Origin of the sequence: Acidiplasma sp. (genome assembly GCF_038728925.1) — an archaeon.
In the GTDB taxonomy this organism is placed as follows: domain Archaea; phylum Thermoplasmatota; class Thermoplasmata; order Thermoplasmatales; family Thermoplasmataceae; genus Acidiplasma; species Acidiplasma aeolicum.
Genome location: NZ_JAVYSZ010000005.1, coordinates 1 through 93,153, shown reverse-complemented (window position 1 = coordinate 93,153; position 93,153 = coordinate 1). Strand labels below are relative to the sequence as shown.

Genomic DNA, 93,153 nt, shown 5'->3' with positions numbered 1-93,153 from the left:
AATGCTTAATAATTATTAAATTTTATTATAATTTATAACAATGAATTAAAATATAATAAATAAAAATTTATGTTTGAACATTTTATGACTAAATAAATTATATTTCAATATTTTTTTAAATTTTACCGTAGCCGCCTCCCCCGGGGGTCTCTATAATGACCTCATCGTTTTTATTTAATTTGGATGAGAATTTTGCCGGCATCCTTTTTTTTCTCCCTGATGATATTATATAAAGTGATCCGGTCTTGCCCGGGGAACCACCGTGTATACCCCATGGTTTAACCATAAATCTATCAGCTATTACAGACATATACGTTTGATTTGTAACATAAAATGATCTTATTATACCCTCACCACCTTTATGCAAACCATTTCCACCGCTGCCCCTTCTTAATTTATATGCTGTGAAGAACATTGGATATTCCTTTTCTGCTATTTCAATCGGCGTGTTAAGGGTATTTGTCATATTTGAATGCACCCCGGACTCACCATTGGAATTATACCTGCCACCATTACCCCCACCAATTGTTTCATAATATGACCAGTATTTGCCATTATTCTCACCCCCAAGCATGATATTCATCATTGTGCCTGATGATGCTGCAGGTATTTCCTTTAAAAATTTAGATAAAGCAAGTAAAACTGTATCTGCCACACGCTGTGTTGTCTCCACATTGCCACCAGAAACTGGATGCGGTTTTTCTGGGTTTAACAGGGATTTTTCTGGAACCTTAAGGTCTATTATTGAATAAAAACCATCATTCGTGGGAATGTCCTGATTAATTGCACTTCTGATTGAAAATGAAGCGGATGAAAATGTTACCCCAAGGACAGCATTTAAGGGATAATTTATCTGATTATCCGTGCCGGAAAAATCAGCTATAATGCCGTTTTTTGTTACTGAAAGCTTTAGTTTTAATTTTATTAAACCATCATTTTTCTCAAGGAAATCCTCTGATTCATATGTGCCCTGGGGCCATTCAGCCATTGCATGCAGTGATAATTCTCTTGAATGATCTATTAATGTGTTCCATGAGGCATTTATATCATCTCCTGAATATCTATCCAGAAGTTCCTTAATCCTTTTTATTCCCATTCTGTTTGCGGCCATCTGTGCATTAAGGTCCCCTGCTGCAGTATCAGGGTCCTTGAAATTTGATAGTATAAATTTTATGACATCACTGGAAGCCTTTACAGGTGGTATTATGGTGCCCTCCTGATACAAATTTATTGCCTCCGGGTTCAAACTGCCAAATACAGGGCCGCCAACATCAACGTTATGTGCCTTGTTTATAACATAACAAAAAAGTTCGTTCCGGTAATATACAGGTGCAATAAATGTAACATCATTTAGATGTGTCCCTGAAATATATGGATCGTTGGTTACAAGCATTTCATTTTCTCCCAGAATTATACCGTTTTGATTCATATAATCTATTATATTTTTTGCGCCTACCTTAAACGAACCAAGATGCACCGGTATGTGTTCTGCCTGCGCCACAATTCTGCCATTTTTATCCAGAACTGCACAGCTATGATCCATTCTTTCCCTTATATTTGGCGATAGTGCAGATCTTTTCAGTGATACCCCCATTTCCTCCGCAATAAACTGCGTTGCCTTACCTATTATTTCCCAGTTCATCTTACCACCACTATTTCATTATTTTTACCCAGATGGGCATTCCAATTTTCAGGTATAAATGTGCTGCTGCCATCCTCCTCTATAACACAGGGTCCGGCAATATTTTCACCGGCAATAAGGCTGCTTCTTGAATACACATTGATTTCTGTCCATTCCCCATTTATATATGCCTTTCTTTTAACAAATATTTTTTTATTACTCTTTTCGATTTTTATTTCTGGTTTTTCCCTCCTTTCAATGCCAAAAACACGTATTGTAAATATTTCAATAGGCTTATTAAGCCTGAATCCAAATGTATTATAATGTATATTTTCAAAATCCTCAAAGATCCTATCACGACTTATTTCTTTAACCGGCACAGTTAATTCTGAACCCTGACCATAATACCTGCAATCGGCATACATTAGAAATTCAGGATTTTTAAGTTTTCCGAGGAGTTTATTTTTCAGCTCATTAAAATCTGATTCGAGATTTTCTGGATATGATTTACGCGCCTCATAACGCATATCTGAGTATGTTAATCCCAGGGCACTGAAAACACCAGGGCCAGGGGGTATGACCACTGTTTTTATTCCAATTTCCTCAGCAATTTTAACCGCAAACTGTGGGCCTGCACCACCGAAACCAAAGAGGGTGAAGGCTGAGGGGTCAAGACCCCTTTCAACGGTAACAAGGCGGATGCCCCTGGCCATCTCAAGAATTGCAAGCTTAACAGCATTTTCGGAAATTTCATAGGGGTCTCCAAGAGTTGACAGTGCCTTTAATGAGAGGTCCTTTCTTAGCTTAAAATCAGAACCGGACATGGTATCGCTGATAATGCCAAGAACCAGATTTGAATCTGTAAGGGTTGGATATTTACCACCCCTGTTATAACATACCGGACCGGGGTCAGAACCTGCACTTTTAGGACCAATATTTAGACCGCCTGCACTATCCTTCCATATTATTGTTCCACCGCCGGCAGAAACCTCTGACAGGTCAATGAATGGAAACCTCACAGGATACCCTGAACCCTTTATTATCCTTCCATGGTGAGATGAACCGCCAACCTCATATTCAGATGTAATCTCAAAATTCCCGTTAAGTACCGTGCCGGCCTTTGCCGTTGTGCCGCCCATATCAAATGCAATTACATTTTTTATATCCATTATCTTGGCAAATTCTGCTGCGGCTATAACACCTGCGGCCGGACCTGATTCAATTATATTTACGGGCTTTTCAGATGCCTCGTCGCTAAAAATAAGGCCACCAGCATTTGACATGATTTTAATATCAAAATTTCCAAAATCTCTAATGGAGTTTTCCAGATTTTTTATATATTGCGAGGTTACAGGTGAAAGTGCGGCATTAACAACAGTTGTTGACATCCTTTCAAATTCACGCGGTTCGGGTGATACATCGTATGAAATTGATATGTTTTTAAATTTGTTTTCCAGAATTTTTTTGGTTCTTATTTCATTATCTGCATTTTTGTACGAGTGTAAATAACAAACAGCAACTGATTTTACACCCTTTTCCAGCATTTTTTTCTCTATATTTTCTATTTCATCATTATTTATAGATTCAATTATATGACCATTTACGTCTGTTCTCTCATGGACCTCATATCGTAAATTCTCTGGAACAAGGATCCTTGGTCTGTGAAAGTTTAAATTATATAACTCAGGCCTGTTCTGCCTTCCTATCTCTATTATATCCTTAAATCCATATGTTGTTAGAATGGCAACCCTGGGAAGCTCAAGCCCATACTGGCCAAGCAATGAGTTTGTTGCGATTGTTGTTGCATGAAGAAACTCGTCAATTTTTTTACCATTTAAATATTTTTTAAGGCCGTTTAACACTCCTATTTCTGGATTTTTTGGTGTTGTTGGCACCTTATAATAACTAACGTTTTTATTTTCTATAACAACTATGTCAGTAAAGGTTCCACCTATGTCCACAGAAACTAGTACCATAAACTGTAAATTACCATACTATTATTAAGTTTCCTATAAAAACTAATTCATTTATCCGGAAATATAAAATAAATATTTAAATATATGATATTTTTCATAAATTATGTCAAGGTCAAGGGATATAATTCTGGCATCAATGGTTGGAACGATAATAGAGTGGTATGGCATATTTATTTTTTCCTCAGGGGCGGATTATATATCCAAGGTTTTTTATCCGTTTGTAACATCATCGGTGGCCATACTTTTAACACTTTTAACATTCGCGCTTGGATTCGTAACAAGGCCCGTTGGTGCCTATATATTTGGGCATTATGGTGATAGAATAGGCAGAAAAAAAATGCTTTTACTGACATTGATGATATCTGGCATATCCACAGGACTTACCGGTTTAATACCAGGTTATGCCAGCATTGGAGTGGCTGCCATAATTATCCTGGTTATTCTAAGGCTGGTACTTGGATTTGGCCTTGGTGGTGAATGGGGTGGTGCCATGCTTTTAACACTGGAAAATTTCCAGTCCAGGAGGGGATTCTATTCATCCTTTGTGCAGTCAACTGTTGGACTTGGCCTGCTAATTGGTGTTTTTATTTTTTTTCCACTGGCATATTATCTACCGGCAAGTGCAATGATAGCCTATGGCTGGAGGATTCCATTTTTATTTAGTTTTGTAATATTAATTATTGGTGCTTTTATAAGGCTTAAGGTATCAGAAACACCTGTTTTTGAGAATGAAATAAAATCCAAAAAAATCCAAAAATCGCCGTTTAAGGTGTTAATGAAAAGGCACTGGAAGGGTGTTCTAACAGGAACAATTCTTGCAGGTTCCTCCGGAAATTTCTTCTATTTTGCTATTGCACTGCTGCCGGTGCTTATGGAGGAAATTTATAAGATGCCGGTATACTTTGGATTAATAGGTACTGCTATTTTCGGCATTGCGGATATAATATTTGTATTCATGGGCGGGATGATTTCAGATGCCAAGGGAAGAAAAATAATAATAGCATTTGCGAATATCCTTGCACTGGTAATAATATATCCATCAGTATATCTTGTATCAGATTATTATTTTATAATTTTTATAACACTCTTCGGGGTGGCCCATGGTCTAAGCTATTCACCCTTGGGGGCAATGATATCAGAAATATTCCCTGCTGATGTCAGGTATTCTGGTAATTCTGCAGCATACCAGTATGGAAATTCATTTATAGGAGGTCCGGCACCCTATGTTTCTGATTATCTCGGTGGCATTTCTTATGTACTATATCCTGTTTTTACCGTAATTTTTATACTAATAGCCCTTGGTACAGTCATTAAAACAGGTGAGACGAGGAATCTATCAATGGATGTAACAGACGAGGTTGAATCGTAAATTTTTACTTTTTTAAATTAAATATATATAATTATTAATTATAATCAGGTGTGCATGATGTAATTGTGGTTGGTTCGGGTCCAGCGGGTTCCTATTTATCATACAGTCTGTCAAAAAAAGGCTATAATGTTCTAAATCTTGAGGAACATAAAGAGATAGGGAAACCTGTTGAATGCACAGGCCTTGTATCCAAAAGGGTTTTTGATTACATTAAATCGAATTCCAGGATTAATTCAGTGCATGGTGCAAATATATATTTTCCAAATGGAAAGTACATACATGTAAGGAAAACTGAGGAAACAATAGTAATGTACAGGGATGATTTTGACAAGGATGCGTCCGCAATGGCCATATCTGCAGGTGCAGATGTAAGTATAAATTCTAGGGTTATGGACGTTAGTATTAATAATGAGTATGCCGAGGTCAAGTATAAAAAAAATGGAGAGATAATGTATGCAAAGGCCCAGATTGTTGCAGGTGCTGATGGGGCTAACAGCACTGTAAGAAAAATACTTTACAGGGAGCGCCCGGAAAAAATAATATCAACATATCAGGTTGATTCTGCAGCAAGGCTTGAAGATCAGGATGATGTAAATGTTTACATAGGATCACATAACAGCAGGGGTTTTTTTGGGTGGGCAGTACCATCCGGTGATATTACCCGCATAGGTGTTGGGGTTGACCGTGTTAATGCCATAAAATATTTTAAGAATATAAACAAAACCTATGGAGATAATAAGATAATAGGCATAAACGCAGGACCAATACCAATAAGATATCTTAAAAAAACATACGGGAACAGATCAGTTCTTGTTGGAGATGCGGCAGGTATTGTAAAACCATTATCTGGTGGCGGTATATATACAGGCATAGTATCTGCAAAAAATGCTGCCGAGGCAATAGACAGGAGCTTTCAGCATGAGGATTTTTCAGAAAAATCTTTATCGTTATATGAAAAACTCTGGAAAAAGGAAATTGGAAGGGAGCTTAAGATGGATGCCAGAATACAGGATTATTATTCCAGATTAAGCATAAATGATAGATTATTAAACAAGATATATAATGCAATAAATAATGAAAATATTATTAATAAAATTAACTCACTGGGTGATATTGACTATCCCTCAAGGGTGGTGATTTCCGTTATTTTTAAAAGACCACAGCTGTTAAAATACCTTATTTTTAGAAAATAATTAAATTAATTAAATATGTGGGTATTACTGAAAAAATGAATTCAAAACTGGTATATTTATTGCTTTTAATTCTTGTTGTTTTTTTCTGGGGTGTAACATTTCCAATAATGAAGATCTCACTTTATTATATAACACCAGGAATGCTGCTTGCATTTAGATTTCTGCTATCTGCTGCTCTCGTTTTACCCTTAATATTTAAAAATAAAAATATAAAGGAAAGGCATAATGTGGTTTATGGTATAACCGCCGGTGTTCTGTTATTTATAGCATATTATTTTCAGACAGTGGGGTTAAAGTATACAACATCCTCACAGTCTGGCCTCATTACCGGACTCTATGTTGTCCTTCTGCCACTGATTTCATTTTTGTTTTTAAAAATGAGGATAAAGAAAATTGATGTGCTTTCAGCAATAATGGGGCTTATTGGCCTTATAATGATGTCGTCATTTAATTTTTCTGGGAAATATGCATTTGGCGATTTTCTAACGTTTTTATGTGCCATATTTTATGCTATTCAAACAGTTTACGTTTATAAATACACAAAATATCTTGACACAATGGTGTTTTCATTTTACCAGTTATTGATGGTCGGCATCCTGTCATTATTTTTTATGCCGTTAAATATAAGAATTTATTCCGGACTTAAGGTTCCCGTGGTCATCTTTACAATAGTATTCACAGCACTGTTCGCAAGCCTTTTTGCCATAATTATTAATACAAGGGCGCTGAGATACGTGGAACCAACCGCCGCGGGCATTATTTATGTTGGTGAGCCTGTTTTTGCAGTAATTTCCTCAATATTTATATTAAATGAAATACCAACTTATTATATTATTGCTGGAGGTTTAATAATAGTTATATCAATGTTTATAGAAACCATTAATAAGTATTATGAGGGAAAAAACAGCTATGCAATTTAACTATATATCATATATATTCTTATATATAATATATGAATAATATTAATATCTATATCAATTATTAAATTTTTATGGGAAATGATATAAAAAATATAAATGAAGCCCTGGATAATGCAACGGGAAAATTCCATTTAAAGACATTTCTAACAGCAGGTATGGGATTTTTTACGGATGCATATGACCTCTTCATAATAGGAACAGTTATAGCAATACTCCCAATGGTTGGGTGGAGCCTAACAACCACAGACAAGGCATTAATAGGATCAACCTCTCTAATAGCTGCTGTGGTTGGTGCACTTACATTTGGAAGGCTTCTGGATTATTTGGGCAGGAAGGCAGTATATGGTCTGGAGCTGGTGCTTCTTGTTATTGGGGCAATTGGCAGTGCGCTTTTATCGTTTAAAAATCCAGCAGTTTTAATAGGATGGAGATTTCTCCTTGGTATAGGCATAGGTGGGGACTATGCAACTTCTTCTGTTATCATGGCTGAGTATTCAAACATTAAAACAAGGGGCAAATATGTCGGAAGCATTTTATCAATGCAGAGTATAGGCCTTGTTGTTTCCTCACTGATTGCCCTTGCATTTCTTTTAAATGCAACTGTAATACCGCTGGCATATGCATGGAAGATCCTCCTTATAGTCGGGGCAGTACCACCAATGTTTGTGATATATTACAGAAGAAAAATGCCCGAGCCACCAAGATACACGGTTGCAAGGGGAGATGCTAAAAAAGCGGCGGAGAATCTCAAAAACTATACAGGCCTTGATGTGAATGTATCCGGTGATCATGAAAAAGTCAATGCACCATGGTACACATTATTTAAGGATAGAAAATTTTTAATAACATTAATAGGAACTGCAGGTGCATGGTTTTTAATGGACTGGGCATTTTATGGGAACTCAATTATGTCAAATGATATCTTTAAATTCGTTATAACACAGACAGGACTTGCGGGACTTATAAGAAGCACAGAATATTCTGCATTGATATTCACGGTGGCGGCACTTCCGGGTTACTGGCTTGCAACATTTACTCTTGATAAAATAGGAAGAAAGCCAATACAGGTGATAGGTTTTGTGATGCTGGCAGTTACCTACGGAATTTTGGCACTGTTCCCTGTTCTGGATACAGTATCACACGTTGATGAATTCCTTGTGATATATGGTATAAGTTATTTCTTTATGATGTTTGGTCCAAACGTTACAACCTTTGTTTACCCACCAGAGGTTTTTCCGGTTACAACAAGGGGGCTTGGATCTGGCATTTCTGCTGCCGGGGGTAAAACCGGGGCATTCATAGGAACCTTTGTTGATGTCTTTATAATAGCCAGTGGATTATCCCTTTTAATGACAATACTTGCCATATTTGCCATAGCAGCAACCATAATAACAGTATTATGCCTTCCAGAACCAAAGGGCAGGGCCATTGAGGAGGTATCCAGAGAGTCACAGTATATAACCACAAAGCAATAAATTTTTTAATTTTTTATTTTATTATATATTTCTATATTCCCTTTAATTTTACCATCTTCCAAAAAAAATATTCCGCAGTCTATTAATGAATCTATATAAGACCTGAATTTTAGTTCATCAATATTTCTATTAAATAGATGCCTATAATTCCTTAATAAAATTTCAGCATCAAGCGGGATCATATCTCCATGTATTATTGAAAAATAATAATATGAGTATGCTGTTCTTACATAGGGTTTAACAGAATCATTTGCTGCAAAAATTTCAGGAATGGCTGAAAATGTCATGGCAAACATTTCCCTGTCATTTTTAAAACCGGGGTCCTCATTTTTGTATATTATTATTTTATCATACCTTTCTTCATATTTTAATATACCACTATGTTTTATAAGGGAGAAAAATTTTATTCTTTTTGTATCTGCCTGCCTTGATGTGTCCAGTATTACATTCCCATTATTATCCAGGGATCTAAAAATCTCCATCATGGGTGTGTAGGCCATCCTTATTTCAGGTATTTTTGCAAGATAATTCCCGGCATATGATATAATTTTTAAAATATAACTCTTATTTAGTTCAGCGATTTTTGATTTTATCTGCATGAGAGCTGAATTAAACTCCGGACCCTTTATTGTGATATATCCATAAATATTTTCAGCCTCCAGATAAAATACATGGCCAATTTTATTTATTAAATGTATGGAGAGCACATGCTCTGGCAGGAATAAATCTGCATAGGCATTTATCTTTCCAAGGGTTTCTATGGAATCTGGATCAATAAACAAAAAATCTCCATAGTTTTCATGAAGAAATTTATTAAAAAGTGATATTAAATTATCTTTGGTTGTTTGTAACATCTGGTATTTTTGTGTAAAATAATACCTAGCGGTATTCAAAGGCATCACCCTGATACTCTGTAAGCAATTTAAGCTGGCTGGCTGAATCTGAATTTATATTGACATAAACTACCATTTTATTCCTTGATTTTATGAATATCTCCCGAAGTTCATTTTCGGAATATGCCTTAAAAACATTCTTGAATTTATCATTGTAATAATTTATATCCAATATTTTATCATTAACGGATATATCGGGATTGATTTCAATAAATCTACCGGATATAAAGGCTGCCGGAAAAGAATAAAATATACCATCAGGTATATCTGCATTGCCGCTGAACGTTGAATAATCCATGAATAATGCCACAATTCTTCCTTGTTTCATGTATGAAAGCGCATTGGTCATGTTAGAGTCTTCTGAAAGAGATATTGATAATTTTCCTGCATACTTTTTTTTAAGTTTTTTGTTAACAATGCCTTCTATTGTTTTGTAAGCATTATCAAAACTGTGCCTAATTCCTGTTATCCTGTTAAAACCAAAAGTCCTTGATAATTCAATTGGGCTTAAAACACCATCGAGACCCATTGCATTATATATATTAGAATTAACGGTAATACTAAGAGTGTTTATAACGTTATATCTCGCATCGTTTATTGTATTGTAAACAATATTTAAAGCCATATAACAGTAAAAATATAACATTGGGCTATATAAATTATTACATATAACCGGTGTTTTATAACTGACTTTTTTAAATAAATATTAAAAGTAAAATTATTTTCTAACGTTATCCATTATTTTTCTGTCCAGACCAGAAAGGCTTCTGGCCTTTGTTTCAAAGCCTTTTCTCTGCCATATTACTGTCATTGTTAATGATAGCAAGAATATTAACATGACGGCGGATGCGGGAATGATAAATGGAAGTGATGTGTATGTTAAAAGTATTATAATGATGCCTGTACCAACCCATACGGTAAATCTAACAAGTGAAACATAGGTTCCCCTTTTATATGTTGGAAATATTTCAGGCTCAAGCATTCCACGTGATGCCCAGGTAATCTCACCGGGAATGAATAAAAGTACCATTAATGCGACAAGAACCAATCCGTATGTGCTGTGTGTTAATGCCTCAAATAACCATAGAACCCCCCAGAAAACTACCAGTAGGCCATAGGACATTATTGTAAATGTCTTCCTGTTCATTTTTTCAACAATGATAAGGCTTGTGATTATACCCACTATCGTCATTGTAAATCCGCCAATTATCGGTATATCATCTGCGAGTCCCAATGAGAAATAGCTGTAGCCAACGCCATATGAAAAATAAACAAATGCAACATCCTGTGCAATGCCTATTATAATGAGTATAAGAAAGCGCAATGGCAGACCAATATGTGGATTTACAGGTTCTGCATCGTTATCTATCTGCCATGCGTCCTCAACATCGCTGTTTGATTTTAATGCACTCCATGGAATGCTCTCCTTAACATAGAACCATGAAAGCCCAAGTGCGATAAGTGGGGCTATAAAAAGCATGGATATTGCAAGCCTGCTTATCGAATCTGAAAGATGAAGAAAGATGGGGATAAAGGTTAATGCAACCCCAACATTCCCAAAGTTCTGAACAATAACCAGTGATTTTCCTCTAACATTTGCAGGAACGGATTCAACAATCATTGATAAAATTGGTGTTTCAAGTCCTATGGCGGCCATTCCAACAAGAATAAATGATATTATAAGGGCAATAACAAGGTTTGATAAAAAGACAAATATTGCTATACCAATAACAATCATTGCAGACGTGATCATAAAAGACCCGCGCCTGCCTATTTTATCTGCCAAACGCCCTGAGAGAAGTGCCCCAACACCCCCGGCTATATATGGCAGACCCAATCCAATATAAAAGTACTTTGAGGGTAAAATTCCTCCTATTACAGAAACGGGGCCATAACTTTCGGCAACACCATAAACGAGCATCCCCATTGCAAGTGCTATTAGCACCAAGGCGGGGGTGCCTTTTCCACCACTTATTTTATTATTTCCATCCTTAAAATGACCGGGCAAATTACCATCAATATTATCAGCTCCCTGTTCCATTATGGAAAAGTTAAAAAAGTTATAAAAAGCTTTCTCAAAATTTTTTTTTAAAAATGACAAATATCATGAGTTTTAATGTATGCTGTCCAGATTTTATTAAGTTGCCGAACAAACACAGTGAGCTACCTCATGCTGAAACAATGAGGCTTCCTTATTCATTGACAGTTCTATTTTAATTTATATCCATATTGATTTTTAAAATTTCTGCATTATGCTGTGGTCTCGTATCCTAAAATTTTCTTTTTAATAACGTCCTTTGCCTCATCATAATTCTTTGCTGTTTTCCATATATTTATAAATATGATATCACCAACACTTTTTTTTATGGCATCCATGTGTATGTCACGATCGTCTATGTAAACTATTCTATCAGGAGTTATATTAATTCCCTTGGCTTTTAGTATATTAATTAAGTCAAGCAGTCTTTTATCCTTGTCCGGGGTATAATCAGTTGCATTATAATCGAATAAATCAATTATGCCAAATTTCTCCAGGGCCTCCATGGCATGTTCCTTTTTATTCCAGCTAAGGCTGGTTATTATGGCGCCATGCCTTTTACACCAGATCATAAATTCAACAGCACTTTTATAAATTGTTACCACGGTATTTTCCCCACGTATTTTCTCTGAATCTATTTTTTCATAGGGTGGATTAATTCCAGATATGTTTAAATTATCCCAAACAGTGCCGTCCAGATCCATTGCCAGCAGCCATGGTTTACCTTCCATGATAGGTTTATTATAATCTTTAAATAAACTTATCTAACCAAAATTTAAAATTTTATATCAAAAATAACAATAACGCATTATAAATATTTTTTTTAAAATGAAAAATGGTATTTATGACTAAAAATCACTTAATGCCCCTGTGTACCTTTACAGCTATGCCATCTTTATAATATTTCATTTCAGTTCCTGAAACTGTTGCCTTACCAACGGCACAGAGCCTGTCCGAAGAATCTACAACAAGCACATCATTTCCTGCAATTATATTATGATCAAAATCTAATATGAATTTGAAGAATACATTATAACCCTTTGAGTTAAACTCTGCACTGTCTTCTGTAACAACAACCCGTGATAATGGATAATCAAGCATTGCCAATAAAAAAATACCTCCATCTGGAGTTAATGTAAAAAACCCATCGTTTCTCATTGTTGCAATTAGTTTTGAATTCCTTATTATGTTTCTAATATGACCGGTGGTCTTAGATTTAATAATCTGGTCATTATTATTAAAAAAGTTTTTAACACCGAACTGGTAGTCAAAAACAGTATTGATTTTTTCCAGATCAAAATCCCTAATTTTTTCTTTTATGGTATAATCTGTATACGGTATTACTTCGTTATTTATTGATTTTAAATACCTTATATAAGAATCCTTCAGGTCATTGAATATTAATTCTGATGAAACCATCTGCCCAACAGGGAATGTGTTTTCAAGTTCAACAGGAATATATATGCCATTCCATGGAACAAGTATATTAAAATCGTTTTGCTCATAAAAATCTATTAATTTTTGACCCGTGGGCATACCGGGTTTCCATAATTTTTTTGGGATTAAAATAGTTTTTTTACCGTTTGAGATGTATTTGTATGTGTAATTTTTTAATCTTTTTACCCACGGGTTTTCAAGCGAATTGGAATCAAAATAATAGAATGGTGATTTGGATGAAATACTCTGGAATTTAGTTAGAGTATTTTCACTTAAAATGTTAATATAAGCTCTGTAAAGGGCCGGATGTGCATGTGCTATTTCCTCAACATACTGATAAAGTGTATTTTCGTATATCCTCTCCTTAATTTCGTTAATTTCCATAAAAATTGCCTTAAGATTATGCTTTGCCAGTTCCTTTAGTCTAGTTTCCTCTGATTCCTGAATTAATTCCTGTGGTTTATACCGCCCATATAATGGGCTCCATTCTGGAAAATCGAGGAGATCTTTTAAGGATCTTGTACCCTCATGATACAATATTCTATTATCCTTGGCATATTTTATATAGGATGCTGAATCAAAGAGATCCACCCCAAGCATTACTGAAAAGGCGAAAAACATTGGATGTCCCCCTCCAAATAAATGAACCGGCCTTGAAAAATCTGCATTTATTTTTGAATTTATAATAATTTTAACCAGATCATCATACCTGTATGATTCCAGAAGTGGGACAACACCACCTATTGGCAGATAGGGTGCCCTTGACATTAACTGTGCTGAAAGACCCCTTAAATCAGGATATACTGAACCCTGAATTGGACCGGCTATAATATCATCACCTATATCTATTTCCTGTAATCTACGGTATGTTTCCTCCACAGCATGTTTTGATTCTTCATATTTATCCTCCGGCCGGGTAAATATATCAAGTATGGTTATTATATCGCTTCCTATCTTTTTCTGAAAATCAACAATTTCCTTATTTGTATATTCAATATCACCATAAACGTAACTCTGGAATGTTCCTGAATCTGTCATTATGGGGCCATCAAATCCTATTAATTTATGCACACCATATTTAAGAGCATTTTCCCTCAGCGAATCTGTTCTCCTAATTATATAGCTGTTTGTTATTACGGCCTGGGCACCCAGGCTTCTTAGCTCACCCTCTGATAAAAAATTTAGATTTGGATTAATAACAGGTAATACTGTTGGTGTTTCTATATCACCATGTTTTGTATGGAACTTTGCAATCCTTGCCAGATTTTCCCTGTAAAGCAGATGCATGTCAACGTATGGTAAATTTATATATAATGTTAGCCTAATTGCTTTTTAGAAGTTCTGTGCCGATTGCATCAGATATTTTATTTAGTATTAGTTTAAAGTTTTCTATTTCATCCTTATTAAGGTTTTTAAGAGATTCCGATATAATATTTTTAATGAATAATCCAAGTTCCTCATAATAGTTTCTGCCCTCTTTTGTTAATTCCACATTGACTATTCTGCGGTCATTCATGTCGTGTTTTCTCAAAAGCAGATTTTTTCTCTCAAGTCTATCCACTATATCTGTAACCCAGCCATTTGCCAGTGATAATTCTCCCGCGATATTTTTCATTGGCTGCTGACCCTTGGTAAGAAGGTAAATTATTTTGTAGTCTGTAATGGTCAAACCATCCTTTTCCAGCCTTAATTTGATTTTCTTTATATAACATCCAAGTATTTTATCCAGATATTCCCAGATTTCTAATGTATCGTCCAATTTTACTCACCTTTTTAATTTAACAGCCTGCTCCTCATTTGATATTCTTTTAGAGGAACCTGACTTTTTGGTTAATGAATCCCTGATAAATGATAATAGTGCACCCACAAGTGTTATTACAAAGGCAACATAGAATACCACATGTAAGGAGGACATGAATGTTGGGGCAAATATGGTGGGGAACCATGTGCGCTGGGTTATTGTACTTAATGCTGTCGGACTTATTGATGTAACTACACTGGATGGTAGTATGCTTAATATGGCCTTTATAGGATTAATGCCAAGAAGTGCACCAAAAATTGCATCTGTTGGTGGCAGTTTGGAAAATACTGAGGCAAGCTGTGGTGCTCCAGCATTAGTAACCGCTGAAGATAATGCACCTGGAAGTTTTGATGAAAGGCTTAAAATCAATATTGTAAAGAAAATGCCCATACTGGCGGTTGTCCCAACATTTCTTAATGTTGTGAGCATGCCAGATGCTGAACCCCTGCTTTCAGGCGGTACTGATGACATGACCGCTGATGTATTTGGGGCGGTAAACATGCCCATGCCTGCACCGAATATAAACAATAATATTCCCATTTCTATATATATGAAATTATATGGCAGTAATGAAAGAAGGATTAATGCAAATGCTGATATCAAAAGACCAAGGGTTGCTATGCCCTTTGATCCGTGTTTGTCTGATAATTTTCCTGAAAGCGGTCCAAATATACCCATGGCAACCGTCATTGGGAGCATGAATATTCCGGCCCAGAAAGGAGCACTGGCATATGAATAACCGTGGTCTGGAAGCCATATTCCCTGGAATAATATTATTATCATAAACATTAAGCCCATCATACCCATGCCTGAGATCATACCTGAAAAACTGCCTGCTGAAAATGCCCTGATTTTAAATAATTCAAGGCGGAACATTGGCTGCTTGACCTTTCTTTCAACAAACGGGAATGCTATTAAAAGTATTATTCCAATAATTATGGCTGTAATAACCCATGGGTCTGCCCAGCCTGTTGCACTGCTCTTATATGGAACCAGACCGTATGTAATGCCTATTAAAAGTATTATAAGACCTGCACCAAAAAGTAGATTTCCCGGAATGTCAAGCTTCTGCTTAAGTTTAGGTGATGTTTCCTTCAGTTTTAGATATGACCATACCGTGCCAAGGAGGCCAACGGGAACACTAACAAGAAATACATATCTCCAGTTAATTGCAGATAAAATACCGCCAGCAACTATACCTATACTCATTCCTGCTGTTCCTGCTATGGCATTTATACCCAGCGCAGTACCACGTTCTTCCTTGGGAAAATTATCAGTGATAATTGCATAGCTGTTTGCCATTAAAAATGATCCACCAACTGCCTGAACTATTCTAAATATAATTAATTCAAGAGCACCAGTATCACCCTTACCTGGGGTAAAATATAGCAGCACTGAACCAAGTGTGAATATTGCAAAACCAAGATTAAATAATCTTACACGGCCAAAAATATCAGAAAGACGGCCTATGGTAACCAGAAGAACAGCAGTTACTATCATATATCCCATAAGTATCCAGAGCAGGTAGGCAAAAGCACCTGATTGAAATGGATTTAAATCAATGCCCCTAAAAATTGGTGGTAGGGCTATAATAAGTATGCTGGCATTAATTGTGGCCATTAAAACACCTATTGTTGTATTTGACAATGCCACCCATTTTTCCTGAACCATAAAATCATAATTTATTTTGATTATATAAATATTTTGTAAATAAATATTTATTGGTAAACATTTTCCATATAGAAACATTTATGCTTGAAAGTTATCAATAATAAAAAAGCTTTAAATTGATTTATCATATTATTATATCATGATTGAATCATTATTCAGGCCAGAAAGCATTGCAGTGGTTGGGGCATCAAATGATAAAAACAAGGTTGGCAATATAATTTTTAGGAATATTATTTCCACATTTAATGGAAAAATTTTTGCTGTTAACACAAATGGTAGTGTAATAGAAAATTACCAGTCATATAAATCATTAAAGGACATTAAGGAAAATGTTGATCTTGTGGTTGTTGCCGTTCCAAGAGATGCTGTACCCTCTGTAATTCAGGATGCTGTTGACATCAAGGCAGGAGCTGCAATTATTATCACATCAGGGTTTAAAGAAACTGATGAGCATGGTGCCGATCTTGAAAAACAGATAATAGACATAGCCAGAAATGGTAATTTAAGCATTCTTGGGCCAAATACAATAGGGCTCATTACACCAAATTTCAACGCAACATTTGCATTTGAGGATACAATAAGGGGAAATTCTGCACTTGTGGCCCAGAGTGGTGGTCTTGGTGTTTACATGCTGGAATGGGCACAGAAGACAAAAACCGGCATAAGCTACTTTGTAAGCCTTGGAAATCAATCTGATATTACTGAATCGGATGTTTATGAATACCTGTCAAACGATGTTGAAACCAGGGCAATATTCTCATATATAGAAGGTGTTTCAGACGGTGACAAATTTTTAAACGTTGTTCCGGAAATTGTTAAAAAGAAACCAATGATATTTTTAAAGGGTGGTGTTTCAAAATCAGGTTCCGCAGCCATAAAAACACATACCGGAAGCGTTGCTGGATCAATAGATATATTTAAGGCGGCGGTAAGAACCTGTGGTGGTATATTTGTTGACAGCCTTGAGGATATGCTGAATATAGCCAGACTTGTAAACTCAAGTGAAAATGTATCCAGTGATATATTAATAATAACAAATTCTGGTGGCCATGGTGTTTTAACAACAGATGCCATAGATATCCAGGAAATGAATGAAATTCAGCTGCCTGATAGGATCAAGAAATCATTATTAAAAATACTGCCAAAGCAGAGTGTGCCAAGGAATCCCATTGACCTTTCTGGGGACGCTGATTATAAAAGGTACAGTGATGCACTGGAAACTGTTAAGGACCTGGATTGCACAAAGGTTGTAATAGTTCAGTCACTCCCAATGGTAACATGTACAGATGTTGCCAGGGCTGTAATTAAATACAAGGGTACTGGTGTAATAGGAGTTGTAATGGGCATGGATGAGGATTCTGCATCAAAACTCCTGGATTCTGCATCTATTCCGTCCTTTAAATTCCCTGAGGATGCCATAAAGGCAATCAAGTACATGACCTCAAGGTGGACACCGGATAAAAAAATTAGGATAAGCGAACCACCAGAGGAGGCAAAAAAGCTTGTTGCAGGCAAGAACTATCTTAGAGATTTTGAGGCAATGAAACTTATGGAAATTTATGGAATTAAAACACCAAAATGGAAAACTGTTGAAAATGAGTCAGATCTTGATACGGCTGCAGATTATGTTGGGTATCCACTTGTCATGAAGATATCACCTGATGAGCCGGTGCATAAAACAGATGTTAACGGCGTTATAATGAATGTACAGAAGGAAAATCTTCATGAGGCTTTTAAACAGCTTAACTATAAAAGAGTATTGCTTCAGGAACAGATATCCGGGGCAGAGATATTCATAGGGGGCATTAAGGACCCTGTTTTTGGTTACACTGTGGTGTCAGGTGTTGGCGGCATATACATGGAGGTTTTAAAGGATTTAAGCTACGGCCTTGCACCTGTATCAGAAAATGAGGCAATGTATATGATGGATGAAAGCAAGGTTACAAAAATGCTTTCTGCCAGAAAAAGAAACTATGATAGACTTTCCTTAATCAGGGCAATAACAAATATATCAAGGTTAATAGTTGATCTTGATGTTAGCGAGATGGATATAAATCCGGTGATAGTAAATCAGAATGGCGCCTACGCTGTGGATGTCAGAATACTGTTAAATTCAAAACAGGAATAATAATTTTTAATAATATTTTATTGGGAATAATAATATTCCCCCTTTAATTTCTGTTCTCTATCAAGTGCACTGTTCAGTTTATTGATTCTTGGACGCTTTGTAAGCTCATCCCTTCTAAATGTTATTCCGAGGCCTTTTAAAAACTCATTCATGCCTGTCCTCATATCCATGGGACCCTTACTGCAACCTTTAATTCCCTGCTGCCCTGTGAAAACAATCAGGGCATCTGAAATTAGGTCTATTAAATATATATCATGATCAACAACTATTGCACTTTTTTTATTATTTTCCATAACCCTCCTTATTATTTTTGCCACATTCATCCTGTAGGCTGAGTCCAGATGGGCAGATGGTTCGTCTATAAGATATATATCAGCATCTGTTGATAATGTAAGTGCAACCGATGTTCTCTGCAATTCACCTCCAGAGAGATCATTAACATTTTTATCATATAGTTCCTCAACATCTAGCGGACCAATTATCTCATTTTTTATGAACTGGTCTTCCATTTTTTCCTTCATGGTTGTTGAAAAGAGTTCATAAACAGTACCGTCAAAATCCGGTGATATGTACTGTGGTTTGTATGCCACCCTTAACTGGTTCTCAACCTGGCCGGAATCTGGCTTTATTGTTCCTGAAAGCATTTTTATAAATGTGGTCTTGCCAAGTGCATTCTGGCCCAGTACACCGATAATCTCCTCCTTATTTATGTATCCTGACCCAACATGAAGCTCAAAGTTTTCAAATTTTTTTTCAAGGTTGGTCCAGGAAGTTATTTTGGTTGTAACTGTTGTTCTTTTACTTGATTTTACATTAAAATCTATTGATGTTGGTCTTATTCTTACATTTTCCTCCCTTAAATAACCTGATAAAAACGCGTTTATTGCCTTATTTGTTGATTTTTCTTTTGTAATTACACCGTATGCACCGGGACTACCATATACCAGATTAATCTGATCTGCAATTTTATCCAGAAGTGCAAGATCATGTTCCACAACCATTACTATTTTGGTTTCAGCCAGTTTTCTAATAATTTCAGATATCCTTATTCTTTCATTAATATCCAGATAGGATGAGGGTTCGTCAAACAGGTATATGTCTGCATCCTTCATCAATGCCATTGCTATGGCAAGTTTCTGGAGTTCACCACCTGATAAATCCCTGATATCCCTGTGCAGTGATGATTCCATTGATAATTCCGATACAACAAAATCAAGATTTCCATTATCATTATTTTTTAATATATCTATTACTGTACCGGAAACAACCCTAGGAATTAAATCCACATACTGATTTTTCAGCACTGCCTTTTTATTTCCATTGTACAGATCCTTAAAATACTGCCCCATCACACTTTTGGAGAATCTTGATATAACCTCATCACGGTTATCCTTAACATTGTAATTACCAAAGTTTGGTATCAATATTCCTGATAAAATATTCATGGTTGTGGTCTTGCCAAGTGCATTCTGGCCAAGAAGTGCTGTTACCCTGCCAGCCGATAGGGATGGCAGTGAATAGAGCCTGAAGGAATCCAGACCGTACTGATGAACTATATTTTTATTTAGCTCATCTGGTATGCTGACTATCTTAATAGCATTAAATGGGCATCTCCTAACGCATATGCCACAGCCAATACAAAGCGATTCTGTAATAACAGGCTGTGCATTTGCATCGGGAAATTCTATAGTTTTTGTTCCATTCCTCACAGGTGGGCAGTAATACTGGCATTCGTGATTGCATCTTTTCGGATGGCATTTATCCTTATCTAGAATGGCTATGTGCATATTTTTAACCTAATAATTATTAATATTTTAATTTGCCTTCCAGTATTCATCTGGAATTTCATTGTAGATATCGAATGTTGAATCATCACTATTTGTCTGTATATTCATTTCTGAGAGTTCTATAACGCGATTAACATTCAAAATCCAGTAATGAATGCGCCATTCCCTTCCATCAAAAAGTGTTGTTTCTTCTCTTTCTGTTTCAAGAATTCCAAGATCCTCCATAGTATAGAAGACATCACGATCCTCCGGCTCAAGCATATTATCAATAACCCGGGTGCCGTACCCAAAGAAGTTAATAATATGTTCCGCTGATGACTGCGCCTCCTCTGACCCCATCTTTCTCTGCTGCAAGCTTAAACCGTTGCTTATTGCCCTTGCAAGCTCATCTATCTTCACATAGTTTCTGGACCTTACCTTTTCTATTTCCACATCGCTTATCGCCATTTCAATCACCTTGATAACATACCATATTACATTTTAAATAATAAGGTTATTCAATTAATTAAAATATGGCTTAAATTATATTTAAATTTTATTATAATTCATGTAATTTTGTCTATATATCTTATATAGAATATATAGGTTATATTTATAATAAATAGGAAAATAGAGAAAATAGTGGCAAAGATGACTACTGTGGACGAGGCCTTGGATAATGCAAAATCCTCAAAGTTTCATTATAAGGTTTTATTTGTGTCAGGTCTTGGATTCTTTACAGATGCATATGACCTTTTCATAATTGGTGTTGTTATACTTATACTACCACTTGCTGGATGGAATAATATATCAATTTTTTATAAGGGATTAATAACATCCACCGCTTTATTATCCGCCATTATAGGGTCAGTTACATTTGGAAGGCTACTAGACTATTTAGGTAGAAAGGAGATATATGGGCTTGAGCTGGTAATGCTAATAGCTGGTGCGCTTGGAAGTGCATTTTTAACACCAACCAACAACATTCTGGTATTTATATTATGGAGATTTCTCCTTGGTGTGGGCATAGGTGGAGACTATGCAACCAGTTCAACAATAATGACAGAATACTCAAATACATTAAACAGGGGCAAATTTGTTGGCACAATATTTTCAATGCAAAGCTTTGGGCTTCTTGCAGGACCATTAATTTCAATATTGTTTTTAACAAGTGGTTTAAGCCCATCATTAACATGGAGGCTACTGCTGGCCATCGGGGGTATACCTGCCATGCTTGTCATATATTTCAGAAGAACCATGCCTGAGCCCCCAAGGTATACTGCAGACGTTCGTGGCGATATTAAAACTGCAGAAAAAAATTTAAGGAGCTACACGGGAATAGATGCCCAATCTAAAAGAGCAGAAAAGGTAAATGCAAAATGGTATGATTTATTTAAGGATAAAAAATTTCTTATAACATTAATAGGCACTGCAGGGACATGGTTTTTAATGGACTGGGCATTTTATGGAAACTCAATTATGTCAAATAGCATTTTATCATTCCTTGTTCCAAGCGGTTTAAACGGAATTAATGCAATTATACTAACAAATAAATATTCAGCGTTAATATTCGGGATAGCAGCCTTTCCTGGATACTGGGTGGCTGTTTTTACACTCGATAAAATTGGCAGAAAAAAAATACAGATTACAGGATTTTTAATGATGGCAATTTCATTTGGTATCATAGCATTGTTTCCAGGGATAATAAGCGCAGCCTATGTTTATTATTTTTTAATGATTTATGGCATTAGCTACTTTTTTATTATGTTTGGGCCAAATGTAACAACGTTTGTCTACCCACCAGAGGTTTTTCCAATATCAACAAGGGGTTTCGGTACTGGCATTTCTGCAGCAGGTGGTAAAACAGGCGCCTTCATAGGAACATTTGCAGATACATTAATACTTGCGTTTACAAATTTAAGCTTCTTAATGTGGATACTCTCAGTCCTTGCAATTTTGGGCTGTGCCATGACAGTTTTTCTTTTGCCAGAAACAAAGGGTAAAACATTGCGTGAATCATCTGGAGAAAACAGATACATGAATCAAACTTAAAATTTTTAAGGTTTTTTAGCATAATGCATTATGAATATTTTATTTCCGTCAAGGAATAATAAAAGAAGTGTTGAAATTTTTACAGAGGATTCCGCTGGAAATACTGTTATCAATGGAAAAAGATTTAATAAATTATATGCAAAAATGGACAGATCTTTTATAAAGGACTTTCTGGAAGAAAATAAGATATTTTCTGGCTATGAGGATAAAATTTCTGAAAATATGGTAAATAAGATTGATAATAAAAAAACAGTGATTATGGGGATTTTAAATGCAACCCCGGATTCTTTTTATGCCGGTTCAAGGATTCTGGATAAGAGCAGAATAGATTCAATGCTTGATGAAAAACCTGATATAATTGATATAGGGGGTGAAAGTACAAGGCCGGGCAGTCTTCCTGTGCCACCAGATATTGAGACTGAAAGAATAAGACCTGTTATTGATTACATAAAATCTGTATCAAACATACCTGTATCAATTGATTCAAGAAATTATGATACAATAAAGGCTGTTATTAGCATGGATATAGATTATATAAATGATATATCAGGTTTCTCTGATGAAAGAATGATAAAAATTGCATGCGATTATAATGTTAGGGCTATTGTAATGCATATGATAGGCACACCACAGACAATGCAGAACTTTACTGAATACGATGACATTATATTTGAGATAAATAATTTTTTTTATTCCAGGATAAATAAAATGTTAAAATTTGGCATAAAACCAGAGAATATAATAGTAGACCCTGGCATAGGTTTTTCCAAGGATACCAATGGAAATATTACCATATTAAGGTCTCCATGGTCTTTCTTTCTTGGCTTTGACACACTGTTTGGCACATCAAGAAAAAGATTCATAGGCACATTAACCGGATCTGATGTTAATGATAGACTGGGTGGAACAATAGGAACATCAATTTATTTGAGTGAGAATGGGGTTGATATACTTAGGGTTCATGACCCTGCCCAGAACAGGGATGCAATAAATGTATTCAGAAAATTAACGTCCATCGACGAATAATTTTCTTTGTTTTTTACGTATAGTTTAAATAGATTTCTGCGATTAATCATATAATGATTAAGGTACCGTACAGTGTGAAACTGCCTTCTGGCGAGAGATATTCATTTATAAAAAATACATTAAAATCACGTACACTGTATACAGTATGTGAGGAGGCACACTGTCCAAATATGGGGGAATGCTGGGAGAGTGGTACAGCAACTTTTATGATTCTTGGGTCTAACTGCTCGCGTGGGTGTAGATTCTGTGCGGTTACCCACGGAAAAATGCTACCAATTGATCCAGATGAACCACAGAAGGTTTATGAGGCTGTAAAATTAATGAGGCTGGATTTTGTTGTCATTACCTCTGTTGACCGTGATGACCTTCCAGATAAGGGGTCACAGGCTTTTGCCAATGTAATATCTAAACTTAAAACAGCTAATGTTAAAATAGAGGTTTTAATACCAGATTTTAGCGGAATCCATGAGTTTATTGATAAAATAATAAATGCCGCCCCTGACGTCATTGCACATAATATAGAGACAGTACGCAGGCTTACGCCACACGTAAGGGACCCAAGGGCCGGGTACGATCAGAGCCTAAACGTTCTTAAATATGTTAAATCCGTTAATAAAAAGATGATTACAAAGTCATCAATAATGATTGGACTTGGAGAGACTGATGAGGAGGTCATTGAGGCCATGAAGGATCTTAGGAATGCGGGCGTTAACATTTTAACTGTGGGGCAGTATCTAAGGCCAACAAAAAAACAGCTCGAGGTAGTGGAATATTCCCCAATTGAGAGATTTAAATATTTCGAGGAAAGTGGATATAAAATGGGTTTTGATTACGTTGCCTCAGGCCCGTTGGTAAGAACATCCTACAGGGCAGCGGAGGCGTACGTAAAGGGAATGCTGAATGGAGGTGGAAATTATGATTGAAGAGGCAGATATTAGTAATGAAAAGGTGTTGGAGGCTTACAGGAATCTTGTAATGGAAAGAATGCTGGATAAAAAGATGCTAAATGCAAGCAGGCAGGGGTTTTTGCCGTTTTACATACCACTGATGGGGCATGAGGCCATACATATTGGTATTGGCCTTGCATTGAGGAATGTTGATTATTTTTATCCATACTACAGGGATTTTGGTGCACTGGTCCAGCTTGGAATTCCCATGGATATGATAATGTCCCAGGTTTTTTCCAATGCATCAGATAATGAGCTTGGCAGGGATATGCCGGATCATGTCTCATTTAAAAAATACAATATAGGGGCTGTAATAACACCCGTGGCTGGACACCTCATGTCGGCTGCCGGAATTGCATATGCAAAGAAATATAGAAAGTCTGATGGAGCGGTATTGACAACCTTTGGAGATGGGGCAACATCAACACCAGATTTCCATGTTGCAATGAACTTTGCAGGTGTTTATGACCTTCCTATGGTATTTTTGTGTGAAAATAATGGATTTGCAATATCTGTGCCAACATATCCAAATGAGGAGGGGCAGTCAGATGCATACGAGGAGACAAGAGGCCCAATATATAAAAAGGCGGAGGCCTATGGTTTTGAGGGCATAAGAATTGACGGCACAAGCTTTTTGGAGGTTTATAAGCAAACAAGAAAGGCGCTTGAAAATGCGTCCAATGGGCCAGTGCTGATAGAGGCAATGACATACAGAATGGGGCCGCACTCCACTGCTGATGATCCGAATAAATACAGAAAGGACGAGGTTCCAGAGGGGAGTGATAAGGATCCCCTTATTGTAAACCAGAAAATATTGAAGGACATGGGTATTCTCACGGAGAAGAAAATTCAGGATATAAACAATGAAATTGATGATTTGACAAGCAAACTTGTAGACAAATATGAAAAAGCACCAAAACCTGATAAAAAAACAATACTGGATAATTTATATGAAACAGACCCATGGTATATAACTGAGGAAAGGGGTGATATAGAATGACCACAATGACAATGGTAAAGGCACTTAACAGTGCGCTTGACAATGCAATGGAAAGGGATGATTCAATAATTTTAATGGGAGAGGATGTTGGCGTAGATGGCGGTGTCTTCAGGGTAACTGATGGGCTTCTGGCAAAATATGGAAAGGAAAGGGTTCTGGATACACCACTTGCAGAACTAGGAATAGTTGGGTTTGGAATTGGAATGTCCATGGCCGGCCTAAAGGCAATACCTGAAATACAGTTTCAGGATTTTATATACACAGCAATGGATCAGATAATAAACCAGATGGCAAAGCTAAGGTACAGAACCAATGGAGATTACACACTTCCAATGGTTCTTAGAACACCCTACGCTGGGGGTGTTCACGGCGGGCCCTACCATTCACAGGCTGGAGAGGCATACTTTGCCCACACGCAGGGTTTAACTGTTGTAACACCATCAAATCCATATGATGCCAAGGGTTTATTATTATCATCGATAGAGCTTAATGATCCGGTTATATTTTTGGAGCCTAAAAGGCTTTATTATGCAACAAAGGGGGATGTCCCGGACGATTACTATACAGTTGACCTAAGAAAGGCCAATATTTTAAAGGAGGGTGATGACCTTACAATTATAACATATGGACCAACAGTTCCGCTTGTCATGGATACTGTAAACAAGAACAATGTAAATGCGGATGTTATTGATTTAAGAACAATAAACCCCTTTGATGTTGATGCCATTTTAAATAGTGTGAAAAAAACCTCAAGGGCGGTTATAGTTACAGAATCCCCAAGGTTATTTGGCGTAAGTGCTGAAATTTCTGCAACCATAGCGGAAAGGGCAATTGATTATCTTGCAGCACCAATATTAAGAGTTTCAAGCCTTGATATACCTGTGCCATTCGCGCTTGAGGATTATTATGTGCCAAATGAGCAAAAAATAATGAAAGCAATAAATAAAGTTTTGCAATACAGGTGATGTTATGTATACATTAAAATTACCACCAATCGGCGAGGGGATACAGGAAGGAGAAATAGTAAAATGGGATGTTAAGGAAGGAGATACCATAAAAAAGGATCAGGACATTGTTGAGGTTATGACTGATAAGATTACTGTGAGAATACCTGCCCCGGTATCAGGAAAGATTTCAAAAATTCTGGTTCCAGAGGGCAAAACAGTAAATATCGGTGATCCGATAGTCCAGATAGATTCACCGGATGAATCAAATGAGGTAACCACGGAGAATAAACCGGTGGAGGAACAGCCAAAAACTGAACAGGTATACTCTGTTAATAATGAGAACATACCGTCTGTGAAGGCCACACCATCTGTAAGGGCCTATGCCAGGTCAAAAAATGTTGATATATTAAAGGTAAAACCAACCGGTCCTGATGGCAGAATAACAAAGGACGATATTGACGCATACCTTAAAAATACCACTGCGCAGAAAACAGAGGTAAAAAAACCGGAAAATCCTGCTGCAGGTGATGAAATTTTCAATGTAAGTGGCATCAGAAAGGTAATTTTTGATAAAATGACAAAATCAAAACAGATAATGCCACATTTCACTGTAACTGATTTTGTGGAAACCCAGGAAATACAAAAAACCATAGAATATTATGCAAAAAAGGAGTATCTGAGTTTTACGTCATTCTTTGTTAAGGCATGCACCATTGCATTTAAGGATTTTCCAAAATTAAATGCCATATACAATGAGAATGACAAAAATTATACCATTAAAAAGGCATACAATATAGGTGTTGCTGTGGACTCACCGTATGGTTTAACTGTTGTGGTGATAAAGGATGCCGATAAAAAGGATTTGTTTACAATCTCAAAGGAAATTAAGGACCTTGCTGAAAAGGCTAGAAATAATACACTTACACTGGATGAGGTGCGTGGTTCCACATTTTCAATAACCAATATAGGTGCAATAGGCGGTATTATGTCAACACCTGTAATAAATTATCCGGAGGTTGCCATACTTGCAGTAAACTCCAGAACAACAGCAATAATCAACAATGAAATGAAAACAGGTCTGTATCTAACCCTGGCATGTGATCACAGGTTAATCGACGGTGCTGAGGCGGCCAGATATCTTCAGAGGGTAAAGGAAATACTTGAGCACCCCATGGCATTTATTGGTGATTAAAAATGGATTATGATGTAATAATTCTTGGTGCAGGTGCAGGTGGTTATCTTGCTGCCCTGCATCTGGCCAAAAAAAAGAAAAAGGTTCTTATTATTGAGAAAGAGAAATTCGGTGGTGAATGCCTAAACTATGGGTGCATACCATCAAAGGCATTAATAGAACTCTCTGAAAATATATTTTACCTAAAAAATATGCCTGGCATGACCCTTGATTATAAACTCAACATGAAGGACTGGCAGGCATGGAAAGATTCAATGATAAAGAAAATTACAGGCGGTGCTGAGGGTGCATGCAAGGCCAGCGGCGCCACTGTGCTTTACGGGGAGGGAAAAATAGTCAATAAAAATACGGTTAATGTAGATGGTAAAAATTATACTGCAGATTATTTAATTCTTGATACCGGTTCTGTACCTGTAAAAATAAAAGGTATAGATGATGTTTATTATAACCGTGAAATTCTCGCAATAGACCATATACCAGAAACACTTGTTGTTATTGGTGGCGGTTATATAGGCATTGAGATGGGTACGGCATTCAGGAAACTTGGTTCTGATGTATATATTGTTGAAATGAAGGATAGGATACTTCCTGAGGTTGATGAATATCTTTCTAGGGCAGTTGATAAAAGGCTCAGAGATCTTGGAATAAAAATTTTAACCAGTAGCAGGGTTCTTGGTGTGAAAAAGAACAAGAATTATACTGTAAAAATAGAAAATTCCGGCGATATAATTGCGGAAACCGTTTTAATGGCCGTTGGCAGAATGCCAAATACACAGGGATATGGCCTAGAAAACCTCAATCTTGAAATGGATGGGCGGTTTATAAAAACGGACCAGCATAAAAGAACAAGTGTGGATAATGTTTATGCCATAGGCGATGTTTCAGGAATGCCCATGCTTGCACATAAGGCATTTTATGATGCCTATGTTGCATCTGAAAATATTCTTGGCAATGATACAGTGGTGGATTATAAATCCATGCCAATGGTGGTTTATACAGACCCGGAAATAGCATTTACAGGTAAAACAACAGATAAATATAAGCAGATACCTGCCATGGCAAATCCCAGAACACTGACAATGAACCAGCAGGATGGCTTCTTTAGGGTATATTACAATGATGATGGGACAATAAGTGGTGCGGGTATCGCAGCGCCAAGATCCTCAGAGATTATAGCTGAAATTGGGCTGGCCGTTGAATCTGGTTTAACACTGGATGATATGTTTATGACCGTACATCCCCATCCCACGGTATCTGAGGGCATTAAGGATGCATGCGAAAATGATTAATTATTATATTGATTTAAAACGCATGGATTATGAGAAATGCCTTCGATTACAGTACCACCTTGTGGAATTAAGAAAAAATGATAAAATACCAAATACCGCACTTTTTGTTGAGCATAACAGCATATACACCATAGGAAGAAAGGCAGACCCAAAAAACTATGAAAATGTTAATGTATATAAAACTGACAGGGGTGGCGATGTTACATATCATGGCCCGGGGCAGATAGTAAATTATTTTATCTTCGATGTAAATATTGATGGCAGGAGGGAAATTAGAAGATTCCTTGAAAATATTGAAAATGCATACATTAAGATGCTGGGTTCCTTTGGGTATTCGGCCATGCTGGATGAGGAGCCCGGTATATGGATAGAAACTGAAAAGGGAAAAAAGAAGGTTGCCTCAATTGGACTCGCAGTAAAAGATAATATTTCATATCACGGTATTGCCCTAAATATAGGGCAGGAGGCTGTCAATGGCTTTAATCTAATAAACCCCTGTGGACTTGATAACAGCGTTATGTCCTATGTTGATATACCAAGAGATAAGGCCATAGAGGCAATAGTTTCGTCACTGGCTGACTACTTTGGGGAATTCCAGAAAATAAATATAGACGACATCAAATTATTATAAAAGCCATAAGGTCTACATTTAAGAAATAATTTATATATAATATTTCTATGAGGTTCTTTTAATATCCCAAATTCTCTCCTCAATGCCAAGCCTTTTGTTCGATGCAAGTGCATGCATAAAAAGAAGTGATGAAAGTCTGTTTAAATAAATTAAAATATATTTATTTACCTGCATTTTCTTGGATACATATACTGCAAGCCTTTCTGTTCTTCTGGCAACGGCCCTTGCCATATGAAGTGAAACTGCGGAAATATCACCATCTGGAACAATAAAAAGGTGTATTTTACCAATTTCTTCACGGTATTTTTTCACAGATTCCTCAAGCCACCTTACATCCTCATCCTTAATTGTTCTGTGGGTGCTTTCTGCAGTTATATCCTCACCAATAACAAAGATGTCGTTCTGAATTTTTTTTAGATCATTTTTTATGTCTTCCCATTTTGAATTTATGAGGGCAAAACCAACAAATGTGTTTAATTCATCAAGGGTTCCCTCGAGGTCCACCATGGGGGAATCCTTACCAACCCTTATTCTCAGGCCGGTATCGGTTTCCCCGGAATCGCCACGTCTTGTAAACATAATAGCATATAATATGCACAGATTTAATATTTTTTAGTTTTAATTTTGACAAAAATATATATAAATAATAATATTTTTTATTCTTTTCTTTTTATGGTAATTGGTATAACATTGTTATTAAATTCACACATTGCAATTTCAATGGGATCAATGATGTCAGGGGAAATATCTATAATCACAGGTGCACCCATTGCAATTTGCAATGCCCTGGCACCAATTATTCTCGCCTTTTCAAATTTTGTCAACATCATAAAAATCATTTAAAGCATAAACTGTATTAAATAATATTACATAAATGTTTCGAATATTATGATAAATATATATTATTTTTATAAATTAATTGTTAATAACCTCGCCAAAATCAAGTTTTGTAAATGGTGGATTCTGTTTTTTTATTGCAAATTCATCTATTGAAAGTAATTTTTCAAATGTACTGCCCTCTATTTTCACTGTATTATTTATCATTGACCAAACCTCAGAGGCACCCGTTGGGACATATGGATAAATCATTAATATGAGGTACTGTGCAATTTTTAATGAAGTATAAAGTATATCATTGCATGCTTCCTTATTCTCTTTTATTATCTTCCATGGCTGCGCGTTATTAAAATACTGATTTGCGGATATAACCAGTTCAAGCCATATTTGAAGACCCCTCTTTATATGTATTTCAGATACCTCCTGACTATACTGATCAAATTTTTCCTTAAACATATCAAGGATTTTTTTATTTTCCCCGGATAACTTTTCAGGTTTATGTATGCTTAACTTATTTTTATCAATAAAACTTATAAGCCTGTAAATATAATTGCCAAACTTGTCCACCAGTTCCGAATTAACCTTGTCCTGAAATTCCCTCATGGAAAAATCAGAATCCCCTGTTTCAGGGAGTATTGATGCCATATAATATCTTAATGAGTTTTTATCCGCTATCTTTAAAATTTCATTTACAGTAAAACCTATGCCCCTGCTTTTAGAAAACTGTTCACCCTGGAATCTGAGATACTCATTTGCCGGAACATTATAAGGTAGATTATAATCTCCATGGGCTATTAGCATTGCAGGCCAGATAATTGTATGAAATGGTATGTTATCCTTGCCAATAAAATAATATGATTTTATATTCTTATCAAGCCAGAATGATTTCCAGTATTCAGGGTTGCCAATTTCCGTGGAATATTCCCTTGCACCTGTGATATAGCCTATTAGAGCCTCAAACCAGACATATATTTTTTTATGTTCATAACCATTTATTGGTATTGGGACACCCCAGTCAAGATCCCTTGTAATTGCCCGTGGCTTGAGACCATCACTTACAAAATTCTTTGTATATTTTAACACATTTGGTTTCCAAAAATCCTTGGTACCAAGGTATTCAAGAAGTGAGTCCTGAAGTTTATTTAGCATTAAAAAATAATGCTCTGTTTCCCTGAATTCTGGCCTTTCCCCACCAATTTTGCACACAGGATCAATAAGTTCTATTGGGTCAAGTGTACGTCCACAGTTATCACACTGGTCGCCCCTGGCCTCCTTATAACCACAGTATGGGCATGTTCCCTCTATATACCTGTCCGGCATAAACCTATTTGATTTTCTGCAGTATGGTGATACCATATATCTTTTTTCAAGAAATCCCTTCTCCAGAAGGTTCATAAAAAATTCATCAACGTCCTTAACATGTTCAGCGTCTGTTGTTCTTGTAAATTTATCGAAGATAATATCAACATTTCTGAATGTTTCCATATGTTCTGAATGATATTTATCTGCTATTTCCTGTGGTCTTTTATTATTTTTTTCGGCTGTTATTGTAATGGGAGTGCCGTATTCATCACTGCCAGATATGAACATTACCTCTGTACCCGATAACCTGCTGAAACGTACAAATATATCCGCACCAAGATATGCACCTGCCAGATGTCCGAGATGCAGTGGCCCGTTGGCATAGGGTAATGCACAGTTAACCATAATTTTTTGTTCATTCATTGCAACTATATAATAAAATGAAATTTAACTTTTTATTAATAAAAAATGCAGCGTATTTATATTTTTAAAAAATTTATGTGCATGAATTATATTTTTCCTGACCTAGCAAAGCTCATTTTTGCAAGATTTCTTGATACGTTTTTATAGTATGTATTTCCATTTAATATCTGTTTATAAAAATCAATGGCAATATCATAATCATGTATGTTAACAGGCTTTGGGACTCCATCCTTACCGCCCAGACAGAATGAGAACTTAACAGGATCTGTAAATGAGGGTTTATCGCCATATACAAGTTCAGCAAGATATGACAGAGCCCTAATGGTGGATTTATCCACCCCTTTTATGTTTATTAGTTCTCCAAAGTTATCAGGATTGTATTCATAAAGCATCTTCATTTTTTCCCAGTTTATCTTAAAATTTAAATCAAGAACGGGGCGTGATTCCATGTAATTATCAAGTGTTCTCTGTCTCATATAGTTAACTGGATTCTCCTTAATCAATGAAATAATATCCTTCCTATTCTGCTCACTTTTTGACGTTGAAAGATCAAGTATGTTTGAATTTTCAAAACCGGCAATTCCATTCCTTTTATCGCTGTAAAAATCGATATTATTTTTAATCCAGTGATAGCGCCTGGCCAGACCAATTTTTTGATTCATGCCCTGGTTAATAACAGCATAATTGCCATTATAATCCAGAATAATAAACTGCATGTAAAGATCAAATCCATCCTGAAGAACCTTATTGTCTATTTTTCCAATAATCCTTGAATCCTCACGGATCTTAGATAAAATGCCTGATTTAATATTCCCATCCTGTTCAAGTTTATCAAATTCCTCTCTAATAGAGTTTAGATGCCTGCCCTTCCCTCCCAGGATTTTAACCTCATCCTTTTTATTTAGATATTCCTTAAGTGCACTCAGCGTTGCAGTGGTTGTACCACTCGAATTCCAGTCAAAGCCTATGGCAAGTGAAAGTGAGTGAAACCAGAATGGATCGGCAAGTTTTTCAAGGAAAAAATCTGTGCTATAATTTTCTATCATAATATCTGATATTATGCCACCAAGCTCAACCATTCTTTTATAAAGGTATTCAGGCGGGTGGCCATAGTGAAGCGGCATTATTGAGCTACCATTATTTCTCATTATAGATAAATATGAATATTAACAATATATTATTTTCCATAGCGATTTATAAAAGTTTTTGAAAGGTTTATTTATAAAAATAAATGAAATTCTTTTTGTTTTTATAATTTTTATATTTAAACATATAATGAGATTTTTTAATCTCTGGTAAATTGGTATTTTTATTTCATCCATCTAAAATCAAATATATTATAAAGGTCCGGCCTGAATCTCACTATAAAGGCATTTCTAATGGATTCCATTATAAGGTCATACCTTTTTATATTGTAATTTGATATTAAACCTATAATACCCTCCCTTTTACCGATATCAGGTATATTATATATCTCCTTTATTGCATCGGATACGGACAGGCCTGACCTTACCACATCAACAATATCTTCAGGCAGTTCAAATCCACTGCTTACGCCTGTGGTTATTCTGCTATAACGGTCTATTACAGCACAGTAATGGAAATCATAATAAACATTGTTTATTTTATTATAAAACAATCCAGATTCTATGCCAATGGAATAATCATTATCCCTTAAACCCTTCATGGCACGGAGCCTTGCGAGCCTTGGCGTATCGTCACCGTATGGCTGATCTGTATCGGTTTCATACTCATGATTCTCAATAACATCAAAATTTTTCATGAATTTATTTAAAAAATCCCTAAGCGCCATTGTTTTTAAACTATTATTTGTGGATATTGAGATTTTAATTGGATTTTTCCTCTTGCCTGTTCTTGTTATTTCACCATATTCAATTCTTGTGGAGCTAATTGGAAAAAAATCCTCTGCCAGAACAAAGGGCACCTTAATTATGTTTAATGGCCTCATATTCATTTCATTGCGTTTATTATTAATATAAATCGCGGTTGAATATGTTTCCGGAGAAACAATGAGATTTGCCTCTTTTATTTTTAATGTCTCGCCAAATTTATCATTTAGTTCATGAATTTCGTAATTATCTGTATATTTATCCATAAATTTTTTTAGCCTTTTTAGCCTTGTTCGATATTTTATTATAAATTCCTTGTTTCCAATGACATAATCATCACTGGTCAGGCCTATAATCACCCTGCATCCGGTATCTATTGCTGTTCTGAGCATTAATTCATGGCCCTTATGAAAATGGTTAAAGGTGCCACCCACCAAAGTATACATATAAGGAAATTAAAAAAACATTATTAAAATATCTCCATGTGACATTTAACTCCATCCAATATTTTAAAATTTAAAGATCAGTTTTTAACCTCCTCCTCTATAGTTTTTGCAAGCCTCCTGACACCCTCCACTATATCAGAATCAGAGGAATATGTAAAATTAAGCCTCATGGTGTTAATTTCTGGATTGTTTTGATAAAATGCAGAACCTGTAATATATGCAACCTTATTTTTTAGTGCCCTTTCAAGCATTTTTGATGTATCTATATTATGGTTAAGTTTTAACCATAGGAACATTCCACCATCAGGCTTTGACCAGACAGCGTCCTTTACATGTTCATCAAGTGATTCCAGCATTATATCCCTCTTCTTTTTATAGAGTTCTATGGTTTTTGGTATCTGCTTATATATTATTCCCCTGTTAAGATACTCATATGCTATGTACTGGGATAACGAATCACTTGCCAGATCAAGGGCCTGCTTAAGTATATTGTATCTTGATAGGACCTCAGGCTGTGATACTGTATAACCGGTTCTTAATCCGGGTGACATCACCTTTGAGAATGTGCCAAGATATGTAACAATATCATGGTCATCAAGGCTTTTTAATGTGGGAATTTTTGTTCCAGAATATCTTAAATCACCATATGGATTATCCTCTATGACCGGTATATTATTTTCGTATGCTATCTCCAAAAGCTGTTTTCTCCTATCAAGAGTCATTGTATATCCTGCAGGGTTTTGAAATGTGGGTATTGTGTATATGAACTTTGGTTTCTTTCCAATGGATTTTAGATATTCAAGCTGTTTTTCAAGTTCTTCAATAATCATACCATTTGAGTCCATTTTTACAGATACTGAGTTAACAAGATTGGCATTTAGTGATGATATCATCCCAACGTATGTTGGTGCCTCTGTAATAACATAATCTCCAGGATTTGCAAATATTTTTGACAGGGCATAAAGTGATTGCTGTGAACCGGTGGTGACCATTATGTTATCTGTATCTGTTTTTATATTTTCATCCCTATCTAGAAATTTCCTTATCTCATTTTTTAACAGCTGTAATCCGTCTGTCTGTCCGTACTGCAGAGCCTGGGATGCATAATTCTCTATAACATCATCCATAATTTCCTTAAGTTCTGCGGAGGGGAAAGTTTCCGGATTTGGAAGACCCCCACCAAACGATATCATACCGGGCATGGTCACATACTTCAATAGAGACCTAATTTCAGAGGATTTCATCTTCCTTAAGTTATCAGAAAATTCAAAACTCATGGCTAATTATATTAAGACGATATATAAATTTTTATTATGGGAATAAGAAAATAAAAAAATATTTTATAATGGTTATTAATTAAAAGCCAATGGTTCAAAAGGCAATTTGGAAGGTCACGGTTACAGGAGCAAAAAATTCGGGTAAAAGTTCACTAATATCTGCAGCTGTTTATAACTCTGATAAACCTGTGGCACCCAAAGGTTTTATAAGAAAAAAGGTGCAGGGCAGGATAAATGATGATGAATATGATATAGACCTCCTTTTTTATGAAACGCCACTTGAATTAAAATCTGATAAATTTATATCAAAATCCACTTTTATTTTGTTAACTGTGGATATAACAGATGCAAATAGTCTAAAAATGGCCGGAGATTTTGTAAAGCTGTTTTCAGATTCTGAGATATTCCTGGTTGCAATGAAGTCTGATTTAAGGTATATATCCCAATTCTGGATTCCGGAACTTGATAAATTCTACAGAAGCTATGGTGTATCATATTATTTATACAATACAAAGGAGGATTTTTCCCCAATCCTGTCTGAACTTATAGAAAAAACATTTAACAAAATTTATAATAAAAATAAGTGATATGCAAAAATGGGAATTTTTTGTGGGAAATTTGAGTTTAAATTAAGAAATATAAGTATATCCCAGATTATAAACAAGTATCATATAGGCAAATTCTTAAATGGAGATTTTTTTCTAGATCCATGTGAGGCCTTATACCTGTTTTTAAAGGGTAAAATTGAATCATTAAATGGTAATGACCTGGATTTTTTTCTAAATAATATCTTTACAGATGATATATACATATACATTGTATATGAAATATTAAAGAATAAGGGATTTTACATAAAAAGAAATGGAAATAAATTTTATTATAAAAAGACAAAAAAATCGGATTATACAAATTTTGTAATTTTAAAAAGGGAAACAGATATTGTATCATTTGAGGAACTATACAATGAAACTCCGGGAATATTTATTACTCTTGATGAGGACCATAGCATCACATATCATATGACAGAACATATAGACCCCATGGGGATGGCTGAGAATATGCCTGAAAAAATATGCATTAAAAATGCAGGCAGCATATATTATTCATTAAACACCCCTGAATGGTTCGGGGAAAAATTTTATTCTTTAAACATATTAAACAACTTTGAAAGAAGATTTGTTGAAAATAAAATTATGACACCTGAGGAAAAACTATATGCTGATTTAATTAAAAGAAATTTTATTGTAAAAAGTGGATTTAAATATGGAGAACACTTTAGGATTTATTCTGAATCCATGGATATGCATGCCGAATATTTAATTGGTTTAATAGATAAAGAAGAATGGTATAAAATTAGCAGGGCTGTTAGGTTATCAGTAAGTGTTAGAAAATCAATGGTTTTTGCCGGCTTTATAAACAATGAAATAAAATATATAGAAATGAAAAGGATAAAAGATATTTAAATCTGGACCTCAAAATCATCTATTTTTGCCTGCATGTCGTCATATGTTTTTATGTCGCCGCGATCCTTTAAAACCTCCCTTGCAAGAAGCCAGTATATCAGGGCAAGAGACATCCTTCCCTTATTGTTTGTTGGAATTATTAAATCAACAAAGTCGGTTTTATTGTTGGCATCGCAGAGTGCTATTATGGGTATTCCTATTTTAATTGCCTCCTTCATTGCCTGTGTATCGGCAAGCGGGTCTGTTATCACTATTACCTTGGCGCTTGAATATGATTTGAGCATCGGATTGGTTAATGTTCCGGGTATAAACCTGCCTATTATGGAGTTTGACCCAACTATTTCAGAAAATTTAGCAACCGGTCTGAATGCATACTGTCTCTGGGCCACAACAAGGATATCCTCTGGTTTGTATCTTGCCAGCATTTTTCCTGCTTCTATTATTGCATGATTTGTCTTTTTAATATTTAATATGTATAAACCATCGTTCCTAATTTTAAATATATATTTATCCATATCCTTTGATTTGATCTGTGTACCAATATGGACACCAGATTTCTGGTATTCTTCTTCTGGTATCAGTAATTGTTCTTCCATCATGTAAATCTACCTATTTTATCTATGATTATAAATTATTATATAATTATTCCCATTCTATTGTTGCCGGAGGTTTATTTGTTATGTCATAAACAACCCTGTTAATCTCAGGGATTTCGTCTGTTATTTCTGTTGATATCTTTTCAAGAAGGTTCCAGTCCGGCCTGCTAAAGGTGCCTGTCATTCCATCAAGGGTATCAATAAATCTTATTGCAACAGTTTTACCATATGAACGCTGATCACCATGAACGCCGGTTGTATTTACTGGCAGTAAAACGGCAAAGTACTGCCATGGCCTTTCATGCATGTTCTCCATAACATTTCTCTCAACAATGTCTGTTGCTTTTCTTATCAGATCAAGTTTTTCCTCTGTAACCTCGCCTATTATTCTAATTGACAGGCCTGGGCCAGGAAAGGGCATAATTTCAGGGATGCCAAGATATTTTGATACCTCCCTAACCTCATCCTTATAAAGATCTCTTAGTGGTTCTATAAGCTTTAATTTCATATTTTCTGGCAGTCCACCAACGTTGTGATGGCTTTTAATTGTATCTCTGGACTGCCCGCCACTTTCTATCCAGTCAGGTGCTATTGTACCCTGAAGCAGATATTCTGCGCCAAAATCTTTTGCAGCCTCCTCAAAAACATCTATAAAGGTTTTTCCCACTATCTTCCGCTTCTGTTCAGGATCTGTAATGCCCTTTAAATTTTGAATGAACCTCTGCCGTGCATCAATAATTTTATAATTGATATTATATTTTTTAAAAATTTTTTCTGCATTTTCCACCTCATGAAGCCTTAATAAACCGGTGTCAACAAAAATAACAAGTATATCCCGTGAAACCATTCCAGCTATTACAGAAAGCAGTGTGCTGTCCTGACCACCTGAGCATGCCAGTATTCCCTTACCCTTCAGCTGTGATTTAATCTGTAATTTGGCATCCTCTATGAACTGTTCTGGTTTAACCATGTAGCCTCATGACAAACATTTTATTAAAGTTTTCAATAAATAATAATTTTTAGGTCTTCATTATGGCGCCAAGGAATATTAACAATCCAATTAAAACGCCAATAATGGACGCTATTAGATAAAATACTGTAGGCTCAAGCACCTGGTATACAAATGAAACATGGGCCACGCTTGATGACCCGAATATTGTAAATATACCAATTACAAGTCCAACAATAAGCAATACAGATCCTACTATCCTGCTTTTGCTGCTGCCAAAATATGCAGTAAGTGCCCCAAAAACAATAAGGGCCAGAGCCAGCAGGGCAAGGATAACCATTACAAATGCATCCCAGTTCCAGTTAAAAGAAGTCACCATGTTACAACACCTCCAAAGAGACCTGCACCTAATATCATTTTAAAGGTCATAATAAAACCATTTGCTTTTTTTGGCTTTATCATAATTGGTTCTGCAAACTTACCTAGCAGAGCCCGAATCCCTTTAAAGTTAAAACCTTCAGGCATTAGAAGTTAAAAGTAAAAATGGATATAAATTTTTCCTAAATGATTGATTGATAAATTATTATAATAATTTATAAAATTCTTCCTCTTCGATTGTTTTCTGCTCACCGGTCTTCATATCCTTTAATGTTACTGTTCCTGATTTTACCTCGTTTTCTCCAATTATTAATGCAAAATCAAATTCGGCTGCGCTCTTTATCTGCGATGATAATTTTCTACCTGTAATGTCCACCAGTGCAATTCTATTACTTTTCCTTATTTTTGATGCCAAATTAATTGAATATTCAATAAATTGGGATCCCAGATTGCATATATAATATGACTGCTTGCGCATGTATTTCTCCCAGAGATTGTATTTTTTCAATAATATTTCAAGAACTGCATCGCCTATGGCAAAACCAATGGCTGGTATATTTTCATCAGAGAATAGTGTTGAAAGCCCATCATAGCGGCCTCCACCAAGTATTGCACGGAGTTCACCAACCGAGTCAAATGCCTCAAATACTATGCCTGTATAATATGATAATCCCCTGACAACTGAAAAATCATATTTTATATCACTTTTTGTATAAAAACTTATATATGAAAATGTTGTTTTAAGCCTTTCAATACGGTTTTTTAATCCATCAAAATTATTTAATATACTTTTTAATTTTTTCTCGAAGTCTTTAATATCAAGCCTTTCAGAAAGAAGATCAAGTATCTTTTCGGTATTTTTTTTATCCACGTTAATCTCAGCCATCATGGAAATAAACTGTTCTCTTGTTATTTTTCTGTATTTATCTATTACTGAAAATGCCTCATGGATATTTTGTATGTTCATATCATTAAGTATATATTCCATCACCTGTCTGTCATTTATATTTATTTGATACTTACCTGAAAGCCCGAGTTCATCAAGTATCTGTGCGGCAAGACCTATGATCTCAGAATCAGCCTCTGCAGAATCCAGACCAAACATGTCTGCATTAAATTGATAGTGCTCCCTGAATCTGCCTTCCTGGGGTTCTTCATATCTCCATACCTTTGGCAATGAATACCATCTTACCGGCCTTGGTATATCCTTTCTTGCTGTTAGAAGTCTTACAGTTGATGGTGTTGCCTCCGGTATCATTGTAACCTCCCTTCCACCCTTATCTGTGAATGAAAAGGTCTGGCTAACAAGTTCGCTCCCAGATTTCTGTTTGTACATTTCAAGATATTCAAGGCTTGGAAAATCTATTCTCTGGTATCCAAAATTCTCAGCAACATTTGTTATTCTGGTAAAAACTGAATAGCGTATTTCCATATCCTCAGGATAATGATCCCTGAAACCTTTAATCCTTTCTATCTTCATATTAAACACTTAAATTGGAAGATCGTCTCTTCTCTCTCCCTCGGTAATGACACTGTCAATTTTTTTCATCATTTCATCGCTAATTTCATTTGTTGCATGTGCATAGTGAAAATGTATTCTTATCCTTGGATAAAGATCCTCCCTTTTTTCAGCATGATGCTCAAATGAACAATCCCATCCCAAATCCCTGCATTTGAAGTAATATGTCATGGCTAGTAATTTGTTTAAGATATAAAAAGAATTATCATTTACTTATTTATATAGGTTCATGGAAAACAAAAATATTCTAATAACAGGTGGCGCTGGATTTATAGGATCAAACATGGTTGAGAAACTAATAAATGATAACAATATCACTGTTATTGATAATCTTAATAACCATGTTGGTGAAAGGTTTATCAAAAGATTTTATCGCAATAAAAATTTTAAATTTATAAATGGCGATCTGTTAAAATATGATCTTGAATCCCTTAATGACATTGACATTATTATTCACTTCTCCGCAAATTCGGATGTTAGATATGGATCAGAGGATCCAATAAAGGATTTTAACAATAATGTTATAGTTACACAGAATATACTTGAATACATGAGGAAAAAGGATGTAAAGGAAATATTATTTGCATCGTCATCAACGGTTTATGGTGAGGCTAATATCATGCCAACACCTGAAAACTATGGACCGTATTTGCCGATATCATCATATGGAGCATCAAAAATGGCCAATGAGGGGTTTATAAGTGCATATTCACATTATTATGGAATAAGGGGGACGATATTCAGATTTGCAAATATTGTTGGCAGGAATTCTACACACGGCGTAATATATGATTTTATACATAAACTATTAAAAAATAATAAAGAACTAGAAATACTTGGTGATGGAACACAGGAAAAATCATACATGCATGTTACTGACTGTGTTGACTCAATGATTTATGTGCATGAAAATTTAAGTAGAACGGATATAATAAACCTTGGAAATGATGAAACAACATCTGTAAGAAAAATTGCTGATTATGTTGTAAGCGGTATGGGACTAAAAAATGTTAAATATATTTTTACCGGAGGAATTAATGGCAGGGGCTGGAAGGGCGATGTGAAGAAGACATACCTGGACATAACAAAGTTAAAAAAACTGGGCTGGAAAAGCAGGTATACAAGCGATCAGTCTGTTGAGGTCGCCGTAAAAGAAACTCTGGAGCAGATTAAGGCCATGGAATAATTAATAAACTATTTTAAATATAAATTTATTAAATTAATAATGTTTAATTTTAAAAAATATGAAATTTTAATTAAAAATCACATAATTCCGGCAATATTTATTGGAATAACTGTATCAATAACAATCTTTATTCTGTCAGTAACGCATATATATTTTGTACCGTTTGCAAAATTTATAGTGTTTTCTTCATTTGCATCAACTTCCTTTTTACTCTTTATGATGCCCGATAATAAATCGGCAAAAATAGATAAATTTTTGAAAAGTTATATTATAGCTGGAATAGTTGGAGTTTTAGGATTTTATATGGCATTTTTTATTTCAATATATTATGTGATTGCCCTTGTGGAGACCTTAGTTGCCATACTGCTTGTTATTTTCCATTCTGAACATCCGCCGGCAATGGGCATAGGCATTGTTTTTATTCTGCAAACTATCAGTTATTTTGCAATATTTTTCTTGATAACTGGCATGGTTATAATAGCAGCTCTTGATTTTCTTTTAAAGAAATTCGTCATTGTGATTGAAGAAGATTTACAATAATTTAAACACATAAATATGTTTAAATATTTAATTATAATATTTTTAAATATGGTAACAAAGGAGGAAATTTTGGAGGTATTAAAGCAGGTATCAGATCCGGAAATTGGCATGGATGTGGTTAACCTTGGACTTGTATATGATGTACAGATAAACGGGGATCGCGTTTATATTAAAATGACTATGACGGCCCCCACCTGTCCGGTAACACCGTGGATACTATCTGAGGCACAAAAGGAGGTCGAAAGCCTTGAGGGGGTTGAGGCTGCCGATATAGAGCTTGTATGGGAGCCGCAGTGGACTCCGGACATGATGAGTGATTATGCCAAGGAACAGTTAAACATGTACTAAAATGTTGATGTTTCATGGTTATTCAGGTTTATAATAAAAAATATTTATTCATATTTTATAAAATTTTACATTAAAAAATTAAAACCTTTATATATCCTTTAAATATAAAGAATGGATAAATATGAGTGAAATGGAGAAAATTACAATTGAAAATATAGTTGCATCAACATCACTTGCTGAACACCTTGACCTTAGCAAAATTGCCCTTGCCTTGGAGGGATCGGAATACGAGCCGGAACAGTTTCCTGGTTTGATTTATAGGCTTAAGGAACCAAAGACAGCGGTGCTTATTTTTAGAAGCGGAAAGGTAAACTGCACCGGTGCAAAAAATTTGGAAAATGTTAAAAAAACAATAGACATAATAATTGAAAAATTAAAAAAGGCCAGTATAGAGGTTTATGATAACCCTGATATTATAGTTCAGAATATTGTTGCTGTTTATGATCTTGAATCTGATCTAAACCTTACAGATATAGCAATGTCTCTTGGCCTTGAAAATGTCGAATATGAGCCTGAACAGTTTCCGGGGCTTGTATACCGTGTTGAGGAACCAAAGGTTGTTCTGCTCCTTTTCGGATCCGGAAAGGTTGTATGCACCGGGGCCAAGGAGGAGAGTGAGATAGAACAGGCTGTTATAAAGGTCAAAAAAGAATTGCAGAAGGTTGGCCTTATCTAAAAATCCTCATTTTTTAATATTTCCCTTAACAGTGAGGTTGCATATATCCCCCTGCCAAGGGAAAATTGCAGTTTATTTTTTCCTATTATTGAGAAATTTACAGGGAGTGCCGATGCTATTCTGAGATCTCCTGATGAGCTTAACTCAGGATAATCCTTTATTTTAAAATCATTAAATGAGATATTCTCTGAGCACATTATCTTTTTTTCTATTTCACCCTCAATACCGGATGATAATTTTGTGTTATAACCTATTACAGGAATTGCAGCCCTTATTTTATTTTCCTTTGAAAGAAGATTTAACTTTTCCTGATTGTATTTATCGGCCCTCATTATATTATTTTTATCAGGATTAAAATATTTATCAACAGGCATAAAATAATCCCCGTCAATAATCTCATTTAACTTTTCTATGATTTTCATTCTCTCCGATAAAATCCTGTTGTATAAAAATGATTGATATGAATGTATAAAGAGCATTGCAAGATTTTTTGGCAGCACATTAAATGCACCTGCATATGTTTTATGCTCTTTAATATAACCAAGAATGGATCTTTCAAATGAAAGATATTTTGGAAAATTTTTTAATGCCTCATCAACATTTTGGCTCTGAAAAAAGTCTATTCTATAATATTCCTTATCAAACTCAGGATCGTAAAGGTAAAGCTTTACAGCGTCCTCATACCTGCCCTGCAGGATCAGCCTGCCTATTCTGTGTGTGTTCATTCTAAATGAACCAAACCTTTGATACCCAAAGAAATTTGGAAATCCACCATTTTCAAAGATTTCCTTCACTGTACTGTTTATATTTTCATTATTATCGTAATCTGATTTGATTTCTACAATAAACTCATTTCCGATCAGGTCTCCAAGCCTTATCATATGATTTGACCTAAATACTTCCATCACCTCGGCATCCTTAATATTTAAATTAAAATAATCAATAGTGTTTTTATTCTCAATATTAATACAGAAATACTGGGTTGTTATAGCAGTTTTATCCTTTGTTCCACCGTAAGTTATCCTTTTTTTACTTATATGCAGTAATTTTGAGAGAAATATTACAAATTTATTTGTATCCCAGTTCCTTAATTTTACCTTTAAAATTGTATATTTCCCATTTATATCTTTCTGAATATCAGCAGGTATTTCATTTACAATAAAACTTTCAGGATTGAATTTTATTATACCGTTGATTTTAGGAGTGTGCGTTGAATAACCATGTATTCCTATATATGTTTCATTCATGAATCAGAATATTTATTTCATATATTAACATAATAAGATTATTTTACAAAATAATAAATGTTCTCTATAATGCCGTTTGATTTCTTTTTTGTACCTATTTTACCTGACGTAACAAGTTTATTGATCATAAATTCTATTTTATTTTCCAGCAGAATCTGTGATCCTATACGGATATAATCTGCATTGGTGCCACCCACCATATCTGGTGTGCCAAGAAAGAATTCTATTATTTCCTCCTTTGTCATTTCCCTACTGGACAGTGCCTTTGTTATATCTGATTCATCCATGATTATAAATAAGAAATTATTTTATAAATATTTTGAGTAAATAGTGGCCAATTTCCATGGCCAATTCGCTTTATTTCAGGCCTAGTAATTGAAATTCTGATAGTTTGGCGGCTCCGAAACTATTCTTATATCGTGGGGATGGCTTTCCTTTAGACCATTATTTGTTATCCTGATAAACACAGAATTTTTCCTTAATTCATCAAGGTTATGTGCACCAATATAACCCATGCCAGTTTTTATGCCCCCAACGAACTGGAAGAGATTTTCTGACACATGTCCCCTGTACGGGACTGATCCCTCAACACCCTCCGCTATAAATTCATTGTTTCCAAGCTTACCATACCTATCCGATTTCCCGGCCTTAATTGCACCTATTGATCCCATGCCCCTGTATGATTTGTATTTTCTTCCGTTTATTATCATTTCAACTCCGGGGCTTTCCTCTGTACCTGCCAAAAGTGATCCAAGCATAACAGTGGATGCACCTGCAGCAAGGGCCTTAACCATGTCACCAGAGTACCTTATTCCGCCATCGGCTATAACAGGAATGTCATGCTTTACAGCAACATCAGCAACACTGGAAATGGCTGTTAGCTGTGGGACACCAACACCTGCCACTATTCTGGTTGTGCATATTGAACCGGGGCCAATGCCAACCCTTAGACCATCAACGCCTGCAGATATAAGGTCCTCAGCAGCCTCTGCAGTGGCTATATTTCCAGCAATTATATCTATTGATAATTCCTTTCTAATTTTTTTTAATGATGATATTACATTGCAGTTATGTGCATGTGCAGTGTCAATAACAACAAAATCCGCCCCTGCCTTTTCCAGATTAATTGCGCGATCAATATCATAGGCGCCTATGGCCGCACCAACCATCAGCTGCCCGTTTGTATCCCTTGATGCATTGGGATATTTTTCCCTCGTTTTAATATCCTTTGCCGTGATAAGTCCCTTTAATTTACCAGCCTTATCAACAAGCGGAAGTTTTTCTATCCTGTTTTTATAAAGTATGTACTTTGCATCCTCTATTGATACGTTTTCATCTGCAGTTATCACATTTTTTGTCATTATGTCCCTTATTTTACCTGAGGAATCCGAAAATTCAAGATCCCTTTTTGTTAAAATACCAACAAGCTTCCCACCAGAAACCACAGGTAGGCCGGCAATATTTTTGGTAATCATTATGGTCCTTGCAACGTTTACTGGCGTTTCAGGATCAACAGATATAACGTTTCTTATAATTAGTGTTTCCTCCTTTTTCACCTTTTTAACCATCTCAATTTGCTCGTTTGTTGACATATTTCTGTGTATAACACCAACAGCACCATACCTTGCCATGGCTATTGCCATCTGATCCTCTGTAACAGTATCCATTGGTGAGCTTACAATTGGGACACCCAAACGTATATGCCGTGATAGTTTTGTTGAAATGTCCGCCTCCCTTGGTTCTATTGGCGATTTAATGGGCTTTAATAATACATCATCAAATGTATATCCTTCTTTAATTTCTGAGAATTTTTGGCTAAACATTGTGAAGTAAGATTTAAACAGTATATAAGATTATTGATTAACAGTCAAATTTATATTTAAAAAACCTGATAATATATATTAAATTTGAATTTATGAATTATAACCGATTAACATTTAAGTAAGTATGTATTAATCCATTAATGGAATTATTTAATGACAAGACCAGGATACTTGAATATTTTCAAAAGCACGGAATTCTGGTAACAAAGGAGGCAATGGACATTATACTTGAAAGAAGCATGGGCGATCTTATACCAAGCATGATCAGTGATGAGGTTATTCAGAGCGGGTATCTTACTGAAAATGATGTCCTTAAACTAATAAGCACACCAAAAAGGGAAAAAATGGATTTCGAAGTTTATATTCCAGATATTAAATCACACAGTTCGGTTGAGGATTTTAGAAAAATGTTTGTTGATCGCTATGAGAGAATTAGAAAAATGATAATACAATCAAGTGAAATGCGTGGTACATACAAAATCAGCACTGCAAAAAAGACATATGGCAAGGTAAAGATTGTTGGAATGGTAAGCGAGGTAAGCACCACCAAAAATGGCCATAAGAAACTATTGCTTGAGGATCTTGATGATAATATAAACGTATTCCTGCTGAAAAATAAGGGATTAAATAATGAGTTAATAATAGAGGATGAGGTAATAGGGGTAATTGGATCTGTTTCAAATTCCGGAAGGGAAACTGTATTATTTGCAGATGAAATTATAAGGCCTGACATACCGTACAAAATGATTGATGAACAGAAAAAACCCCCTGTGTATGTGGCATCCATTTCTGATATACATGTTGGGAGCAAAACATTCAGGGAAAATGATTTTAAAAAAATGATCGCATGGATAAAAAAATCCATGGATGAGGCGGAATCGTTAAAGTACCTTATACTTAGCGGTGATGTTGTTGATGGCATAGGTGTTTATCCTGGCCAGGAAAATGATCTTGACGTTCTTAATCCTCTTGAACAGTATGAAAAACTGGCAGAATATATAGACGAAGTGCCTGAGGATGTAAATGTGTTTATCATGCCTGGAAATCACGATGTTGTGAGGCTTGCCGAGCCACAGCCGATTTTTTCAAAGAAAATAAGCAGTTTTTTTAAGAGTAATACTGTTATGCTTCCAAATCCATATAATTTAAGGCTCGAGGGAAAAAACGTGCTTGTATACCATGGAATGTCTTTAAATGATATGATAGAACTTGTGCCAGGGGCAAGCTATGCAAGCGTGGGATCTGCTCTGGAAGAACTCCTAAAAAGAAGGCATCTGGCACCGCGTTATGGTGGAAAAACACCAATAATTCCATCTGAAAGGGACTACCATGTAATAGATGAGGTACCCGATATTTTTATAACGGGTCATATCCATTCATATTCACAGGGCAATTACCGTGGTGTAAGATATATAAATGCGTCCACATGGCAGTCCCAAACAGAATATCAGAAGATGATGAATTTTTCACCAAATCCTGCAATAATGACACTTTTTGACCTTAATTCAAATACAACAATAGTAAAGGACTTTAAATCGGAAGATTAGTTCTCTATTTTCATAGATATAATAAATACCATAATTATTTTACAATGTCCTTTTGATTATCTCATCTATTTCATTTTTAAACGTATTAAGGAAATCGTTGATGGCCTCGTCCTTAATATTTTTGGGAGCACTTAAAATGCCTATTTTTGCTGTTATTTTTGCCATTTTTGCCATTGAATCGTATTGTTTAATTCTGGCCTCCATGAATTCTTCCAGAACATCCTCGATCTGCCTTTTTAAATCTTCATCTTCATTTATTTTTTTTCTAATATATTCCTTGATTAAATCCTTAAATACATCACGCACCGCCTCTATATACATTTCTTCGGATGGTGCCGTTTCCAGAATGCTTTTTATGTAATTATCTATATCATTTTTCATAATTAGTTAATCCATACAGGTAAATAATTTTAACCATAGCCTTTGAAATAAAATTTATAGGATTAAAACGTAAGATGGTGAGATTAGATTAATAGTTATCAGAATTGATTGCATTATGGCTTTGCTAATTAGATGTGGGAAAATTTAAATAAAATCTTTATCATATTGAATTTATGAATAAAAAGATAGTGTCTATAGGGCTAATTATTCTTGTTATAGGTGCGGCCCTATTCATTGTTGGATCATATGAATCAGGCTTAAATGTTCAAAAATATACACACACTGAAGTTAGTCTTTATAAAAAAGGAGAATATATTACAGAAAATATGACATTAAAAAGTGGCTATGAAATATTAATTGAGGGGGGCCCATCAAATGCAGGTCTTATTAATTCAAAAAATCTGAGCCAGGTCAATTCAACCAATCTAGTGAAATATGAATATGGATCAAAGTATTATGAGGCGGTTGGATCGGACAAGGTTTTTGGTAATATGCCTGCAGGCACATACACCTATGTTATGTTCAATTCCACAAAGCCTTCTTTAAAGTATGAATATGCACCGGTATCTGCCATAGAGGGGTATGGGGTTATGGTTATAATAGGCCTTATAACAGGTTTAGCCGGTTTTATAATATTAATAGTAGGTGTAATAAAAAAACCAAAAAGACCACAGAAGGACATATACGATATAGATAATCTTGATGATCTAAATAACATAAAGTAATAAATTTAATGTTTTATAATATTTTTTGATAATATTATGTTTTTCCAGAATTTAGAACCCGTTTCAAATTTTGTAAAAATTATTGTTGCAATACCAAATAAGATTACTGTTGCTATAATATTAATGTATTCAATTCCGATTGGAAGTATGACAGGAAGCAGAAAGCCACTTACGGCCGCAAAATTCATGCTTGGACCTATTTTTTTAGGCTCAACATTCAGGTTCCGGCTTATTATGGGAAGCAGTGATATCATACCAAGGCCAAAGACAGTAAATATTACAGCAAGTACAATATCGTCTGTAAGGAAGAAGATAATTCCACTTAATGATACTATAACAACTGAGGCATAAAATATCTTATATATTGATATCCTGTTAATTAAATATGGAAGTATTATATATGCAGGAACTGCAAAAGAATATGCAATTATTGACTCATATAGGGATGCCGAACCAAGAAATGATGGAACAACTTCAAGTATATATGCTGGAGTGAAGCCAAGAATGAATAAAATAAAGATTTTAAATGAAAAATCAAACTGAAACTTCTTAACAAGTGGGGATATAACATTATGTTTTTTAGAAAATATTATGGCGGGTACAAAGACAATTCCTATTAGGGAAACCAGAGACCATGATTTCAAAAACATAAAGAATACGGCAGCGATAAGCCATCCTATGGCCCATCCACCCATGGTTAATCCTATGATTATTCTGTTTTTTGTAATGGATGAAACCTCTATTGCTGCAGATGTCGCAGTTCCATAAAATATTCCTATTAAAAACCTGCTTATGAACATCTCCGGAAAGGTTTTTTCATATGAAATTAAAAAGGATATTATGGACATCACACTTATTGAGAAAAGGGCCAGCCTCGGCACACCCATGCGGGCTAGTGGTGCATAGATAAATGGTGTAAACATTCTTCCAATAAAGGGTATGCCAAGTAAAATAAATGCCTCAAGATATGTAAAATGCAAGAGATCAACAATATTATCTATAAAAAATGCAAAGTCCATTAAAAAGAATGTTGCCACTGAATATGAAAAAACTGGTAATATTTTATTGAAATTAAATGTTACAATGTTGATGTTTTTTTTATATAATCCAATCATGTTTTTACGAATTGCTTATGTATATTTATATGTAAGCATTTATATTATTATTTATATAGTAATTTGTTCTAATTAATATTAATTTTGTATCATAAACTTTAGTAGCATATAATGGTAGAGATAAAGCACTATATTAAATTATTGTGAATAAAACATACAATGATGCCCTGAAATGAGTTCCCTAATAAAGTTATTGCTTTTCATATAACGTATCTTCCTTTTCTCCATATGCCGTTGATGGTGTTACCGCAGGTCCATTATTTATAAATAATGACATATGTCGTTATGGATGGTTTAAACTTAAACATATCTAAAGAGATATTGATGATGTTCAATATTTATTATTTAATATATTCGATATCTTCCATGAGAATATACCATTTGAATACATTGAGATTATCAATTCATCAATGCTTATGGACTTATTATTGTCTCTTTTAACAGGAAATTTATATTTACACAAATATGGTACACAACCATCCATGTAGTTATGTTTAATGATCACTATCCAATATCATAACCATTTGTAATATTATTAAATTCAAAATATAAAATGAAAAATCATTAATGTATTTATTTATGGCCTTATGCCATTCCAGAAGATTCCCTTAATTAATATTTATTCATTATATTATCCAGGCATTTTATTATAACATCAAAATCATTAATATTATCTTTTATGAATGTATATGCAAGCCCATCATCTATTTTCCCATATCTGTGGACAATAATGTTCCTGAAACCTTTCATATTTTTCATTAAATTCCTAATTCTAAAGCTTATAATTTCATTATTGTATAGATTATCTATCATTGAGGAATCATCATCTGGTATTCCAAGATCCAGGATCTGAATTAATTATATAAAAAATGTCCATTAAATTTTCAATGGAATATTCTATCCTTTTGTATATACCATCTTTTATAATGCCAAGTTTCTGGAATTCATCAAATGAATCTGGTAAATTATCTCTTATTAATTCCAAACTTTCCTCAATTTCGGCTATTTTATTCCTTATTACATCCCTTCTCATTGTATCTTCTCCAGGTTTATATAATCGTAATATCCGCGTTTATAATCCTCAAATTCCTCTATTGTTTTCCTAAAAATATCATATATATCCTTATCTTTATAATAGAGAATTTTTCCCTTCAAAACACTAAATCTTATATAAAGTGGCAGATCCTGAAATATGTGCACATCAAAAATGTCATTTATCTCTGAGAGTACATTTAACCTAAATTTGTTTCTCTCATCCTGATTTCCATCATAATAAATGCATAAATCAATATCAGAACCGTTGTGGAATGTGCCATTTGCATAGGAGCCATAATTAACAATAAATTTTATTTTATTTTGTTTATCCAGTTTTTTAATGTAATTAATAGTGCTACTGATTAGATCTGTATACATTAGAAATAAATTATAATTAATATTAATAACTTTTTCTTTCTCATTTCTGTATATGTTCTCCAATAAATATTTTTTATATATTCGGTAAAAATATAATAAGCCTAATAAGGTAATAACGGACCATGGTACTTAATTCTTCTCAAATGGAAGGAATGGAATAATAGAAGATAAGAATAAGTTTCAACAATATTTGGATGATAATAATATAAAGCATATACTGGCAAGGGTAAATCATCCTGAAACCAATGGTAAATTAGAGAGATTAAATTATACAATTAAATCATTAAGGCCATATTTTAGTACATTGTAAGGGCTTGTATACCATTATAATTATGAGAGATGCATGATTCATTGTCAGATGGTGATAATATTGTTACACCTGTAATGGCATATAAATCCAAAATGGTTGTAAAATGAAAACTTATAAGTTTATAAAGTATATAAAGGAAATAATAATGGGACAACACAACTTAAAAAATAATAAATAAATTTATATATCAATACATTACAGTATAAAGTTTATTATGCTAAATTCGTACTAATTGTACTAAAATAGTAATAATTTTATAATACAAAATTATGTATGGTCAATGAACATAATAGAAAAAATCCTGAAAAGTCATTCTGTGGATAATTTAAAATCAGTCTCTCCCGGTGATATAGTTACTGTAAGTGTTGATAGGGCAATTATTGTGGATATGGCAGCCCTGCACCCTGAATTTGTAAATAACCCACCTATTAAACCATTCGACCCGGATAAAATAGCAATAATATTTGACCATTTTGTTCCACCCCCAAATATAGAGATAGCAAACAGGGTGAATAAATTAAGAAAACTTGCAAAAATTTGGGGCTTAAAGGATTTTTACGATGTTGGCAGGGGAGGCATTTCACATGTTTTTTCTGGAGAATCTGGATGGATTCTACCAGGTTCAATAATAGCAAATACAGATTCGCACACAGTTGCAACTGGAGCTTTTAATGCCATTGGAAGGGGTCTGGGGACACCGGAAATGATGGGTATTATTGCAACAGGCAAAACGTGGTTTATAGCAGGTGAAACTGTAAATGTTAGATTTATAAACGGATTAAAAAAGGGAGCTTCTGCAAAGGATGTTTTCTTTAAAATGGCAGAGATAATAGGCGATATTCCAAATATGAACATTGAATTTTCCGGTACTGGAATTAAAACGTTAAATATGGATGAAAGGTCATCGATATCAACAATGTGTGCGGAATTAAGTGCTGAATTTGCGGTGTTTCCTTTTGACGATATTCTTAAAGAGTATTTGGAAGGGATTGGCATTAAAAATTATAACCCGGTATATCCAGATAATGATGCTGAATATTATAAAACATATGAAATAGATCTTGATAATGTTGAACCCATGGTTGCCTTACCTGATAAGATAATAAACAATGTTAGGCCTGTAACAGAGCTTGGTAAGGTGGAAATAAATCTTGCGGTGGTTGGTTCCTGCGCAAATGGCAGGTTATCTGATCTTAGGGATGTATCTGAGGTTTTAAAAAATAAAAAAATAAATAAAAATGTCAGATTAATAGTAACACCCGCTTCCATGAAAGTTTATGAAGAGGCCATAAGACTTGGTTATATAGACAATATAATAAAGGCCGGTGGCATGGTAACAAATCCAACCTGTGGGGCATGCCTTGGAGGCCATATGGGCGTTTCCTCTGATGGGGACGTTGTTATAAGCTCAACAACCAGAAATTTTAAGGGAAGGATGGGGTCACCAAAATCCAGGATATATCTTGGATCGGCCAGGACCGTGGCACTTTCCGCAGTTAACGGTTATATAACTGGTGATGAAAATGAATAATATAACAGGAAGGGTATGGAAGTTCGAGGACAATATTAATACGGATTTAATGTATCCACAGATATGTTACACACTCCCGGAAAATGATAAGCCTTTTTACGCCATGCATGCAAACAGGCCTGGATGGGCTAGGATGGTAAATAAGGGGGATATCATAGCGGCAGGCAAAAATTTTGGAACAGGTTCAAGCAGACCTGCTGCTGATAATTTAAAAAATCTTGGCATTGCCTGCGTTCTGGCAGAATCTATTAACGGACTTTTTATGAGGAATTCCGTAAACTCAGGATTAATTTCCCTCGAGGTTCCCGGAATTACAGGCATGGCCGATGAGGGTGATACCCTGAGAATCAACTTTAATGGCAATTACATAGAGAATATATCCAACGGTAAAATTGTTAAATTCAGGCCGCTGCCAGAATTCTTAATGGAAATAATTGATGCTGGAGGCATAATAAATATATTGAAAAATAAGGGATTGCTAGGAGAACCATTATAATTTAAACGCTGGTTTTTATTTTAATTATCTCTTCAAGTTTTTTATTAATTGTGAGTATTAATGGAATAAATAAAACGGATAAAATTGCCATAGCAATCCATGCTAATTTATAATTGTATGCTGTATAGACTATTGTGAAAATTACAGGTATGACTGCCGCAACAAGAAGCTGCACAAAATTTACGAATGATAATGATAATGATATAAGGTCCCTTCTGGCCATATACCTTACAAAGGTGTATGTAACAGAAATGCCGTATACTGTTGACATGCCCATGGCAATAACAACAATAAGGATTTCAATATAATTAAAGATAAAGGCCGTAATTGCAAGAAGTGCTGCAATAAGTATGTTAAGGAGAAGAAAAACGCGAATTTTATGATCTGTTCTTGAAAAATGATAACCACCAAGAACACCCCCGAAAAATCCTATTAATAGATATATTGATGCCAGCGTGCTTGCCGTTATATGTGAAAAACTCAGTGATTCCAGATAATAAACAAAAAACTGGCCCATTATTGTTTCTGAAATCATGCTTCCAATGCCTATAAATGCTATGAATATAATCATTTTTGATGAAAAAACCTGCAACAGACTTTTTTTAATATTGGACCTCTCAGTTTTAATGTTTGGTATATTTTTAAATAATATATAGAGCACCAAAAAGAGCATTACCGTTATTATACCTGCTATTAAGAATGCATATCTGTATCCAATATAAATATCAAGAATGGCCCAGCCAATAACACCTGTGCCTGCGCCTATATTAAATGCGCCATTATACACACCAATATGAAATGAATATTTCTCGGATGGAACTATGGATGCCAGCAGGCTCAATGCCGGTGAGAAGAATAATGCGGCAGACATCCCTGCCAGAAATCTTGAAATCGATATTTCTAAAAAGTTTGTTGATAAACCTGAGGTTATCGCAAATATGCCAACAAAGAGAAGTCCAATTAATGATGTTTGTTTATCACCAATAAATGAGGAAAGGTAACCACCCAGAAGCTGAAATATAGAAATACCAATATAAAAAGAGGTTACCACCAGTCCAAGCTGCACGGAGGTTAGGTTCATATATGATTTTATATAAATTAGTGCGGGTGCTATATCCATCCAGTTAACTGCATATACTGCCCTTGCACTGTGTATGAGAACGGCCTTTCCCCTGTAATCCATTGAGGTAAATATATTGCATATTTATAAATATAATTATAAGTAAAGTATTTATTGATAAAACTTTTTTAACCTGTTCAATTCTTCTGTAAAATTATTAAGATACCCATCAAGAAGGTTTATTATTTTTGCAGAATTATAACTGCTAATACGCCTAAAATTTATAGAATTATCACTGGTATCCAGAACCGCATACATTGGTTTTAATATACCGTCACGTGGCTGTCCAAGACTGCCGGGATTTATGATCTTGTTCCTGTAAAACATCATAAAATGTGTGTGGCCAAGCACAATATAATCATATTTGTTAAAAAATTCCTTATCCCTAAATATTTTTTCAGCCTCAGATGCAAATACATAACCGTTTAAATTATTGTATGGTGAACCATGGGTTAAATATAAATTAAGGTTATCTATTTGAAAATCATAATTATTTTTAAATGTTTTTATAAAATTAATGTCATTTTCAGAAAGAAGCTTCAGTGATATTTCCCTGCGGGTTAATTCACTCAGTTGAAGCATATCTGCAGAACAGTTGCATGATGTATTATATGCAACGGCATAATCGTGATTTCCCATAATATTAATATCAGATTCAGACCTTAGAAAATCAATAACCTCTGCAGGCTGCGGGCCATAATCCACTGCATCCCCAAGAAAGATCATTTTATCATAGTTCTCAAGTTTATCAAGTGCCTTCAGTGCCTCATAGTTTCCATGGATATCAGATACAATAATTACCTTCATGCATTATAATGCATATTTAATATATATTAATTATGTAAGAATATTCATATGTAAAATTTTTAATATATATTATTTACATCCTCCCTTTTAAATATCTCTCCATGGAATGGCACTATAATTCTGCTTTTTAACCTTATAAGTTTGTGGTAAGATGTCACCGCCTCGTCATAATTATAACAAAAAAATCTAAAGGGAGGCATTGGATGCATGGTATTATTAATTGCATCACCTGCAATTAATATATCATTGTAAAGAACTGATATATGCCCTCTCGTATGCCCATGAGAATTTATAATTTTTAATTTCCCGAGATTCTGCTCCCTGCCAATTTTAATATCAATTTTAATGGGATCAAGCTTTATATTATTTATGCGCCTTACAGTATCATAGAATTCTTTTTTATTTGTATTTAATACTGATTTAACATCCCTGTATTTTAATTTAAAAATCATATAATTGTTGAGTGCTTCCTCCTCGTTTTCATGTGCTATCACCTTGGCTCCTGATATATTTTTTATTGCATTTACATTTCCGCTATGGTCAGGGTGGTAATGGCTTACAATAATATATGCAATATCGTTTATACTGTAGTGTATTTTTTTCAAAAAACTGGAAATTAAATCCATATTTCCCGGAAGACTTGTATCAACCATGACCAGACCGTTTTTATAGGCATTTTCAATGAAAACCACATTGTGGTTAAGTACAGTGCCAAAAAAATTAGGCTCCAGTATTTCAAGTATGTGTAAATTTTCAGTCAGTTTCATTGTGACCAAACCTTGGTATTAACTCTATCGGTACATCAAATCTTTTAATGCCATAATTTTTTATGCTTTTCCCTGCTATTTCCATTGTTGCATCTGCAATTTTATCACAGTATTTGCATACATTACAGTCCATTGAATTACAGTCATTATATTTAAAGAAGTTAATCCATGATTTTGGAAATTTTTTGTTATCTATCCTTACATCTCTTAATATCCTGTAATTATCCGGACCATTTATTTTTTCCATCACCCTTGGCATTGCATTTCCCTGGGGAAAACTTAAAAGGTCCAAAAGATTTCCATCATAATTTCTTTCAGAATATGCTTTTATTGATCTCAATATCCAATCTGTCCTTTTTGTCCTTGAAGCAATTTTAAATCTATCAATGCCTATTTTTTCATATTCGTATGTATCCTCAGGCCTTATCCAGCGCATCTTTATTATATTCCTTGGATCGTTAAGCACATCTGTGGAACAAAACATAATTGGATACTCAAACCAGAAGCTATTCTGCCCTGTAACTGTTGATTCAGAAGATACAATATCATGGGTTCTCCTGTACGGACAGCCAAAAAGGCATGAATTATCTGTAATAAGTTCAAGATCTATATTATTTTTCATTGCAAATTCATGTGCTGCCTCCAAAAATTTAAAATCGCGTGTGGTATCCTCATGAAGTATTATTGTATTTACACCCAGACCCGCGTATTCTTCAATTTCCCTCATTGATGATACACGTGCAAATGATGATACTGAAACATTCATATCTGGATAATCCCTTTTTATTTTTTTAATAAGAAATGGAAGTGCAACTATAAATCCATCAACATTCATATTAACAAGCCTGTCAATTTCAATATTCAACTTTTTATTGTATTCTCCTGAATACTCACCGGTATTTAGGGTTGCACTATTCATTACATATAAAAATTTAATTTTATGATCATGCATGAGTTCTATATGATTTTTAAATCCCTCATCCGAGATATCTGGAAGCAGAAATGCTGCCCTGCCATGGCCTGTTATTGTTTTTTTAAAACTTCCAAACATGTGTGTTACAGGATATTTGGATGCACCTTCTATTAAATTATCGTCAAAATTTGTTCCTACTACAAGTCTCATAATCTTATTTATCAATATTTAATATTTATTCCTTAATTTTTTTCTAAATATATTTATTTGATTATTATTTCTTATATATTATAACTTATTTAGTCATATGGTGATAGAATGGAAACAATAGAAAGAAAAGTTTTAAAGGTGGAGAGGAAGGCATGCAGATGCGGATACTCACCAAGCTGGGGAAATTAAATGCCCCAGCAATTTTTTTCAAAATATAATGTTTTTATTCGGGATGGTTCTGAATTTATACTGTTTAATACACTAACAGGCTATGCGATAAAGGTTAGCAGCGAGGAAAAGGAAAAAATTACATCTGGAATAATCCCAGAGGATATTAAGGAAGTTTTTTATGAAGGTTTTATAACAGATGATATAAATGCTGAATTTGATAAATTAACCCTTAAAAAGAATATACTTGAACCGACAATGGTTTTAACATACAACTGCAACTTTGATTGCAGCTACTGTTTTCAAAAAGATTTCAGAAATAAATCCAGGGTTAATGATAACATAATAAATGGATTTGTAAATTATATAAACAAAAATAGCAATGGCAGAAAGGTCAGGGTTACATTCTTTGGCGGCGAACCATTGCTTGAGGCAAATACAATAAAAAAGGTTTCATCTATGCTGGGCAATTTAAATTATGAATTCAGCATCGTTACGAATGGTTCAATGCTTACCAAAAATATGGCAGATGATCTTTATGGCTATGGATTAAGGTATGCACAGATAACACTGGACGGGCCAAGAGAGGTCCATGATTCAAGAAGATATTTTGTAAACAGGCGCGGTTCATTTGATATAATTTTAAAAAATCTTCTATATGTGCAGGATCTTTTAAATGTGGTGTTGAGAATAAATATAGACTATTCAAACATTGATGACTTTGATGAACTGCTATATGAATTAAAAAATATGGGGATAGAAAATATTAGAATAGACCCCCATCTTGTTCATGAAAATCTTTTTAGGAATGAGGCCTGGGATGAAAACATATCCAGACAGGATGAATTTGATGCAGTTCAGAGGATATGGCACAAAATAAAATTGCATGGTTTCAGGGTTCCACAGGATATATTCAGGCTTGGTGTATGTGTTGCGCATGTTGATGAGGACATAATAGTTGATCCGGCAGGTTATATATATCCATGCTGGGCATTTACAGGCAATACAAAATTCGCCAAGGGTTTGCTAAAATCAGATGGCAGTGTTGAGATAATAAATAGGGCACTGCTTGCCAAAAATGCATCACTTGCATGGAAGAATGATGAGTGCAAAAACTGCAGTTACCTGCCATTATGCTTTGGTGGATGCAGATTTTTTTCTGTTCTGGATGGAAAATCATTTAGTTCAAAAGAGTGCAGAAAGGAAACATATAAAAAGGCAGTTGATTTTATTAAAGACTTTATTTAATATGTAAGTATTAACATATGAAAATAATTTTATATGAAAAAATAATTCCCAGAGAATGTTATTGAATAAGATTGGGGAGGCCAATATATATAAAATGCTATCCGATGAAACAAGGTTGAAAATACTCAAACTTTTATCCAGTGAAAGCCTATCAGTTTCCGGCATAATAAATAAAATGGGAGTGGATCAGCCCCTTATATCACATAAATTAAAGGATTTACGTGAAAATGGCCTTGTAATAAGTTACAGATCAGGAAAAAATATAATTTATAAAATATCTGACGATTCTTTAAGGAATTTATTGAGAGCTGGCAGTGAGGCCGGTAAAAAAATAGAGAGAATATGTAAATGTGCGGAATGCGATGAATAAGCATGAAAATAATGTTCTATGTCTCACTGATAATTTTTATTGTAACACTTTATCTTGTAATTAAAAAACCAAAAAACATAGGCATAGGTTATTCGGCCCTTGCAGGTGCGGCAGTTACATTTATTTTGGGCATATCAAGTATAGAAGACATAATTAGGGTATGGGACATCGTCTGGAATGCGACGTTTACATTTATTTCGATTATAATAATATCACTTATACTTGATGAGGCTGGTTTTTTTGAATATATAGCATATAAAATTGTAAATTTTGCAGGCAACAGTATAAAAAAACTTTTTTTATTAATTATAGTTCTTGGTTCTGTAATATCAGCAATATTTGCCAATGATGGCACTGCACTGATATTAACACCCATAGTTTATTCAATACTTTACAGGTCCAAATTCAGTAATGACAAAATTTTACCATTTATTATGGCAACAGGGTTTATTGCAGATACTGCAAGCATACCGTTTACTGTAAGCAATCTTGTGAATCTTGTAACTGCAGGCTATTTTAATATTACATTTTTAAGGTATACAGAGATTATGATAATTCCTGATTTAATATCAATAATAGCCAGTGTTGCCGTTCTTTACATATTTTACAGATCTGAACTCAAAAAAAACTATGCTGCAAATACTGATATTAAACCAGAGGATCTAATAAAAGATAAAAGAATTTTTAAAATTTCATTTCCTGCCATATTAATCTTAATAACACTGTATTTTATTTCTGGATTTATAAAAATACCGGTGTCATTTATATCAATGCCGTTTGCAGCCTTTTTTTATTTAATGGCACGGCTGGATAAAAGAATAGATGCCAACAGGGTCATAAAAATTGCCCCATGGCAGATTGTTTTATTTTCCCTTGGCATGTATATCATTGTTTTTGGAGTTAGCAATGAGGGTTTAAATTTAATTTATGTTTACGTACTACAGCATATAAATAATGTTTTACCACCCTTTAATTTTATACTATCAGGATTTTTCTTTGCATTTAACGCTGCCATAATGAATAACCTGCCATCGGTAATGATTGGCGATATAGCCATATCCGGCCTTAAAAATCCAGGACTCCTGATGTATGCAAACGTAATAGGAAATGACATAGGACCCAAATTTACCCCCATAGGTTCTCTGGCCACGCTGTTATGGCTTTACACACTGGAAAGAAAAAATGCAATTAAAATATCATACAGGTATTATATGAAGGCTGGCCTTATTTTGGCTGTACCAGTACTTTTCAGTACGTTACTGGCACTTTACATCGTTTCCAGAATAATTTAAATCAAAATTATAAGGAAATATACCAATCCCGGGTATAATCCTCATTATTATTTTAATACCGTTTTTATATTTTTTATCCATAATATTAATAAAATGGTTCGCCTATTTATTTCCATATAAAAACCTTTATATAAATAATATATTGAAAAAAACATACATATATATAGTTTTTTTAAATATATATACATGAGTTCAGTAAGAAAGATCCAGCTAACTGGAGGTTCAACATATATAGTTTCATTACCTTCTAAATGGGTTAAAAACAATCATCTAACAAGGGGAAGCGAGGTAAAAATTGAGGAATCAAAGGACAGACTTGTTTTATATAATAGCTCCGATGTTAAAACGGAAATAGATAAGGTTCTTAATATAGGGCAGATAGATACAAAAAGCCTTCAAAGGGCCCTTATATCAATTTATATTTCTGGATTCGACACACTTACAATCAGAAGTTCAAACTATATATCTGATGAGATAAGGGATACCATAAAAAAATTTTCCAAGCTGGTAATAGGAATAGAAATATTTGAGGAGGACTCAAAAAAGGTTGTATTGCAGAACGTACTTAATTCAAATTCATATCCAATCTATAATTCAATAAAAAGGATGTCTCTTAATGTTGAGTCAATGATATCCGATGTAATTTCAGGAATAAGTTCAAATGATTATGGCCTGTTAAAAAGTGTGGTATCAAGGGATGATGAGATTGATAGATTTCAGTGGTATATATACCGGGAGGTGAAGGCAAGAAGCTGTGAGGATGGTAACAGCATATATTATCTGCTATTATCAAGAATACTTGAAAGAATAGCAGACCACGCAGTCAATCTATGCAATATATGGACAAAAAAGAATAATTCATCAAAAACCGCAATAAATAAGGTAATTGAGTTTCTTAACTTCTGTCTGGAACTCTATAAAAAGGCCATATCACTTTATTATTCAAAAAAATATGCCGGATTAAATGATATTATATGCATGAAAAAAACAATAAATGGTTATAAAAACGAGTTATTAAATATTTCACTGGATTCTGATATTGAAACAATTTCATTTACATCCGAGGAAATAACAAGAATAGGCTTTTATTCCACAGACATTGCAGAGCTGGCCATGGACATGATACTTTCATCCTCCAATGAAATGGATTTATAATTTTTTAATATCAATAATTTCACATGTATTTCCATTCCCCTTAAATATTTTTGTTGTTATATTATGAAATATGCCAACCTCAACAACACCGGGAATCATTTTAATTTTTTGCTCAAGTCCTGTATCAGTATAATCAAATCTGCAGTCTATTATGTAGTTCCCATTATCGCTGATGAATTTTTTATTATCCCTGAATGTGCATTTTGCCCCAAGTTCCTCTATGTGGCTTAAAGTTTGATCTTCCATGAATGGTATAACCTCAACAGGTAATGGAAATTTATGCAGTTTTTCAGAAAATTTTGAGCTGTCAACCATTATAAATACATTCTTACTATTGTACGCAACAATTTTTTCCCTTACAAGCGCCCCTCCACCACCTTTTATAAGATTTCCATCAGGATCAAATTCATCTGCACCGTCAAAATCTATATCAATATTATTAATGTTATTTACTGTCTTAATCCCGTAACTATTGGCAATTTCCTCTGTTTTCTTAGATGTTGGAACACCAATAATATCGGTTATTTTACCACTTTTTACCAGTTCTCCAAGGGCATCAAGAAAATATCTTGTTGTTGACCCTGTGCCAAGCCCAAGCTTCATGCCACTTTTAACATGCTTTATTGCCTCCATTGCCGCAGCCCTTTTTTCCTCCTCGAACATAAATCCTTAATGTTAATGTGATTAATTAAGTTTTAATACCAGTTATAAATGGAATAAAATTTAAGGTTATTATTAATGCATGTACATATGGATAACATAATGATCCTTGGGAGTGGTTACTCGGGATTGAATGCCTATTACAGGCTTAGGAGGAAATTTAATGTAAAAATAATTACCAGAGATTATTATTTAAATTATTATCTATTTAACAATCCTGTAAGAATAAAATTAAAAGATGATATAATAAATGAGCAGGTAAAAGATGTTAATATAGAAAAAAGGGAGATAATAACAGATAAAAATGTATATAATGCAGATAAAATTATAATAGCCACGGGATGTGACCGCAATAATCAGATCACGTTTCTTGAAAAAATGAAGCTGGAAAATAACATGGCCATAGGATCCCAGAATGAATTTGACGAATATATAGTTATCAACTTTATACTGGCCATGAAAAAATATAATAAAAATTTTAAATTTTCAGGCAATGCCCTCTCTTTTCTTGGTAAAAAAATTCGTGATGGCGTTATTAGCCTGCTTAATCATTATAATATAACAATAACGGAGAGCCCGGATTATATTCTTCCAGAATGCAAACCGGCCCTATTTAATGACTTTTTAAACACGGATAATAAACTGCGAATTGCAGATGATGTTTTTGCCATAGGGGATGCCATTAATTTTGGGCCAAAAATTGGTGAGCTTGCCATGAGAATGGGCATATTTGTTGGAGATTACATAAATGGTGCAAAAAATAGCTTTGACCCTGTTTATATAACTGTTTTAGGATCGCCACAGGGTCCCGGGATGAGGGTTGTCAGCAGCATTCCATGGGGTGGCAGCATTGAAAAATTTAGATTTTTAAGGAAGCCTGCCATAATGAAGGGTTTTTTATATAATTACTACAGAATTAGACGCGGCAATATGGGATTTTTAAAATATATATAAATTTAAATTATAGGGCATTAATTTTATCCTTAAAACACTTTATTGTGCTGTTTATGTTGCTTAATGATACAGAATTTAATCTATCAGAACCCATAATTTTAACAATCATGCCAAAATTGAAATCGCTTTCCCAGTCTATTTTTGTTTCCTGTTCCGCAGGTGTTAGGCCTATATTGATGCGAAACTGTATCTTTGAACCAGCTATCCTGCCATCACCATCAATTTTTATATTATTCCCGGAATAATTATATGTAAATGTCATTCTTCCGGATATTGTATTCATTGCAGATATTCCTGCATCCGATATGTCAAGCTTGAGTTTACATTTTATTTTATCGCCATATTCAAGATCATACACACCCGGCAGACATGGTATAACATTTTTTAAATCTTTAAAAAACAATGAAACCTCATCATTGCCCTTATTAACCATAAAACTACCATTAAATTTCATTTTTGTTTCCTCTTTTAATGCCTTCATTCAACAGATATGCTGATAGTATGTAATCAGCATATTCGAAATCCATACCATCCCTGTAGGAATTTATATAATTTATAAATTCTTTATCAAGGCCACCCATATTTGACTCCATGTATCTTTCAAAAGTATCATTAAAATTTATTTTGGATGTATCATAATTATGTGAGCCAAAAATTTCTGATATCCTGTTGCTTAATTCGGACGCCATAAGCCTTGTGGTGGTGAATTTCCCACCTATTATGCTTATCATGTTATCGAAATTATCAATTATTGAAAAATCTCTTGTACCCCTGGAGTTATCATCCTTAACAAGAGGCCTCATTGAATAGTAAAGTTTCTTATAGCGCTTTTTTTCAAGTGATGGCACCATCTTGGATACCTCAGACAGCATAATATCAAGGTCCTCATCATCCACATCATTGGAATCCGGATCATCAGAGATAATTGCCAGGGTTCCGGCCACCGTGCCAGAACCGTAAGGGAGTATAATATCACCATCTGATGGGGGGCGCATCCTGTTAATTATGGACCCAACAAAGGGTCTGTCATAGACTGCCATGTATCCAAGTGTTGGCATAACTTCAAAGTTCTTTATGCCCAGATTCTGGGCAACATTACCAGACCATGGCCCCGAGGTGTTTATAATAAAATCAAATTTTTCAGTTTGTATATTTCCATTATATGAATATTTTAATGAAATTACATTATTTTTCGACACAGACCCGCCAACTACATTACAGCCTGTATTAAATTTTGTACCGGCCATTATGGCCTCCAGTGCAACAGCTGCAGAAAAATTATGAGCGCTTATAATTTTGTCAGGAACCCTTATAACCCTTTCAATCTTTGGGTTTACATATGCCTCCATTTTTAAAAATTCCTCAGGTGGTAATTCCTCTGAATCTATACCATTTTTTTCATTGCTTTTTATAAGCATGTCACCATAATTTGATTCAACTTCTCCAAGGGATATGTAATAACCGCCGGTATCCTTTATGAATCTGCTGGCAGTTTTGCTTAATAACTTATTTTCCTCCATACATTCCCTTGCTGAGTTTGGGTCATTTACAGAATACCTGGCACCACTATGCAGCATACCATGGAATCTGCCGGATGTCCCGGCAAGAAGTGAGTTTCTTTCAAAGACCGTTACTTTATAACCATTCATGGATAGATTAAGGGCACTGAAAATACCTGTGATCCCACCACCTATAATGCCTATTTTTTCCATTTAATGCTGTTATGATTTTTTCGTATTTATTGATATCTAAAATCTAAATTAACCTGTTAAAATTTAACGTAAATACCTCAAATTTAGACCTTATGGTGGAAATAAAATTAATCTAGGAATATTGATGTTTTATTTATCCTCAAATAACTATATAAGTAATTTATATATGGTGTTGCATGGAAATGTATGATTATTTAACAAAAAACTTTGTAATAATAGGTCATCGTGGCCTCCCTGAGAAATATCCAGAAAATACAGAGATTTCATTCAAAAATGCATTTAATTATACAGATGCTGTGGAACTTGATGTTCATTTATCTGCAGATGGTGGGGTTTACATAGTTCACGACTTTAATTTAAAAAGATTAACGGGGAATGATATTAATATAGAAAACCTAAATTCCTCTGAAATAGACAGGTTAAATATAAAGGGTTTTAAAATACCGCGGCTTGACTATATATTAAAAACATATCATGAAAAATATTTTTTTATTGAACTAAAAACAATAGATGATTCTGGCAGTATGGTTTATAACAATATTGTTACAAAAACTTTGGAAATAATAAAAAATACAGGAATGAAAGATCACGTTTGTGTCATATCATTTAACCCATTCTCACTCAGGGAAATGCATGCCCTTGATGATTCAATTATGCTGGGTCTGGATTACTGTGATTTATCCGAAAAATATATGGGAAAACTTAACAGTGTTGATCTGAGGGAACTTGGAATTTCTGTTTATATACCAGAATATAAAAATGATAAAATTGACTGCCTCATTAAATTAAGAAGTCTTGGATTTATTGTAATTCCATGGACGGTTGATAATTATGTTGATGCCGTGAAAATCAAAAATGCGGGTTTAAACGGTATAATAACCAACAGGGCAGATGTTATGGCCAGCATGCTAAAATTATAGCAGGATAATTATTGATCAATTATGGCATGATAAAAAATTATTTTTTATTAGTTATAAGATATTTTTCCATCTTTAAATATAATATTAAATCATTTAATAAATTATATCCATAAAATAAAATGAAAAATGACAAAAAATTAAATATAAAATTATGAAATTTTTTATTAAAAAAAATATGATTAAAATTTATAAAGAATATAGATATACCTTATAAATGTGGGACCCGGGAGGAGCTCATAAAACACAAAATAAGGTTTATATTACGCTTAGGTTTTTAAGAATGGAGCAGACTTTTTTTAGCCTCCCCATGGCATATCTTGGGGCCTTTCTGGCCGTCCGCGGTATTCCATCAATCAGGGTTTTGCTATTAATATTCACCGCACTTTTTTTCATTAGGATAGCAGGAATGACAAATGATAATCTTGCAGACAGGTTTATAGATGCCAGGAATCCCAGAACAATGACAAGACCCCTTGTAACAGGTGCCATTACAGTTCAGGATGCATATTTGTTTATAATAATAGGTTTAATAGGATATTTTGTTTCTGCGTTTTTTATAAACATTATAGCATTTACATTATCCCCACTTGGCGCACTTATAATTATGACATACCCATACATGAAAAGGCACACGGCCCTGGCCAATTATCAGATAGCATCCATACAGGGATTATCGGTTATGGCCGGTGCCATAGCTGCATCCGGCATACATGGGCCGTTGTATATAATATACAGAATTCCATGGTTCTTTGTTTTTGCGACAATTTTCTGGGCCATTGGATTCGATTTATATAACCATATTCCAGATATAGACTATGATAAAACCCATAATCTGCATAGTTTTGCAGTTCTGCTTGGAGGCAAATCACTGGCATTTGCAGGATTGAATCAGGTATTGTCTGTTTCCCTTGCCGTTGGTGCTGACATATTTTATAAATTATATTTAATATCCTACATAAGTACAGCACTACACGGATTGATAATGCTTATTGCATTTATTCTTGCAAGGAAGCAGGATTATGGAAGAGCGTTTCATTATAATATCTATGCCTCTGTTGTGCTTGCCCTTGGAATTATAATAGATGCTGCACTGGGATTTCCAAAATTTTAAAAAGGATGCGGAGAGGGGGATTTGAACCCCCGAATCCCTGCGGAAATGGACCCTAAATCCATCGCCTTTTCCTATCTCGGCAATCTCCGCCTTATCTGCCTTATTCTTAAAATTTATTTATAGTTTTCATTTATAGATAAATATACTATAAATAAGGTCTCTGGGCTGAGAGCATGTATAACTTAATGGGAATAAATATTAAGGAAAATTGAATATATTATTAATATTTAATCCGATATGAACAGTAATAAATTGAATAAAATGCAATATGAATATGATGAATTCATTCTAAATGATGAAAATGGTGAATGTATATTGAAACCTCATTAAACTGTAATGCGATGGCTCACAAAATAAGAAATATTAATTATAAATAAAGTTACATGATTTCTCCAGAAGATAGCATAATAATAATGGAAAATTACAGCAGGGATTTTTTTAGGAATGTTTTCAGTAAGATGGAATTTATAATGGCAGTAGACTATCTAAAAAACTTTGTAAATAAATACGATGTCCCAGTTTTATTCACGGAAAGACCATTTAAGTACATCACAGGAAATGAAGAGATAAACATGTTTATAAAAAAAATGAATGAAAGAAAGGAGAACTCAAAAATGCCTGAATCACCAATGGATAAAAAATTTTTATCTGATTTTGAACGTGCCTTAATTCCAGAGAATGTGGTGCATGTAAAAAAGGAGGATATTTTTTATAATACCAATGTTGAGGATTTAATAAGGCAGCACAAAAGAAATACCGTTCTATTATGTGGTTTTTTCACTGAAACTGATATATTCTTAAGTTCATATGAATCATACATAAGGGAATTTAATACGTATGTTATTTCTGATGCCACATCAACGTATTCTGAAAGGTTATACTTTCAATCACTGGAAATGATAAGCCAGATGGTAAATGTTATAGATACAAGGGACATGGAAAAAATGTTTTGATTATTCATCCCTGTATTCCGTATCTGTGTCCTCACCGCCCTGGAAATAATTGGACATATCAGAATATATGTCATCAAATCCAAACATATCCTTTGATGAAACCGGAGAAATTTTTGTTATTATATCAGATTCCTTAAATGCATTTATAATATTAAGAAAGTAGTCCTTTACCATCTCACCCTTTTCATCCAAAAAGTCCCCGTATAGGAGATCAGGGTCATCCTCCCATGATTTTATTTTATCAACAACTTCATCGCCAATTAAATCTATTTTATTAAGCACGAATAGCATGGGAATGTAGAATCTTGAATATACCGATCCAAATAACATTTTTTCAGATATAAAACCTGAAGGCGTCTGTGCAACAACAGAATCTGCAATAAAGGCCAGCATGCCTTTTTTGCCTGCAAGCCTTTCAACAAGCATTGGACTGCTGGGCCTGAAACTGAAAAGCTCTATCTGGCCCGGAGTGTCAAAAATTACATAATAGTCCTCGTACAAATCAAGTTTTGACCTTATCTTTTCTGCATTATCTATAAGCAGATCAGATGCAACGACCTGGGCACCATTGGGACCAAGAGAGTACTCACTCATTATATCATTCAGTGAGATAAACTCCCTTATATCTATTTCAGGTTCATATGGAAGGTACTCAGCACCCGGATCAAGGTTTACTATAATGGAGTCATAATCGCTTCTGGTAAGCCATTCCTTAAATGCACCGCAAAATGTTGATTTACCTGTTCCTGCAGGTCCTGTTACAAATAATGATCCAATCATGCATCATTATTTTATGAATTTATTTAAATGATTCCAGTGTTGGTGCGTCATCAACAATTTCATCCCCATGTATATCAAATGTATCATTTATAGAATCTATAAGCCTTCTAATCTGGGCCTGTAAATACTCAGGAAGTTTAAACTCTGACATTATTTTTTCCGTTTCTTTTAGGTATTTAACTATACTGCCGTGGTGTATTGTTAATATCAAATTATCTGATCCACATTTAAGGCATTTGCCTGATAATGGTATTCTTCTAAATTTTGAATTGCATTTTGTGCATCTGAATTCCTGTGTAAAAAAGCTCCTTAAATTTCCAAACATGTCAGGTAGAAAGTGTGATGATATGACCCTGGCAGCAACATCATTCTCGTCCACAGAAATCAATTTTTTTGCAAGCCCAAGCTGCTTTTCTATCTTTTCCTCCATTGATCCTATTGTTTTATATGCTGATGTAAGTGTGCCATCACTTAAATCGGATGTATCAAATGAAAAACCTGCACCGGTATATGAATTTTCCTCAGCCATTTTTACCTTCATTGTTTTCATCATCTTTTCTATAGATGATGCCGGTGAATTTTTTTCTGTTTCCAGATAAAATTCAAGAGGGTATTTATAAAGAGTATCCACATTAAGGGCCTCCTTGTCAACCTCCTCAGGATCAAGTATGACTGTTAGCACAAGAGGTGCATCCATCAGGCCACCGGTGGTTGATGGCAAAAATTTTTTTGAGAAGTTAAGAAGACCGTCCAGCAAAAGCATTATACTATCCTCATCGCCATCACAGTTTCTTCTCTTCGCGGCATGGAAGAATGGATGTGCATAGCAGCCGCTAACCTTTGAGAAGCCAATAATCCTGCCAACAATGCCACCTGAGGTATGTGGTGCAAGCCCAATAACAAGATGCCCTATTAGATCCTCTATTTTACTGCACATGTAATATGGCTGCATGTTATAATATTTAACAAGAAGATCATCAATAAAATTTGATACATGGAGCAGGTATTTTGCCGCATCCTCTGGTATTATAATATCCTGTGGATATATTTCGTTTATTTCCTGATCCGGGTATCCAAGATTTTTTAATGTCTCAGAGGATAACTTCAGCTCGCTTTTTTTGAAATGTGTTATGGGTATATCGGACATATCATATCTGCATGTACCATCCTTATTCAGGCTTATATCATATTTTGACCTTAAAATACCCTTTTCAAGAGGTTCCACCGTATTTGATTTGGACATTAATTTTTTAACGCCCTTAAGCTCCTTTAAATCGTAAAAACCAACATGGCTTTCAGCCTTTTCAAGAACTGTTCCGACATTAACACTTAATTTTTTCTCTGTATTTTCGTCATATGTAATAGAACCGCATTTTTCGCATAATGTTAATGGTGTTTCATTTCCACAGTTCCTGCACTGCCTTGCATTTAATTCCATTGAGAACTCTACCCTGTTTTTGGCCGCAACCAGAATAGATCTCCTGCTATCACCATAATTGAGAATTGGAAATAAGGCATGGACCTTTGGCTTCATTTTTCTGTCCCCTGCCTTTTCTGGCCTTCCCAGCCTTGCACCAACCCTCACAGGTGCCCTTGGCTTAATCTCTATACCTGAAAGCTTATTTACCGCATCCATTACATTTGTTTCATTATCAATATTTCTTAACTGAACAATTTTATCGTTAACAAGTTCAAAACCTGTGGAAATTATGAGGGGATAAAATTCTGATAAAAATAGGCCATTATCTGTATTTTTAAATTCTATGCCAAGCTTTATTAATATATCCCGAATATCATGGGTTAAAATTAAACCTCCTGAAAAATCAGCCACCTTTATAGAATCTATTAATTTTTTAAGTTCATCGATTGTTATATCATGCCAGTAATAGTCATATTTTGGATGGAGCGGAATTTTATATTTTCTGGAAAGATCCACTGCCGTAAACTGATCCGGCACTGTTTTTTCGTAACCCTTCAATTTATCCGGCAGATAATATGACCACCATTCAACTGTAAACGGTGACCTTGATAAATTTCTGTTGTTCTCCAGGAAATCCCCATAGGCGATTAAAATCTCACCAAGATCTGTAATAACGTCTATATTTTCCCTTAAACTGCGTGCCTCCTCCATGTTTTTTATTTTAACATGATCGCCGTTTTTTAAAAGCACTGTTGGGCCATCTATTGTATCACAGGGTGTGATCGCCGCGGCCTTTCCAGGAAGCTCAACCTTTATCTGTGATCCTATGGCAATAAAATCATCCAGTATATACATGGTAATAGGATTTATGGATGCGGCGGCCAGCCCGGAGAGCCTTGATCTGCCGTATCGTAACCTGAAACCACCAGGTCTGTTTGGATATCCAAAAACCGGCCTTCCTGCTATAATATCCCTGAGGTATTTTTCTCCCTTATCCCCCTTTTCCTCCTTTTTATGGTTGCCAATTTTATCCAGTATATCCCATTCCTTCAGGTTCATTATATTTGTATATTTTAAAACCTTCTTGGATTTCTGTATAAGCCCCTCACATAGCACAAGGCACATACCACCACGGATATTATTGGTTTTAATTCTTTTCATATCACGGTGCCCGGAAATTTCCTCTTCCTCACTGCCCTCTCCATCGATCATAACCGGGGAATTCTTTACAACTAGTCTTATCTCATCATCAGAGGGCAAATACTGTAAATGTTTTCTTCTGTTATAGGCCTGGATTTCCTCTATATACCTCTCAACCTCCTCATCTGTTGCCTTAAATGCCCCCACATTAAGCTCTCTTCTAACTATATCTGTAATTAGAACACTTAATGCCTGTGCAGTACCACCTGCGCTTCTAATTGGACCAGAATATACAATATCAGCGTAATCAGTGCCATCATCATTCTTAACTATTTTTACCTCTTTAATTCCCTCCAGAGGTGCCACCAGTATGCCCTCGGTCAATATGGCAAGCCCCACCCTAACAGCCTTTTCAAGGGCCTCATCCTTATTTTCCCTGAGCATTTCTGCAACTTTTTTGGAGATCTTAAGTGATACCTCCTCCCTAGACATGGTTTTTGAAAGTTCCCTGATTTCTGAGGCGATACCCTTCATGTGTATTAATTCTTCCACCCTTTCGGCCATATCATTGGCAAGTGGTATTTCAACCTCAGTTGATATATCCCTGCCAAGGGATTTGGCCTCTGTGGCTATGGCATAACATTCGTCAACCCTTTTCCGAATTAAATTATTATACTCATCTAATTTTTTGTCTAACATTTCAGGATTTTAATAAATCACTTATTAGCAGCTTATCCATTAATGATGCCTTTATTTTTAGCTGACCCTTGAGGTAAGCATCCATGGCACTTTCTTCCTTGGATAATATCTTCTTAAATAAATCAGAGCTGACCTCAACATATATATCAGCATCAGATTTTTCTTCTACAGGCTCACTTATGTGGTTATTTTCGATTTTAAATGTGTAAGAGTCCTTATTATCAAATGTAATGCATATTGTTTTTTTTACAGATTGAAGCTTTTTGGAATATGCCGGATCGCTCGCTATCTTCTGATTCGATTTCTGTATTAAATTATTTAATATTTCTTTCATACAGTTTATCCTCCTTTAACTTTTTATATTCAAGTGATTTTTTTATAAAATATAAATGTACTCTTGATGGATTTAATGGGCGTGATTTAAATTCAGCATGGTACTGTGTGGCAATATAATTATCACGATCCTTTAATTCCATAATTTCCATCCTTATTCCTTCATCATCAGTCCCTGAAAAAATTACCCCTGCGTTTTCAATGTCTTTAATATAAACAGGATTAACCTCGAATCTATGCCTGTGGCGCTCTGATATTATTTTCTGGCCATCGTATATTTTGCTTGCAAGTGTACCTTCCTTAATAATTACATTTTTGGCCCCAAGCCTCATTGTACCGCCTAAGTTTTTAACACCCTTTTGCTCAGGCAGTATATCAATAACAGGGTATTTAGTTTCTGCATCAAATTCTGTGCTGTTTGCATCCTTAAGGCCGAGAACATCCCTTGATATTTCAATTACTGAAACCTGAAATCCAAGGCATATGCCAAGGTATGGTATTCTGTTTTCCCTGGCATACCTTTCTGCTATTATTTTACCCTCAACACCACGGTATCCAAATCCACCGGGTATAAGTATTCCATCAAGGTTCCTTAAATCATCAATGTTTTTAAGTAATTTATCTGAGTCTATCCATTTAATATTTACCGCAATTCCGGTATTGCCTGTTACGTGTGAAAATGCCTCCTTATGGCTTATATATGCATCCTGCATATCTATGTACTTGCCTATTATTCCAACTGTTACCTCATCTTTAGGATTTTTTATGTTATTGACAAAATTCATTAACGTGTAATTGAATTCATGGTCATCGGCATTGTAAATTTCCCTTATAAGATCCAGTATATGCTGTTTTTCCATAAGTTCCGGAACAAAATAGACATTTTTAACATTGTATATGCTTATAATTCCTGATTCCTTAACGTCCGTGAATAATGATATTTTTTTCCTTGCCTCGCTATTTAATGGGTGCTCTGAACGGCAGAATAAAATATCTGGCTGGATTCCTATGGCACGAAGCTCCTTAACGCTGTGCTGCGTTGGCTTTGTTTTCTGTTCCCCTCCAGTTTCGGGAATCAGTGTAACGTGACCAAATATCATATCATCATTTTTTTCTGACTTCATCTGCCTTAAGGCCTCCAGGAATGGCATGGATTCAATGTCTCCGACGGTACCACCAACCTCTATTAACGCAATGTCATAACCCTTGGCCGCCTTTCTTATTTTGTTTTTAATTTCGTTTGTTATATGGGGTATGATCTGAACAGTGCTTCCAAGGTAATCGCCCATGCGTTCCTTTTCAATAACCTCCTTATACACCTTCCCAGTTGTAATATTGTTGTCAGATGTTAAATTTGTGTCCAAAAACCGTTCATAGTTTCCGAGGTCAAGATCAACCTCGCCACCATCATCAAGGACAAAAACCTCTCCATGCTGGTATGGGTTCATGGTACCAGCATCATAATTTAAGTATGGATCTATTTTAATATTAGTTACCCTGTAACCACTATTTTTTAATAGGTATGCAAGACTGGAAGTTATTGTTCCCTTTCCTAATCCAGAAATTACACCACCAGTAATTACAATATAATGCATTATCTAGTAGTGAAAAACGTTTAATAAATTTTTTGCTATACCGTACCATTATATCATTATTAAACTTTTACAACGAATTACATTATAAAATAAGTTATATCGTTTATTTTAATATAATAATTTTTCAAAAAAATTTGTATTTATGCTAACATTTTTAAAATGATTATTTATTGAAAAAATAAATCATATTTATGATGTTTATATGAAATTAATGCATATTTATGAAATATATTCATATATTAAGAAATTTTAAATAGAATTATCATATTTTGGATTATGAAAATAATACTGTCTGTTGATTCAGAGGATAAAATAGCAATGTCCATAACAGCAGCCGAGCATCTTTCAGAAATGCCAGAAACAGAGCTTGTTGAGGTTGTTTATCTCAATGGTGGAATAGCTGCAGTGGTGGAAAAAAACAGAATAAAACCAATGCTTGAAAATAAAAAGGTGCAGGTTGTTGCATGCGGAACCTCAATGCAAGCAAGAAATATCCAAAAGGATGAACTTGCGGATGGCGTGGTATATGTTCCCGCAAGTTTGAAGGAAATAATAAAAAGAAAACAGGAAGGTTACATGTACCTTGTTTTATAAAAATTAAAAATTAATTTTCTGATACACTTTTATTTTCCTTTGTTTCCTCAATATTTTTTATATTATGGTCATCGGTAATTTCTGTACCCAGTGTTTCAGGACTTAAATACATGCCCACGCCAACAATAACCGCGCCTATCATTAATAGCATGGCAGTTGAAAACCATATGTTTGTTGGTGTGTCTATGGATTTAAAAAGGTAATCGTGCATTAATGGAACATATATTGAGAACCATCCACCTATAAAAATTCCGGATGAATATCCAAAACCTACGCCAGATGATCTCATATTTGTTTGAAATCTCTCAGATAGGTATACAGGGATTATCCCCCATGGCGCCTGTGTTATAAAACCAATGACTAGTACAGATATTACAGTAAGTGGGACATTTCCTGTTTTGGCCCCATAGAATGCGCCATAAAACATTGGCACAGTCACAATTAATGTAAGAACTGCCCATATTAAAGTTAACTTTCTTCTTCCAATCTTCTGTGACACATATCCAAAGAATAATGCACCTGCAAAGGCTGTGCCAAGTGAATATGTATATATTGTATCTGCCTCCCCGTATGTGAAAACACTTGGTGCATGTTCAAGTATTGTGGGAACAAATGCGAATAATGAATATGCAAAGAAGAACATTCCAGTCATGTATATCATTACCTGGAAGAAATCTTTTCTGTGCTCCTTTCTAAACAGATCTGTAAATGGCTGTTTTTTAATTTTATTTTCCTTTTTGAGCTTATTAAATGCAGGAGTATCACTCATTGTTAATCTCACAACAAGGGCAATGACCACCGGAATTAAGGTTGTCAGGAACAGGTATCTCCATGCATATGCCTTTATGGCTGCAATACCAAAATATCCTGTGAAAATAGCCACTATTGCTGCTGCCAGAAGGGCGCCAAAGGAAAATCCACCCTGAACAAGACCGCTAATTATGCCCCTGAATTTATAAGGTGTCCATTCCATTACAAATGGATGGCCGGCAGCGTATTCACCACCTGCAAATGTGCCAACGAAGATCCTTATTATGACAAAAAGGACAAATGATAGTATACCCACACTGGCATAGGTTGGCAGTGCAGATGTAAGTGTGCTGAATAATCCTAGGCCCAGTATGGTTATAATAAGATCCTTTTTCCTTCCTATTTTATCACCAAAATGACCAAAAATGGCCGATCCAAAGGGCCTAAATATAATTGTGAGAGAATATGACAGTATAATTGTGAATGCCCCAAGAAGTGCTGTGGTTGGCGGTAGCAGGACAACGGCGAGAACGGGTGCTGTTGATAAAATCATTGTTAGGTCAAATGCATCCAGCAAAAAACCAAAAAACTGTGATGTTGTGGCCTTTGCTGAATTTTTGCCAAATTTCTCAACCTTTGTATTATAATTACTATTCTCCATAATAAATGCAATGTTTTATTATTTAAAAATTTATCCCACTTAATTCATTAATAATTTATTAATTAAGTTAATTTATGAAATGGTTAAATATTAAAAATGTTATTATTTCTGTAAATAATGATATTTTAAATATTAACTACTTTATTTTTTAGTGATTTGATGTTTTATAAAAACAATTAATGTTATTCAAAGATTTTAAGTATGCTTATTTATCAGCGAATATTAAGGATATACAGTTTTATTATATTTTCAGATATACTTTATTGTTATTAATGATAAAAGCTACATAATTTATTTAATTTCAGGTAAAAATTAAAACTTATATAGTGTGTAATAATTTGTTTTTATTGAAATCAAAATTTGAGGATATGCCTTTGGATAACGTTTATTCTTCGTTAAACTCATCAAAGGATGGTATAACTGAGAATGAGGCCACAAAAAGGATCTCCCTATATGGTTATAACGAGGTTAGTGAAAAAAAGGAGAGTAATATAATTAAATTTCTTAAAAAGTTCTGGAACCCGGTAGCCTGGATGCTTGAAATAACAGTAGTTATAACATTTATTTTAAAGAAATATGATGACATGTACATTATATTATTTCTATTAATTTTTAATTCAATAGTTGGTTACACGCAGGAATCCAGGGCAAATAATGCACTGGAATTATTAAAAAAGAAGCTTTCTGTTAAGGCCGTGGTTTTAAGGGACAGGTCATGGAAGGTGATAAACTCATCACTCCTGGTGCCTGGTGATGTTGTTCATATAAAGCTTGGTGATGTTGTTCCAGCCGATGCGAAAATAATAAATGGGAATATAGAGGTAGACCAGTCGGCATTAACAGGCGAATCGCTTGCAGTTGAAAGAAAGAGCCCGGATCTTATATATTCCAGTTCAATAGTAAGGCGTGGAGAATGCGATGCGATAATTGTCGCAACAGGTGAAAATACATTTTTCGGAAAAACTGCACAGCTGGTCAGAACAGCCAAGGCCGCATCCCACATGGAAAATTTAATAATGAGAATAGTGAGATATCTAATAATAGTTGATGTTTCCCTTGTTATTATTCTTGCAGCATATTCAATACTTATAAATATAAGCCTCTCAGATGTTCTACCATTTATACTTGTAATTCTAATAGCCTCCGTGCCTGTGGCACTGCCAGCAACATTCACCATAGCCATGGCAATAGGTGCCCTTGAGGCATCTGAGACCGGAGCACTTGTAACAAGGTTGAATGCAATAGAGGATGCCGCATCTATGACAACATTATATATGGATAAAACTGGGACAATAACAAAGAATATACTTTCTGTTGCAGAGGTAATACCTGTAAACGATGATGAGAATAGTATATTATATTATGCTGCCATGGCATCAGAGGAAAGCAGTGATGATCCAATAGATTCAGCAGTGCTAAAGTATGCAAATGATAAAAACATAAAGGTTGATTTTTCACTTAGGGATGGCTTCACACCCTTTGACCCTTCCACAAAAATGACATCTGGTCATTTAACAAATGGCATAAATGTTGCAAAGGGGGCGCCACAGGAAATATGCAAACTTGCTGGTGTTGATTATTCCACCATAGAGGAAAAAGTTGATAAGGAGGCTGAAAGGGGATTTAGAATGCTCGGTGTTGCATCTGGCACGTCAGGTAAATACAGGCTCTCTGGATTGCTGGCCATCTATGACGCCCCCAGAGAGGATTCAAAGCAGCTTATATCTGAACTGTATTCAATGGGCATCACACCAAGAATGGTTACTGGTGATAATGGACCAATTGCGGTGGAAATAGCAAAGGAGGTGGGAATAAAAGGTGACCTCTGCAAGAATAGCACCATAAAATCTGAAAATGACATACTAAAATGTGGAATTGTTGCCGAGGTATTTCCTGAGGATAAATATAACATAGTAAAGCTTACACAAAAGGCTGGTGAAATAACCGGCATGACCGGTGATGGTGTAAATGATGCCCCGGCATTAAAACAGGCTGATGTTGGAATTGCGGTAAGCACTGCCACAGATGTTGCGAAGGCGTCAGCCAGCATAGTTCTTACGCATGAGGGGATAGAGGATATAGTAAAATCAGTGAAAATAGGAAGAAAAATATATCAGAGAATGCTAACATATACTCTTAATAAGATCATAAAAACAATGCAGGTTGTAATATTTTTAACATTATCGTTTTTTGTGATTAAATATTTTGTAACAACCCCATTCGATGTTATACTCCTTCTTTTTGCCAATGATTTTGTTACAATGTCACTTGCCACAGATAATGTGAGATACTCAATGCACCCAGAAAAATGGAACGTAAAATCACTTGTTTACAGTTCCATTAGTCTGGCATTTGCAGTAATACTTGAAGGTTTTATAGCACTTTATATAGGTACCTATTTTCATTTAACACACAGTGAGATGCATACATTTATATTTGATATGCTTGTTTTTTCCGGCCAGTTTACTGTATTTGCCATAAGGGAGAGGAAAAGGTTCTGGAATTCTATGCCATCAAAATACCTTTTAACAGCATCAATTGCTGATTTTCTGTTCATATCATTAATATCATACTATGGTATACTTGTAACAGCAATTCCTGCTGTTTTTATAGTATATGATATAATACTGGGATTTGCATTTTTATTCATTATGGATACTGTTAAAAATATGGTATTTAGAAGATTTGGGCTTTAAAAGTGATGATCTTGCAGAATAGAATATATTATGTATATTTAAAACAGGATGACCCAAAAAAATCCACAATGAAAAAACTGGAGCATTATGGTCTTGCCATTAAAATACGGGCTAATATGATAGGAAAAAAGCTGGTTTTAACCCCGTATTCTGATACATATCTTTTAAATTCTGACTCTTTTATTTACACAAATTATGGCATTTGCCTTATAGATGGTTCATGGAATTTAATAGATACAATAAAAAATTTAAGGGTAAAAAACGCAAGAAGGCTTCCACTTCTCTTACCTGTAAATCCAGTTAATTATGGAAAGCCGGGAAAATTATCATCACTGGAGGCTCTTGCAGCCTCTCTTTATATCATGGGATATCCTGATGCCGCATTTGAGGTTCTGTCAAAGTACTCATGGGCACAGAATTTCATAATAATTAATATGGAACCGCTGGAGGAATATAAAAAATGCAAGAATAATGAGGAATGCAGGGATGCCGAAAAATTATTTTTTTAAGTTTTTACCCATGTGCCGTTTTTAAGAGTATATGTTCCATCAGAGTATTTATTAATTATATTTATTATATTATCCCTAAAGTTTTCAGGAACCAGCGAAAACATGGCTTTTTCATATGGAAGTATGTGAATCCCGTTGACATGGCCGTAATCATTTGGATTTCCATTAATAAAACCAAGTTTTGTTTCAGTATATTTAAGTTCATCAGGGTCAAGCCTCATTTTTGCCCTTAAAACCCTCCTCTCAAGCAATCTAATGTCATCGTCTGAATATAATATTTCCTTCGGATTCCCGCCATTAGCCTCGATAAAAAGTAAAATGCCAAGACATTTTGAGCATTTCCCACATGGATATATTAAACCATTTTTTTCATGGCATGAGTGACATGACCTCTGATTTAAGTATAAATCATGATACCGGCCTATCAGAATTTTTTCTTCAAGAGATCCGGTAATTGGGTAAACTATTGAATAAACTCTTGTATTTATTCCCTTATTTCTCAGGTATTCTGACATCATTTCATTAAAATATGAGGTCTGATCGAATATGCCATAATAGTATTCAATACCATGGAATTTCCCCATTTCTCGGGGGTCATCAAATTCATCACCCATGATGATGTTGCCAATTTTATATTTTAAGATCAGGGGTAATGTCAAAAATATATAAATTGGGAAAATAAAGACCTGTATTGGATAATCATCAGCCTTTATGTTGATCATATCCTGCCTTAGTATTTTAATATGCCTTAACATTTCATGGTAAAATCTATCAACGTTCGACCATGTTTTTATTACATTTTTAAAATTTTTTTCATAATAATCAAATGCTGTTTTTGCTGTTAACCAGTGGGCGCCTGATTCCTCAAAAAAGAATGCGTAATTTTTGCCATTAGCATTTATTTCATTAAAAATACCGTAACCAAGAAGGCTCTCCTTGCCACCAGAGGACATTATTAAAACATTATTTTGATCCATCTCATCATAAGATTTATCGTCTATTATTTGACTGGCAGTAACCTCAGTTATGCCGCATGCATTTTCCTCTGTAATATCATTATCCTTTGGTATATATTCTTCCTTAATGAAATCATATCTTCTGTTAATTATTTTATTAATGAAAACCTCCCTTGCGTTTATTACTACAAAATTTTTAATTAAATTTAGGTCTGTTTTTGACAATGGATAATTTAATACAAGCCTCCTTGAAAAATATGTAAAATTAATTACAGGCATTGTAACTATAAGACCGGCAATATTTTTATCAGCTGTAATATCCTCCTTAAATGTAAAAATTAGCTTAAAGTGATTATCATCATATTTTATATCACCAATAATTCTGCGTTTTTCAATGGATAAAACACTAACCTCGATGCTATTAAAAGAGATAATATTATCAATAAACATTACATATCAGCTATTACGTCTGCAATTCTTTCGAACTCCTCTAATGGATCAAAAACAGGTATTCCAAATTTTCTCTCAAGCCTCTGCTTTTCATCAGCTATTTCAGATTTTGTCATTTCCTCGGTGTTCAGTGCTATGGCAATAACCCGCCTGTCTGAAACAAGTTCCAGCACCTTTATATATTTTTCCAGCGGTGGTATTGTATATTCAGGAAAACCGTCATAAAATTTTCTTTTGGGGGCGTGCTGCAGTATAATTGCATCTGGCCTTAAAGCGCCTATAATTTCGAAGCCACCGGGATATGCAGGATGAAGTATAGATCCCTGACCCTCCAGAAACATGTATTCTGGTTTTTCCTCAGTCCATGCCTTGTATGCTATATACTCAAGTGAACCGGCAACAAAATCATTTATTATTGAATCCATAACAACAGTATAGGGAAATCCCTGCATCCATGATGTCTGGCCTGTGCCAATAAGCTCAGATTTTTTTCCATGCTTAATCATTGCATTATTTAAATATACTGCTGTTGTTCTTTTACCAATGGCGCTATCTGTGCCAAGGACTGCTATTTTTTTTGATTTAACCTCATCTATTTTCCCTGTAAATGAGTATTCATATTTGTTAAATATCTTTCTTACATCTGTTATATAGACTCCATGCTTTAGTGCAAGCTCCGAGAATTCTGGGTCATCACTTATATACTGATGCAAACCGCTTACAATATTCATGCCAGATTCAATTGCCTCCCTTATATATGGTCTGTATTCCAGTGGAAGGTATCCTCCATCTGTTGCAACACCAACTATTAATGTTTCAGACCCGAGTGCCCTTGCCTCGGCAATTGATGATATTACCTTGATGTTGTTTGGTTTACCCATTAAAACGTAACCAGCATCCATGCCGTAATACCTTGAATCTATTACTGATGTGATCTGGTACCTCTTTGTAAACCTTACAAGACCATTTGCTGTTTTACCGTAAGTGGTGGCAAAATAACCCTCCGATAATACCGATGCCTTTTCCATTTTTAATTCCTCCCCGTAAGAAGTATAACACATGTTTCGTCCCTAACAACCCTTAGAGCCCCTGATACGGCAGAGCATGAGGCGGGAAGCACGGATAAACCATCGAGTCTTTCAAGCTCTTTTGATATATATAACATCTCCTCATCTGTTGAATAAAGGGCCCGGCCATGTGTTTCATATAAAACATTAAGGGCCTTCTGACCATCATATGACCTGTAGGCAACAAGGGGTTCATTTATCTTTGTTTCCTGAATATTATCTGGATTTAATTCCCTTATTTTTTTATAACCCCTTAAAAATGAATATATGATTGGGTTGCCATTGATTGTGCTATTGGCTATAAATGATGGAATTTTTTCTCCTGTTTTCATTGATATTCTCTTAAAACCAAGGTAGACACCGTACATTGTTGTTCCATTGCCAACAGGCACTGAAACGTATTCCGGCATTCTTCCAAGCTCATTATATATCTCCTCAGAGATTGTGGAATATGAATAATAATCAAGCTTTGAGTTGGCTGAACCGGGGCTTGCATCATACCATCCATTTGAGGCCGATAGCTCCCTTATATAATCCACCATTTCCTCATATTTCACAGGCTTTTCAATTATTTCTCCACCATAGTATGATATTTCATCCCTTCTGGCGCTAATATAATCTGAGGGTATTCCTATAACGGAGTGAAGGCCGTATTTTCTTGCATAATATGCTATGGATGCGCCATAATTACCACATGTTGCAACAGATATTGTATCATATCCATGTGCAATTGCATTTTTTACATGGTTTTCGGAAATACGATCCTTCTGTGTACCTGTGGGATTATAACCCTCATATTTAAAATAAATATTCTCCCTTTTTAAAAAATTACCAAGATCAGAGTCTTTTATTAATGGCCTACCTGGAGGCTTTTCCTCCATATCTATTTCCATTTTTTTCACTTGTTAAACAATTTAATAATTTATAATATATAAATTTTTACCATTTAAATATAATTTCAGCCCCTGCATTTATAATATAAGGTTAAAAATAATAGTTTTTAATAATTCAAATACCAATTATTTTTAAAAATTAATCCCTTATTATTTCAAGGGAATATCTGTCTGCAACATCCTCAATCATTGATTTTACCCTTGCCTTTGTACCATGCGAATCCATTAGAAAACCAGAGCATAACGGTGTTTTAATTACTGCGTTTTCAATTTCTTCTAAACTAACAGTATCGTGAACATACTTTGGTATTATATGGCCGATGTTTATATCATTTTTAAAAAAATATTCACTTATCTTTGGTGCGTAGTGACCACCACCAACACCAACGAAATTCTTATATTTTTTAATTTCCGGATTTATTATGGAACTTACCATTATTTCCTGTATGTTTTCCCGTGACCATTCTGATTCTGTTGTTCCTATTTCAATAAAGAATGATGGCTTTTCAAGATATGGCCCATGATGTGTTGCCTCAAAGGTTACCTCAAAATGATTATCATTATAGTTATTTTTAATATACCTCAGGCTGGCACTCATGTATTCGGGATCAGACATTACTATAATGTTGCTTTTTCCACCAAGCGCTGCCTCTCTAAAATTTCCAATTGGGTGAACTGTTAATGATTTAACCCCAGCGCTGGATGAATGTTTAGATAGAAATATGACAGTACTAACATTGTCATGTATCGTTAAATTAGAGTAAATATGGAGTTCTTTAATAAACATTAATGTATAATCACCATACTTATATTCTGATTCACCAGTTCTTTCAAAAGGAAAAATCTCAAGCAATTTTTTAGCCATGGCAGTGCTTGCCCCGTCCTGTTCAGATGCAATTATTAAGATCATTTGAATGGTAATTACCTCAAATTATAAGTTATTTTGTAAGTTTTGAGAAATATTGTATAATTATAAATATATTTTAATTAATAATTTAGTGAAATAAGCATATAATAAACCTTTAATAGGTAATTTAGTTATTTAAACTTATGAAGATTAAGATAATAATAGCCACAATACTTGTAGCGTTTATGCTTTTAGGTGTTATGTCCGCCCTGCCTGCCGTTCAGGGAAATGTTAACAGCATGTCCCCTTCCAGCGGGATGGGAGCCGGAATGGGATTTTCTGGAACGATAACTAACCATTTCCATAGCAGGGGGAATTATGGTGCAAAGCTTAATTATAATTATAAAAACAATACAGTATACGGGCAGTATTTAAAATTGAATTATAAAAATGGATATTTCTCAAATATAACATACAATCCAACAGGAACCATGATAATTAGCAACATGTATGCAAATTCTTCACTTACCTCAAGCCCCATTACTAATCCCTTATTTAAGTCGGGCTCCTCAGGTTATAGTTCTATAAACACCCTTGGCAGTCTTATGATTTATTACAATTATTCAACTTTTATAGTAATGCACAACAATCCTGCACTGGAGGGCAATATAATGATTCATGATACGTATTTTCATATAAATGCCCCGTCGGGTGCTAAAATTTACAATACTACAAACAATATGCAGGTCAGTGCGTCGGCAAATGCCTCTTTAAATGCACAGGCCAATAGCACGGTATTTGGAAACGCTTCAATGTCTGTCAATGTTATGGCCAACTTTAATCATGTAATAAATGCGGGAAAAAATATGATAATAATAGACAATAATGGAACAGTTGCATTCATATTTGTACATAATGGAAAATTCGTAATTAAAGGTCAGAATATAACCATAATGCCAGTAAATGGCGTGGCATTTATTAACATTGTTATTCCACCCGGAATGCAGAAGGTACCGGTAAATACAACATTAACCAGTGCAATTTTAAAGGGTAAAATAGCGTCTGAAATAGCCCTGGAAAGGGTTAATGGCACACTGGAAAACAACACAGTGAACTATAACTCGTCAATAAACTTTAAATTTGACAAAAATACGACAAGCAACGCTGTTTTTGATGTTAACTCAACAGTAAACCATTCAACAATTGTGGCCATATTTATTAGTAACAGTGTGTTAAAGGACAACGGGCATGCCTATGTTAAATTTGATGGCAGCGTTGCAAAGGAGGTAAATGTATCAACCCTGCTAAATGAAACAAGCACAACAACGCCCTATTATTCATATGTTAATACAAGTTCGGGAATGTTCATTATGCTTTATGTACCACATTTTTCAAACCATGTGATTGAGGTCTCAAATGTGCCATTTACCAGTTATACAATGTACTACATAATAATAGGTGTGATAGTTATAATTGCAATAATCGGCTCTGTGATATATATTGAGAGAAGAAAAAAATAAAATAAATTTATTTTTTATATAAAACTAAAATTAGATATACTTTTTAATGTTGTCTATTTTAATGGTAAACAGAGAGGATGAATTTTTAGAGGATGCCTTGTATATTAGACAGCTTGCCCAGAAACATAACAAATTTTTTGAGGAGAGTATTCCTCTTATTGCTTCTGAAAATATAATGAGCCCAATGGCCATGGAGATGCTTTTAACTGATTTCGGCTTTAGATATGCAGAGGGATTGCCACATAAGAGGTACTATCAGGGAAATTATTATGTTGACCAGCTTGAGGATAGGGTAATGGATCTCGGCAGGGAATTATTTAAATCCAAATATGTTGACCCCAGGCCATTATCTGGAACAAATTCCAACATGGCTGTGCTATATGCATTTACAAAACCTGGAGATCTAATCGCCACGCCATCACTTTCTGGAGGGGGACACATAAGCTCTGCCTCATTTGGTGCTGTTGGTTTTAGGGGACTTAAAACAGTAAATTATCCCTTTGATATAGATGAAATGAATATAGATGTGGATGGCACAATAAAACTTTTGAAGCAGAATAAGCCAAAGGTATGCTGGTTTGGTCAGTCTGTATTCCTCTTTCCTACCCCGTTAAAGGAATTAAATGATGTTTTTAATGAAATTGGCGCAACCGTGGTTTATGATGGTGCACATGTCCTTGGATTAATAGCAGGAAAGCAGTTTCAGGATCCATTAAGGGAGGGGGCCGAGATTATAACAGGAAGCACGCATAAAACACTGCCTGGACCGCAGCATGGCATAATTATTGGTGAAACCAGTGAGGATAAATGGAAGAAGGTACAGCGTGGCGTCTTTCCTGGAACATTAAGCAATCATCACATCAATGCAATGGCTGCCCTTGGCATAACCCTTGCGGAACATTTACAATTTGGTGAGGACTATGCAAAACAGATAATTAAAAATGCCCAGCTTCTTGGAGAGGAACTAAATAAATATGGTTTTAAGGTTCTTGGTGAAAAAAATGGATTTACAAAATCCCACACGCTCGCTGTGGATGTATCTGCACAGGGTGGTGGAAAGTATGTTGCTGAAACCCTTGAAAAGGCAGGCATAATACTTAATAAGAACCTATTACCCTATGATGATAATAAAAAATCACAGAATCCAAGCGGAATAAGAATAGGCACCCAGGAAATAACCAGAATAGGATTCAAGGAGGATGATGTAAAACATCTTGCTGAACTAATCAATGATATAATCATGAAAAATAAAAATATTGAAAAAATGAAATCTGAGGTCGCTGAATTCAAGTCAAAATTCACGGAAATACAGTATTGCTTTGGAAAATTTAGACCTTATCAGTACATAAATATATACAAATAAATTTCTTAATTTATGAATTTATAATCATAAATTGATATATTATATATATATTATGACGATTTAGGTAAAAAATAAGTTTAAATATGATTTTGTTATATAATACCGATTAATATGATAATTTCTTATCCGAATTGGGATGCTGCTATGTTTGCGTATACAATTTCAGCCCATATACTGCTTGTATCATTGAGTATGGGCCTTGCCATAACAGTTACCATAGCCGAATTCCTTGCGCTAAGAAAAAAGGACAAGTATTACGATACACTTGCATATAAATTATCAAAGGCACTGGTGATATTCTTTGCAGTAGGTACTGCTTCCGGTACGGTTATGGCCATGGAACTGTTCCTGTTCTGGCCAACCTTCATGAGGCTTGTTGGCGAGGTTTCTATGGGGCCATTTTATGTTGAGGTATTCTCGTTCCTTCTTGAGGCCATTGCACTGCCAATGTACGTTTATTTCTGGAAGGACTTTAAAAACAGATGGGAGCACTGGGGGTTATCGCTGGCAGTTACAATAGGAACCTATCTTTCAGCGTTTACGGTCACAGAAATAAATGCGTGGATGAATACACCCAATGGGTTTAACATATCTGAGTATCTTGCATCAGGTGGCAAGGTAATTACTGGAGTTAACCCATTTCAGCCATTCTTAACAGTATCAACGGCAGCAGAGGAGCTTCACATGTCAGGTGCAGTATACTATGCAGGAATTGCAATGATCTTTGGATATCTTGTTTATAAATACATGAAAACCACAAATGCATCTGAGAAAATGATATACAGAAGGGGAATAAATATAACAGCAGTATTTATGATACTTGATATAATATATCTTGGTATAACCGGATCTAATGAGCTTTCAACACTGCTTGTCATAGAGCCAATTAAGTATGCAGCACTTGAGCAGGATCTGGTTCCCACAACGTATGGGGCGCCTGAACATATATTTGGTATACTTATAAACCACCATCCTGCATATTATGTTAACCTCCCGCTTGCCCAGTCACTTCTTGCTTATCCATTTACCTTTGGTCACGGATACATTCCGGGACTTATAAACCTAACAACCTATCATGGTGTAACCGATTATGCTGTATGGCCACCATCATTCGTCCATGATACACTTGACCTTATGGTTGGCTTTGGAGTATTAATGGGCTTCTTCTGGTTATATGTCGTTGTTCAGTATTTCAGGAAGAAGGATCCATTAAGCCAGAAGCACACATTAATTGGAGGCCTTGTGGTTGCTGTAATGGGAGTGTTTACAATGGAGGATGGATGGTACACAGCAGAGGTTGGCAGGGTTCCATTTATTATTAAATCACCAACACCGGGTGGAATACTTGTTAACGGCCATATGTATTATGGTGTAATGACCATTGCACAGGCTGCATCAACATCACCCATAGTATTTCCTCTGGGTATTGCAATAATAGCGTTTTACATAATAATATTCCCGATAACCTTTTACTACGCCGCAAAGGTAATGAAACTCTCAAATGTTGAGGAGGATCTAAAGCTCGGAGAGGGGGACATAATAAAGGAAGAGGAAAGGAAGAACAAAGGGTCTACCGGCACCAAGGCTGGAATGAGGTGATTAAAATGGATTACTTATTTTCTATACATTTTGATGTTTTATTTCTTATTGTTGCGGTTGCTTCCATGGTAACAATGTTTGGAACAGAATTGATGGCTGTTGTTCCTGTAATAACCGGTTTAAAGAATGACAAGGTAAGATTAAATGTGCTTTCATACATTGTCCCGGTTTGGGAGGTTGTTGGTACATTCTTTGTGCTTTGGCTTGTTGACATGGAAAATGTTATACCTGTTTTAATGCCGGCCATGGCGTATTCATTATTCCCGTTATTCGCAATATTTATCTTCTTCCTCGTTGCGAGAAATGCTTTTATTATATATGCCGAGTTCATGTGGCATGGCAATAAATACTTCGATGAGAGAAAGCTATACATAATATACGGCGTTGCGACCTTCATAATGGGACTCATGGCATTTTCGATTCTTGCAGCAATCACAAGTGGATATGGAATGTACCTTTATGGATACGGAAAATATTCAAGCATTGGTTACTCAAACAGCTATACCAATTTTGTGAAATTATATTCACATGCAGATGTAATTGGATTTATAATCGGTGGACTAATACTTGCCAATGGAATAAGCAGGGTATTTTACAGACTTTCCGATATAAACAAACCCTTTGAAAGGGTTTTACCATTAATACTTGTCATAGTTGGTCTTGCAATATTTATGCCGTCCTATTATTTCCTGTCACTAAAGGATTACATGGTAAACTCAGATTTCATAATAATACCCATAATTCTTGCATTAATAATACCAATTCTTTATATGTTTAAGTCAACAACATATCTGGCCTCCTATAAACCTTTTGTAATTCTTTTAAGCATAATATCTGTTGCCTTCCTGGAACTCAGGGTTTATCCATATGTATTTGGATACTCCAATAATCCGGCATTCATTCCTGATGTATTAACAGACTCTGCAATGCAGTACCTTGCTTTAATTATATCCGTGGTGGGCGGTACATGGCTGGTATTAATGATGATATACTACGGATATGTATCAAATCACAGAATGGCAAAAATCATACCACCAAGGGAGACACAGAGAGATAAAACAGCAAACACAACAAAAAACTAAATTTTTAGTAATATAAATTATTATATACCTTTTTTAAATTATGTTCTTAGGGGCTGTGGGGTAGCTTGGTATCCTACGGGCTTTGGGAGCCTGAGACTCCGATTCAAATTCGGACAGCCCCATTTCCGCAATGATGAAAATTACCATTAAATGATTTATGATTAATGACGGGCAAGCTGAGCGGTTTTATAATAATTTTTATGGCAGGTATCTTGTTAAGTTTATTAAGAATAATTAAATATAAAACTATTAACATTGATTAAATAATGATTAAAAATTAAATTAATTTAGGGATTATCATAAAATGAGTTTACCTCAACACGATTGCCGTTTTTGTCGTATAAGAATATTCCCTGTCCCTCATCCACTGTTTTCATGTGGTGACCATCGCAGTATGGTTTGTTGTCTGATAAGCCGCATCCGCATATATGCACCTCCTTGTCGCCAACCTTAACAACATATGGCCTGTTTCTTTCATGCAGTACTATTCTTGACATAATTATAATATCAAAATCTATTATTAAAACATATTGTTTAAATCCGCGGTTAATATTAAGTACTCAAAAATAATTATTTTATATGGATTATATTGAGGCAAAAAGGGATGATTTAAATTACTCAAAAACCTACGGCGATACATACAATTTAATGATAAATGCAGGAAGGGCGGTGGCAAAATTCGTTTCATCAAAATTTAAACAGCATTCAAAGGTCTTAATTGTATGTGGAACAGGAAACAATGCGGGTGATGGTATTATGGCATCCAGTTTTTTAAACTGTATGGACGTTAAAATTCAGTTTATTAAAGAACCATTTGATCTTAAAACATATGAGGCAAGGAGGGCATTTAATGAGAATAATCAAAAATATTTTACCATAGAGGATCTGGATAAAAATATACAGGAATCTGAAATAATAATAGATGCAATTTTTGGTATAGGCATTAATGGCTCACCAAGGGAGCCATACAGTTCTGTAATATCCAAAATTAATTCAAGTGGTAAGATAATTGTATCGGTTGATGTGCCGTCAGGTTTCCCATATCCCGGATCTGTAAAGCCAGATTACACAGTTACATTTACAGGTATTAAGGATGGCATGACCAGTGAAACGTGTGGAGAAATAATTGTATCAGATATAGGCATTCCTGAAAACATAATTAAGTACTCTGGCCGTGGTGATTTATTATACATTCCAAAACCATTACAGGATTCACATAAGGGTATGAATGGCCGGGTAGCATTAATATCAGGATTCACATATTCAGGTTCAGCCATTATAGCGGCCAGGGCGGCATATAACACCGGGGTGGATCTGGTCAGGGTTTATACATCACAGAATAATTACAATATAATTTCTTCCTATTCGGCAGGTTTAATTGTAAGAACATTTAATGATCTTGATAATGATGACATTAATCAGAACGATGCCATACTAATTGGTCCTGGCCTTGGTTTAAACCCGGGATACAGGGATATCCTTATAAATATTATTAAAAAATATAATGGAATAATAATAGCAGATGCAGATGCATTAAAACTTTTAAGCCCAGGGCATCTTGAGGGTAAAAAATGTGCAGTTACACCACATGCTGGAGAATTCAAAATGTTTTATGGTGTTGATGCAACAGAGGAGAATGCAGTTAAAATGTCAAAGAAATATGGTATCATTACTGTATTAAAGGGCAAGGTGGATATAATTACAGATGGGGATAACATATTTTATACATCTGGTGGAAATGCAAGGATGACAATGGGTGGAACCGGAGATATGCTGGCAGGACTAATAGCCGGTATGGCTGCAAAGCATATTAATCTGATAAGGGCATGCATGATTGGCACTTATATAAATAAGGAGGCTGCAAGAATATGCTATGATGATCTGGGCTATTATTATTCAATAGATGACATGATTAATAAAATACCCTATGTTATAAATAATAAGATTTAAAAGTGGATTATACATATATTTTTAATGTTAAATTTCCTGAAGGGGCCCTTAAAGGTACCAGAAATATCTATATGCGAGCTTTTTGAAAGAAATGCAGGTGTAAATAAAAGCCAGCCCTTTATGATATTTAGGGGAAAATTCATAACATACTTCAAATTTAGCAAATACATAAATTCAATGGCCTATGAGTTAAAAGCTCACGGCGCATATCAAAATATAGTGGCAGTTGCAATAGAAAATCCACCAGAATTCCTGATATCTGTACTTGCTGCCATGAAGGCTGGTAATTCGGTTATGATATTTAATGAGGATAATTTAAACAACGAGGAATTGTTTTACTTCACTGTTAACAAAATGAACATAAAAACAGTTATTATTTGCAGTAAATATATAAAAAAAATAAAAATTCATGATGATTTAACATATATAGTTTCAGATGCAGGTTATTTTCTAACAACCGGAAAATCCCTTATAAATTCTTTAAAATCAAGAAATAGAATAAAATATGTTAAAAATATACTAAGCCTTGGGGATTTTATATATTCTGATAATTCCATTAATGAATACGCCAATAATCCTAATGTAAAGGTTATTTTTTCGGATGGTGAGAATATATTCGCATTCGATGATAATGACATAACCTCTGAAACAATAATAATCAACTACTGGATGCCAAAGATAGACAGAAGGCCATATTTTTACTCTACAATGCCGGTTAACACACCGCTTGGATTTTTATATGGAATTATGATTCCATTATCATTTTCTGGCACCTCCCTATATGGAGATTTAAAATTATTAAAAAAAATTGATGTGGATTTCTTAATATTAGATGGTATAGATCCCATAAATAACATGGGCATGGCATCCTATTTAGATGATATTAGATATTTTATTTCCCCAAATTACGATGAAAAACTGTATGAAAAAATATTAAAGGAATTTAAAAAGGGGTTAATATCAGGTTATTCAAGTAATTTATTGCTAACCACGCATTTAAATCCCTTTACTGACATAAGGCCAGGTTCCATGGGAATGATTTTAAACAACATTAATTATAAAATTGATGATGACCATATAATGTACATAAATTCTCCAATGGCAGCAGGTATATTTAACGGCAAGGAATTTATTAAACATGAATGGTACAGTACTTATAGGATGGTAAAAATTATTGATGATTACTTTTATCCTCTATAAATTTTTTATTAAAAATAAAGAGAAGCCTGCCAAATAAAAGCGCTGTGAAAAAATTTGCTACAGCATAGGCAATATAATAGTATAATGCTATTATTATACCCGTTCCCAGTTCATATGCAGGCAGTATCAGAAATACAAAAAACCACAGAATTAAGACCAGAAAATTTGTTTTTGAAATCATATCCTTACCGGGCACACGTTTATAATACTTAAGTAGCAGTATGGAAAAAATTATACCAAAAACTATCCCTATAATAAATAATGATCTTATTTGACCATCTATCAATTCAGTAAGGAATATTGAATAGTATGCAGGTTTAATTCCAAAGGCATCCACGATTTCATCTATAAATACTATTATAATTGCAAAATTAACTATTGAACTTATAATAAAATAGATAAAACCTGATATAAGACCGTTTTTAATTCCTGATGTTACACTCCCCATAAAAACAGATGGCAAATACACACATAACGTTTTCCAAATTCAATATAAAAATATTTAAATTTAAAATTTTATTTATTTCTGAAAGGTTTTTAACTGGTTTATTGTATTGTTTATTTCCTCTATTTTCTTTTCACGGTCGTTGATTATCTCTTCCAGTATTTCATTGAAATCCTTGGAAAGTTTGTAACCATGTATTGGTCTTCCCTTGCCCTCCTTTTTCATATTCCTTTTTACTATCCAGCCCTTTCTCCTGAGCCACTGCATGGCTATGGAAACCTCAGGCTGCCTTAAACCGGTTTCCCGTTCTATTTCCACTGATGTTATCTCGCCCTTATCCTTTATATATACCAGTGTGTATGCGACGCTTCTTGGTATGTCAGATACCATAAGATATTTGGCTAGCTTATTAACCTCTTCTGAAAGTGCCATAATAATCGGTTATTAATATTATAATAATATATATATTTAACTATTTAAAATAAAATTAATAT

Annotated in this window: 90 protein-coding genes, 2 tRNA genes and 1 pseudogene; 42 read left to right on the top strand and 51 right to left on the bottom strand. The window is 34.7% G+C overall.

What is annotated here, in order from left to right; all coding sequences use genetic code 11:
* Nucleotides 1-115: 115 nt before the first annotated feature.
* On the bottom strand, nucleotides 116-1,642 hold the full coding sequence (locus QXW15_RS03465; RefSeq protein ID WP_048101957.1) for a hydantoinase B/oxoprolinase family protein: 1,527 nt from the start codon (nucleotides 1,640-1,642) through the stop codon (nucleotides 116-118).
* The gene (locus QXW15_RS03460; RefSeq protein ID WP_048101958.1) at nucleotides 1,639-3,597 is read right to left on the bottom strand and encodes a hydantoinase/oxoprolinase family protein; all 1,959 of its coding nucleotides are present in this window, start codon (nucleotides 3,595-3,597) and stop codon (nucleotides 1,639-1,641) included. The genes QXW15_RS03465 and QXW15_RS03460 overlap by 4 nt, the downstream gene beginning before the upstream one ends.
* A gap of 103 nt (nucleotides 3,598-3,700) precedes the next feature.
* Here QXW15_RS03460 and QXW15_RS03455 point away from each other — a divergent pair, with 103 nt between their 5' ends.
* The 4 genes from QXW15_RS03455 to QXW15_RS03440 all read left to right on the top strand — a co-directional run bounded on the left by QXW15_RS03455 (nucleotide 3,701) and on the right by QXW15_RS03440 (nucleotide 8,554).
* The gene (locus QXW15_RS03455; RefSeq protein ID WP_048101959.1) at nucleotides 3,701-4,966 is read left to right on the top strand and encodes an MFS transporter; all 1,266 of its coding nucleotides are present in this window, start codon (nucleotides 3,701-3,703) and stop codon (nucleotides 4,964-4,966) included.
* A 50-nt stretch (nucleotides 4,967-5,016) separates the two neighbouring features.
* Complete coding sequence (locus QXW15_RS03450; protein ID WP_054963924.1) at nucleotides 5,017-6,159, top strand: NAD(P)/FAD-dependent oxidoreductase; 1,143 nt, start codon at nucleotides 5,017-5,019, stop codon at nucleotides 6,157-6,159.
* Nucleotides 6,160-6,194: 35 nt separating this feature from the next.
* Nucleotides 6,195-7,079, top strand: coding sequence for a DMT family transporter (locus QXW15_RS03445; RefSeq protein WP_054963927.1), 885 nt, complete (start codon nucleotides 6,195-6,197; stop codon nucleotides 7,077-7,079).
* Nucleotides 7,080-7,150: 71 nt separating this feature from the next.
* Nucleotides 7,151-8,554 (top strand): MFS transporter, encoded by a 1,404-nt coding sequence (locus tag QXW15_RS03440; RefSeq protein WP_054963925.1) that lies wholly within the window; start codon nucleotides 7,151-7,153, stop codon nucleotides 8,552-8,554.
* Nucleotides 8,555-8,559: 5 nt separating this feature from the next.
* Here the strand turns inward: QXW15_RS03440 and QXW15_RS03435 are convergent, their stop codons facing one another.
* The 7 genes from QXW15_RS03435 to QXW15_RS03405 form a co-directional block, all read right to left on the bottom strand.
* Nucleotides 8,560-9,447, bottom strand: a complete 888-nt coding sequence (locus QXW15_RS03435) for a hypothetical protein (protein ID WP_156150331.1) — start codon at nucleotides 9,445-9,447, stop codon at nucleotides 8,560-8,562.
* Nucleotides 9,434-10,072, bottom strand: coding sequence for a hypothetical protein (locus QXW15_RS03430; protein WP_048101964.1), 639 nt, complete (start codon nucleotides 10,070-10,072; stop codon nucleotides 9,434-9,436). The genes QXW15_RS03435 and QXW15_RS03430 overlap by 14 nt, the downstream gene beginning before the upstream one ends.
* Nucleotides 10,073-10,165: 93 nt before the next feature.
* The gene (locus QXW15_RS03425) at nucleotides 10,166-11,488 is read right to left on the bottom strand and encodes an MFS transporter (RefSeq protein WP_052656809.1); all 1,323 of its coding nucleotides are present in this window, start codon (nucleotides 11,486-11,488) and stop codon (nucleotides 10,166-10,168) included.
* Between the two features lie 209 nt (nucleotides 11,489-11,697).
* Nucleotides 11,698-12,216, bottom strand: coding sequence for a magnesium-dependent phosphatase-1 (locus QXW15_RS03420; protein ID WP_048101965.1), 519 nt, complete (start codon nucleotides 12,214-12,216; stop codon nucleotides 11,698-11,700).
* A 124-nt stretch (nucleotides 12,217-12,340) separates the two neighbouring features.
* On the bottom strand, nucleotides 12,341-14,209 hold the full coding sequence (gene tgtA / locus QXW15_RS03415; RefSeq protein ID WP_342789957.1) for a tRNA guanosine(15) transglycosylase TgtA: 1,869 nt from the start codon (nucleotides 14,207-14,209) through the stop codon (nucleotides 12,341-12,343).
* Between the two features lie 34 nt (nucleotides 14,210-14,243).
* Nucleotides 14,244-14,681, bottom strand: coding sequence for a MarR family winged helix-turn-helix transcriptional regulator (locus QXW15_RS03410; protein WP_048101967.1), 438 nt, complete (start codon nucleotides 14,679-14,681; stop codon nucleotides 14,244-14,246).
* 6 nt (nucleotides 14,682-14,687) lie between these two features.
* The gene (locus tag QXW15_RS03405) at nucleotides 14,688-16,394 is read right to left on the bottom strand and encodes an MFS transporter (protein WP_342789956.1); all 1,707 of its coding nucleotides are present in this window, start codon (nucleotides 16,392-16,394) and stop codon (nucleotides 14,688-14,690) included.
* 139 nt (nucleotides 16,395-16,533) lie between these two features.
* Between QXW15_RS03405 and QXW15_RS03400 the strand changes: the two genes are divergently transcribed.
* The gene (locus tag QXW15_RS03400) at nucleotides 16,534-18,522 is read left to right on the top strand and encodes an acetate--CoA ligase family protein (RefSeq protein WP_342789954.1); all 1,989 of its coding nucleotides are present in this window, start codon (nucleotides 16,534-16,536) and stop codon (nucleotides 18,520-18,522) included.
* Between the two features lie 17 nt (nucleotides 18,523-18,539).
* Here QXW15_RS03400 and QXW15_RS03395 read toward each other — a convergent pair whose 3' ends face one another.
* Together QXW15_RS03395 and QXW15_RS03390 are read right to left on the bottom strand one after the other, a co-directional pair.
* Nucleotides 18,540-20,309: a ribosome biogenesis/translation initiation ATPase RLI gene (locus tag QXW15_RS03395; protein ID WP_048101969.1), complete on the bottom strand. Its 1,770-nt coding sequence runs from the start codon at nucleotides 20,307-20,309 to the stop codon at nucleotides 18,540-18,542.
* 27 nt (nucleotides 20,310-20,336) lie between these two features.
* Complete coding sequence (locus tag QXW15_RS03390; RefSeq protein ID WP_156150332.1) at nucleotides 20,337-20,756, bottom strand: DUF6015 family protein; 420 nt, start codon at nucleotides 20,754-20,756, stop codon at nucleotides 20,337-20,339.
* Nucleotides 20,757-20,939: 183 nt separating this feature from the next.
* Between QXW15_RS03390 and QXW15_RS03385 the strand changes: the two genes are divergently transcribed.
* From QXW15_RS03385 to lipB, 8 genes are read left to right on the top strand one after another with little or no spacing between them, the layout of a single operon-like run.
* Complete coding sequence (locus tag QXW15_RS03385) at nucleotides 20,940-22,340, top strand: MFS transporter (protein ID WP_048101970.1); 1,401 nt, start codon at nucleotides 20,940-20,942, stop codon at nucleotides 22,338-22,340.
* Nucleotides 22,341-22,370: 30 nt separating this feature from the next.
* A complete protein-coding gene (folP, locus tag QXW15_RS03380; RefSeq protein WP_048101971.1) occupies nucleotides 22,371-23,366 on the top strand; it encodes a dihydropteroate synthase in 996 nt (331 codons plus the stop codon).
* A 53-nt stretch (nucleotides 23,367-23,419) separates the two neighbouring features.
* A complete protein-coding gene (lipA, locus tag QXW15_RS03375; protein WP_054964168.1) occupies nucleotides 23,420-24,289 on the top strand; it encodes a lipoyl synthase in 870 nt (289 codons plus the stop codon).
* Nucleotides 24,282-25,313 (top strand): thiamine pyrophosphate-dependent enzyme, encoded by a 1,032-nt coding sequence (locus QXW15_RS03370; RefSeq protein ID WP_342789952.1) that lies wholly within the window; start codon nucleotides 24,282-24,284, stop codon nucleotides 25,311-25,313. Before lipA ends, QXW15_RS03370 begins: the two co-directional genes overlap by 8 nt.
* On the top strand, nucleotides 25,310-26,278 hold the full coding sequence (locus tag QXW15_RS03365; RefSeq protein ID WP_052656812.1) for an alpha-ketoacid dehydrogenase subunit beta: 969 nt from the start codon (nucleotides 25,310-25,312) through the stop codon (nucleotides 26,276-26,278). Before QXW15_RS03370 ends, QXW15_RS03365 begins: the two co-directional genes overlap by 4 nt.
* 4 nt (nucleotides 26,279-26,282) lie before the next feature.
* Nucleotides 26,283-27,452 carry a dihydrolipoamide acetyltransferase family protein gene (locus QXW15_RS03360; RefSeq protein WP_048101972.1) on the top strand — a complete coding sequence of 390 codons (1,170 nt, stop codon included), beginning with the start codon at nucleotides 26,283-26,285 and terminating at the stop codon, nucleotides 27,450-27,452.
* A 2-nt stretch (nucleotides 27,453-27,454) separates the two neighbouring features.
* Nucleotides 27,455-28,741 carry a dihydrolipoyl dehydrogenase gene (lpdA, locus tag QXW15_RS03355; protein WP_048101973.1) on the top strand — a complete coding sequence of 429 codons (1,287 nt, stop codon included), beginning with the start codon at nucleotides 27,455-27,457 and terminating at the stop codon, nucleotides 28,739-28,741.
* Nucleotides 28,734-29,372, top strand: coding sequence for a lipoyl(octanoyl) transferase LipB (gene lipB, locus QXW15_RS03350; RefSeq protein WP_236688965.1), 639 nt, complete (start codon nucleotides 28,734-28,736; stop codon nucleotides 29,370-29,372). Before lpdA ends, lipB begins: the two co-directional genes overlap by 8 nt.
* A gap of 45 nt (nucleotides 29,373-29,417) precedes the next feature.
* On the opposite strand, the gene QXW15_RS03345 is transcribed toward lipB, so the two are convergent.
* The 6 genes from QXW15_RS03345 to QXW15_RS03320 form a co-directional block, all read right to left on the bottom strand.
* Complete coding sequence (locus QXW15_RS03345) at nucleotides 29,418-29,951, bottom strand: cob(I)yrinic acid a,c-diamide adenosyltransferase (RefSeq protein ID WP_048101975.1); 534 nt, start codon at nucleotides 29,949-29,951, stop codon at nucleotides 29,418-29,420.
* A 77-nt stretch (nucleotides 29,952-30,028) separates the two neighbouring features.
* The gene (locus QXW15_RS03340; protein ID WP_048101976.1) at nucleotides 30,029-30,202 is read right to left on the bottom strand and encodes a DNA-directed RNA polymerase subunit K; all 174 of its coding nucleotides are present in this window, start codon (nucleotides 30,200-30,202) and stop codon (nucleotides 30,029-30,031) included.
* A gap of 85 nt (nucleotides 30,203-30,287) precedes the next feature.
* Nucleotides 30,288-31,934 carry a methionine--tRNA ligase gene (gene metG, locus QXW15_RS03335; protein WP_048101977.1) on the bottom strand — a complete coding sequence of 549 codons (1,647 nt, stop codon included), beginning with the start codon at nucleotides 31,932-31,934 and terminating at the stop codon, nucleotides 30,288-30,290.
* An 86-nt stretch (nucleotides 31,935-32,020) separates the two neighbouring features.
* On the bottom strand, nucleotides 32,021-33,082 hold the full coding sequence (locus tag QXW15_RS03330) for a DUF763 domain-containing protein (protein WP_048101978.1): 1,062 nt from the start codon (nucleotides 33,080-33,082) through the stop codon (nucleotides 32,021-32,023).
* Between the two features lie 161 nt (nucleotides 33,083-33,243).
* Nucleotides 33,244-34,230, bottom strand: a complete 987-nt coding sequence (locus tag QXW15_RS03325; protein ID WP_048101979.1) for a pantetheine-phosphate adenylyltransferase — start codon at nucleotides 34,228-34,230, stop codon at nucleotides 33,244-33,246.
* Between the two features lie 77 nt (nucleotides 34,231-34,307).
* Nucleotides 34,308-35,507, bottom strand: coding sequence for a PLP-dependent aminotransferase family protein (locus QXW15_RS03320; RefSeq protein WP_048101980.1), 1,200 nt, complete (start codon nucleotides 35,505-35,507; stop codon nucleotides 34,308-34,310).
* Between the two features lie 89 nt (nucleotides 35,508-35,596).
* Here QXW15_RS03320 and QXW15_RS03315 point away from each other — a divergent pair, with 89 nt between their 5' ends.
* Together QXW15_RS03315 and QXW15_RS03310 are read left to right on the top strand one after the other, a co-directional pair.
* Entirely contained in the window at nucleotides 35,597-36,094 is a 498-nt protein-coding gene (locus QXW15_RS03315) for a GTPase domain-containing protein (protein WP_048101981.1), read from the top strand.
* A gap of 9 nt (nucleotides 36,095-36,103) precedes the next feature.
* Nucleotides 36,104-36,970 carry a hypothetical protein gene (locus QXW15_RS03310; RefSeq protein ID WP_048101982.1) on the top strand — a complete coding sequence of 289 codons (867 nt, stop codon included), beginning with the start codon at nucleotides 36,104-36,106 and terminating at the stop codon, nucleotides 36,968-36,970.
* Here QXW15_RS03310 and rpsB read toward each other — a convergent pair.
* Genes rpsB through QXW15_RS03280 form a run of 6 tightly spaced genes read right to left on the bottom strand, consistent with a single transcriptional unit; the run spans nucleotide 36,967 to nucleotide 40,583 of the window.
* Nucleotides 36,967-37,566, bottom strand: a complete 600-nt coding sequence (gene rpsB, locus QXW15_RS03305; protein ID WP_369796406.1) for a 30S ribosomal protein S2 — start codon at nucleotides 37,564-37,566, stop codon at nucleotides 36,967-36,969. The genes QXW15_RS03310 and rpsB overlap by 4 nt on opposite strands.
* A 46-nt stretch (nucleotides 37,567-37,612) precedes the next feature.
* Complete coding sequence (gene guaA, locus QXW15_RS03300) at nucleotides 37,613-38,536, bottom strand: glutamine-hydrolyzing GMP synthase (protein WP_055032593.1); 924 nt, start codon at nucleotides 38,534-38,536, stop codon at nucleotides 37,613-37,615.
* Between the two features lie 49 nt (nucleotides 38,537-38,585).
* Complete coding sequence (locus tag QXW15_RS03295) at nucleotides 38,586-38,894, bottom strand: hypothetical protein (protein WP_048101985.1); 309 nt, start codon at nucleotides 38,892-38,894, stop codon at nucleotides 38,586-38,588.
* Nucleotides 38,888-39,040, bottom strand: a complete 153-nt coding sequence (locus tag QXW15_RS03290; protein WP_156150333.1) for a hypothetical protein — start codon at nucleotides 39,038-39,040, stop codon at nucleotides 38,888-38,890. Before QXW15_RS03290 ends, QXW15_RS03295 begins: the two co-directional genes overlap by 7 nt.
* Before the next feature lie 58 nt (nucleotides 39,041-39,098).
* Nucleotides 39,099-40,373, bottom strand: coding sequence for a histidine--tRNA ligase (gene hisS / locus QXW15_RS03285; protein WP_048101986.1), 1,275 nt, complete (start codon nucleotides 40,371-40,373; stop codon nucleotides 39,099-39,101).
* Nucleotides 40,374-40,382: 9 nt separating this feature from the next.
* Nucleotides 40,383-40,583 carry a DUF1059 domain-containing protein gene (locus tag QXW15_RS03280; RefSeq protein WP_048101987.1) on the bottom strand — a complete coding sequence of 67 codons (201 nt, stop codon included), beginning with the start codon at nucleotides 40,581-40,583 and terminating at the stop codon, nucleotides 40,383-40,385.
* Between the two features lie 58 nt (nucleotides 40,584-40,641).
* On the opposite strand from QXW15_RS03280, the gene QXW15_RS03275 reads away from it, so the two are divergent.
* From QXW15_RS03275 to QXW15_RS03260, 4 genes are all read left to right on the top strand, one after another.
* Entirely contained in the window at nucleotides 40,642-41,598 is a 957-nt protein-coding gene (locus tag QXW15_RS03275) for an NAD-dependent epimerase/dehydratase family protein (protein WP_055041104.1), read from the top strand.
* A 39-nt stretch (nucleotides 41,599-41,637) separates the two neighbouring features.
* Complete coding sequence (locus tag QXW15_RS03270; protein WP_055032594.1) at nucleotides 41,638-42,138, top strand: HPP family protein; 501 nt, start codon at nucleotides 41,638-41,640, stop codon at nucleotides 42,136-42,138.
* A 48-nt stretch (nucleotides 42,139-42,186) separates the two neighbouring features.
* Nucleotides 42,187-42,486: a metal-sulfur cluster assembly factor gene (locus QXW15_RS03265; protein WP_048102177.1), complete on the top strand. Its 300-nt coding sequence runs from the start codon at nucleotides 42,187-42,189 to the stop codon at nucleotides 42,484-42,486.
* A 121-nt stretch (nucleotides 42,487-42,607) separates the two neighbouring features.
* Complete coding sequence (locus QXW15_RS03260) at nucleotides 42,608-43,162, top strand: TATA-box-binding protein (protein WP_048101990.1); 555 nt, start codon at nucleotides 42,608-42,610, stop codon at nucleotides 43,160-43,162.
* Here QXW15_RS03260 and truD read toward each other — a convergent pair.
* The 3 genes from truD to guaB form a co-directional block, all read right to left on the bottom strand.
* A complete protein-coding gene (truD, locus tag QXW15_RS03255; protein WP_055032595.1) occupies nucleotides 43,159-44,409 on the bottom strand; it encodes a tRNA pseudouridine(13) synthase TruD in 1,251 nt (416 codons plus the stop codon). The two genes, QXW15_RS03260 and truD, sit on opposite strands and share 4 nt — an antisense overlap.
* 38 nt (nucleotides 44,410-44,447) lie before the next feature.
* Nucleotides 44,448-44,696 (bottom strand): hypothetical protein, encoded by a 249-nt coding sequence (locus QXW15_RS03250; protein WP_055032596.1) that lies wholly within the window; start codon nucleotides 44,694-44,696, stop codon nucleotides 44,448-44,450.
* 81 nt (nucleotides 44,697-44,777) lie between these two features.
* Nucleotides 44,778-46,232: an IMP dehydrogenase gene (gene guaB, locus QXW15_RS03245; RefSeq protein ID WP_055041180.1), complete on the bottom strand. Its 1,455-nt coding sequence runs from the start codon at nucleotides 46,230-46,232 to the stop codon at nucleotides 44,778-44,780.
* Nucleotides 46,233-46,372: 140 nt separating this feature from the next.
* On the opposite strand from guaB, the gene QXW15_RS03240 reads away from it, so the two are divergent.
* Nucleotides 46,373-47,779, top strand: a complete 1,407-nt coding sequence (locus QXW15_RS03240) for a DNA-directed DNA polymerase II small subunit (RefSeq protein ID WP_055041179.1) — start codon at nucleotides 46,373-46,375, stop codon at nucleotides 47,777-47,779.
* Nucleotides 47,780-47,818: 39 nt separating this feature from the next.
* Here QXW15_RS03240 and QXW15_RS03235 read toward each other — a convergent pair whose 3' ends face one another.
* Nucleotides 47,819-48,160 (bottom strand): hypothetical protein, encoded by a 342-nt coding sequence (locus tag QXW15_RS03235; RefSeq protein WP_048101995.1) that lies wholly within the window; start codon nucleotides 48,158-48,160, stop codon nucleotides 47,819-47,821.
* 173 nt (nucleotides 48,161-48,333) lie between these two features.
* Between QXW15_RS03235 and QXW15_RS03230 the strand changes: the two genes are divergently transcribed.
* Entirely contained in the window at nucleotides 48,334-48,885 is a 552-nt protein-coding gene (locus tag QXW15_RS03230; protein WP_048101996.1) for a hypothetical protein, read from the top strand.
* Between the two features lie 5 nt (nucleotides 48,886-48,890).
* On the opposite strand, the gene QXW15_RS03225 is transcribed toward QXW15_RS03230, so the two are convergent.
* The 4 genes from QXW15_RS03225 to QXW15_RS03210 all read right to left on the bottom strand — a co-directional run bounded on the left by QXW15_RS03225 (nucleotide 48,891) and on the right by QXW15_RS03210 (nucleotide 51,413).
* Nucleotides 48,891-50,000, bottom strand: a complete 1,110-nt coding sequence (locus QXW15_RS03225; protein WP_048101997.1) for an MFS transporter — start codon at nucleotides 49,998-50,000, stop codon at nucleotides 48,891-48,893.
* 612 nt (nucleotides 50,001-50,612) lie between these two features.
* The gene (locus QXW15_RS03220; RefSeq protein ID WP_054964383.1) at nucleotides 50,613-50,813 is read right to left on the bottom strand and encodes a HepT-like ribonuclease domain-containing protein; all 201 of its coding nucleotides are present in this window, start codon (nucleotides 50,811-50,813) and stop codon (nucleotides 50,613-50,615) included.
* A gap of 10 nt (nucleotides 50,814-50,823) precedes the next feature.
* A complete protein-coding gene (locus tag QXW15_RS03215; RefSeq protein ID WP_052656814.1) occupies nucleotides 50,824-51,033 on the bottom strand; it encodes a hypothetical protein in 210 nt (69 codons plus the stop codon).
* The gene (locus QXW15_RS03210) at nucleotides 51,030-51,413 is read right to left on the bottom strand and encodes a nucleotidyltransferase domain-containing protein (protein WP_048101998.1); all 384 of its coding nucleotides are present in this window, start codon (nucleotides 51,411-51,413) and stop codon (nucleotides 51,030-51,032) included. The genes QXW15_RS03215 and QXW15_RS03210 overlap by 4 nt, the downstream gene beginning before the upstream one ends.
* Nucleotides 51,414-51,519: 106 nt before the next feature.
* Here QXW15_RS03210 and QXW15_RS03205 point away from each other — a divergent pair.
* The 3 genes and pseudogenes from QXW15_RS03205 to QXW15_RS03195 all read left to right on the top strand — a co-directional run.
* A pseudogene (locus QXW15_RS03205) lies at nucleotides 51,520-51,830 on the top strand (IS481 family transposase); the annotation flags it as partial.
* 173 nt (nucleotides 51,831-52,003) lie between these two features.
* Nucleotides 52,004-53,254 carry an aconitase/3-isopropylmalate dehydratase large subunit family protein gene (locus tag QXW15_RS03200; protein WP_048101999.1) on the top strand — a complete coding sequence of 417 codons (1,251 nt, stop codon included), beginning with the start codon at nucleotides 52,004-52,006 and terminating at the stop codon, nucleotides 53,252-53,254.
* Entirely contained in the window at nucleotides 53,247-53,750 is a 504-nt protein-coding gene (locus tag QXW15_RS03195; protein WP_048102178.1) for a 3-isopropylmalate dehydratase, read from the top strand. The genes QXW15_RS03200 and QXW15_RS03195 overlap by 8 nt, the downstream gene beginning before the upstream one ends.
* Nucleotide 53,751: 1 nt before the next feature.
* Here QXW15_RS03195 and QXW15_RS03190 read toward each other — a convergent pair whose 3' ends face one another.
* From QXW15_RS03190 to QXW15_RS03175, 4 genes are read right to left on the bottom strand one after another with little or no spacing between them, the layout of a single operon-like run.
* Nucleotides 53,752-54,933 (bottom strand): MFS transporter, encoded by a 1,182-nt coding sequence (locus QXW15_RS03190; protein WP_048102000.1) that lies wholly within the window; start codon nucleotides 54,931-54,933, stop codon nucleotides 53,752-53,754.
* Between the two features lie 48 nt (nucleotides 54,934-54,981).
* Nucleotides 54,982-55,677: a metallophosphoesterase gene (locus QXW15_RS03185; RefSeq protein WP_048102001.1), complete on the bottom strand. Its 696-nt coding sequence runs from the start codon at nucleotides 55,675-55,677 to the stop codon at nucleotides 54,982-54,984.
* 59 nt (nucleotides 55,678-55,736) lie between these two features.
* Nucleotides 55,737-56,444 (bottom strand): MBL fold metallo-hydrolase, encoded by a 708-nt coding sequence (locus QXW15_RS03180; protein ID WP_048102002.1) that lies wholly within the window; start codon nucleotides 56,442-56,444, stop codon nucleotides 55,737-55,739.
* On the bottom strand, nucleotides 56,431-57,567 hold the full coding sequence (locus QXW15_RS03175) for a peptidase U32 family protein (RefSeq protein ID WP_342789947.1): 1,137 nt from the start codon (nucleotides 57,565-57,567) through the stop codon (nucleotides 56,431-56,433). Before QXW15_RS03175 ends, QXW15_RS03180 begins: the two co-directional genes overlap by 14 nt.
* A 189-nt stretch (nucleotides 57,568-57,756) precedes the next feature.
* On the opposite strand from QXW15_RS03175, the gene QXW15_RS03170 reads away from it, so the two are divergent.
* From QXW15_RS03170 to QXW15_RS03155, 4 genes are all read left to right on the top strand, one after another.
* A complete protein-coding gene (locus QXW15_RS03170) occupies nucleotides 57,757-58,983 on the top strand; it encodes a radical SAM/SPASM domain-containing protein (protein WP_048102004.1) in 1,227 nt (408 codons plus the stop codon).
* 55 nt (nucleotides 58,984-59,038) lie between these two features.
* Entirely contained in the window at nucleotides 59,039-59,353 is a 315-nt protein-coding gene (locus QXW15_RS03165; RefSeq protein WP_342789946.1) for a metalloregulator ArsR/SmtB family transcription factor, read from the top strand.
* A gap of 2 nt (nucleotides 59,354-59,355) precedes the next feature.
* Nucleotides 59,356-60,645, top strand: coding sequence for an arsenical efflux pump membrane protein ArsB (gene arsB / locus QXW15_RS03160; RefSeq protein WP_048102006.1), 1,290 nt, complete (start codon nucleotides 59,356-59,358; stop codon nucleotides 60,643-60,645).
* 186 nt (nucleotides 60,646-60,831) lie between these two features.
* Nucleotides 60,832-61,800, top strand: coding sequence for a phosphate uptake regulator PhoU (locus tag QXW15_RS03155; RefSeq protein ID WP_048102007.1), 969 nt, complete (start codon nucleotides 60,832-60,834; stop codon nucleotides 61,798-61,800).
* Here the strand turns inward: QXW15_RS03155 and rpiA are convergent.
* Nucleotides 61,795-62,463, bottom strand: a complete 669-nt coding sequence (rpiA, locus tag QXW15_RS03150) for a ribose-5-phosphate isomerase RpiA (RefSeq protein WP_048102008.1) — start codon at nucleotides 62,461-62,463, stop codon at nucleotides 61,795-61,797. The genes QXW15_RS03155 and rpiA overlap by 6 nt on opposite strands.
* A gap of 87 nt (nucleotides 62,464-62,550) precedes the next feature.
* On the opposite strand from rpiA, the gene QXW15_RS03145 reads away from it, so the two are divergent.
* Nucleotides 62,551-63,414, top strand: a complete 864-nt coding sequence (locus tag QXW15_RS03145) for an FAD/NAD(P)-binding oxidoreductase (protein ID WP_055032459.1) — start codon at nucleotides 62,551-62,553, stop codon at nucleotides 63,412-63,414.
* 7 nt (nucleotides 63,415-63,421) lie between these two features.
* On the opposite strand, the gene QXW15_RS03140 is transcribed toward QXW15_RS03145, so the two are convergent.
* Entirely contained in the window at nucleotides 63,422-63,868 is a 447-nt protein-coding gene (locus QXW15_RS03140) for an SRPBCC domain-containing protein (protein ID WP_162200860.1), read from the bottom strand.
* Nucleotides 63,858-65,126, bottom strand: coding sequence for an FAD-dependent oxidoreductase (locus QXW15_RS03135; protein WP_048102011.1), 1,269 nt, complete (start codon nucleotides 65,124-65,126; stop codon nucleotides 63,858-63,860). The genes QXW15_RS03140 and QXW15_RS03135 overlap by 11 nt, the downstream gene beginning before the upstream one ends.
* A 176-nt stretch (nucleotides 65,127-65,302) precedes the next feature.
* Here QXW15_RS03135 and QXW15_RS03130 point away from each other — a divergent pair, with 176 nt between their 5' ends.
* Nucleotides 65,303-66,046, top strand: coding sequence for a glycerophosphodiester phosphodiesterase (locus QXW15_RS03130; RefSeq protein WP_054964266.1), 744 nt, complete (start codon nucleotides 65,303-65,305; stop codon nucleotides 66,044-66,046).
* Between the two features lie 214 nt (nucleotides 66,047-66,260).
* A complete protein-coding gene (locus tag QXW15_RS03125) occupies nucleotides 66,261-67,157 on the top strand; it encodes a 4-hydroxybenzoate octaprenyltransferase (protein WP_048102013.1) in 897 nt (298 codons plus the stop codon).
* A 6-nt stretch (nucleotides 67,158-67,163) separates the two neighbouring features.
* Here the strand turns inward: QXW15_RS03125 and QXW15_RS03120 are convergent.
* Nucleotides 67,164-67,247, bottom strand: a tRNA-Leu gene (locus QXW15_RS03120).
* A gap of 293 nt (nucleotides 67,248-67,540) precedes the next feature.
* Between QXW15_RS03120 and QXW15_RS03115 the strand changes: the two genes are divergently transcribed.
* Complete coding sequence (locus QXW15_RS03115; protein ID WP_048102014.1) at nucleotides 67,541-68,110, top strand: isochorismatase family protein; 570 nt, start codon at nucleotides 67,541-67,543, stop codon at nucleotides 68,108-68,110.
* Here the strand turns inward: QXW15_RS03115 and QXW15_RS03110 are convergent, their stop codons facing one another.
* Genes QXW15_RS03110 through pyrG form a run of 4 tightly spaced genes read right to left on the bottom strand, consistent with a single transcriptional unit; the run spans nucleotide 68,111 to nucleotide 74,077 of the window.
* A complete protein-coding gene (locus tag QXW15_RS03110) occupies nucleotides 68,111-68,890 on the bottom strand; it encodes an ATP/GTP-binding protein (protein ID WP_054963789.1) in 780 nt (259 codons plus the stop codon).
* A 19-nt stretch (nucleotides 68,891-68,909) separates the two neighbouring features.
* A complete protein-coding gene (locus QXW15_RS03105; protein WP_048102016.1) occupies nucleotides 68,910-72,149 on the bottom strand; it encodes a DNA polymerase II large subunit in 3,240 nt (1,079 codons plus the stop codon).
* A 1-nt stretch (nucleotide 72,150) separates the two neighbouring features.
* On the bottom strand, nucleotides 72,151-72,483 hold the full coding sequence (locus tag QXW15_RS03100) for an SCP2 sterol-binding domain-containing protein (RefSeq protein WP_048102017.1): 333 nt from the start codon (nucleotides 72,481-72,483) through the stop codon (nucleotides 72,151-72,153).
* Nucleotides 72,464-74,077, bottom strand: a complete 1,614-nt coding sequence (gene pyrG / locus QXW15_RS03095; RefSeq protein WP_048102018.1) for a glutamine hydrolyzing CTP synthase — start codon at nucleotides 74,075-74,077, stop codon at nucleotides 72,464-72,466. The genes QXW15_RS03100 and pyrG overlap by 20 nt, the downstream gene beginning before the upstream one ends.
* Before the next feature lie 276 nt (nucleotides 74,078-74,353).
* Between pyrG and QXW15_RS03090 the strand changes: the two genes are divergently transcribed.
* On the top strand, nucleotides 74,354-74,671 hold the full coding sequence (locus QXW15_RS03090) for a DsrE family protein (protein ID WP_048102019.1): 318 nt from the start codon (nucleotides 74,354-74,356) through the stop codon (nucleotides 74,669-74,671).
* A 10-nt stretch (nucleotides 74,672-74,681) separates the two neighbouring features.
* On the opposite strand, the gene QXW15_RS03085 is transcribed toward QXW15_RS03090, so the two are convergent.
* Nucleotides 74,682-76,082, bottom strand: a complete 1,401-nt coding sequence (locus tag QXW15_RS03085) for an MFS transporter (protein ID WP_048102020.1) — start codon at nucleotides 76,080-76,082, stop codon at nucleotides 74,682-74,684.
* Between the two features lie 347 nt (nucleotides 76,083-76,429).
* Here QXW15_RS03085 and QXW15_RS03080 point away from each other — a divergent pair, with 347 nt between their 5' ends.
* Together QXW15_RS03080 and QXW15_RS03075 are read left to right on the top strand one after the other, a co-directional pair.
* Nucleotides 76,430-78,778 carry a plasma-membrane proton-efflux P-type ATPase gene (locus tag QXW15_RS03080; protein ID WP_287954887.1) on the top strand — a complete coding sequence of 783 codons (2,349 nt, stop codon included), beginning with the start codon at nucleotides 76,430-76,432 and terminating at the stop codon, nucleotides 78,776-78,778.
* 5 nt (nucleotides 78,779-78,783) lie between these two features.
* Nucleotides 78,784-79,287 (top strand): DUF367 family protein, encoded by a 504-nt coding sequence (locus tag QXW15_RS03075; RefSeq protein WP_052656816.1) that lies wholly within the window; start codon nucleotides 78,784-78,786, stop codon nucleotides 79,285-79,287.
* Here QXW15_RS03075 and QXW15_RS03070 read toward each other — a convergent pair.
* The 4 genes from QXW15_RS03070 to QXW15_RS03055 all read right to left on the bottom strand — a co-directional run bounded on the left by QXW15_RS03070 (nucleotide 79,284) and on the right by QXW15_RS03055 (nucleotide 83,563).
* On the bottom strand, nucleotides 79,284-80,693 hold the full coding sequence (locus QXW15_RS03070; protein ID WP_055040828.1) for a hypothetical protein: 1,410 nt from the start codon (nucleotides 80,691-80,693) through the stop codon (nucleotides 79,284-79,286). The two genes, QXW15_RS03075 and QXW15_RS03070, sit on opposite strands and share 4 nt — an antisense overlap.
* Nucleotides 80,693-81,721 (bottom strand): DUF1611 domain-containing protein, encoded by a 1,029-nt coding sequence (locus QXW15_RS03065; RefSeq protein ID WP_055040829.1) that lies wholly within the window; start codon nucleotides 81,719-81,721, stop codon nucleotides 80,693-80,695. The genes QXW15_RS03070 and QXW15_RS03065 overlap by 1 nt, the downstream gene beginning before the upstream one ends.
* 2 nt (nucleotides 81,722-81,723) lie before the next feature.
* Entirely contained in the window at nucleotides 81,724-82,653 is a 930-nt protein-coding gene (locus QXW15_RS03060; protein ID WP_055040830.1) for a pyridoxal-phosphate dependent enzyme, read from the bottom strand.
* A gap of 139 nt (nucleotides 82,654-82,792) precedes the next feature.
* Entirely contained in the window at nucleotides 82,793-83,563 is a 771-nt protein-coding gene (locus QXW15_RS03055) for a D-aminoacyl-tRNA deacylase (protein WP_055040831.1), read from the bottom strand.
* 140 nt (nucleotides 83,564-83,703) lie between these two features.
* Here QXW15_RS03055 and QXW15_RS03050 point away from each other — a divergent pair, with 140 nt between their 5' ends.
* From QXW15_RS03050 to QXW15_RS03030, 5 genes are all read left to right on the top strand, one after another.
* Nucleotides 83,704-85,020, top strand: a complete 1,317-nt coding sequence (locus QXW15_RS03050; RefSeq protein WP_055040832.1) for a hypothetical protein — start codon at nucleotides 83,704-83,706, stop codon at nucleotides 85,018-85,020.
* Between the two features lie 61 nt (nucleotides 85,021-85,081).
* Entirely contained in the window at nucleotides 85,082-86,383 is a 1,302-nt protein-coding gene (glyA, locus tag QXW15_RS03045; RefSeq protein WP_048102025.1) for a serine hydroxymethyltransferase, read from the top strand.
* Nucleotides 86,384-86,527: 144 nt separating this feature from the next.
* Nucleotides 86,528-87,982, top strand: coding sequence for a cytochrome ubiquinol oxidase subunit I (locus tag QXW15_RS03040; RefSeq protein ID WP_231563437.1), 1,455 nt, complete (start codon nucleotides 86,528-86,530; stop codon nucleotides 87,980-87,982).
* Between the two features lie 5 nt (nucleotides 87,983-87,987).
* Nucleotides 87,988-89,064, top strand: a complete 1,077-nt coding sequence (locus tag QXW15_RS03035) for a hypothetical protein (RefSeq protein ID WP_048102027.1) — start codon at nucleotides 87,988-87,990, stop codon at nucleotides 89,062-89,064.
* 49 nt (nucleotides 89,065-89,113) lie between these two features.
* Nucleotides 89,114-89,186 (top strand) — tRNA-Pro (locus QXW15_RS03030).
* Nucleotides 89,187-89,351: 165 nt separating this feature from the next.
* Here QXW15_RS03030 and QXW15_RS03025 read toward each other — a convergent pair.
* Entirely contained in the window at nucleotides 89,352-89,561 is a 210-nt protein-coding gene (locus QXW15_RS03025; RefSeq protein WP_048102028.1) for a CDGSH iron-sulfur domain-containing protein, read from the bottom strand.
* Between the two features lie 82 nt (nucleotides 89,562-89,643).
* Here QXW15_RS03025 and QXW15_RS03020 point away from each other — a divergent pair, with 82 nt between their 5' ends.
* On the top strand, nucleotides 89,644-91,014 hold the full coding sequence (locus QXW15_RS03020) for a bifunctional ADP-dependent NAD(P)H-hydrate dehydratase/NAD(P)H-hydrate epimerase (protein ID WP_048102029.1): 1,371 nt from the start codon (nucleotides 89,644-89,646) through the stop codon (nucleotides 91,012-91,014).
* 24 nt (nucleotides 91,015-91,038) lie between these two features.
* Entirely contained in the window at nucleotides 91,039-92,214 is a 1,176-nt protein-coding gene (locus QXW15_RS03015; RefSeq protein ID WP_287960062.1) for an AMP-binding protein, read from the top strand.
* Here the strand turns inward: QXW15_RS03015 and QXW15_RS03010 are convergent.
* Nucleotides 92,186-92,683, bottom strand: a complete 498-nt coding sequence (locus tag QXW15_RS03010) for a hypothetical protein (protein WP_342789945.1) — start codon at nucleotides 92,681-92,683, stop codon at nucleotides 92,186-92,188. The genes QXW15_RS03015 and QXW15_RS03010 overlap by 29 nt on opposite strands.
* A 51-nt stretch (nucleotides 92,684-92,734) precedes the next feature.
* Nucleotides 92,735-93,091 carry a MarR family transcriptional regulator gene (locus QXW15_RS03005; RefSeq protein WP_175266884.1) on the bottom strand — a complete coding sequence of 119 codons (357 nt, stop codon included), beginning with the start codon at nucleotides 93,089-93,091 and terminating at the stop codon, nucleotides 92,735-92,737.
* Between the last annotated feature and the right edge of the window lie 62 nt (nucleotides 93,092-93,153).

Bases quoted from the DNA above. Each gene is read 5' to 3' on its own strand.
- QXW15_RS03465 (WP_048101957.1), bottom strand. From the start codon at position 1,642: ATGAACTGGGAAATAATAGGTAAGGCAACGCAGTTTATTGCGGAGGAA.
- QXW15_RS03460 (WP_048101958.1), bottom strand. From the start codon at position 3,597: ATGGTACTAGTTTCTGTGGACATAGGTGGAACCTTTACTGACATAGTT.
- QXW15_RS03455 (WP_048101959.1), top strand. From the start codon at position 3,701: ATGTCAAGGTCAAGGGATATAATTCTGGCATCAATGGTTGGAACGATA.
- QXW15_RS03445 (WP_054963927.1), top strand. From the start codon at position 6,195: ATGAATTCAAAACTGGTATATTTATTGCTTTTAATTCTTGTTGTTTTT.
- QXW15_RS03440 (WP_054963925.1), top strand. From the start codon at position 7,151: ATGGGAAATGATATAAAAAATATAAATGAAGCCCTGGATAATGCAACG.
- QXW15_RS03430 (WP_048101964.1), bottom strand. From the start codon at position 10,072: ATGGCTTTAAATATTGTTTACAATACAATAAACGATGCGAGATATAAC.
- QXW15_RS03425 (WP_052656809.1), bottom strand. From the start codon at position 11,488: ATGGAACAGGGAGCTGATAATATTGATGGTAATTTGCCCGGTCATTTT.
- QXW15_RS03420 (WP_048101965.1), bottom strand. From the start codon at position 12,216: ATGGAAGGTAAACCATGGCTGCTGGCAATGGATCTGGACGGCACTGTT.
- tgtA (WP_342789957.1), bottom strand. From the start codon at position 14,209: ATGCATCTGCTTTACAGGGAAAATCTGGCAAGGATTGCAAAGTTCCAT.
- QXW15_RS03405 (WP_342789956.1), bottom strand. From the start codon at position 16,394: ATGGTTCAGGAAAAATGGGTGGCATTGTCAAATACAACAATAGGTGTT.
- QXW15_RS03400 (WP_342789954.1), top strand. From the start codon at position 16,534: ATGATTGAATCATTATTCAGGCCAGAAAGCATTGCAGTGGTTGGGGCA.
- QXW15_RS03395 (WP_048101969.1), bottom strand. From the start codon at position 20,309: ATGCACATAGCCATTCTAGATAAGGATAAATGCCATCCGAAAAGATGC.
- QXW15_RS03390 (WP_156150332.1), bottom strand. From the start codon at position 20,756: ATGGCGATAAGCGATGTGGAAATAGAAAAGGTAAGGTCCAGAAACTAT.
- QXW15_RS03385 (WP_048101970.1), top strand. From the start codon at position 20,940: ATGACTACTGTGGACGAGGCCTTGGATAATGCAAAATCCTCAAAGTTT.
- folP (WP_048101971.1), top strand. From the start codon at position 22,371: ATGAATATTTTATTTCCGTCAAGGAATAATAAAAGAAGTGTTGAAATT.
- lipA (WP_054964168.1), top strand. From the start codon at position 23,420: ATGATTAAGGTACCGTACAGTGTGAAACTGCCTTCTGGCGAGAGATAT.
- QXW15_RS03370 (WP_342789952.1), top strand. From the start codon at position 24,282: ATGATTGAAGAGGCAGATATTAGTAATGAAAAGGTGTTGGAGGCTTAC.
- QXW15_RS03365 (WP_052656812.1), top strand. From the start codon at position 25,310: ATGACCACAATGACAATGGTAAAGGCACTTAACAGTGCGCTTGACAAT.
- QXW15_RS03360 (WP_048101972.1), top strand. From the start codon at position 26,283: ATGTATACATTAAAATTACCACCAATCGGCGAGGGGATACAGGAAGGA.
- lpdA (WP_048101973.1), top strand. From the start codon at position 27,455: ATGGATTATGATGTAATAATTCTTGGTGCAGGTGCAGGTGGTTATCTT.
- lipB (WP_236688965.1), top strand. From the start codon at position 28,734: ATGATTAATTATTATATTGATTTAAAACGCATGGATTATGAGAAATGC.
- QXW15_RS03345 (WP_048101975.1), bottom strand. From the start codon at position 29,951: ATGTTTACAAGACGTGGCGATTCCGGGGAAACCGATACCGGCCTGAGA.
- QXW15_RS03340 (WP_048101976.1), bottom strand. From the start codon at position 30,202: ATGATGTTGACAAAATTTGAAAAGGCGAGAATAATTGGTGCCAGGGCA.
- metG (WP_048101977.1), bottom strand. From the start codon at position 31,934: ATGAATGAACAAAAAATTATGGTTAACTGTGCATTACCCTATGCCAAC.
- QXW15_RS03330 (WP_048101978.1), bottom strand. From the start codon at position 33,082: ATGAGAAATAATGGTAGCTCAATAATGCCGCTTCACTATGGCCACCCG.
- QXW15_RS03325 (WP_048101979.1), bottom strand. From the start codon at position 34,230: ATGTATACTTTGGTGGGTGGCACCTTTAACCATTTTCATAAGGGCCAT.
- QXW15_RS03320 (WP_048101980.1), bottom strand. From the start codon at position 35,507: ATGAGTTTTGAATTTTCTGATAACTTAAGGAAGATGAAATCCTCTGAA.
- QXW15_RS03315 (WP_048101981.1), top strand. From the start codon at position 35,597: ATGGTTCAAAAGGCAATTTGGAAGGTCACGGTTACAGGAGCAAAAAAT.
- QXW15_RS03310 (WP_048101982.1), top strand. From the start codon at position 36,104: ATGGGAATTTTTTGTGGGAAATTTGAGTTTAAATTAAGAAATATAAGT.
- rpsB (WP_369796406.1), bottom strand. From the start codon at position 37,566: ATGGAAGAACAATTACTGATACCAGAAGAAGAATACCAGAAATCTGGT.
- guaA (WP_055032593.1), bottom strand. From the start codon at position 38,536: ATGGTTAAACCAGAACAGTTCATAGAGGATGCCAAATTACAGATTAAA.
- QXW15_RS03295 (WP_048101985.1), bottom strand. From the start codon at position 38,894: ATGGTGACTTCTTTTAACTGGAACTGGGATGCATTTGTAATGGTTATC.
- QXW15_RS03290 (WP_156150333.1), bottom strand. From the start codon at position 39,040: ATGCCTGAAGGTTTTAACTTTAAAGGGATTCGGGCTCTGCTAGGTAAG.
- hisS (WP_048101986.1), bottom strand. From the start codon at position 40,373: ATGAAGATAGAAAGGATTAAAGGTTTCAGGGATCATTATCCTGAGGAT.
- QXW15_RS03280 (WP_048101987.1), bottom strand. From the start codon at position 40,583: ATGACATATTACTTCAAATGCAGGGATTTGGGATGGGATTGTTCATTT.
- QXW15_RS03275 (WP_055041104.1), top strand. From the start codon at position 40,642: ATGGAAAACAAAAATATTCTAATAACAGGTGGCGCTGGATTTATAGGA.
- QXW15_RS03270 (WP_055032594.1), top strand. From the start codon at position 41,638: ATGTTTAATTTTAAAAAATATGAAATTTTAATTAAAAATCACATAATT.
- QXW15_RS03265 (WP_048102177.1), top strand. From the start codon at position 42,187: ATGGTAACAAAGGAGGAAATTTTGGAGGTATTAAAGCAGGTATCAGAT.
- QXW15_RS03260 (WP_048101990.1), top strand. From the start codon at position 42,608: ATGAGTGAAATGGAGAAAATTACAATTGAAAATATAGTTGCATCAACA.
- truD (WP_055032595.1), bottom strand. From the start codon at position 44,409: ATGAATGAAACATATATAGGAATACATGGTTATTCAACGCACACTCCT.
- QXW15_RS03250 (WP_055032596.1), bottom strand. From the start codon at position 44,696: ATGGATGAATCAGATATAACAAAGGCACTGTCCAGTAGGGAAATGACA.
- guaB (WP_055041180.1), bottom strand. From the start codon at position 46,232: ATGTTTAGCCAAAAATTCTCAGAAATTAAAGAAGGATATACATTTGAT.
- QXW15_RS03240 (WP_055041179.1), top strand. From the start codon at position 46,373: ATGGAATTATTTAATGACAAGACCAGGATACTTGAATATTTTCAAAAG.
- QXW15_RS03235 (WP_048101995.1), bottom strand. From the start codon at position 48,160: ATGAAAAATGATATAGATAATTACATAAAAAGCATTCTGGAAACGGCA.
- QXW15_RS03230 (WP_048101996.1), top strand. From the start codon at position 48,334: ATGAATAAAAAGATAGTGTCTATAGGGCTAATTATTCTTGTTATAGGT.
- QXW15_RS03225 (WP_048101997.1), bottom strand. From the start codon at position 50,000: ATGATTGGATTATATAAAAAAAACATCAACATTGTAACATTTAATTTC.
- QXW15_RS03220 (WP_054964383.1), bottom strand. From the start codon at position 50,813: ATGATAGATAATCTATACAATAATGAAATTATAAGCTTTAGAATTAGG.
- QXW15_RS03215 (WP_052656814.1), bottom strand. From the start codon at position 51,033: ATGAGAAGGGATGTAATAAGGAATAAAATAGCCGAAATTGAGGAAAGT.
- QXW15_RS03210 (WP_048101998.1), bottom strand. From the start codon at position 51,413: ATGTATACAGATCTAATCAGTAGCACTATTAATTACATTAAAAAACTG.
- QXW15_RS03200 (WP_048101999.1), top strand. From the start codon at position 52,004: ATGAACATAATAGAAAAAATCCTGAAAAGTCATTCTGTGGATAATTTA.
- QXW15_RS03195 (WP_048102178.1), top strand. From the start codon at position 53,247: ATGAATAATATAACAGGAAGGGTATGGAAGTTCGAGGACAATATTAAT.
- QXW15_RS03190 (WP_048102000.1), bottom strand. From the start codon at position 54,933: ATGGATTACAGGGGAAAGGCCGTTCTCATACACAGTGCAAGGGCAGTA.
- QXW15_RS03185 (WP_048102001.1), bottom strand. From the start codon at position 55,677: ATGAAGGTAATTATTGTATCTGATATCCATGGAAACTATGAGGCACTG.
- QXW15_RS03180 (WP_048102002.1), bottom strand. From the start codon at position 56,444: ATGAAACTGACTGAAAATTTACACATACTTGAAATACTGGAGCCTAAT.
- QXW15_RS03175 (WP_342789947.1), bottom strand. From the start codon at position 57,567: ATGAGACTTGTAGTAGGAACAAATTTTGACGATAATTTAATAGAAGGT.
- QXW15_RS03170 (WP_048102004.1), top strand. From the start codon at position 57,757: ATGCCCCAGCAATTTTTTTCAAAATATAATGTTTTTATTCGGGATGGT.
- QXW15_RS03165 (WP_342789946.1), top strand. From the start codon at position 59,039: ATGTTATTGAATAAGATTGGGGAGGCCAATATATATAAAATGCTATCC.
- arsB (WP_048102006.1), top strand. From the start codon at position 59,356: ATGAAAATAATGTTCTATGTCTCACTGATAATTTTTATTGTAACACTT.
- QXW15_RS03155 (WP_048102007.1), top strand. From the start codon at position 60,832: ATGAGTTCAGTAAGAAAGATCCAGCTAACTGGAGGTTCAACATATATA.
- rpiA (WP_048102008.1), bottom strand. From the start codon at position 62,463: ATGTTCGAGGAGGAAAAAAGGGCTGCGGCAATGGAGGCAATAAAGCAT.
- QXW15_RS03145 (WP_055032459.1), top strand. From the start codon at position 62,551: ATGGATAACATAATGATCCTTGGGAGTGGTTACTCGGGATTGAATGCC.
- QXW15_RS03140 (WP_162200860.1), bottom strand. From the start codon at position 63,868: ATGAAATTTAATGGTAGTTTTATGGTTAATAAGGGCAATGATGAGGTT.
- QXW15_RS03135 (WP_048102011.1), bottom strand. From the start codon at position 65,126: ATGGAAAAAATAGGCATTATAGGTGGTGGGATCACAGGTATTTTCAGT.
- QXW15_RS03130 (WP_054964266.1), top strand. From the start codon at position 65,303: ATGGAAATGTATGATTATTTAACAAAAAACTTTGTAATAATAGGTCAT.
- QXW15_RS03125 (WP_048102013.1), top strand. From the start codon at position 66,261: ATGTGGGACCCGGGAGGAGCTCATAAAACACAAAATAAGGTTTATATT.
- QXW15_RS03115 (WP_048102014.1), top strand. From the start codon at position 67,541: ATGATTTCTCCAGAAGATAGCATAATAATAATGGAAAATTACAGCAGG.
- QXW15_RS03110 (WP_054963789.1), bottom strand. From the start codon at position 68,890: ATGATTGGATCATTATTTGTAACAGGACCTGCAGGAACAGGTAAATCA.
- QXW15_RS03105 (WP_048102016.1), bottom strand. From the start codon at position 72,149: ATGTTAGACAAAAAATTAGATGAGTATAATAATTTAATTCGGAAAAGG.
- QXW15_RS03100 (WP_048102017.1), bottom strand. From the start codon at position 72,483: ATGAAAGAAATATTAAATAATTTAATACAGAAATCGAATCAGAAGATA.
- pyrG (WP_048102018.1), bottom strand. From the start codon at position 74,077: ATGCATTATATTGTAATTACTGGTGGTGTAATTTCTGGATTAGGAAAG.
- QXW15_RS03090 (WP_048102019.1), top strand. From the start codon at position 74,354: ATGAAAATAATACTGTCTGTTGATTCAGAGGATAAAATAGCAATGTCC.
- QXW15_RS03085 (WP_048102020.1), bottom strand. From the start codon at position 76,082: ATGGAGAATAGTAATTATAATACAAAGGTTGAGAAATTTGGCAAAAAT.
- QXW15_RS03075 (WP_052656816.1), top strand. From the start codon at position 78,784: ATGATCTTGCAGAATAGAATATATTATGTATATTTAAAACAGGATGAC.
- QXW15_RS03070 (WP_055040828.1), bottom strand. From the start codon at position 80,693: ATGTTTATTGATAATATTATCTCTTTTAATAGCATCGAGGTTAGTGTT.
- QXW15_RS03065 (WP_055040829.1), bottom strand. From the start codon at position 81,721: ATGGAAAAGGCATCGGTATTATCGGAGGGTTATTTTGCCACCACTTAC.
- QXW15_RS03060 (WP_055040830.1), bottom strand. From the start codon at position 82,653: ATGGAAATAGATATGGAGGAAAAGCCTCCAGGTAGGCCATTAATAAAA.
- QXW15_RS03055 (WP_055040831.1), bottom strand. From the start codon at position 83,563: ATGATCTTAATAATTGCATCTGAACAGGACGGGGCAAGCACTGCCATG.
- QXW15_RS03050 (WP_055040832.1), top strand. From the start codon at position 83,704: ATGAAGATTAAGATAATAATAGCCACAATACTTGTAGCGTTTATGCTT.
- glyA (WP_048102025.1), top strand. From the start codon at position 85,082: ATGGTAAACAGAGAGGATGAATTTTTAGAGGATGCCTTGTATATTAGA.
- QXW15_RS03040 (WP_231563437.1), top strand. From the start codon at position 86,528: ATGTTTGCGTATACAATTTCAGCCCATATACTGCTTGTATCATTGAGT.
- QXW15_RS03035 (WP_048102027.1), top strand. From the start codon at position 87,988: ATGGATTACTTATTTTCTATACATTTTGATGTTTTATTTCTTATTGTT.
- QXW15_RS03025 (WP_048102028.1), bottom strand. From the start codon at position 89,561: ATGTCAAGAATAGTACTGCATGAAAGAAACAGGCCATATGTTGTTAAG.
- QXW15_RS03020 (WP_048102029.1), top strand. From the start codon at position 89,644: ATGGATTATATTGAGGCAAAAAGGGATGATTTAAATTACTCAAAAACC.
- QXW15_RS03015 (WP_287960062.1), top strand. From the start codon at position 91,039: ATGTTAAATTTCCTGAAGGGGCCCTTAAAGGTACCAGAAATATCTATA.
- QXW15_RS03005 (WP_175266884.1), bottom strand. From the start codon at position 93,091: ATGGCACTTTCAGAAGAGGTTAATAAGCTAGCCAAATATCTTATGGTA.